Below are 115,343 nucleotides of genomic sequence, written 5' to 3' on the forward strand. Positions count from 1 at the left end.
TGAAAGGATTCCAGGATTTGAAGCTTCGTATCGCTGGCGATCTACAGCAGGAAGAAGTGACCGAATTCAGGGATATTGAACCGAATGAACCCTTTCGTACGACAATCGAAAAGGTCACGGCGCATAGTGTCCAGACCATCCGGGAAACATCTGACGTCCTCAGCACGGACGAGTTGTCCAAGGCTGTCGATGCAATCTTGAATTGTGAACGCATCCTGTTCTTCGGAGCAGGGGCTTCGAGCATCACCGCAATGGATGCCCAGCAGAAGTTCCTTCGCATCAATAAATCCGTCAGTTCATTCACGGATATGCACATGGGGGCCACGGTCACTGCAAATCTAAGTGAAAATGATGTAGTCTTCGGCATATCTTTTTCAGGGGAAACTTTCGAAGTGGCGAAGATTCTTGAAATTGCCAATGCGAGGGGAGCGACGACGATCAGTCTGACGAAATACGGAAGCTCACTTGTAGCTGAACAGGCGGATATCCGTTTGTTCACCTCAGCAACCCGTGAAGCCACTTTCCGTAGTGCAGCGACATCGTCGAGGTTGGCCCAGCTGCACGTTATCGATATCCTGTTCATGGGTGTGGCATCCAAATCCTACGAACAAACTGTCGAGTACTTGGATACGACTCGTGAAGCCATCAAGTCTATGAGGAAAACGCCCGCAAAACGTTTGAAAAAATAAAAATATCCGCCCTGGCCATATCGAGGCGCAGGTCGGATATTTTTTATTCGGTAATCGCTTCTAACAACAGGTCTGCTAAATGGACTGCGCGTACTTTGTCAGTCAAACCTTCCCGCTCGATCCCTAGTTTCACTTGAATCAGGCAACCTGGATTGGTCGTCACAATCGTAGCAGCATTTGTTTCTTTTGCTTTTTCCATTTTGTGATCGAGAATCTGCATCGACATTTCCGGCTGTGTCAGATTATAAATACCGGCAGATCCACAACATTGATCCGCATCTTTCATTTCGGTGAATACGATACCGCTAATGTCTTGAATTAGCTGGCGTGGGGGATGGATGGTCCCCATCACATTCCTAAGATGGCAGGAATCCTGATAGGTGATCACTTGATCCTCTAATATCAACTCAACTTCATCGCTGAAACCCGTTTCCACCAGTACTGTACTGAAATCCACAATTTTTTCAGTGAATTTCTTTGCTCTTTCTTTCCAGGCAGGGTCATGCTTCAACAGGTGGTGATAATCATGTAAAAATGCCCCACAGCCTCCAGCATTTGTGATGATATATTCCGCCTCGGTCTTTTCGAAAGCTTCGATATTCCGTTTGGCGAGATCCTTGGCTGCGTCCTTTTCTCCGCTGTGTCCATGCAATGCCCCACAGCACGCCTGTGCATCGGGAACGGTGACGTCACAACCAGCCTTATTCAACAATTGGATGGTGGCCTGATTGGTATCATGGAATAACGTGTCCATCAGGCAGCCTTTGAACATAGCCACAGTGGCTTTCGATTCAGGTAGTGTTGTTTTGAAAGTAGCATCCTGACTTCGTAGGCTCTTCTTCGGTGGTTCAGGAATGACACGCTCCATCTGTTGCATATGCTCCGGGAAGAAGCGGAGAACATTCAATTTCCGTGCAGTCTTCTGCAAGCCGGATCGCTGGTAGAATCCTAGCAGACTAGTAGCTGCGGTCATTTTTTTCTGATCGGTAAAAAGCGTATCCAATGTCACTTTCCGCAGCAGCTTTTCTTTTGCGGAAGGCTGTTTGTGTTCCTGGAAAATCGCTCTCGCTTCTTCCAGCATATGACCATAATTCACGCCAGCCGGACAGGCAGGTTCACACGCTCGGCAACCGAGACATACATTCAATGATTCTTCGACTTCTTCCAGCTCGTCTATTTCTCCATTGCGTGTAGCCATCATCAGTGCGATTCTTCCTCGAGGTGAATGGACTTCGTCTTTTGTTTCAATATAGGTAGGACAGGCTGGCAGACAGAAGCCGCATCGCATGCAATTCAGCAATTCCTCTTCTTCGATGCGATTTTGGAAGTCTTCCTGTATGGAAATGCTCATGTCTGCACCACCACCCGTTTGCGAGTCGATTTAGCGAAAATTTTACCTGGATTCATGATTTGATTAGGATCGAAGGATAATTTCATCGCTTTCATCAATTCAATTCCTTCTTCTCCAACTTTAAGAGCCAGGTAAGGGGATTTCATTTCGCCGACACCGTGTTCACCGGTGATCGTTCCTCCAAGCTCAATCGCTTTTTTGAAAATTGCTTCGAAAGCTTGTTCCACACGTTCCCACTCTTCTTTATTCCTGACATCTGTCGTGCAGGTCGGATGAAGGTTGCCATCACCGGCATGACCGAACGTGGCGATGGTAACATTGAAAGTGGAAGCAATGTCATTGATGGCACGAACCATTGTAGCGATTTCCGAACGAGGTACCGTGGCATCTTCCAGAATCGTAGTAGGGCTCAAGCGGGCAAGTGCCGAGAGAGCTGTACGCCTTGCTTCGCGTAATGCGTGGGCGTCAGCTTCTGTTTCAGCTATTTGCACACGAATCGCCTCATTTTCAGTACAAATCGCCTGAATTTCCTGGATATCTTGGTCAACAACTGATTCAACACCATCCTGCTCGATCAACAAAACTGCTTCTGCATCGACTGGGAGTCCGATTTGTGCGTAGGATTCCACTGCCTGGATGGTCGGGCGGTCGATGAATTCCATTGTCGCCGGGATGATCCGGTTGGCAATGATTGCTGATACGGTCGCAGCTGCTTTTTCCATTGAATCATAGATGGCAAGCATTGTCTTTTTTGTCTCCGGCTGTGGTACCAGTTTCAAGGTGGCTTCCGTAATGATGCCAAGCGTACCTTCTGAACCGACGAACAGCTTGGTCAAGTCATAGCCGGCCACGTCCTTTGCGAGTTTTCCGCCTGTACGGATGATTTTTCCTGTAGGAAGGACGACTTCCAATGCAAGAATATAATCTTTCGTAACACCGTATTTCAATCCTCGCAGACCACCGGAATTTTCATTGATGTTCCCTCCGATGGTAGAAATTTTCATCGAGCTTGGATCGGGAGGGTAGAATAACCCTTGAGACTCTGCCAGATTACAAATGTCCTGCGTAATCACTCCTGGCTGAACGGTCATCGTAAGGTTTTCGTCATCAAATTCCATGATCTTATCCATCCGGTGAAACAAAAGGACAAGCCCACCCTGGGTCGGCGTCGTACCAGCAGCGAGATTCGTACCGGATCCACGTGGCACGATGGGGACGTGATATTCATTGCATAGCTTAACGATTGCTGCAACTTCCTCCGTATTTCGAGGGGCCGCAACTGCATCGGGCAAGGCCTGGAAGTTCGGAGTAGCGTCATAGGAATAGGCGAGTAGCGACGAGGCTTTCGTATGTAAATGCTTTTCCCCGACAACTTCTCTGATTGCATTGATCCATGGGGCCATGTTCGTGCACTCCTTTTTCATTTCGTGTATGTTTCTATTATAATATGAAACTGCTCATGTTAAAATAAAATTACATAAATAAAATAATATTACTGAAATAAAAATTCAAATACTGGTGGTGTATGGTGCATGTTTGCCGTAACGAACGTAACGATCCATCAACCTGATCATACCATTCCGAATGGTACGATTTGGGTGGATAAAGGGAAAATCATTCGAATTGAACATAATACTGTGGAAGATGCGATTGATGGCGGAGGGTTTAACTTAGTGCCAGGTTTCATCGATTCCCATATTCACGGTGCAATGGGAGCGGATGTCATGGATGACATCGAGGCTTTGAAAACGATGGCAGCCTCCCTTCCGGTGGAGGGGACGACTGCTTTTCTTCCTACAACAATTACGAGTCCTGAAACGGACATTGCTTCAGCGCTTGAAAGAATACGTGATTTTAAATTGGAAAAAGCCCCCCATGCGGAAGTGATCGGGGCGCATGTCGAAGGTCCATTCATTGCAAAATCAAAGGCGGGTGCACAACCGGTCGAATGTATACGACGCCCAGAATTAGCTCTTGTGAAAGAGTGGCATAAGAAAGGTGTGCTTCGTGTAATAACAATGGCACCTGAATTGGAGGGTGCCGCAGAAGTCATGGAATGGCTGTCAGAGAAAGGGACGGTGATTTCAGCTGGCCATACAGAGGCGGTCTACGAGGACATCGTTAGTGCCCAGGAGAAGGGGCTTCAGCATTTGACACATCTGTGCAACGCAATGACAGGTGTCCATCACAGGAATGTCGGGGCAGTAGGCGCAGCGATGCTTGCAAAAGAGTTATACAGTGAAATCATTCCCGATCGGATTCATATATCCGATGAAATGTTGCGCATTCTCTATTCGATGATTGGACCAGAGCGATTGATTTTGATAACGGATGCGATGCGGGCGAAGGGATTAGGCGATGGGGCTTACACATTAGGCGGCCAGGAAGTGAACGTTAAAGGCACCCGTGCAACCCTCGCGGATGGCACATTAGCAGGAAGTGTACTCATGATGGACCAAGGTGTCAGAAATATGATTGAAGTATGTGGAGCGGACTGGTATGCGATTATGAAGATGGCTTCAGAGAACCCTGCAAGACGATACGGCATATGGGATCGAAAAGGAAGTATTGAAGTTGGCAAAGATGCAGATTTTCTATTGGTGGATGATCATTTTCATATCCATTCGACCTTCTGCAGAGGGGAGGAAGTTAAGAAATGAAAACGATCATCGTAGAGAACTACCAGAAGCTTAGCGCTTACGCGGCAGAACAGATCATCAAGGAAGTAGATGGAACAGATCATGCCGTGTTGGGACTTGCTACTGGAAGCACACCGGTAGGAACGTATGAGTATTTACGAAATTTTCCGGAAAGATTCAAGGGTGTGACTACCTTCAATCTTGATGAATATATCGGGTTGGATAAAAAGGATACGAACAGCTACTGGACGTTCATGAAGGAGCAGCTGTTCAACCACGTACCTTTTCAGGAAAACAACATCCCTGATGGGAACGCAGACGACTTGAAAGCGGAGTGCCATCGGTATGAAGCGCAGATTCGGAATAGTGGAGGCATCGATCTGCAGATTTTGGGCCTCGGAAACAATGGCCATATCGGATTCAATGAGCCAGACACTTCGTTTGATTCACGCACCCATGTCGTTGATCTTTCGGAAACGACGAGACAGGCAAATGCCCGCTTTTTTCAGTCGATCGATCATGTCCCGACAAAAGCGATTACGATGGGCATCCATACGATCATGGAAAGCAAACGCATCCTGTTGCTTGTGTCCGGGAAAGGGAAGTCGGATGCAGTAGAACGTTTGCTGAATGGAAGGATGACAGAAGATTTTCCAGCGTCGATCCTCCATCATCACCCGGATGTGACGGTTGTGATCGATCAGGAGCGGGTCGCCGGAAAATTTCATATGGCGCCGGAAAAATCGTAGACTCGCCGGAAAACGGATGAAGGTAGCCGGTAAACCGAGAATCTCGCCGGAAAGCAAAAAAAGTCGCCGGAAAGCGCGCCACCGCACAACATAAAAAGAGCTGGCTCATCCATAAAGGAGGAGCCAGCTCTATTCTTATTCATTACTCAATTTAAATTGACGGATCCGTTCACTTAATTGTTTCGACATCGACGAAAGGTCATCTGCATTCGATGTGATCGTTTCCATCGAGCTGTTGGTCTGTTGAGCAGAAGCGGTCGTCTGTTCCACACCTGCAGCTGATTCCTCCGAGATTGATGCAATGCTTTCAATCGAACGGTTCATTTCTGCAGAGCTGTCAGCGATCTCTTCAAGATTGTTAGAAATATGATCGATTGCAGCAACCATTTCATGGATGGAACGATTGATTTCCCGGAACGTTTCACCTGTAGAGTGGATGTGGGCTGCACCTTCCTCAACTTCTTCATAGCCTTGCTCCAACGATTGGGAGACCTCATAGGAGTCTTTCTGGATGGATCCTACCATGGTGGTGATCTCCTCAACTGAGCTTCCCACTTGTTCAGCGAGCTTTCTGACTTCATCCGCTACGACAGCGAAGCCTTTGCCATGTTCACCGGCGCGGGCCGCTTCAATCGCAGCATTCAACGCCAACAGGTTCGTCTGTTCTGCAATATCCTTGATGACATTGACAAGCTTGGAAATTTCCTTGGATTGACGATCCAGGTTCGAAACCTTGCGTACCGCTTCCTGCATGACGGTGTGGATCTGGGTCATCTTCTGTTCCGACGCATCCATCTTCGTCTGACCATCTTTACTCATTGTCTGAACAACACGGGACATTTCTGCCACTCGGTCCCCCTGATCGTCTGCTTGTCCGATTTTACGACCGAAGTCGTCCATCAGCTCAGCAAGGGAAGATGCATCGGATGCCTGCTGTTCAGAAGCGGAAGAGAGTTCTTCCATTGTTGAAGCAACCTGTTCGGAAGCCTCCTGGACTTCCTGGGCGGAGGTCTTCAGTCCTTCACTTCTTTCATCGACAGCGGTAGAAAGGGTGGTGATTTCTGCAATCAATTCTTTCAATCTGGATTTCATCGTCATGATCGATTGTCCTAGCATCCCAATCTCATCCTTGCGATCGATCGCTATATCATCATGATAGAGTTCTCCGTCTGCAATTTGATCAGAAACGGTCACTAACTCATTCAGGCGTTTACGTACAGAGCGGTTGACAATATACATCAGTACCGCACCCAATATAATTGCTGCTCCGACAGATACAAGCAGGATGAGCATCGTCAAGTCGATGCTTGCTTCTGCGTCTTCCTCTGCTTCCGTTTTATGCTGGAGGACAATCCCCTCTAATTCTTCGAGAGAGTCTACTAAATCTTTTCGTAGCCCTTGCGTTCTTAAGCGAAGATCGCTGACCATTGACGTATTGCTTGAATTACCGACAATTTGATCAAGAAAGATCGCATTGATTTCTTTGTCGACCTCAGAGATATGTACCATCAGCTTTTCCAATTCACTATCTTGAAGGCTTTCGCGATAGTTATTTTCAATCGTATTGAATGCCTGCTGGTTCTGCTCGAATTCCTCTACGTAAGATGATCTTGGCTCACGGATGTAATCTGCGATCCGGATATCCTTCGTCCTGGCGATCGAAGCCATTTCTGATACATTCAATGCTGCGTTTCCTCTGTCTGCCAAATTCATGACATCGTTTTTGGCGAGATTCAATTCTACAAACACGATAACAATCGCAATCAGGAAAAATACAATCGTACTTATGTATGCGATACCGTATTTCCAGCCGATCCCGGCATCCTTCCATTTTCTCATGGTGATCCCCCTTCTAGAACTTTCTTATCAAGACTTTCATCATATAAATTCATTTAAGCACATTATTCTCTGAAAATCGACATAATTTCCAAAAGACATGAAAGTTGTGAGGAAGGGAGCAGCTTTTCTGTTTCAAATGTCCTGTATCAGCTTTCACCTCCGACTTGAGACGGAGGTGAAAACATGCTCAAGCCGTTCGTTCCCAGCGTCATTTTTAGCGTATGATTGGATTAAGAAGAAAAGAGGAGTGGAAAATATGAATTTTGAAAACCTTAAGAAACTCTTTCAAAGTTTTGATAGCGGTGCAGACGACGAGAGTAAGGAACATTTCGTAAAGGCATATGAAATGGAGGATGATGCGGAACTGGATTTCCACGGTTCACTTGGTGCTGGATCGTTCAGATTAGCCTCAGTGGAGGATGTGAATTCAATCAATCTGGACATTGCCTATAACGGCCAGGAACCTAGCTGTAGCTTCGACAATTCCAAAAGTCCGAATGTACTCAAGGTGAGTCAGAGTTCCCAAAAAGGAACGAGTTGGAAAGGCGTCAAACAAAAGTGGAACATCACACTTCCGGAAAAGTATCCGACTTCGTTGAAAGTGGATCTTGGTGCAGGGAATTACGATATGAATCTGAGTGGAATGAAATTGAATAAGGTCGATTTGAATGCAGGTGTCGGTGATTGTAGACTCGACTTGTCGAATGCTGTGATTGAAAAGATTATTCCAGTAGACATCGATGGGGGTGTAGGGAGTATGAGGGTTCACATTTCCAAACATACTCCAGCTAAAATCAAGCTGTCCAAAGGGATCGGCTCATTCTCTGCTCAAGGGTTGATCCTGAGTGGAACGAAAGACTACTACACCGAAGCGTACAAAGAAGGGGAGCCATATTTGAATTTGCGGATCAATATCGGCGTAGGAAAAGTGGAAATCCTATCGGAAAACGACTAATTCGAAAAGGCAGCTACCATAAGCAGCTGCCTTTTTTATTTATTTTTTCTAAGCTTATAGATGGTATATGCCGTAATGCTCGCTGGCAGAAATAGAATGCTGGATTGATTGAAGAAATGCATCTGTTCTTCCTGAAAACTCATATCTTCGTAGTATTCCTGTTTGCTTTTCCCTTTCCTTTTCTGCTCCTCGCTCATTCCTTGATAGTAGCGATACTGAATCGGTGTCATAATCGCATTGATGAGGAGGTAGATGCCGACTATGATGAGAATGATCGTAGTCAGATTATTCATTACTGTTCCCTCCTTAGAACCCTTGTACTATTGTTTACGGACTCAAGTGCGAAACGTTTCAATCCAACCTGTCAGGATGCTTTTTCTGCTTGTTGTCCTGAATCCTTTCTCGATGCGAGGTAGGAAGAGATTTTATAAATCAGCACCAGTACAACGAAGATGGAGAAGGTAAGCAACGTCAGATTTACAATGTACCAAATACCATCACCAAGTACATTCAGTGGGGTGCCTGACTCTGGGGTGTTGTTCAAATAAAGGTAATTTGAGTCGATGCGTGTATTGAGTATACCCATCAGGATGGCATACATAACAAGGTAACCGAAGGTCTCGAACATCGATTTCCAGGTGATTTTAACAGGAGTCATCATGATCAGAAACACACTCGCCCAAGTGATTGCCATATGGTGAAGGAAGAATTTCCAAAATCGGAAATGCTGATAATCAAATGGGAGGTCCGGTGTGATGACTGCCATCATGGCGGGCACGATTCCGATGAAAAATACGATTTGAATCAGTTTCGTATGATAAGTAAGTAAAGCAATAATAGCTAAGAAAGAAGCGATGCCGCACAAGTGGAGCGGCAGATGATCCGCGGTGTTCCACACACCATTTGTTGCCGCCCAAGTCTGATAACTTACTTCGGAGGCAAAAAGAATGACAACTAAGGTATAACGGATCCCATTCATCACAGTTCGGTGTGATTGGATCCACCTCGAGCAAGTAAGGAAAAATAGTATCATCAATGAAAAGGCGATAAGCGTAATGATATGACTCGTCCCATAGCTGTAAAAAGTGTAATCGCTTCCAACTTCAAACCACTCATTCATAAAAAAACCCTTCCCGAATTTTCAGAATATGCTATCATTTTACCATAGGCTTGCATGTTCGATGAAAAGTTTTACAGCATTTGGACAGCGAGCTGGCATACATACGACATTGTTTTTCCAGAGAAGTGAAGAAAGGTGTTTCCATTGCAAAAAATCAACTGTTTCAAGTGCAAACATTTCTATACGACATGGAATCCGAATTTCCCAAGAGCCTGTAGAGCATATGGGTTTAAGGGGAGGGAAATGCCTGCTTCGGTCGTTCAAAAGTCGACAGGGACGCCCTGTATGATGTATGAGCGGAAACAGTAGATGGATAGGCTGTTAATAAAATGAAATTTCTGAATATGTCTCGTGTCGAAAAAGCAAGTATGGTATGCTGATGGATATTTTACATCTGAGTGAGGAGTGGAAGAAAGATGGCTAGAGAACAGTGGGCCAGCAAGCTGGGCTTCATGCTTGCAGCAATGGGATCTGCAGTAGGATTAGGAAACATATGGCGTTTTTCCTACGTAGCTGGGGAGAGTGGAGGCGGAGCTTTCTTAGTGCTCTACCTATTCTTCGTAGTCGTAATCGGTGTTCCGTTGCTTTTGACAGAAGTAAGTATCGGACGGAAAGCACAAAGTGATGTCGTGGGCTCGTTTGCTAAATTGGCACCGGGTACGCCTTGGTTCATGACAGGGTTCTTCGGTGTCCTCAGTGCGTTCTTGATTCTCAGCTTCTACGGTGTAGTAGCAGGCTGGGCAATCTATTATTTCGGAAAGTATATTACAGGAGAATTTTTCACTGCACCAGAGGCAGGGTATGAAGCGACTTTCGGTGGATTCATTTCCCACCCTTGGCAGCCGATGTTCTGGCATGCACTATTCATGATTCTTACTATTTTCATCGTGTATAGCGGAGTCAAAAAAGGAATTGAATTTGCAAACAAAATTTTCATGCCGACATTGGCAGTACTGCTTGTCGCCTTAGCGGTATTCAGTATGTCACTGGATGGTGCCAGTGCTGGACTGGAATTCTTGTTCAAGCCGGACTGGTCTGCATTGAGTAACCCTGGAGTCATTGTTGCAGCATTAGGACAGGCGTTCTTTTCCTTAAGTTTGGGGATGGGTGCGATGCTCACGTACGGAAGCTATTTGTCCAAACAGAACAAGCTTCCTAGTGCCACCCTTGGAATCGGATTGATGGATACATTTTTTGCAATCATTTCAGGTCTTGTCATCTTTCCAGCGGTTTTCGCTTTTGACATTGATCCAGGTTCAGGACCGCCATTGGTATTCATCACTCTACCGAGTATCTTTGAGCAGATGCCGTTCGGAGAAGTTGTCGGAATCGTCTTCTTCTTCTCATTGATCTTAGCGGCACTATCATCGTCGGTATCCATTCTGGAAGTGCCGGTTGCGTACTTCATGAGAATCTGGAATTGGAGCCGTCGCAAGGCAAGTATCGTAATGGGGCTTATTATGTTCCTTCTCGGAATTACGGTATCGCTTGGGATGGGGATCTGGTCTGGTGTCACGCCGATTGGTGACAACAACATCCTGGATTCCTTCGATTATATTGCTTCCAACATTCTTCTGCCATTAGGCGGCTTATCGATGGCATTGTTTGTCGGATGGTATTTCAATAAATCGACTGCACTTGAAGCGACGGATATGACAGGTAATCCGGTTGCTGGTATCTGGTACAGCATCATCAAATACCTGGCGCCGATCCTGATCATCCTGATTTTCCTTAATGCAATTGGAATTATCAGCTTCTAATGATAGGAAAAGACCGTTCCTCCAACAGGGACGGTCTTTTTGCTGATTGCTCGGTTTATCCACCACTCATGTTATAATGGGGGAGGTTTACGAACAATCCAACCTTCAATACTATGAAAAAAGGAGTTATCACCGATGAGTATCACGAATGATGCGGTGCTGAAAAAGATGATGAAAGAAGTACAGGAAGCGATGGGCAAACAAGACCATGCTTCCGTTAGAGAGCATGTCCGTGCAGTCAAGTTGTTGTGTGATCTTGTACTTGATGAAGAAGGTTCTTCACCTGGAAATGTACAAGAACCGACGGCAGCTGAACTGCGCAAGATGATGGGGGATGACACCACATCCCATAAGGTGACAAAGTCTTCTGGCTCAGAGCGATCCGAACATGGGAAAGCAAATGGTGATTCCATTTTTGATTTCTAAGGAGTGAAAAATAATGAAAATCTTTCTTATACTAGCAGTGGTCAATGGCTTTTTGGCAGTTGCTCTGGGGGCATTCGGCGCCCATGGACTGGAAGGGAAAATCTCTGAAAAGGCTTTGAAGACTTGGGAAAAAGCAGTCAATTATCAAATGTTCCATACAATGGCTTTATTTGTGACGGCATTGCTTGCATCCAAATATCCAGCTGGCAGCTTTGCTGGTGCTGGGTGGTTTTTCTTCATCGGAATACTGTTGTTTTCCGGCAGCTTGTATATCTATTCGACCACTAGCATCAAGACCTTTGCGATAATCACACCGCTGGGAGGCCTGTCTTTCCTTATTGGATGGGTGATCCTGGGCTACGTCCTTATGAAAGTGGTCTAAAAGAATAAGAGGGTGGAAAAGACCGTCAACAGGACCGCTCGGATGATCTGATAGACAAATCCTAATGTATTACGCTTTGTCCATTCAATCAATGCTTCAAACATAAAACTCAAGGATAAGGTATAGAACATGAACAAGATGATCCATGAAAATGCGGTCTGTGTGAGTGAGACGATTGCCAGCACGACAGCAATGATCATCGTGAACAATTCATAGCGTTGTAATTTTTCATAAGGGTGTTTCATATCCTCACCACCTTAATGATTAAGAAGCTCCACCTTCATCGAAGATAAAAAGGAAGATGCGTTGCTACCTTCACAGCAACGCATCTTTTTTATTGGAAGGTATGAATCTTCATGAATGCAGTTGTCGCCCTGTGTCATCGGTTGGAATAATTGCTCATCTGTCCGGTGTTATTGAACGGATAGCTGTAATTGATCTCTTCATCGAATGTGATGTAATCAAGGTAGATCATTAATAGTAGATAACGTTTGCCGGTTTCGGGATCGCTCAGGATGATATGATCTCGTCCGGCAGCTTCAATGATTCCTTTGAAAATTTTCGCATTCCACTGGTCATTATTCTCGAATGTCATGTAGACGGTTGCTTCTTTTCCTCGGTTCAGTCTTAAGATATTTTCGATATAGGACTCTTCGACTGGCAGCATGCCGGGGATGTTCTGGCTCGGCTGCTGGGCACTTGGCATCTGGGGAACCATCGGTTGCTGCTGTGCTCCCTGGACATAACTTTGCGGACTCTGCATTTGTGATTGAGGATAATAGTATTGGTAGGGATTCTGCTGCTGATAGTAAGGCTGGCCCTGCTGAGGTGTACCAGATTGATAGCCGTTATTCTTTTGACTCAAATTCACCACTCCTTCTTTGGTTCAATAAGCTTTCGGACAATCTGATTGTGTCGGGGCGTAGAAACAATGTGATTTATATCTGCCTACATTCCATTGACCGAACCATTGAGCAGGACAGTTCCCTTCAGGCATGAAGAACCAAAGGGTGTTGGTAGCGGGGTGATACCGCAGTCCTTTGATGGTTTTTCTGGCTAACCGCTTATCCTTTTCTCTCGCACGCTGATAGAAGTAACCTTTCTGTGTGGCTTCGAAGCCACCCGGGCTTTGGAACACCATGCGACGGATCGTGTTGATATCTTTGAAATCCAGGCACCGTACACGGACACGATTGATGCCCGTATTGCCAACCATCAGCATCCCCAGTTCCCCGTCACCTTCCGCTTCTGCACGCATAAGACGCGCCAGCAATTTGACATCTTCTTCTGTGTTAGGAACGACGGCCATGCATTCACCTCGCTTTTCTCGCCCAATACGCAAGCTTTTCTTTAAATGTATATGTAGGGTCCGTCTGATTATGAACAGGAAAACAATCTGCTTAGATAGGTGACAGAGGGGCTTTGTCCTGGAAGGTTTTATTATTTTGTCAGGAGGTAATGATTGTGTAAGACCACAAAAAAACTCCACAACCTTGAAAGGTCATGGAGTTTCATATGCTTATACTTGAAGGAATTGAGGGATCGCTTCTTTTTTCAGCAGGTTGCCGACATAGAAGGAACCGAATTCACCGTAGCGGGCACTGACTTCATCAAAACGCATCTCGTATACGAGCTTTTTGAACTGCAGTACGTCATGTGCGAATAGGGTGACACCCCATTCCCAATCATCAAAACCGACGGAACCGGTAATGATCTGGCGGACCTTACCTGCATACTGGCGGCCGATCATGCCATGAGAATACATCAGCTTACTGCGATCTTCCATCTCCAGCATGTACCAGTTGTCTTCTCCCTGGCGGCGCTTGTCCATTGGATAGAAGCACGCATACTGCCATTTCGGAAGAATCGGCTTCAGACGTGCCTGGAGTTCAGGGTCTGTCTCTACATCTTTTCCTTTGGCAAGGTAGCTGGACAATTCTACTACGGAAACGTACGAGTAGGTCGGAATGGTGAATTCAGCAAGTTTGGACTTATTGAATTCTGTTTCGATTTCGTTGAGTTCTTCCATAGTAGGGCGGAGGATCATCATCATGAAGTCCGCTTTCTGTCCTACAATCGTGTAAAGCGCATGGCTTCCTTGTTTATGTTGTTCTGTCTTATCCCACTTTGCAATGATCTGGTTGAATTCATGAATGGCACTTTCACGCTCGTCACTGGAGGCAAGCTTCCAGGATGTCCAATCGATGGATCTGAAGTCGTGAAGGCAATACCAACCATCTAGAGTTTTCGCTGCTTCTGGCATAGATCATTCTCTCCTTTGATCAAACGTTTGATTAAGTTGCTCCATCCCTAATATAACACACCCTTTCGCATTCATCATTCGCACGCAGGTTCAAAGGTATGATTTCATCACATTGACACATTTTAAAGATGTAATCGCTTTAGTGAAAAAAACTTCTACATATCACTTTCATTCATACACGAAAAGGATTATCATATGGTACAGAATTAGAAATTGGAGGGAAAATCATGAGTGATCTTTTTGATGACTTGAAAAATAAAATCAAAGGCCAAGGTAAGAAGATTGTACTCCCTGAAGGTTTGGACGAACGGATTTTGACTGCTGCAAGTAAGCTTGGAGCAGAAGGGTTGGTTACACCTGTATTAGTCGGAAATGTAGAAGAAGTGAAACAGAAGGCGGAGGCGATCGGTGTAGATATTTCCAATGCTACGATTATCGATCCTGCTGATTATGCTGGAATGGATACAATGATCCAAAGCTTTGTAGAGCGTCGTAAAGGAAAAGTCGATGAGGCGAAAGCGAAGGAAGTATTGCAGGACGGCAATTACTTCGGAACGATGCTCGTGTATATGGGAGACGCGGACGGTCTTGTAAGTGGAGCAGCACATTCGACTGCTGATACCGTAAGACCTGCGCTTCAAATCATCAAGACGAAACCAGGAATCAAAAAGACTTCCGGTGTATTCATCATGGTTCGTGAACAAGAAAAGTATGTGTTCGCTGACTGCGCGATCAACATTTCTCCAAGCAGCGAAGATTTAGCGGAGATCGCCTTGGAAAGCGCTAAAACAGCGAAGCTTTTCGAAATCGACCCGAAAGTTGCGATGTTGAGCTTCTCAACAAAAGGTTCTGCAAAATCCCCTGAAACAGAGCGGGTAGCAGAAGCCGTGAAGATCGCTCAGGAACAGGAGCCGGAATTGACGCTTGATGGCGAGTTCCAATTCGACGCTGCCTTCGTTCCGTCTGTGGCAGAAAAGAAAGCACCTGATTCTCCACTGAAAGGCGAAGCGAACACATTCGTATTCCCTAGCCTGGAAGCTGGTAATATCGGGTACAAAATCGCTCAGCGACTAGGAAACTTCGATGCTGTCGGACCGATCCTGCAAGGATTGAACCAGCCGGTGAACGATTTGTCCCGTGGCTGTAATTCAGATGATGTCTATAAACTGGCACTGATCACTGCAGCACAATCCGTATAACTCTAAATTTTAGTGCGAGCCGCCCTTAATATTGGGCGGCTTTTTTGATTTGATCAGTAAAGCTTGAATTTTAATCAGAAACGCATCTGGTATGATTAGTAAATGACTGGGTTTAATCAGTAAATCGAACTTTTTAATCAGTAACGCAAAATTTTTAATCAGCAAATTTTAAGCACAAGTGTAACTTTCTTCTCCTCTTTCCGTTGTAATAGGTGAAGCAATCATTAATGGGGGTTAGTCGTGGATGGATCTAAGAAGCAGAAACTAGAAGATATCTATGCATTACATGCAAAAAGTCTCTACCATTACCTCCTTCGGATGACCGGCTCGCCTCAAGTAGCAGAGGATCTCGTTCAGGAAACGTTCGTCCGGGCGACGATTTCCTTATCCTTTTACAAAAATGAGCAGGTAAAGGGGTGGCTGTTCAAGGTAGCAAGGCATGCCTACCTGGATTTATGGAGGAAGCGGCAACGCTGGAAGTGGGTCCCTTTCTTTGACGGGATGGAAGGATTGAGCAGCCCCTATGGGGAACCGGAATCTGCTTTGATGGAATCGGAAGCCAAGGGGGGCGTGGAACAGATGTTTCGCTCGCTGCCAGAAGACTACCGGACAGTCATTTATTTGAGGGAGCATTTGGATATGTCCTACAAAGAAATCGCGGAGTCGATGGATAAAAATGAAAGCCAAGTGAAGGTCACGTTACATAGAGCACGGCAACGGATGCGCAAGTTGAGAGAAGAAAGGGATGGACATAATGACGGAATGGACGAAAGATAAAGAAAAGAAGGTGTTGTGGAAATACCGGTTTACATTGACGTTGAGGATCGTGCGGGTGCTTGCGACAATTTTTCTGATTTACGTCATTTACAATGCTGCATTGAATTTCATCTATCATCAATCGGAAGGAGGGTTCAAGCACGCTGCGAACGCAAAGCTGGCTACAGAGTGGAAGTATCCTGCAGTAGATGTAGACTTTTTTAATGAAATGCCCGAGATCTCACCTGTATTGACACAGCATATTTCCTTTGATCTGAAAAGGAAGCTTGGCAAAGAAGATCAGGTAGTCGGATCGGTAGAAGTGGATAAATCATTCTTTCCTATTTTTTCACAATGGAAAATTGAATACATACAGCCAAAGGATCAAAATCCTTTTCCATTCTATTTGCCAGAAGATCCAAGGACGGGAGATGCCACTACCTTTTTACCTTCAGACGAAACGTGGAACCGTTTAGAGCAGGTGCATGAAGGTACAGTAGCAGATTTAGGGTTTTCGCTGAAAGACTATGTTGCACCAGAAGAGCTCGTTACTCGTCTGGAAGGCTATGACTTGGATATTCGTTGGATGCCGATCTACTCAGGAGAACTGCAGGAATTCGAGTCGAGCTATGGTGCTTCTGGAGGTGCATTGAGTGTCGATGCGATCGGAATGGGACAGCTGTATGGACTTGACCGGGACGATTTTCAATCCTGGGGAAGCATGAGCTTCAGTAAGGATTCCATTAAAGATCACGAACAGGAAATGTTGTCGAACATGCAGGCGATCATCGAGGAAGGAGAAGGCTATTACAAGAACTTCCTCGGCATGCCTTATTTAAATGAACGTCATGATTACCTGGCCGAGAATGGCTTCCAGGTATATGGAGCTGTCGTTACTGGGCCGGTGAAAGAGCTGTTGAAGCTCAAGCAAGATGAGTTGATCCACGGCGCCAGCCTCGGGGAAATGGATTACTGGAACTGGGAATAGAGAAATGCGCAAGAGTCTGGACGCTGGAGCTGGACAATAAAAGCGCAAGCGTCTTGAAAAAATGCTGGAGTCACTTTATAGGGATTCCAGCATTTTTTGGTTTCGTTCAATCATCAGGTCGAACCGTTTTTGGAACCATTCGATTTCTGCACCATTCAAACTATCGGTAACGATGTTGCCTCCACTTAACTGGTGAAGCGTAAGCAGGATCATATCCCGTACTTCCGCTACAGTAAAGCTTGTCCCCAACAATTCATTCAGCGATGCCATCACATTAGGATCAATATCAGGATAGGTGAAGCGAGTAGCTTCTCCTTTTTTACTTATTTCATAGAAATCACGTATCAATTGCGCGCGTTCGGAACCGCTGCCGGTAATATCGAGATAGATTTGCACAGCGGATCCATTTTTTACCCGCCGCTGTGAGATGCCTGCGAACTTTTTACCATTGATACTCAAGTCATAGGTGCCGGGGCAATAGGATTGGGTAATTTCGTAAGCTTCGATTTGGTCTGTGTAATCTTTGAAGAGGTGCTGGATGAAGGAGACCATCGCATCGTAGCCTTCGTGGATGTTTACTGTTTTGGAATCAGGGAATATCAACGACAGATTCAGAACACCGTCATCGAGAACGACTGCAAGGCCGCCTGAATTCCTGACGATCACTTCATACCCTTTCGATTTCAGTAAATCTACGCCTTCTCGGATATAAGGTAGTTTAGCGTCGGCGATTCCGAGTACAATCGTGTCGTGGTGCACCCAAAGTCTTGCAGTAGTCGGTGATAGCCCTTGCCCGACTGAGATGGAAAGTGCATCGTCCATACCGAATGACTGCAATGCGGAAAATTCAGGGCCGAGACTGCTTTGGTCGATGAACCGGTAACGATCTGTATTTATTAAATGATGGGTTGTATCCATTATCCGTACAACTCCTTTGTTTCTGTTTGAACCTTTCATAGTATAACAGAACTTGCCTCTTGCATGAATAAAGGAATGGCTTTAGAATATTTTTTTGTGTGAAATTTTTTATACCTGCATTCCACAGTGAAAACAGCGCCATCATCGATTATTCTTTACAATAGGAAAAAATATCGATGACAAGGCATCTGTCAAGGTGTTTTTTTATTGTCAAAATAACTATATAATAGAAAAAAATGTCGATTCGAAAGGAATTCACAATGGCATATCGCGATGAGAAATTAAGTGAAGAAAAAGTATTCAAAGATCCTGTACATAGGTATGTTCATGTCAGAGACCAGGTGATCTGGGACTTGATCGGAACTTCTGAATTCCAGCGTCTGCGCCGCATCAAACAGCTCGGCACCTCCTACACCACCTTCCACGGCGCGGAACACAGCCGCTTCAATCATTCCCTCGGTGTCTATGAAATCGTACGCAGAATCATCAACAACTTTGAAGATCGACCGAATTGGAATAAAGAGGAACGGCTTCTTTGTTTAAGTGCCGCCTTGCTGCATGACTTAGGTCACGGGCCTTTTTCACATTCATTTGAAAAAGTGTTCAAGCTCGATCATGAAGCATTCACTCAAGCGATCATCCTCGGAGATACGGAAGTGAACAAAATCCTATCCAAGGTGGAGCCTGAGTTTCCATCAAAGGTAGCGGAGGTCATCAACAAAACGTACGAAAACAAATTGGTCGTCAGTCTCATTTCGAGTCAGATCGATGCCGACCGAATGGATTACCTGCAGCGTGATGCTTATTTCACCGGGGTCAGCTATGGGCACTTCGATATGGAACGGATTTTGCGTGTTATGCGTCCTACTGAAGATCAGGTGGTCATCAAACAAAGCGGGATGCATGCAGTCGAAGATTACATCATGAGCCGCTATCAAATGTACTGGCAAGTGTATTTCCATCCGGTAACGCGAAGTGCGGAAGTCATTTTATCCAAAATTCTTCACCGAGCTAAAAAGATGCACGAGGAAGGGTATGCTTTTAAGCTTGAGCCTAAGCATTTTCTGTCCTTTTTCAAGGGTGAACCGAACCTGCAGGAATATTTGCGTCTTGATGAATCAGTGACGATGTACTATTTCCAAATTTGGATGGAAGAAGATGACCCGATTTTGAGCGACCTCTGCGAACGATTTGTGAATCGTCGCCTGTTCAAATACATCGAGTTCAACCCGAATCAACAGATGAATGAGTGGATGGAGCTGTATAAGCTTTTCAACAAAGCGGGAATTGATCCCGATTATTACCTCGTCGTGGATTCAAGTTCCGATCTGCCATACGACTTTTATCGTCCGGGAGAAGAAGAGGAACGTCTTCCGATCCACTTGTTGATGCCGAATAAAGAATTGCGGGAGCTCTCCCGTCAATCCGATATCGTAGAGTCCATCTCCGGGAAGAAACGGACGGACCATAAGTTATACTTCCCGCTTGATCGACTGGAAGGATTATCGAACCGTAGTAAAACGAAGAAGCGTATTATGGAAATTTTGTATGGATAGGAGTGGATGGTTTTGCTAGAAAATCATGCGAAATTGATGAGGTTCTTTTCTGATTCCGACGAAGTCGTAGGTCGGAAGAAGTTGCAGAAAATGATTTATATATTGAAAAAGTGTGACGTGCCGTTCGAAGAGAAATACCAGTTTCATTTTTACGGGCCTTACTCCGAAGAGCTCACGCTGCGAATGGAAGAATTGTGTAACCTGGGGTTCATCGATGAAACGAAAGAAGAGAAAAAGAGTTATTATCAATACCGCTATCGCCTGACGGATGAAGGGAAACAGTTCCTTGATCAGTATCCGATCGATTTGCCGGCAATGGAAGGCCAGATCGGACAGATGAAGGATAAGAGCTCGCGGTTCCTTGAACTTGTCTCCACGATGCTCTTTTTCGAAGATCTCCCGCGTGAAGAAGTCAAAGCCAAGGTCTTCACAGTGAAGAGCAAACAGAACTATACCGAAGGCGAAATCGAAGAAGCCTGGCAGTTCATCGCACAACTCAGGACAGCCAACCCAAAAGCTTGAGGGCTCCCATCCTCAAGCTTTTTTTGTGGATAATCGTTACCATGTAAGAGAAGGGTGGTAGAGAAACAACTCGCTTTCCTGCGGGGGAACTGGCAAGCCTCCTCAGGCTACGCCTTCCGGGGTCTTGCCTAGCTCCTTCTCCCGCGGGAGTCTCGTCATTTCTCAACCACCCATAATTTGTGAACACCTTCTCGGAGAAAGTATTTTTTATTGATAATAAGTTTATATTTAGGCTTTCTGGCAATACATTTCAGGTGGGCTGGCGGGGAAACGATGAGACTCCCGCGGGAATGGATTGGCTGGCAAGACCCCACAGAGCGATAGCTCGAGGAGGCTTGCCGTCATCCCCGCAGGAAAGCGAGTCGTTTCACCGTCAGCCCTATCCCCACATGGTAAAGGGAACCAAGTAATCTCCCGTACCTTTAATCTTTACTAACAGCAGTAATAGAAAATATAACATTTCTATCGCAATGCTATTATCTGAAATTACACCCGTCGTATGTTAAACTATAAAAACAAAATGTAAGCGTAGGAGGTCTGCAACCATGAAAGAATTTGACCAGTTCAATAAAGGAAAAGATAAAAAGAAAAACCAGTTCACCATCATGAAGGATGACTCCACAGATGGCCATGGCGGATACGGCGTCGGCGCAGTCACACTGGAGAACATGTCGCCGGTCATCGTAGACCCGAACGAAGAGAAAGCTTACGTGGATATGGGAGCCATGCATGCACGCAGTGACGTGGAAAAACGAACCAAGTTCCTTGCCGATAGATCAGAAGTACCTAACGGAAAGCTGTACTGGATCGTATGGGTAACGGTCGACCGAAACGAGAAAGGTGCATTTTACACGGGAGTGACAGGTTGTGAAATCCTCGTGGATCGAGAAATCAAAAGAGGTTACAAGTCGATGCCTGAACATGTGAACAACATGGATAAGTCACTGAAGGGCAGAATCGTCGTAGACCACATGGATGACAAATCGAAGAAGCTGCTGGCGGAATTCTTGAAGGAACATGATCCGGATATGTGGGAAAATTCCTCTGATGAGCTGAAACAGGCATTATAATCTGTAACACAAAAAAAACTTCTCTGTATGCAGAGAAGTTTTTTTATATAGAAAATCAAGGTTTTTTAGGCTTCGTGCTGTTGTGTAGTTCATTCAATGCATGGTCTAATTCCTCGGATGCTTTAAGAATCTCCTGATAGTCGGCTTTTGTCTTCGACAATTCATACATTCGTTTCCTGAGTCTCTCTACATTCATTTTTTTATCAGACGAATGATTCATAAAATTCCCCCTCACAGGAAATAAAAACCATATCCAATCAGGTCTTTCGTCCCCCTTTTATACAGTTTTGCATTAAAGCGCCAAAAAGGGAATATTATTTGGGTAAAATGATTATAAAGTAAGTTACGCGGAATGCTATAGTAACTAATTTGTAAGTACTTGTTGAGTAATTTAAAACAAAATACAATGAAATAGACTAGGTAGAACTACATACAACATATGGAAGATAAAAAGAGATATATCGACTGGGAATAGGGTATATAGTAATTATAATACCCTTTTAACTTTTCTGTGAAAACATTCCTTGAGTGGGTGTTTAAAGAAATAATGAGAGATGTGAGAGAGGGATTCACCTTGAAATCAGCTATTGAAACTACATTTGATGTCGTTGGTGGAAAATGGAAAGGTGTCATTTTGTGGAAGATGCTAGACGTAGAAACCATTCGCTTCAATGAACTGAAGCGGGCATTAGGCGGGAAAATATCTTCGCGTATCCTATCCAAGGAATTGCGTATGCTTTGTGATGAAGGTTTGATTGAAAGGAAGGACTACCATTCGGTACCTCCGAAAGTGGAATATTGCCTGACCGAATACGGCAAAAGTATTGAAGCTTTCATGGTTCCGATGAATGAGTGGGGATTGCAGCACCAAAGTAGAAAAGAGAGTAAAGGTGAAATGATCGTCAATTCTAAAAAAATGCAAAAAGAGTGAAGGGATACGTATGTTCACAAATTGTTCAAAAATACTCGCTGAAGTAGCATTGACGATTCTTGACGAACGAGAGAAAATCATAATATAGTATGTACCACATGGATTATCCATGTTTACTAGGACGAAGAAAAGGATCGGGGCGCACCCGGTCCTTTTCTTTTTTCATTTATAGATTTGCTTAAAATAACCAGTCAAGTAAATCTTTCCAGCTTCCACGCTTGTTCTCTTCTTTCTCCTTATCTTTTTTCTCCGATTTTCCATCATAATGATCACCGCAGTATTGATCAGGTTCTTTCCCTTTCTCAAAATACATGAGGCGCTGATTCGGACAATATGGAGAAGCGCGCATCCCGGTTTCAGGATCGATATATACGCCTATGACATTGTCGGTCGGCTTGAACGTTTTGTATTCCTTTTCCGCATGTGCTTTTTCCATGAAGCCTGCCCAAATCTCTTTTGCGAATTGATGATCCTGGATTTTTGTCATCTCTCGACCATCATCATATCCGGTCCATACCCCTGTCACCAGGTCGGGACTGAAACCAATCATCCAACTGTCCGTATCGGTAGTACCTGACTTCCCCGCATAAGTGTGCGTCAACTCATTCGCTATACTTGCGCCCGTCACTGACATGTAGCCGTTCAAGGATGAATCGAACATTCCAGTCATCATATGGGAGACGACGAATGCCCTATCAGGATCAAGCTTTGTGGTGTTCGCTTCTTCAGGCTCGTGTTCGAACAATACGTGTCCATGCCGATCGGTTATTTTGGTGATCGTATGGGCTTCCTTAGGGCTTTCTGCACTGGCAAGCCGTGTGTAGGCATCTGTCATATCATGGAGGGAGATGGATGCCGTTCCCAGCGCCAAGGAAGGTACGGAAGGTATTTTTCCCGATATTCCGAAGTCATGAAGGGTCTCCACTAATTTGTCAGACCCAAGAAACATATTCGTTTTCACTGCATAGATATTGTCCGATAGTGCGAGTGCCTGTGCCATCGTAATCGGTTCATCCGCATAATATCCGTTGTAATTACTCGGTGCATAGACTTCTCCATCGGCAAATTCGAAGTCGGTCGGTTTACTGACGAGCTGGGTGGTGGCAGTGAACCCTTTTTCCAAAGCTGTATAATACAAAAATGGCTTGATGGTGGATCCGACCATCCGCTTCGCTTGGGTAGCGCGATTATAAGGGCTGTCTTCATAGTCACGTCCGCCGACCATGGCTACGATCGCACCGGAATGCGGATCTGTCACCACTGCAGATGCCTGGATATCCGGGTTTGTTTTCAGTGAACGCTCCATCGTCTGTTCAAGCATCCCCTGGGTATCCGTCTGGAGTGTCGTATGAATCTGATAGCCCCCTTTCATCAACTCCTCACGGTCGATTCCTAGTAGACGTGTTGCATGCTGCGCAACGACGTCCTGAAAGTAAGGTGCGATGTCGGGAATGCTGAAGTCCTCCTGGCTTGCATAGGAGAGGGCTTCGTTAGCCGCCAGTTCAGCTGTTTTCTTATCGATGTAGTCGAATGTTTCGAGCTGACTTAGAATCAAGGCCTGACGATCTTCTGCATTCTGTTCATTAATAAATGGAGAATAATAGCTTGGACCTTTAGGGACACCTGCGAGCATCGCAGACTCAGCGAGTGTCAGTTCATCGGCATGCTTGCTGAAATAATAGCGACTGGCTGCTTCCACTCCATAGGCACCATGACCGTAATAGATCGTATTCAAATACCCCTCCAGAATCTCGTCTTTATCATAAAAGAGTTCGAGCCTGTATGCGTAGAGTGCTTCTTTGATTTTACGGGACCAAGTCTTCTCGTGGGAAAGATAGAGGTTCCGTGCATATTGCTGGGTGATCGTGCTTGCGCCTTCGATTTTGTCAAGATTGCGGATATTCTTCAATGCTGCAGCAGTGATCCGTTTCAGGTCAAATCCCATATGATCATAGAAATTCCGGTCCTCTGAAAGGATGGTTGCCTGGACGATGTCAGGGGAGATCTCATCAAGGTCGACCCAATACCTCCGTTTGTTTCCGAAATCCTCTTCGATTACGGTTCCGTCTGCACTATAGTAGATCGTGTTCTGTTCCGTGACCAGGGAAGGTGGACCAGCGATCAGACAGTAGACAAGTAGAGTTGCAATTGATAGAAACATGAGTGCAGCCGAACATAGTCCGCTGATCAGACTATACTTCACCCACTTTGGGTAATCCTTGGATAATAATCGCCTTATCCGGTCCTTCATCAATCCCACCTCCTTATGTAAAACAAAATAAAAGATTGATAATATTATGGGATAAATCGCAAATAAATAAACATAAGCCGGGGGACAGTCCCTCACCGCTTTAACGCGCTGAGGGACTGTCCCCCGGCGCGGTGAAGCGATAAAGTATGTCATCCACGGTCACCCTGCAAAAATAATGCTCGATTTTTCTTTCAGGATTCTCTATAATTTGATTGTTTGAATGAAACATAAATAAGGAAGGCTTTGAATATAGAAAGGGGCTTATCATAGATGGGTACATGGTTTACAGAGAAACAGACGGAGAACTTCGGAATTACGGCGAAGATCAACCGCACGTTGGAAAGCAAGAAGACAGATTTTCAGCAGTTGGAGATGCTGGAAACTGCGGAGTGGGGGAACATGCTCGTACTAGATGACATGGTAATGACCACTCAGAAGGATGAATTCGTTTATCACGAAATGGTGGCACACGTACCGTTGTTCACGCACCCAAACCCGAAGAATGTGCTTGTCGTCGGTGGTGGAGATGGTGGAGTCATTCGCGAAGTACTGAAGCATCCACAAGTGGAAAAGGCGACATTGGTGGAAATCGATGGCGATGTCATCGAATATTCCAAACAGTACTTGCCTGAAATCGCAGGCAAACTGGAGAATCCGCGTGTTGACGTGCAAGTCGATGACGGATTCATGCACATCGCGAAAAGCGAGAACGAGTACGACGTCATCATGGTCGATTCCACAGAGCCGGTCGGACCTGCAGTCAACCTGTTCAGTAAAGGTTTTTATGAGGGAATTGCAAAAGCATTGAAAGAAGATGGGATTTTCGTTGCACAGACGGACAACCCTTGGTTCAAAGCGGATTTGATCCAGCAAGTCGTAAGCGATGTCCGTGAAACGTTCCCGATTACGAAAGTTTACACAGCGAATATCCCGACATATCCAAGCGGATTATGGACATTCACGATGGGAAGCAAGAAGTACGATCCACTTAAGGTCAGCGAAGACAGGTTCCATGAGCTTGAGACGAAGTACTACACACCGGAATTGCATCATGCGGCGTTTGCATTGCCGAAATTTGTGAAAGATTTGACGAAGTAAAGGGGGAGAACCATGCGATTTGACGAAGCCTATTCAGGAAAAGTGTTCATCATGAGCCGACCGAATATCGAAGAAGCGGACGCGGTCATTTATGGTATGCCAATGGACTGGACGGTCAGTTTTCGTCCAGGTTCACGATTCGGTCCTAACCGGATCAGGGAAGTGTCGATCGGACTTGAGGAATACAGCCCATATCTCGACAAGCACTTGGAAGAAGTCAATTATGCAGATGCAGGAGACATCCCGTTGCCGTTCGGTAACCCGCAGCGAAGCCTAGACATGATTGAAGCATATCTTGATGAACTTCTTGAAAAAGGGAAATTCCCACTCGGACTTGGAGGAGAGCACCTCGTGTCTTGGCCGATCATCCAGGCGATGTACAGGAAGTACCCAGATATAGCCCTGATTCATATCGATGCCCATACCGACTTGCGCGAAGAGTATGAAGGGGAGCCGTTGTCCCACTCGACTCCGATTCGGAAGGCGTGTGAGTTGATTGGACCGGAAAATGTCTATTCATTCGGCATCCGTTCTGGAATGCGGGAAGAATTCCAATATGCAAAAGAGAGCGGAATGCATCTTTCCAAATTCGAAGTAATAGAACCGTTGAAAAAAGTGCTTCCACAGCTAGCTGGTCGAAATGTCTATGTCACGATCGACATTGATGTGCTTGATCCTGCTTATGCGCCGGGAACAGGCACTGCCGAAGCTGGAGGAATCTCTTCGAAGGAACTTCTTGAAGCGATCCACGCAATTTCAGCATCCGAACTTAATGTGATTGGTGCAGATCTCGTCGAAGTGGCACCTGCTTATGACCACTCAGAGAAAACAGCAATTGCTGCCAGTAAATTTGTAAGGGAAATGTTACTTGGCTGGGTCAAATAAATGGATAAAACAGGACGTCCAATGAATGGGCGTTCTTTTTTGTTCTTTTAAAGAATGAACGGTGTCCCTTGTATTTTCACTTGTGAATTTTTATAATAGTAAAGTTAAGAAGGACGTTCACGCTCAATTAATTGAAGGAGAGATTGCATGAGTGAGGCACGCATCCCTGTAGCGATCAAACTGGTAACGGAAATCAGGGACGGAGGACGCAAAGAAAGTACGGTTATGGAGGAGTTTGGAAACTTGTACGAACGGGGCAATACTCAAGTTCTGAAGTTCACCGAACACCAGGAGGATCGTGAAGATATCCAGACGATGGTTACGATCCAACCGGAAAAAATCAGCATCAAACGGTCGGGAGCGGTCCAGATGCATCAGATTTTCCGGAAAAAATTATCGACTGAAAGCAATTATCACCATGAATATGGTGTTTTTCATATGGACACGTTTACGGACCAGATTGAATACCAATCCTTATCAGAAGGAAACAAAGGTCGACTGTTTATAAGTTATCAATTGACACTGAACCAGGAAATGACGCAGCGCCATCGACTGACGTTGACGTTCAAGAAGGAGGCACCCCGAACATGAATATAGTAGAACAGACAGAACAGAAACTGAAGCAGGAAATCATAGAGGCGGTTCTTAAAGCAGAACTTGCAACGGAAGAACAAATGCCAGAAGTGATTTTGGAGCAGCCGAAAGACAAGACGCACGGTGATTACGCAACCAACATGGCGATGCAGCTTGCACGTATTGCAAAAAAGGCACCGCGTATGATTGCTGAAGATATCGTAGCGAACTTCGATCGCTCGAAGGCTTCCATTGAAGAAATCGAGATTGCAGGTCCTGGTTTCATCAACTTCAAGATGAACAATCAATATTTGACCGACTTGATCCCTGCCATTCTTGATGCAGGTGAAACGTACGGAGAAAGTAACGTAGGCAATGGGGAAAAGGTTCAAATTGAGTTCGTATCCGCCAACCCTACTGGAACGCTACATTTAGGTCATGCACGAGGGGCAGCTATCGGTGATGCGTTAGGAAACGTCATGGGGAAAGCAGGGTACAATGTTTCCCGTGAATATTACATTAATGACGCAGGAAACCAGATTCACAATCTGACCCTTTCCGTTGAAGCGCGTTACATGCAGGCGTTAGGAAAAGAGTGGGAGATGCCTGAAGATGGATATCATGGTAAGGACATCGTAGAACTTGGTAATGAACTTGCTGAAAAGCATGGTGCTGAATGGGCGGAGAAACCTGAAGCGGAACGTCACAGCTATTTCCGTGAATATGGTTTGAAGTTCGAACTAGCCAAAATCAAGCATGACCTGGAAGACTTCCGTGTTCCATTCGATGAGTGGTTCTCTGAAACATCCCTTTATGAAGGAAGTAAAATCGAGCCTGCAGTTCAAGTGTTGAAGGACAAAGGTTTCGTCTACGAACAGGATGGGGCTACGTGGTTCAAGACGACAGAATTCGGTGATGACAAAGACCGCGTGCTGATCAAACAGGACGGTTCTTACACGTACCTGACTCCTGATATTGCGTACCATAAAGATAAGCTTGATCGCGGCTTCGATAAACTGATCAATATCTGGGGTGCGGATCACCACGGATATATTCCGCGTATGAAAGCAGCGATTCAGGCGCTCGGTTATGATAAAGACACATTGGAAGTGGAGATCATCCAGATGGTCAACCTTTTCCAGGACGGCGAAAAAGTCAAAATGAGCAAACGTACAGGTAAAGCTGTCACCTTGCGTGAATTGATGGAAGATGTCGGCATTGATGCCATGCGTTATTTCTTCTCGATGCGTTCCAGTGATTCCCAGATGGACTTCGATATGGACCTTGCACGCTCAGAGTCCAATGAAAACCCGGTCTATTATGTGCAATACGCACATGCGCGAATCTGTTCCATGCTTCGTCAGGCGGAAGAAAAAGGTATCGCATTTGATGGAGCGTTCGATGCAACGTTGATCGCTTCTGAAAAAGAAGAAGACCTGCTGAAACGTCTTGGGGAATTCCCTCAAGTGGTTGCAGAAGCAGCACAAAAACGTATGCCGCACCGTGTTACCCAATACGCATTCGACTTGGCATCCAACCTGCACAGCTTCTACAACGCTGAAAAAGTATTGGATACAGAAGCACCAGAACGGACAAAAGCCCGCATCGCACTCATGCAGGCCGTCCGCACAACCCTGAACAACGCCCTCAAACTAATCGGCGTATCCGCACCAGAACGAATGTAAGACTATTTAATAGAGAGGATGTGGAACATTCATCCTCTCTTTACTATTCTTATTATTGAAATCAATTCCGTTAATACTATTCAAGCTATGGGCGCATGGAAATGAGGAGACTCCGGTGGGAAAGTAAAGACAGACAAGACCCCACAGGTCGATAGACCGAGGAGGCTTGTCGTCTTCCCCACGGAAAGCGAGTCATTTACATGCGCTCATCATTTTAAATATAGAAAACGGAATTAGGATTTCTTGTTTTAGAGATAAAGGAGGTAAACAATGAAGATTCTGGTTCTTTCAGGAAGTTCAAGAAAAAACGGAAACACCGATTATATGATCGATCACCTGATGAACGGGGTGGATTATACCAACATTCATCTTGCCGATTACGATATGAAGCCGATTGAAGACATGCGTCACACCCACGAAGGCTTTGCACCGGTCGACGATGATTATGAAAAGCTTCTACAGCATTTCCTTGACCATGATATCATCGTGTTTGCTACACCGATCTACTGGTTCGGAATGTCCGGAATAATGAAGACGTTCATCGATCGATGGTCGCAATATATGAGAGATGAACGGTATGATCTGAAAGCAGCTTTTGCTGAGAAGAAAGCCTACGTGACTATTGTGGGCGGAAGTGATCCAAAGATCACTGGTCTGCCATTGATCCAGCAGTTCGGTCATATTTTCGATTTCGTCCATATGGATTTCATCGATTATGTCATCGGATATGGCGTTAAGCCTCAAGAGGTGAAGACGGACAATGTGACCTTATCGAAGTTGTCCACATGGAACGAGCACTTTAAACAGCTGCAAACCAAATAGATATAGAATAAACCGCGCATACTGTAATAAATGACATCACGGGAGGAAAACGATGAAAGAAATCATTTTTGCCCTCATCACCGGCTTCATTGTCGGTTTCCTGTTTGCAGGGTTCAAGCTTCCAATCCCGGCACCACCAGCGTTCGCAGGGGTTGTCGGAATCGTTGGTATTTATTTAGGATTCAAAGCATTCACTTGGATTGGACCAATGCTCTCAACGATATTTAAATAATCACAACAACCCACGGAATAAACGAGCAATCTGCTCGTTTATTTTTGTTTGAAGCGAACGGTTTTTCAGCCACTTGTCGTCAAATGGAATACTGTCTCTCACATCCTCCATAAAAGCTGCTGTCACCTCTTGAACAAACGTTTGATCAAAAATGATCGTATTCACTTCTTTATTAAGGAACAGGCTCCGTCGATCGAAGTTTGCAGTGCCGATATCGCAGAATGCATCATCGACAGCAAATACCTTCGAATGGTAAAACCCATTACTGAACCAATGTACATTCCCTCCAGCCCGATAAAGTTCTTCCATATACGGAATTCCCGCTTCCTTTACGAGGGGGTGATCGGATTTTAATGGACAAAGCAGTGTGATGGATACATTTCGCTGCAGTGCAAGCTTCAATTCATCCATCAATGCTCTTGATGGAATGAAATATGGGGATCCAATTCTGATACTCTTTTTCGCTTCACGAATCATCTTCAAAAACTCTCCTTCAAGCTCGAAGCCATCCGTGGGAATCACTCTGATCTCCATCTTTCCACCGGCATTTTCATCTGCAAGCGGTCCGAATTGCTGCTTGGTCGTCGTAAACCAGTCACAACGGAAGACGGCTTCTAAATCTGCCACAATACTTCCTGTAAGTCGCAGGTGATAATCTCTCCAATTACCGAAACGCGATTCTCTGCCGATATATTCCTTCGCCACATTGAATCCACCGACATACCCGATTTTTCCATCGATGATGGTGATTTTCCGGTGGTTGCGCCGGTTCAATTTATAAATAAAAAAAGGAAATCGAGGCTTTTCGACGAAATGAAACAATACACCTGCTTCTTTTAATTGATGGATGATTTTTTTTCCTAAGCGAAATCCGCCTGCTCGATCGACCAGCAGTCGCACGACAACTCCGCTTTTCGCTTTATCCTCTAATAATTGGAAGTATCGCTGGCTGATTTCATCTTTTTTTACAATGAAGAATAGCGTATCAATCTGTTTTTCTGCTTCACGAATATCCTGAAACATCGCTTCAAACAGCGCAGAACCATGCTGGTAGAACTGGGCGTATCCTCGTTTGCGGGGGAAGCGTAGAGAGTTGGTTGTCTTTCGGTGATTCAGTCTTCCTAATTTGAAATCAAGCAGGGCAAGTATGAATAGAATAAACAGACAAGTGATTACAAACAGAACGATTTCCATCATATTCCTCCTTAAATGGAGATGAAGCCAGAGTTAGTTACCATTAGCTTTACCAATTCGTCAGCTTTTGTATCATTCACAGGTGAAAACATGTTGACTGAATGTTCATTCATAATTTATAGTTGAAGTACAAGATTCAGAATTTTTTCAAGGTTCTTTGATTTTTTGGGGAGGTAGAAGCATCATGAAAGAATTCACAAACAATGAGGGGGGACACGAATGGACGCACTGTTGATACTGAACTGGATATTATTCCTTGCTGTCACAGGCTATGGATTATACTTATTCGTGCGTGTCGTTCAAACACGGATAGCTTATATCAAAATGGGTAAGAAATTCGAATACGATGGCGAAGTCAAACAACGCCTGAAAAGGGTGATGGTCAACGTATTCGGTCAGAAAAAACTGTTGAAGGATAAGAAATCGGGCATCATCCACGTCATGATGTTTTACGGATTCATCCTTGTCCAATTCGGCGCGATCGATTTCATCTGGAAAGGTCTTGCTCCAGATACACACTTGCCGCTAGGACCGCTTTATCCTGGATTCACATTCTTCCAGGAGCTTGTCACACTGATGATTCTCGTTGCGGTCATCTGGGCGTTCTACCGCCGTTATATTGAAAAACTCGTCCGTTTGAAACGTGGTTTCAAAGCAGGACTCGTACTTATTTTCATTGGAACCTTGATGGTTTCCGTCCTGCTAGGAAACGGAATGGGTATGATCTGGCATGGTCATGAAGGTGCCTGGACTGAGCCTGTTGCGTCATTAATTGCAAGCGCTTTCGGCTGGATGAGCCCAACTGCGGCAGCTGCAGTGTTTTTCGTCAGCTGGTGGATTCACCTATTGATCCTGTTGACTTTCCTCGTGTATGTGCCTCAATCAAAGCACGCACACTTGATTGCAGCTCCGATTAATACGTATTTGAGCCGTAATGACCCACCTGGAAAACTGAAGAAGATTGATTTTGAAGTAGATGAAGAAGCCGATGAAGAAGATGTTTCCTTCGGTGTTGGAAAAATAGAAGACCTCAACCAGCTTCAAATGATCGACTTATATGCGTGTGTAGAATGTGGACGTTGTACCAATGTATGTCCTGCTACTGGTTCAGGTAAAATGCTTTCACCGATGGACTTGATCATCAAACTTCGTGATCATCTTACTGCCAAAGGTGCAGCAGTCACAGGGAAGAGCCCTTGGGTTCCGGCTTATGCGTTTTCTGATACGCAAGGAAACCAGTTGGCGCAGATGGCTCGCGCACAAGGAAGCCAGGAAGCTGCTGCAGCATTGGATGAGGTGCAGAACACTCAGTTGATCGGCGATGTCATGACAGAGGAAGAAATCTGGGCATGTACTACCTGCCGTAACTGTGAGGACCAGTGTCCGGTAATGAACGAGCACGTCGATAAGATCATCGACCTTCGTCGTTACCTTGTCCTTACTGAAGGTAAAATGGATCAGGATGCACAGCGTGCGATGATGAACATCGAACGTCAAGGAAACCCTTGGGGACTTTCCAAGAAAGAACGGGAAGACTGGCGTAACCTTGATCCAGATGCACATATCCCGACTGTGAAAGAACTGAAAAAAGAAGAGGAAGAATTCGAGTACCTGTTCTGGGTGAGCTCGATGGGATCCTATGATAACCGCAGTCAGAAAATCGCACTTGCGTTTGCCAAGCTGATGAATGAAGCCGGCATCAAGTTCGCCATCCTAGGGAACAAAGAGCGTAATTCCGGTGACACAGCACGTCGTCTCGGTAACGAATTCCTGTTCCAGGAGCTTGCGGAAAAGAACATTAAAGAATTCGAGAAAAATGACGTGAAAAAAATCATCACGATCGACCCTCACGCTTATAACATTTTCAAAAATGAATATCCTGACTTCGGTTTCGAAGCAGAAGTCTATCACCACACGGAACTACTTGCAGAGTGGTTGAAAGAAGGAAGACTCAAGCCACAGCAGGAAGTCAATGAAACAATCACATATCATGACAGCTGCTACCTTGGCCGCTACAACGAAGTGTACCAGCCGCCACGTGAAGTGCTCGAAATGATTCCTGGAGTCAAGCTTGTCGAAATGCACCGCAACCGTCAAAACGGTATGTGCTGTGGTGCCGGCGGCGGAATGATGTGGATGGAAGAGAAAACAGGCAACCGCGTCAATGTAGCACGTACAGAGCAGGCATTGGAAGTGGAGCCGACGATGATCTCCAGTGGATGTCCTTTCTGTCTGACGATGCTGTCTGATGGAACGAAAGCGAAGGAAGTGGAGGAAACCGTCAGCACGATGGATATTGCTGAAATCCTCGCGAAATCGATTTTTATTGAAAAAGAAGAGAAAACAGCATAATATTGTGAAAATTGTGGAAAGTGTACAGGAAGTTTTGTACACTTTCCTTATGGGGTTAAATTGAGCGAGCGTTCAATCGTCAGCAGATCCGCTCATTCTCGATTAATCGGATTAATTTTTTACGCTTATTTGAAAGCGCTAACAATAAAGGAGGATTTAAATGAGAAAAACAGTGATCGTATCAGGAGCAAGAACGCCATTCGGAAAATTTGGTGGAGGATTGAGCACACTTTCCGCTTCGAAATTAGGAGGAACAGCGATTAAAGCTGCGTTGGAGCGTGCGAACGTAAAGCCTGAAGATGTCAATGAAGTGATTATGGGGACAGTGCTTCAAGGTGGGCAAGGTCAAATCCCTTCCCGTCAGGCTTCACGCGAAGCGGGTATTCCTTGGGAAGTCAAAACAGAAACGATCAATAAAGTTTGTGCTTCCGGGATGCGTAGTGTGACGATGGCGGATCAGTTCATCCGTCTTGGGGAAGAAGAGATCATCGTCGCAGGTGGCATGGAATCGATGAGTAACGCGCCATACTTCATGCCGAAAGCGCGCTGGGGACTTCGCATGGGAGATGCAGCTGTTAAAGACATGATGGTCCATGACGGACTGACATGTTCTTTTGAAGGCGTCCACATGGGTAACTACGGAAATGGCGTAGCAGATGAATATGAATTGAGTCGTGAGGCACAGGATGAATGGGCATACCGCAGTCATCAGCTGGCGACAAAAGCGATTGCAGATGGGAAGCTTGGCGAAGAAATCGTAGGTGTTGAAGTACCACAGCGTAAAGGTGATCCAGTCGTAGTTGATACGGATGAAGCACCACGTAAAGATACGACGAAAGAGGCGCTAGCTAAACTGCGTCCTGTTTTCGGTTCGAATGGGACAATCACTGCCGGGAACGCACCTGGGGTCAATGACGGAGCGTGTGCGATGCTGTTGATGTCTGATGAAAAGGCGAAGGAAGTCGGTGCTGCACCGTTGGCTACGATCCTTGCGCATGATGAAGTGGCTGTCGAAGCGAAAGACTTCCCGAAAACACCTGGCCTTGTCATCAATTCTTTACTTAAAAAAGCAGGCAAATCCATTGACGACATCGATCTTTTCGAAGTGAACGAAGCATTTGCTGCCGTATCATTGGCAAGCGGTAAAATTGCAGGTCTGGATCATGAAAAAGTGAATGTCAATGGTGGTGCAGTAGCGCTCGGACATCCGATCGGAGCAAGTGGCGCACGAATCATCCTTACTTTGGCATATGAGCTGAAACGTCGTGGCGGCGGATTGGGCATCGCTGCAATCTGCAGTGGCGGTGGTCAGGGAGATGCTGTCCTGATTGAAGTACCGAAACAGTAATCTAGCAATCTAGTGAAAATAGTGAAGGGAGTTCTTTTCATGGGAATCAAAACCGTCATGGTCATCGGAGCTGGACAGATGGGGGCAGGAATCGCACAAGTATGTGCCCAGTCCGGCTTCACCGTGAAGTTGAATGATATTGCACAGGAATCATTGGATAAAGGGAAAGCAGGCATTGAAAAACGCCTCGACCGCGCTGTAGAAAAAGGGCGTATGTCAGAAGACGATAAGAATGCTACCATTTCCAACCTTACTTACACGACGGAGATGAAGGATGCGTCCGATTGCGACCTTGTCATTGAAGCTGTAGTCGAAAACATGGATGTAAAAACGAAAGTGTTCCAGGCATTGGACGACATAACGCCTGAGCATGCAATTCTTGCATCCAATACATCATCCTTGCCGATCACTGAAATTGCAGCGGTGACCAACCGTCCTTCACAGGTAATCGGGATGCATTTTATGAATCCGGTACCGGTGATGAAGCTCGTCGAAATCATCAAAGGGTTGCAAACGAGTGATGAAACCTATCAATCCATCGAAGATATGACGAAGGAACTTTCAAAAACACCTGTGGAAGTGAATGACTTCCCGGGCTTCGTTTCCAACCGTATTTTGATGCCGATGATCAACGAAGCGATCTATACAGTCTATGAAGGAGTGGCGTCGCCGGAAGACGTGGATACGGTCATGAAGCTCGGTATGAACCATCCGATGGGACCACTGACTTTAGCTGACTTCATAGGTCTCGATACATGCCTGTATATCATGGAAGTGCTTTATGAAGGATTCGGCGACAGCAAATACCGTCCTTGTCCATTACTTCGCAAGTACGTTAAGGCAGGCTGGCTCGGTAAGAAGTCAGGACGCGGTTTCTATAACTATGAAAATTGATTGGTAGAGGAGAATGCACCGATGAATCTACATTTTACAGATGAACAGGAAATGATGCGGAAAATGGTCCGCGACTTCGCTCAGAAGGAGGTCGCACCTGCGGTAGAGCGTATGGAAGCAGAGGACCGCTTTCCTAGTGAAATCGTACAGAAGATGGGGGAACTCGGATTGATGGGTATCCCGATTCCTGAAGCCTATGGCGGCTCGGAAATGGATTTCACTTCATACATCATTGCAATTCATGAAATCTCAAAAGTAAGTGCTGCGTTAGGGGTCATCCTATCTGTCCATACTTCCGTCGGCACCAACCCGATCCTTTATTTTGGTACGGAGGAACAGAAACAGAAATACATTCCGAGGCTTGCTTCAGGCGAATTCCTCGGGGCATTCGCATTGACGGAACCAAGTGCTGGTTCTGATGCAGGCAGCCTGAAAACACGTGCAGAGAAAAAAGGTGACAACTATGTACTGAACGGTTCGAAGGTGTTCATCACCAACGGAGGACACGCCGATACGTTCATCGTTTTCGCACGAACCAATCCCGACGAAAAAAGTTCACGAGGTGTCAGCGCGTTTATCGTCGAGAAGGATACACCAGGACTTGTCGTAGGTAAATCAGAAAAGAAGATGGGGCTGCATGGCTCAAGCACAGTTCCATTGAATTTCGACAACTGCGAAGTACCTGTGTCACAGCTGCTTGGAGAAGAAGGCGAAGGATTTAAAATCGCGATGGCGAACCTGGATGTCGGCCGAATCGGAATTGCAGCCCAGTCACTGGGAATTGCCGAGGCGTCCCTTGAACATGCAGTAGCATATGCAAAAGAGCGTGAGCAGTTCGGGAAACCGATTTCCCAGTTGCAGGGAGTTGCTTTCAAGCTTGCGGATATGGCAACTGAAGTGGAAGCGTCCAAGTTATTGACTTACAATGCTGCATCGCTCCGCGGCGCAGGGATCAAGTGCGGAAAAGAAGCTTCGATGGCGAAATTATTCGCATCCAAGACAGCTGTGAAAGCTGCAATTGAAGCTGTCCAGGTCCACGGGGGTTACGGCTATACCGAAGACTATGCGGTCGAGCGATTCTTCCGGGATGCCAAAGTGTGTGAAATCTATGAAGGCACAAGCGAAATCCAGCGCATGGTCATCAGCAAACAACTATTGAACGATTAACGAGATTACTAGATAAAGGGGTATGCGTCATGAACTTTCAACTGACAGAAGAACAAGAAATGCTTCGTAAAATGGTAAGGGATTTTGCGAAAAAAGAAGTAGAACCAACAGCGGCAGAGCGAGATGAAGAAGAACGCTTCGATCGTGAGATTTTCGATAAAATGGCTGAACTCGGACTTACAGGAATTCCATGGCCGGAAGAATACGGCGGAATCGGTTCCGACTTTGTCAGCTATGTCATTGCAGTGGAGGAGCTATCCAGAGTATGTGCATCGACAGGTGTAACGCTGTCTGCTCATATTTCACTTGCGAGCTGGCCGATTTACAAATTCGGTTCTGAAGAGCAGAAGAAGACGTTCTTAGCGCAGCTTGCAACTGGTGAGAAGCTTGGTGCCTATGCATTATCCGAACCGGGAGCAGGAAGTGACGTGGCATCGATGCGTACGACTGCGAAGCTCGATGGTGATCACTACGTGCTGAACGGAAGCAAAGTGTGGATTACGAACGGTGGTGTCGGTGACCTTTATGTCGTCTTTGCTAAAACGGACGCAGATGCGGGACACCGTGGCATCAGTGCCTTCATCGTCGAGAAAGGTACACCAGGGTTCACATTCGGTAAAAAAGAAAAGAAACTGGGAATCCGTTCCTCACCGACAACGGAATTGATTTTCGAGAATTGTAAGGTACCAAAAGAAAACCTTCTTGGTGAAGAAGGAGAAGGATTCAAAATCGCAATGATGACCCTTGATGGCGGACGTAATGGAATTGCTGCCCAGGCAGTCGGAATTGCACAAGGGGCATTGGATGCATCGGTTGCCTACGCTAAAGAGCGTGAACAGTTCGGTAAGCCGATCTCCCAGCAGCAAGGGATTTCCTTCAAGATTGCCGATATGGGTACAGAGGTGGAAGCAGCTCGCTTACTTACGTATCAGGCAGCCTATCTTGAATCAGAAGGCCTACCATATGCAAAAGCATCTGCAATGGCGAAGCTTTTCGCTGGAGACACAGCCATGAAGCACACGGTTGAAGCCGTCCAAGTGTTCGGCGGTTATGGCTATACGAAGGATTATCCGGTCGAGCGTTATATGCGTGATGCGAAGATCACTCAGATTTATGAGGGAACAAATGAAATCCAGCGCCTTGTCATCGGACGTATGCTGACGAAATAACGAGGAAGGAAACCTGCTTATGCACCCACTAGCTGAACGGATCAAACAACAGGATATCCGCGCACTTGCCCGGGCAATCACTTTGGTGGAGAATGATGCTCCTGAAAAACTCGACTTGTTGAGTGATATTTTTTCGTTGAAGAAAAATGCGCATTACATTGGGATTACAGGTTCACCGGGAGCAGGAAAGAGTTCTCTCGTAAATCGTCTGTTGACCCACTTGCGGGAACAGGGGCTGACTGTTGCCGTGATTGCAGTGGATCCTACCAGCCCATTCAGTGGTGGGGCACTACTTGGGGATCGCGTAAGGATGAATAAGCATTTCACCGACCCTGGAATCTTCATTCGAAGCATGGCAACCCGGGGAAGTCTTGGCGGATTGGCAAGGGCCACGAAGGACACGCTCCGAGTCTGTGATGCGTTCGGATTCGATGTCATCCTTGTCGAGACGGTCGGGGTCGGCCAGTCCGAACTCGATATCATGAAGGTGGCGGATACGACCGCTGTTGTTCTGACACCGAATAGTGGGGATGTACTGCAGATTTTCAAGGCAGGGATCATGGAGATTGCCGATCTGTTCATTCTTAACAAAGCAGACCTTCCAGGTGTCGAACGATTGAAAACGACATTGCAGGAATACATGATGATTGCGGATCCGAAAGGGTGGGTCCCGCCGATCGTCAAAACGATTTCCACACAGAACGAAGGAATCCAGACGCTTTGGGAGGAAATCAACCGACATCGAACCTATCTGTACGAGACGGAGCATGGTGCAGAACGAAGGAAGCAGCAGCTGAAGCTCGAAGTCTATGACTTGATCCGTGAGGAAATATGGCGGGACGTAGCAGAGACGATCGGTGACGATGCTGCGAAACAGAAAGCTTTCGGACAGACAGATACGGACCCATACCAGCTCGCTAAAGAGTGGTATGGGGATTGGAAAAAGGAAGGAGGGAATACGCATGACTGATCAGCATGTTCCCTCATCGATCAAAGACCCGGGGCTGGTAGAAAAACGGCGCAATCAAATGATCAAAGGTGCCGTTTCCCTTTTTATCGAGAAAGGTTTTCATAAAACGACCACTCGGGAAATCGCCAAAGCCTCCGGGTTCAGCATCGGTACGCTGTATGAATACATCCGGACGAAAGAAGATGTGCTGTTCCTCGTTTGTGATTCGATCTATGAACGAGTGAAAGTACGGATGGAGCAGGCATTCGACGCGGACACGAAGACGATCGACAGCTTGATCCATGCGGTCACTTCCTATTTTCAGCTGATGGACGACATGCAGGATGAAGTAGTCGTAATGTACCAGGAAGTGAAGTCCCTTTCAAGGGAAGCGCAGGAATATGTGCTGCAGAAGGAAAAGGATATGGTGGCGATGCTGGTTGGAGTCATCCGTAACAGCATTCCAGGCACCACAAGTGAACAGGATATCACCCTGATCGCAAATAACATTTTTGTCCAAGGACAAATGTGGGGCTTCCGTAGATGGATGCTCCAGAAAGAGTTCACATTGGAAGCCTATACAGAGCGTCAGATTCATTTTTTGCTAGAAGGTTTGAATATCAATCGTAAATCAATCATCAATGATGGGAGGATGTCATGATGGAAAAACCTCAGATTTATCAAACGAAACATCCTGTCCGGTTCGTAACTGCATCCAGCTTGTTCGATGGGCACGATGCTTCAATCAATATCATGCGCCGGATTTTACAATCGACAGGTGCAGAAGTCATCCACCTCGGTCATAACCGGTCCGTGGAAGAAGTCGTCAATGCTGCCATACAGGAGGACGTACAGGGAATCGCGATTTCGTCCTACCAGGGCGGACACGTTGAATACTTCAAATACATGATCGATTTGCTAAATGAAAAAGGTGCTGGCCATATCCGAGTCTACGGTGGAGGCGGTGGAGTCATCATCCCTCGTGAAATCAGAGAATTGCACGAGTATGGGGTTGCACGCATCTTTTCTCCTGAAGACGGACGTGAACACGGCCTGCAGGGGATGATCAACCAGATGATGGAGGAATGCGATTTTCTTCCTCCGATGAACCCTGAAGAAGATATCGAGAAACTGACTGGAGGCAACCACCAGGCAGTTGCACGCTTCATCACCTATGTGGAAAACACACCGGAAAGTGAGCGGGAAGCTGCAGCTCATTTTGAAGCGGCTGTAGAAAAAAGTGTAGAGAAAAAAATTCCGGTTCTTGGAATTACCGGTACTGGCGGAGCTGGAAAGAGCTCGCTGACAGATGAATTGATCCGCAGGTTCGTGAATGAAATTATGGAGAAAAAAGTAGCAATCATCTCCATCGATCCGACGAAGAAAAAGACCGGTGGCGCGCTGTTAGGTGACCGTATCCGGATGAACGCGATTTTCAATCCGCGTGTTTACATGCGCTCTCTGGCGACAAGGGATTCAAGGTCTGAACTTTCCAAGTCGATTGAAGAAGCGATTCAGGTCGTAAAAGCTGCAGGATTCGATTTTGTCATCGTTGAAACCAGTGGAATTGGTCAAGGTGACGCTGCGATTACGGATGTGTGTGACATGTCCATGTACGTCATGACAGCGGAATACGGTGCACCGACACAGCTTGAGAAAATCGACATGATCGATTTTGCCGACTTCATCGTCATCAATAAATTCGAACAAAAAGGTTCGGAGGATGCATTGAATCAGGTCCGTAAGCAGTATGAACGCAGTCATATGCGCTTCCATGAAGACGTGACGACGTTCCCTGTGTACGGAACGATTGCCAGCCAGTTCAATGACCCAGGAACAAACACCTTGTTCGCAGCTATCGTCGACAAGCTGAATGAAGCATATAAGTGGGATGACACGACCAGCTTCGAACGCGTTTCCGAAGTGGAAAAACAAAATGTCATCATCCCGAATGAGCAGAAACAGTACCTGCGAGATATTTCAATGACGGTTCGTGGCTACCACGATAACGTGCATGAACAAGCAGAAAAAGCACGCAAGCTCTATCAGCTGAAAGGTGCTGCGGAAACCTTGGATGAAGCGGATGGAAAAGCACAGCTGGAAAGCTTGATTGAAACATATGAAAAAGACCTCGACCCACAGGCGAAAGAGAAGCTTGAGGACTGGGACGGTCTTCATGAGCGATACAGCGGGGACACGTACACTTTCAAAGTCCGTGATAAGGAAATTAACATGGACCTTACGACCGAAAGCCTTGCAGGGTTGAAGATCCCGAAAGTGGCTTTGCCTAACTTCAGTGACTGGGGAGACCGACTCGTATGGCTTTTACGCGAAAACGTGCCAGGTGCATTTCCATTTACAGCCGGCGTATTTCCGTTCAAACGTAAAGGGGAAGATCCTAAGCGTCAATTCGCTGGGGAAGGAACGCCGGAACGTACGAACCGCCGCTTCCATTACCTATCAAAAGATGATGATGCGAAGCGCCTGAGTACAGCTTTCGACTCGGTAACACTTTACGGTGAAGATCCAGACGAACGCCCGGATATCTACGGGAAAGTCGGAGAAAGTGGCGTAAGCATCTGTACATTGGAAGACATGAAGAAGCTTTATGATGGTTTTGACCTTGTTGATCCAATGACATCCGTATCCATGACAATCAACGGACCAGCGCCGATTATCCTTGCGATGTTCATGAACACAGCGGTCGATCAGCAGATGGAAAAATTCGCTGACGAAAATGGCCGTGACCCGAATGCGGACGAAGCTGCGAAAATCAAAGCAGAGACGCTCAGTGTCGTTCGTGGTACTGTGCAGGCGGATATCCTGAAAGAGGACCAAGGTCAGAATACGTGCATTTTCTCAACAGAATTTGCATTGCGCATGATGGGAGATATTCAGCAGTATTTCATCGACAAAGAAGTGCGTAACTACTACTCCGTGTCCATTTCCGGATATCATATCGCTGAAGCTGGTGCCAACCCGATCACACAGCTTGCCTTTACACTGGCGAATGGATTCACTTATGTAGAGTATTATTTGAGTCGTGGCATGGACATCAACAAGTTCGCACCGAACCTGTCGTTCTTCTTCTCCAATGGACTCGATCCGGAGTACACTGTGCTTGGAAGAGTGGCACGAAGAATCTGGGCGATTGTCATGAAAGAAAAGTATGGTGCGAACGAACGAAGCCAGAAACTGAAATACCACATCCAGACATCCGGTCGTTCCCTGCACGCTCAGGAAATCGACTTCAATGATATTCGTACAACATTGCAGGCGTTGATTGCAATCCAGGATAACTGTAACTCGCTTCACACGAACTCCTATGATGAAGCGATTACGACTCCGACAGAAGAATCGGTGCGTCGCGCGATGGCGATCCAGATGATAATCAGCAAAGAATTCGGACTGACGAAAAACGAAAACTCTCTGCAGGGATCGTTCATCGTCCAGCAATTGACCGATATGGTCGAAGAAGCAGTATTGCAGGAATTCGAACGCATCAATGACCGAGGTGGCGTACTTGGCGCGATGGAACGCCAATACCAGCGCGGAAAAATTCAGGAAGAATCGCTTTACTACGAAGGCAAGAAACATTCTGGAGATTTGCCGATCATCGGAGTGAACACATACCTGAACCCGAATCCGCCATCCGAGGATCAGATCGATTCTATGGAGCTTGCACGAGCAAGCAAAGAAGAAAAAGAACACCAGATTACCGAATTGCGGGCATTCCAATCAACGAACGAAGGAAAAACCGAAGCAGCACTTCGCCGCCTGAAAGAAGTCGCAGCCTCCAACGGCAACATCTTCGAAGAACTGATGGAAACCGTAAAAGTAGCAAGCCTGGGCCAAATCACCAACGCCCTCTACGAAGTAGGCGGACAGTACAGAAGGAATATGTAAGTAGAAAAGTGGATAGGGCTCGTCCAGATGCGACTGCATAAGCAGAGTGTGCTGGAGGCGACCCGCGGTTTCCGGCGAGTTTGAAAGTTTACCGGCGACTTTTGGAATTTTCCGGCGAGTGCACCACTTTTTCCGGCGACATTCAGGATTTACCGGCGCCACAGCCAATTTTCCGGCGACCGCACTACTACCACATACAGAAAAAGGGACTGCCCCGAGAGCAGTCCCTTTTTAACGTTTAATGTCCTCCACCGACACTATCATGATCTCCGGTCTGATTGATTTCTTTGACAGTCGGCGTCCGGCTGCCATACCATTCATAAGTTAAATCGTAATTCTTTGCCGTGTCGAGCAGCATCCATGTGTTCATATCTTTCACTTTCATTTTTTTATCATCGACCACAATATAATAGTTTTCGCCTTCATGTTTTTTATCATCGATCTGGACCCCAGTGACGTGGTGGGATTTGATCATGCCATAATTTTCATATACATAGAGGCATACCAGGGTGACACCAAGAATGATCAGCACCCATCTGGTAATTTTCATGACGATTCGCTCCTTCGTAGTCATTTGTGCTAGAATTTCCAATAGAAGATTATAGTTTGTTTTTGCTTAGGCTAGACTTATTTTACGACAAAAATTCAAAAAGATAAAATGATGCCCTGTGCCGGCAATCGTCGAAGGATGCTTACCATTGATTTTTGCCAACAGTGACCATATAATGAATGGTATGGTTAAATGTGATTCGTATGCCTAATGCACAACACATATAGACATCATTTTTTATTAAAGGAGTGCTGGAACGTGAGCTTGAAAGACTTGTCGAACGATCAAATCCAGGAAATGTCCATGATTGAACTATCAACAATCATCCTTGAGGAAGAGAAGAAAGCCATCGACTTCAACGATTTGTTCAATCGTATCGCTGACCTTAAAAACTATTCACAACAAAAGAAAGAAGATTATATTGCGCAGTTCTATACAGACATGAATATCGATGGTGGGTTCATGACTATCGGAACGAACCTTTGGGGGCTGAAAAGCTGGTACCCTGTCGAGCAGATGGAAGAAGAAATCTCTACCCTTTCACAGAAACGAAAAAAGAAGAAAACCAAGAAACGCAAGACAAAGAAAGCAGCAGATCTAGATGATGAGCTGTTGGATGAGGATTTAGAAGAGGATCTGGATTTAGATGATGACGATTTGGATCTCGACAGTGATGACGATGATTACGATGGAGACTACGATAACGACGACCTTGATGAAGAGGACGAAGAAGTGATCGAAGACGATATCAGCTTCATCGGTGACGATGATGAAAGTGAAGAGGACGACGATTTATAATCCATGCTTGACTTTCCATTTTCAAATCAGTAATATTTTATCTGGGCTCGAAAATTTCGGAATGATAGTCAAAGCGCTCCCCGCTTTCAGGGGAGTGCTTTTTGTTTTTTACAGAGTCTTGACCTGATCAATAACGTTACTGCCATTCAAGAAATGTGAATAGAAACTGGCGGTAATGTACCATCATAAACTACATGGAAAGAAAGAGGGATGACTGTGACAAAGTATATTTTTGTGACTGGTGGAGTCGTATCTTCCCTTGGTAAAGGGATTACTGCTGCTTCCTTAGGCAGATTGCTTAAAAATCGTGGATTGAAAGTGACAATTCAAAAATTCGATCCATACATCAACGTGGACCCAGGTACAATGAGTCCGTATCAGCATGGTGAAGTTTTCGTCACCGATGATGGTGCAGAAACAGACTTGGATCTTGGCCACTACGAACGTTTCATCGATATCAACCTGAACAAATACAGCAATGTAACGACAGGTAAAGTTTACTCAAGCGTAATCAAGAAAGAACGTCGTGGGGATTACCTTGGTGGAACAGTGCAAGTCATCCCGCACATTACAAATGAAATCAAGGACCGCGTGTTCCGTGCCGGGCATGAAACGAATGCAGATGTCGTCATTACGGAAATCGGCGGAACTGTCGGGGATATCGAATCCCTTCCATTCCTTGAAGCGATCCGTCAGATAAAGAGTGATATCGGTAAAGATCACGTCATGTATCTTCACTGTACGTTGGTACCATATCTGAAGGCTGCAGGCGAAATGAAAACGAAGCCTACCCAGCACAGCGTGAAAGAATTGCGCTCCCTTGGTATTCAGCCTGATGTGATCGTACTCCGTACAGAAAACGCAATTTCTGAAGACATGAAAGAAAAAATCGCGTTGTTCTGCGACATCAACAAAAAAGCAGTCATCGAAGCTCGCGACTCAGATACGTTGTATCAAGTTCCGCTTGATTTGCAGGCACAGAAGCTGGATCAGCTGACATGTGAACACTTCAAGCTTGATTGCAATGAAGCGGATATGACGGAATGGAATCAGCTCGTCGATCGTGTGAACAACCTGAAGGAGACGAAAACGATCGGTCTGGTAGGAAAATATGTAGAACTTCCAGATGCGTACATTTCAGTTGTAGAAGCCTTGAAGCACGCAGGCTATGCGTATGATGCTGATATCGAAGTGCGTTGGATCAACTCTGAAGATGTGACGGCCGAGAACGCACAAGAAAAATTAAGTGATGTTGACGGCATCCTCGTACCAGGAGGTTTCGGAGACAGAGGTATCGAAGGTAAAATCGAGGCAATCCGCTATGCTCGTGAAAACAAGGTACCATTCCTTGGAATCTGTCTTGGTATGCAGCTTGCAACCGTCGAGTTCGCACGTAATGTCCTTGGTTTGGAAGGCGCGCATTCTGCGGAAATCGATCCGACTACTTCTCATCCGATCATCGACCTTTTACCGGAACAGAAGGATATCTCTGATCTTGGTGGTACGCTGCGCCTTGGCATCTATCCTTGTAAACTGGACAAAGAGAGCCGTGCATTTGAAGCCTACGGAGATGAAGTGATTTATGAGCGTCACCGTCACCGCTTCGAATTCAACAACCATTATCGTGAAGAAATGGAAGCGCAAGGGTTCAAATTCTCTGGTACAAGCCCGGATGGCCGACTTGTGGAAATCATCGAGGTGGCTGATCACCCATGGTTCGTAGCAAGCCAGTTCCACCCTGAATTCAAATCTCGCCCGACTCGTCCACAGGAATTATTCCATGGCTTTATCGGCGCAACGATCAATTTAAATGCATAATAGAAAACGAAAAAACAGGCAACGCCAGCACATGGCCGTTGCCTGTTTTTTTTGCAATACGAGATTCTACTCATATTCAGCAAGAATTTCTTTTAATGTCATGTAAATCGCGTAATAACTGTACAGCATGGTCATTGCAGAAGGAAAAACGATCCATTCGGAGTCCTCGAACGGAAGCAGGGACTGGATAACCTTCAAGTCCACATGGATATCTGCTGCTTTCTCCAAGCCTGTTTCATTTTTTACGAGGGAAGAGAGAGCGACGACTTCCGCACCTTGTGCTTTCACTTTGTCCACAAGCTGAAGGGCTTCTTCGTCTGTAGAATACCGTGTTGCGATCAGCACGCGATCAATTGGTGTCAGGCTTTCATTTCCCGTCAGCAGTCGACACTCAGGTAACCGTTCTTCGCCCTCGGTCATTTCAGCCTCCAATGCCTTCATTTCCTTGAAGCCTTTCACATAGACATGCCCGTCCCCGACGAGCGCTTGTGCCAGGGACCTGGCAGCATCCTCGATAGGTAAAGCTTCCTTTTCTTCTATTTGTTTGAATTTGCCGGTCAATTGTGTGGTGAGCATTTTTAACATCCGGTGAGTACCTCCAACGTGAGTGATTGTGGAAATAGCGTAGCATAATCATTAGGGCTTAGTAAATTTTGACGAAAACTGCACATCGGTTAGCAGGAAAATAGTACCTCCTTAACGAAAGTTACTAATAGCAGAAATACGCAATTCAAATACAGGATAGAAAAAGAGAGCAGGGAGTGTAGTGGATGTCCAAGAAACAAGTGCTGGTTGTAGACGATCAACCCGGTATCCGTATGTTACTGGAAGAAGTAATCAAGAGTGAAGGGTATGGAGTGTACAGCGCAGAGAACGGGAGTCAAGCATTGGATATGATCCAGGAAAAGCAACCAGATCTTACAATCGTAGATTATAACTTACCTGTCATGAATGGCGGCGAACTTTTGAAGAAACTTGATGAAAAGAATTATGAAAAGCCTGTGATCCTGATGACAGGGATGGCGGTGGAAAGCCTCAGTGAGGAATCGAACTATCCCTTCGTAAGAAAAGTCATCGCAAAGCCGTTTAACATCGACGACCTGCGGGAAGACATTTCGGGAATGCTCGTTTAAGAATCATCCTCCTTCAATTAGGTAGAAGAAGAAATTTTTGCATGTAAGCGCTCTATCTTAACAGTTGTCTTGCGCCGACGCAAGGGTATTGGTATTCTATTACTGTGACTGAAATCTATAGCATGTCCACATGCTAATGAATACTATTTTTATACCCAATTGAAGGAGGATCTTTCATGCCTTTAGTCTCAATGAAAGAAATGCTGGAAACAGCTAAAGAAAACCGTTATGCAGTTGGTCAGTTCAACCTGAACAACTTGGAATATGCTCAGGCTATCCTGCAAGCTGCTCAAGAAGAGAACTCTCCAGTAATCCTTGGAGTATCCGAGGGTGCTGCTCGTTATATGGGTGGATTCAACGTAGTTGTAGATATGGTCAAAGCATTGATGAAAGCTTACGGTACGACTGTACCAGTAGCAATCCATCTTGACCATGGTTCAAGCTTCGAAAAGTGTGCAGAAGCGATCCAGGCTGGATTTACATCTGTCATGATCGATGGTTCACACTACCCGCTTGAAGAAAACATCGCATTGACGCAAAAAGTCGTAGAACTTGCACATATCCACGGTGTATCTGTAGAAGCTGAACTTGGCCGCATCGGTGGTCAGGAAGATGATCTTATCGTTGACGATGCAGAAGCAGCGTATGCAATCCCGTCTGAGTGTAAACAGTTGGTTGACGAAACAGATGTTGACGTGTTCGCACCAGCACTAGGATCTGTTCACGGTCCATACAAAGGTGAACCGAACCTTGGTTTCGACCGTATGGAGGAAATCATGGGTCTTGTGAACAAACCGCTTGTTCTTCATGGTGGAACTGGTATCCCGACAAAAGATATCCAGAAAGCTATTTCTTTCGGAACAGCTAAAATCAATGTAAACACTGAGAACCAAATCGCTCAAGCGAAAAAGGTTCGTGAAGTATTGGCTGAGCAGCCTGAACAGTACGATCCTCGTAAATACCTAGGACCAAGCCGCGACGCAATCAAAGAAACAGTGATCGGCAAAATGCGCGAATTCGGTTCTTCCAACCAAGCATAAGAAGAATGAGATGAAGGAAGCTGTTTTATGCAGTTTCCTTTTCATCATTTTGTTTTAGAAGAAAGGGAGAAGAGGCTTTTCCCTATTCCAAAACAAAAGAAGCTGTCCGTGGAGGCTCTTCGCCTTCGCGGATTGGTTTTTTTCTTTTTTTGAAAACGCAATCATTTTGAGGAGGGTAACATATGAAGTTCTTTATCGATACTGCGAATATTGAAGATATCAGGGAAGCCAATGCACTTGGCATCCTTGCTGGAGTTACGACGAACCCTAGCCTCGTTGCGAAGGAAGGCGTCTCTTTTCATGAAAGACTGAAGGAAATCACTGCTGAAGTGGAAGGTTCCGTCAGTGCAGAAGTCATTTCGGAAGATGCTGAAGGGATGATCGAAGAGGGGAAGGAACTTGCTGCAATTGCTCCGAACATCACGGTGAAGGTACCGATGACGATGGAAGGCCTGAAAGCAGTCAAAGCATTTTCCGATCTTAATATCAAAACCAATGTGACATTGATCTTCTCCGCGAACCAGGCTTTGTTGGCGGCAAGAGCGGGAGCGACGTACGTTTCGCCTTTCCTTGGCCGTCTTGATGATATCGGTCAGAACGGTATGGAACTGGTGGCGCAGATTGCCCAGATTTTCGACACGCATGCCATTGAAACAGAAATCATCGCAGCTTCGATCCGCCACCCGATTCATGTAACAGAGGCAGCGACATATGGTGCCCATATTGCGACGGTTCCTTTTAAAGTACTTAGCCAGCTTGTGAAGCATCCACTTACAGATCAAGGTATTAAAAAGTTCCTTGCCGATTGGAACGATAGTCAAAAATAACAGGCATGAAATTGGAAAATATGTGCAAACTAACAGAAATTCTTAACACAGATAAGTGAGGAGTTTGTCATGCAAAAATTATTGATCGAAGGCGGAAAACGGTTGAATGGTCAGGTCAGGATCAGTGGAGCGAAAAACAGTGCGGTCGCGCTGCTTCCAGCTGCGATCCTGGCAGAATCGGACGTAACGATTGAAGGTCTGCCGAAAATTTCCGACTTGGAAATCCTCGGCGATCTTTTAGAAGAAATTGGTGGAAAAGTGGAAAAGGATGGACAGACCATCCATATCGATCCATCGAATATGATTTCCATGCCACTTCCGAATGGAAAAGTGAAAAAGCTGCGTGCATCCTATTACTTCATGGGTGCAATGCTTGGGCGTTTCAAAAAAGCAGTCATCGGTCTTCCGGGAGGATGTCATCTGGGGCCAAGACCAATCGACCAGCACATCAAAGGCTTCGAAGCGCTTGGTGCACAGGTGACCAATGAGCAAGGTGCGATCTATCTTCGGGCAGATGAGCTTCGAGGTGCAAGGATCTATCTTGACGTAGTAAGTGTTGGAGCAACCATCAATATCATGCTTGCAGCTGTCAAAGCAAAAGGTAAGACAATCATCGAAAATGCCGCAAAAGAACCGGAAATCATTGATGTGGCGACATTGCTGACAAGCATGGGAGCGAAAATCAAAGGTGCCGGAACGGATGTCATCCGAATCGAAGGTGTAGAAACGTTATCAGGGTGCATGCATACGATCATTCCTGACCGGATCGAGGCAGGTACGTATGCGATCATGGCAGCAGCTCAAGGGGAAGAGATGCTGATTGATAATGTGATTCCGCAACACCTCGAGTCACTTCTTGCCAAGCTGAGAGAGATGGGTGTCTCGATTGAAGCGAACGAAGAGCAACTGTTGATCAAGCCAGGTAATAAACTGAAGAGTGTCGACATCAAGACGCTGGTTTATCCAGGTTTTCCGACAGACTTGCAACAGCCATTCACTTCTCTGCTGACAAAGGCAGAAGGGACAGGTGTCGTAACAGATACCATCTATTCCGCTCGGTTCAAGCATATTGATGAATTGCGCCGCATGAATGCGAACATTAAAGTCGAGGGTGGAGCAGCGATCGTTGCCGGCCCATATCAGCTCGAGGGTGCAAAAGTGAAGGCGAGTGACCTGCGTGCGGGAGCTGCGCTGATCATCGCTGCATTGATGGCTGATGGCGTTACGGAAATCACGGGGCTAGAGCATATCGATCGGGGATACGAAGAGATTGCTCAGAAATTGACAAGCCTTGGTGCAACCGTTTGGAGAGAGGAAATGTCCGAAGAAGAAGTGGAACAGTTTCAAAATTCTTAATTGATTTCCATGGAGATGGGGAAAATCAAGGAATGAATGGAGAGGAATAACCATGGAAAGAAGTTTATCGATGGAATTGGTACGTGTAACAGAGGCGGCAGCACTTAAATCTGCCAGATGGATGGGCAGAGGAAAGAAAGATGAAGCAGATGATGCTGCTACCTCAGCTATGCGTGACGTTTTCGATACGATTCCGATGAAGGGGACAGTCGTCATCGGTGAAGGAGAAATGGACGAAGCGCCGATGCTTTATATTGGGGAAAAGCTCGGCAATGGCTATGGACCACGTGTCGATGTAGCTGTCGATCCATTGGAAGGAACGAATATCGTAGCTCAAGGGACATGGAATGCACTAGCCGTCATTGCCATTGCAGACGACGGGCAGCTGCTCCATGCACCGGATATGTACATGGATAAAATTGCAGTTGGCCCGGAAGCAGTAGGGAAAATCAACATCAATGCTTCCATTAAAGAAAACCTTGAAGCAGTTGCAAAAGCGAAGAATAAAGATGTGGAAGATGTCGTCGCTATCGTGCTGAACAGAAAAAGGCATGAAGGCATCATCCAGGAAATCCGTGAAGCAGGTGCACGAATCAAGCTGATCCCTGATGGGGATGTTGCTGCGGCGATCAATACTGCCTTCGATCATACAGGTGTCGATATCCTGTTCGGTTCCGGAGGTGCACCTGAAGGCGTGCTTGCAGCAGTGGCACTTAAATGTCTTGGCGGAGAAATCCAGGGGAAACTGATTCCTTCCAATGATGAAGAGCGCCAGCGCTGCTATGATATGGGAATCGAAGATTTGGACAAAGTCCTGTATATGGATGACTTTGTCGGCGGCGACGATGCCATTTTTGCCGCATCAGGCGTTACAGACGGAGAGCTGTTGAAAGGTGTTCAATTCAAAGGGAACAAAGCAACGACCCAGACCCTTGTCATGCGCGCCAAATCAGGAACCGTCCGCTTCATCGACGGCGACCACAGCCTTAAGAAAAAACCGAACCTAGTAATCAAACCTTAATCGACCAATACTTATACAATAATGAAAATGCGTTACTATCTACATAGAACGCATTTTCATTTTTTCTAATTCAATTGATGGGGGATAAATTGACTCGCTTTCCGCGGACGAACGTTCGAGCCTCCTCACTTCGTTGCGGGGTCTCTCTCGTACGTTTTTCCGCTGGAGTCTCGCCAATTTATCCCCCATCAACGCGCCATTGAGGCTTTGAAAGTGTAAATACTGAATCATTAAGCAATTATGTTATAAATCAAAGCATTGGTTCCGTACACTCCATTCAGTTAGGAGGAGGGAAACGGCGAGACTCCAGTGGGAGATGCAGAACAGGTGAGACCCCACAAGTCGTGAAACGACTGAGGAGGCTCAGCGTCTGCCCACGGAAAGCGAGTCGTTTCCTGGATCCTTTGTCCTTTTTTGGTAAGGAACCAATATTCCTTTAAAGCAGTGCAAGAATGAGTGTCTTCATTCCAATGGAGACATAGATGAACTGTTCAAAGAAGATTTTTCATTTTCATATTGAATAATCAAACTTAAAAGAGTTAAAATGGTTAATGTTATAATTAATATATTCAATATGAAAATATAGTTTAAGCCCCGACAGCTTCTTTCAATAGCTTCGAGAATTCTTCCAATCCTTCTTCAGGGCTCTGCACAACTGGCAGCTTGCCTTAGTATCCGTTTAAAAACCGGACAGACAGAGTCTTTTATGTTGTACGAAGTACGCACACACTTCATAGTTTGAAAGATTTCCAATTATGGCTTTCTTGGATCAGGAACGATCGGACAGGGACTTGCTACTATTTCTCAAACGTTAAAAATTCATAGGTGTGGTGATATTGTGGCTGAACTTACTATTTCCCATTTAGAAACACTTACCTTGAAGGATCTTTATGCGCTTGCACGCCAATTCAAGGTTTCCTATTATGCAAAATTGACGAAACGCGAACTTATTTTTGCCATTTTGAAGGGACAGGCAGAAAAAGGCGGTTACCTCTTCATGGATGGAATCCTGGAGATCATCCCGTCTGAAGGCTTCGGCTTTCTGCGCCCGATCAATTACTCTCCGAGTGCAGAGGATATTTATATTTCTGCGTCTCAGATCCGCCGTTTCGATTTGCGTAACGGAGATAAAGTATCTGGTAAAGTACGACCGCCAAAAGAAAATGAACGGTACTACGGACTGCTTCATGTCGATGCAGTGAACGGAGAGGATCCGGAGACAGCGAAAGAACGAGTCCATTTTCCTGCACTGACGCCGCTTTATCCAGATCGTCACCTTCAATTGGAAACGACAAGCAACAACTTGTCTTCTAGGATCATGGATTTGATGGCTCCAGTAGGGTACGGACAACGTGGACTGATCGTTGCACCACCTAAAGCGGGTAAGACGATGCTGTTGAAACAAATTGCCAACAGCATTTCTAAAAACCATCCCGAATCTAAGCTGATCATCCTGCTCGTCGATGAACGTCCTGAGGAAGTGACGGACATTGAACGCTCCGTTGCGCCTGACGTCGACGTTGTAAGCTCAACTTTCGATGAAGTACCTGAAAATCACATCAAAGTATCCGAGCTAGTCTTGGAACGTGCGATGCGATTAGTCGAACACAAACGTGATGTCATCGTACTGATGGACAGCATCACCCGTCTTGCGCGGGCGTACAACCTTGTCATTCCACCAAGTGGACGTACACTATCCGGTGGTATCGATCCTGCTGCATTCCACCGTCCGAAACGCTTCTTTGGTGCGGCGCGTAACATCGAAGAGGGTGGTAGCCTGACGATTCTTGCCACTGCTTTGGTAGACACAGGGTCAAGAATGGACGATGTCATCTACGAGGAGTTCAAGGGTACAGGTAATATGGAACTCCATCTTGATCGCAGCTTGGCTGAACGCCGTATCTTCCCTGCAATCGACATTCGCAGATCAGGAACAAGGAAGGAAGAATTGCTGCTTACGAAGTCCCATATCGAAAAAATCTGGGCGATCCGTAAGACGATGAATGATTCACCGGAATTCGTCGATCGCTTCCTTCGCAGGCTGAAATCCTCGAAGTCCAATGAGGAATTCTTTGACCTGATGGACAAGGAAATGAAGGGGAAAACCAATGGCAGAAGGGCTTCCAGTCATCAATAAAACATAAGTCGACAAATGCCTGAACTTGTTCTTGCATTGGATTTTCGACCCTGTTATAATCAATCTATGTGAGTTTCGAGATAGGGTATGGCAATCATACTCATACGGCTCTTACAATAACTCTGTTTCCAAAGGATTCAGGGCAAAAAGGAGTGGAAGAACATGAAACAAGGAATTCATCCGAAATACCAAAAGGTAGTATTTCTAGATACGAGCTCTGATTTCAAGTTTCTAACCGGATCTACTAAGACTTCCGAAGAAACAATCGAGTGGGAAGATGGCAACACTTACCCATTGATTCGTGTTGAGATTAGCTCAGCTTCTCATCCGTTCTACACAGGCAAGCAGAAAGCTGACAAAGCTGGCGGCCGTGTTGATCGCTTTAAGAAAAAATATAACCTTAACTAATGATTGGACGTCCATTGGACAGACAATTTCATTAAAAGAAAAAACAGGCAAAACGTCTACTTTTGCCTGTTTTTTTTCACTTAAATCAGGAATTTTGAGTCTAAATAGATGAAATAAGGGGAGCTGTCCCGAAAAGGGGTGATGACCGGATTTGGTCCGGATCACCCTGTACGGAGTCATTCGGGCTGCTTCCTTTTTGAATGTATTGCTTGTGCAACTCGAAGATTTCACAGGCGGATTATTGGGAAGAACTAGTTGTAAGAGTTGGAGAAGGGAGCGACTTGCATCGTGTATGTCATGAAGCAGAGCGGTTGGGTAGAAGTCATTTGCGGAAGTATGTTCAGTGGAAAATCGGAGGAATTGATCCGTAGGGTCCGTCGTGCTACATATGGAAATCTTTCTGTACGTGTGTTCAAGCCTGTGATTGACGATCGTTATTCCGAAGATTCCATCGTATCTCATAACGGTACAGCCGTATTGGCCCGCCCGATCGAAGCATCCAAGGATATTCTTTCCCTTGTAGATGAAAACGTCGATATCGTTGGAATCGATGAAGTGCAGTTTTTCGATAACGACATTGTTGATGTGGTTGAAACGCTGGCGGAAAAAGGAATCCGTGTGATTGTAGCCGGTCTCGATACAGATTTCCGCGGAGAACCATTTGGTCAGATGCCGGAACTGATGGCGTTGAGTGAAACGGTAACGAAGCTGAATGCGATCTGCCCTGTTTGCGGATCCCCTGCCAGTCGTACGCAGCGATTGATTGATGGAAGACCTGCATCCTATGATGACCCGATCATCCTTGTAGGTGCATCTGAGTCCTATGAACCGAGGTGCCGCCATCACCATGAAGTACCGAATAAACCCAGGCAAGCGTTCGTAAAGAAATACGCAGAACAGAAAGCCTGAATGAAGTCGAAAGCATATGCTTTCGGCTTTTTTTAATGCGAAGATTTTCATAATCCATCTACTCCGGGGCAACCTAAGAAAAACAAAAAAGGAGTGGGAAGATTTGAAGAAGTGGGCTTTAGCTCTTGCACTGTTAAGCTTTTCTGTCTTGGCCGCATGCAATAACATGGAGGATTACCAGGGTCAGAATGAAGATCCGAATCCTACTGCAGAAGAAATGAAATTCACCGACACGAAGCCATCTGGAATCGACAATCCAAGGACAATCAACAATGTAGGAAGGACATGGGGGCTGAAACAGGACCGCGATAAAATCATCGAATCCGCTGAAAGTGTGCCTGGGGTGAAAGTCGAGAGGGTCATCCTGGAAAGTGGGTTTGTCCGTGTGACAGCTTCCATTGATGAAAAGGACCTCAGTGAAGCAGACAAGAAAGACTGGGCAAAACAGATTGAAGAAACCATTGAAGGCGCCATGCCGAGGTATGATATCAAAGTGAAAGTAAGGTGAAACAGAGGGTTGCAAGGTGGGTATTTTCACAGTCATCTTGTAACTCTTTTTTCTCTATAATATAATTAGACTGTTATAGAGAAAGAGGTGGATGAAAGTGCTCGATCGTTTACAAACACTTGAAGACCGTTATGAAAAATTGAATGAGCTGCTCAGTGACCCTGAGGTGATCAGCGATACTAATAAACTTCGTGAATATTCAAAAGAACAATCAGGTCTGGAAGAGACCGTCCAGGCGTACCGTGAATACAAAGATGTTTCGTCCCAGCTCGATGACGCCAAAGTCATGCTTGAGGATAACCTGGATGATGACATGTATGACATGGTCAAAGAGGAAATCAGTGAACTTTCCAAGCAGAAGGAAGAGTTGGAAGAACGTTTGAAAGTATTAATGATTCCGAAAGATCCTAATGATGATAAAAACGTCATCATGGAGGTTCGTGGTGCTGCTGGTGGAGATGAAGCGGCGTTGTTCGCAGGCGATCTTTTCCGCATGTACACGCGTTATGCTGAATCTGAGAGATGGAAAGTCGAAATCATCGAATCCCACCAGAACGATGTTGGTGGCTACAAAGAAGTCATTTTCATGGTGAATGGTCAAGGAGCTTATTCCAAGCTGAAGTATGAAAATGGCGCACACCGTGTCCAGCGTGTACCCGAGACGGAATCAGGCGGCAGAATCCACACCTCAACGGCAACGGTAGCCGTACTTCCGGAAGCGGAAGAGGTCGAAGTGGATATCCATGATAAAGATATCCGTGTGGACACATTCGCATCCAGTGGACCAGGTGGCCAGAGTGTCAACACAACAATGTCAGCTGTCCGTTTGACACATATGCCTACAGGGGTAGTCGTTTCTTGTCAGGATGAAAAATCACAGATCAAGAACAAAGAAAAAGCGATGAAAGTGCTTCGTGCCCGTGTGTACGATAAGTTCCAGCAGGAAGCACAGGCGGAGTACGATGAGACTCGTAAATCTGCGGTCGGTTCTGGAGATCGCTCCGAGCGTATCCGTACCTACAATTTTCCTCAAAATCGTGTGACCGACCACCGTATCGGATTGACGATTCAGAAACTGGATCAGATACTTGAAGGAAAAGTAAGTGAAATCATTGATGCGTTGATGATCGAAGAGCAGACGAAAAAATTGGAGCAACTCGGTGAATAACATGGATATAACGTTTAAAACCATTCAGGAAGCCCGGAAATGGGCTTCTCTTTTTTTACAGGAGCATGATCGGGAACCTCGCGTAGCCGATCTATTATTGGAGCACCATCTGAATATGTCGTACACGCAGCTGTTAGCGTATGGAAGGGATCCCTTCCCTGAAATGATCAAGGAATTTTTCGTTGCGGACATCGTTCGTCATTGCGACACAGGAGTACCTGTCCAGCATTTGATCGGCCAGGCAGCTTTTTATGGACGGAGTTTCCACGTCAATGAGCATGTGCTTATCCCGCGGCCGGAAACGGAAGAGCTCGTTGAAGGAGTGCTGCAGTTTGCGTTGGATCACCATTTGAAGTCACCAGTCATCGTTGATCTTGGAACCGGAAGCGGCGCGATTGCATGCAGCCTGTCCTTGGATTTGCCAGAGAGCAACGTGTATGCAACCGATATTTCAGAACAGGCATTGGCGATTGCAGAGCAAAATGCGACGCAGTTAGGGGCGAAAGTGACCTTCAAACAGGGGGATTTTCTTGCCCCTTTGGTAGATGGGCTGGATACAGTGGACATAATCGTATCGAATCCTCCGTACATCTCTGAAGAAGAAGCGTCGGAACTCTCCGAAACGGTAAAAAACTTTGATCCATCGTTAGCCTTATTTGCAGATGAAGATGGCCTTGCTGCTTACCGCAAAATACTGATGCAAATTCAGGAAAGCGCCTATCAACCAGCACTGATTGCATTCGAAATCGGCCACACCCAAGCCGATGCCATCTCCATACTAGTAAAACAAATCACAACCTACCACCCAGAAGTCCGAAAAGACATCAACGGCAAAGACCGAATGATCTTTTGTACTCCTACGAGTTTTTAAATATTGTGGAATCAGTTATAGTTTGCATTTTGTAATATACGAGTACTGTTATTGAAAACGATAGCTGATTAATTTACTGGGGCGTTTATTAAACTTTAGCAGGGGTGCTTGGGAATTGACGAGACTCCCGCGGGAATGGATTGGCTGGCAAGACCCCACAGAGCTTTAAGCTCGAGGAGGCTTGCCGCCATCCCCGCAGGAAAGCGAGTTATTTCTCAAGCACCCCTACTTTTGCAAAAGGTAACGCCCCATAATTTTAAAAATAGTAGATTATGAGTTTAAAAGAAATGTGTGCTGCCCATACTATGACCAATAGCAAGTAGAGAGGGGCACACACAATGAAAAAAGCACTTATAACAATCTTGATCCTAATGACATTGATCATATCCATTCCGGTGACCGGCTCTGGTCAGACGCAAGGTTCCGATTATCAAGTAATCCCTGATGAAGCAATCCGACTTCGCATCCTGGCTAATAGTAACTCAGAAACAGACCAGCAACTGAAACGTGTGATCAGAGACAACGTTAACGCAGAGATTACGACATGGGTAGAATCACTGACTTCCATCGAAACAGCACGTGAAATGATCTCCAACCGTCTCGGTGAAGTCGAAGATATCGTTGCAACCACACTTGAAGGCGCCGGTGTCAGCCAATCCTATCAGGTCGCTTACGATCAGAACGTTTCCTTTCCTACTAAACTGTACGGCAATTATATTTATCCTGCAGGTCAATACGAAGCGATTTTGATTACTTTGGGACAGGGAAAAGGAGATAACTGGTGGTGTGTACTGTTTCCTCCATTATGTTTCCTTGATTTCTCGAACGGGACGACCGTAGCAGCGGCTGAAACCGGGGACGAGGCTCCGGCCGAGGCAGAAGAAGTAGAAGTTGAATTCTTTCTTGTGAAACTATGGAACAAGCTGATCAGTCTATTTTCTTAGCATATCAACCCACTCCTTTTCATAGAGTAATGATAGAAAAGGAGTGGGTTCTTTTTATGGAAATAAAAAAAATCGATAAGGCGTTGTGCAGAACTTTGGATGAGGAACATCGTCTGCTTCAAGCTGGGAAATTGAAGGAGCAGGAACTTCTCGAATATGGGTACATGATTGAAGCTGGAGAGGAAAAAATCGGAAGTTTTCAGCTTCATCCTACTGATGAGCACAGTGTTCAACTACGAAAACTGTCTTTATTCAATGAAGCGACCCCCGAGCTGTTGCTGTTCATTTTTCATGAGATTTTAGTCTTTATTCATACAACTGAGGTGGATCAGGTGATTGTTTCCAGCCATACAAGGTTTCTCGATGAATTATTAGAACACTATGGTTTCGAAAAGAATGACGGCAGCAAAAACCAAGCACCTTCCACCCATAAAAGCTGGGTTTATAAAATAAGTAATAACAGTAATCCACAGGAATGAAGAATTCCTGTGGATTTTGTGTATACAAATGTGAATAACTCATTTAATCACAAAATGTAACCGGTTAATTGTGGATGAAATAGTGGATAACTTGTGATTAACCGGTGGATAGCCGGTAGACTTGCGTCAATACCTTCAAAGATTCATAATAACTATAGAAGAATCGAGAAGGAGCAAGCAATCATGATGCACTACAATACGAAAGTTTGGAAAATAAACAGCATACAAACAGAGGGCTCAAGCGATGATTTAGATGAAGCTGCGCAATTGCTGAAGGCGCATGAAACGGTCGCTTTTCCTACCGAAACCGTGTATGGATTAGGAGCGGATGCAACTTGTGAACAAGCTGTGGATAAAATATTCCAGGCGAAAGGACGCCCAGCCGATAATCCATTGATCGTTCATGTCGCTTCGAAACAGAAAATCGAAGACCTTGTGACTGTCATCCCTCCAGTAGCTGAAAAATTGATCGAGCAGTGCATGCCCGGTCCACTAACAATCGTACTGGAGAGTAACGGGAGCTGTGCTGCAAATGTTACAGCTGGGTTGTCTACCGTCGCAATCCGGATGCCGGACCATCCGGTAGCAAATGCACTTTTGAAGGCTTGTGATCTTCCACTGGCAGCTCCGAGTGCGAACCGTTCTGGACGGCCAAGTCCGACAGAGGCAGAACACGTATATCAGGATCTAAACGGCAGGGTCTCCGGGATCGTGGATGGTGGTCCCACTGGAGTAGGTGTGGAATCGACTGTAGTGGATTGTACAAGTGAAGTTCCGATCATCTTACGTCCAGGTGGTTTAACAAAAGAAGAAATCGAATCTGTCGTAGGAGAAGTGATGGTCGATCCTGCGTTGGCATCTGATAGAGATAAACCGAAATCGCCCGGAATGAAATACAAGCACTATGAACCGGAGGCACCACTATGGCTGGTCAATGGAAGTGATGACTTTTTCATTCAGCAATTACGAGAATTGGAGCAGCAAGGAAAGCGTGTCGGTGTCATTGCAAGTACACAATTCATCAATAAAATCGAAGACGCAAACGCATTATCCGTCGGCTCAAGAAAAGACTTGAAAGAGGTAGCGGTCAACCTTTATAAAGCACTCCGTCACTTTAAAAAGGCAGACGTAGATGTCATCCTTTGTGAAGCGTTTCCGAATGAAGGAGTAGGAGAAGCAATCATGAACCGACTCCAGAAAGCCGCAAGCAGTCAATTGGATGAATTTTAATTTCGTTTTCATAGGATGAAACCTCCCCGCATATAGTGAGATAGCATGTCCGGGGAGGTTTCGCTATGTCTTCCATCTGGTTGGGAGAGGTATCATCACTAACATTTTTAGGTTTTGCTCTGGGTTTGGATGCATTTTCCGTCTCATTGGGGCTAGGGATGCAGGTAATGCGATTAAAGCGAATTTTTTATATAGGCATCATCATCGGAATTTTTCATATGATCATGCCATTTATCGGAATATCACTTGGGAGGAGACTATCAGAGGAGTTCAGCGATATAGCAATTGTCCTTGGTGGATTGTTGTTGATCGGCATTGGTGCACATATGCTGTTCTCGACCTTTCGTGAAAATGATGCTCCACTTCAGGCGCCAATCGGTATGGGAACCTTCGTCTTTGCATTCACCGTGAGCATCGACAGCTTTTCTGCAGGGTTAAGCCTCGGTTTATCCGGCGTTGGTGTATTGCTTGCCATCATACTGTTCGGGGTGATGAGTACGGTGTTGACTTGGACAGGCTTCCTGCTGGGACGAACCGCCAAAGGGCTGCTAGGTGTCTACAGCGAACTGCTTGGAGGCAGTATTCTTGTGGCAATCGGTTTGAATACGCTGTTTTAATTAAAGGTTCCGATTTTCTAATCGAAACGCCTATGGTATGATATGGGCAAAATCAGTCGATGTGGAGGAACGGAATTATGAAGGTATTATTCATTTGTACAGGTAATACATGCAGAAGCCCGATGGCAGAGGCATTATTGAAGCATCATGGAACGGATGTCGAAGTGAAGTCTGCCGGTATTTTTGCGGGCAAGGGGCAGCCAGCTTCCCAGGGAACGGTGGAAGTGTTGGACGAGAAAGGGATTAAGCTGGAACATGCTTCCCAATCGGTGACAGGGGAATTGCTCCAATGGGCAGATGTTATTCTTACGATGACCGAGCAGCATAAACAGTCGCTATTGATGCAGCATTCAGCTCATCAGGATCGAGTTTATACATTGAAGGAATACGTCCTCATGGATGAACTGGAAGAATGGGAAAAGTTGAAGCAGGCCTACAGTGACCTCGAAGAGAAACGGCTGACGTTCATGAACGAACACCACCATCTGCAGGGCAAAGAGTTGGAAAAGGAATTACTGGATCATCTGGAAGCGGACATCATCGCAATCAAGAAGATGGAAGCAGACCTACCTGACTTGAACATTTCTGATCCTTTTGGCGGAAATGTGACAATTTACCGCAAAACCCTCCAAGAAATTGAAAATCATATTGAACTTCTAGTAAAAAAGATGGACAATAGATAAAAAGAGCTTCAATTTATCTGGGGGGATTCAGTTGGAGAAAAAGTATAAGTTCAGCTTACGCTGGAAGCTTGTTTTGTTCGTAACGGTGCTTGCATTGATCACCTATACGACGAGCATGCTGTTCATTTCTGTTTTTTATGAGTATATCAATGATTTCTGGAATGTATCCGAGCAGGTATTCACCGTACTTACACTAGTGCTTGGGGTGTTCTGGTCAGGTGTGCTTGCCTATTTCATGTCAGGGTTCATCACTCGACCTTTGAAAAAGCTGGAGCGTGTCGTCAGCATTGCAGCAGAGGGAGACTTGACGGAAGATATCGATGTCCCAAAATCGGATGACGAAATCCGTTCCTTGACCCTTGCATTCGAGAAGATGCTGGGTAATATGAAATCGATCATTCGTAACATTGATGATAACTTCGAAGAAACGAACGAATCGGTACATAAAATGAAGCTTGCGGCTGAATATGTATCTGACCAGGCGACTGCAATCGGCCGGACGGTCCATGACATTTCTTCAGGAGCGGAGAGCTCATCCAATGCCATCCAGCAGACAGCAGAGTCGGTGGAAGAGTCGACACAGCTTGCGAGCCAGGTGCAGGAGAAAGCCAATCAGTCGAAACAGAAGTCTTCTGATATGGTAAATGTCCTGAACGAGTCGAAGAAAGTGATACATAATATGGTCAACGGCATCCAGAACCTTTCTGTTGAACAGGAAGCTTCCTTGGAGGATGTAGAACGCCTTGAAACGAATGCAAAAGAAGTAGAAAAAATCATTTCCCTTGTTGGAGAGATTGCTGAACAGACCAACCTCCTTGCACTCAACGCTTCCATCGAAGCGGCACGCGCAGGTGAACACGGAAAAGGATTCGCTGTCGTTGCAGAAGAAGTGCGCAAGCTTGCAGACGAAAGTGCTACCGCTGTTCAAGGGATTTCCGATTTGATCGATAATATCCAACGCGATGTGAAACAGGTCGTCGGGAAAATCGGGAAGCACGTGGAGTTCGCCCGTGAAGAAGCTGGCAAAGGTCAGCAATCCAATGCTGCCATCCAGCAGATGTCGGAGTCCATTAATGAAGTTGCAAGTGCAATTGACGCCATCACAATCCTGGTCGACAAGCAAATGGTCTTCATCCAGAATACAGCACAGCAATCCCAGGAAGTTTCCGCGATTGCTGAAGAAACGTCTGCTGGTGCACAAGAAGTCGACGCTTCCATACAGGAGCAGGCTGCGATGATCCAGGATGTGGAACACCTTGCTGTTTCCTTGGAAAATCAGGCAAAAGCACTGAAAAAAGAAATTCATCGTTTCCGATTGACATAAACCGCTTCATTCATCATGATAGATGAGGAAGGAGTGGTGAAGATGAAAATTATTCTTGCCTCTGACCATGGTGGTGTGAATTTACGTGAAGAAGTCGCATCATTATTGGACGAGTTAGGTATCCAATATGAAGATATCGGTTGTGACTGTGAAGAATCAGTAGATTATCCGGATTACGGCATTCCTGTCGCAGAACGTGTTGCCAATGGCGAATTCGATAAAGGTATCCTGATCTGCGGAACCGGAATTGGGATGTCCATTTCAGCAAACAAAGTGAAAGGTGTCCGTGCCGCACTTGTCCACGATCTGTTCAGTGCGAAAGCTACTCGTGAACATAACGATTCGAACGTCCTCTGCATGGGAGAACGTGTCATCGGCCCTGGACTTGCGCGCGAAATCGCACGTACATGGGTGTCTACCGATTATGAAGGTGGCCGCCACGAACGCCGTGTCGGAAAGATTGCCGAATACGAAAAGAAATAATAGAATAGTAACTGAAGTGGGGAGGAGCATGATCAGACGCTTCTCCCTTTTTATACTTTGTCGGTTAAAATAATGATGAATATGCAAGCGGAGGTGACGCGATGATACAGCTTGATGCTATTTCAAAAGGTATGGGTAATCTTGTTGAACAGTTCGTTGGAAGCGGTTTCCTGAAAGAAGATGAACTGTTCGTGATTGGCTGCTCAACGAGTGAGATTGCAGGTGAGCGAATCGGTACATCCGGGTCTGAAGAGATTGCGGCAGTTCTATATGATGAATTACAGGAACTTCGTGAAAAATCTGGTGCAGCACTTGTGTTTCAATGCTGCGAACATCTTAACCGGGCGCTGGTAATGGAAAGAACGACGATGCTCAAAAAGGGATATGAAGAAGTATCGGTCATTCCGGTTCCGAAAGCTGGAGGCTCGATGGCTTCTTATGCATACCGTCAGATGAAGGATCCTGTTGTTGTCGAGTATGTGCAGGCGGATGCGGGAATCGATATCGGAGATACGCTGATCGGGATGCATTTGAAACCTGTCGCCGTCCCGTTAAGGTTCGACCAGAAATCGATCGGCCATGCGCACTTGAATGCTGCCCGGACAAGACCTCGTTTGATTGGCGGCACCCGCGCGGTATATGATAGAAATGAATTGGATGCAACTTGTGATTGATCAATCGTAAGAGATAGAGAGGGGAAAGTGGAATGGATTACGTAAAGCAGAACGATCTTGAACTATTTGAAGCAATGGACGATGAAAAGGTAAGGCAACGGGAGAAAATCGAATTGATTGCTTCTGAAAACTTTGTTTCAGAAACAGTAATGGAAGCATTGGGATCTGTACTTACGAACAAATATGCAGAAGGCTATCCAGGTCGTCGCTATTATGGCGGCTGTGAATATGTCGACGTTGTTGAAAATCTTGCTCGCGACCGTGCGAAGCAATTGTTTGGAGCAGACCATGCAAATGTGCAGCCGCACTCCGGAGCGCAGGCGAACATGGCTGTCTATTTTACAGTACTTAAGCCTGGAGACAAAGTGCTTGGCATGAACCTGAATCACGGTGGCCACCTGACACACGGCAGCCCGGTCAACTTCAGTGGTACCCTATATGAATTTGAAGATTACGGAGTCGATCAAGAGACCGAGCAGATCGATTACGATGTAGTGCGCGAACGTGCAAAGGAACTACAACCGAAGCTGATTGTAGCGGGAGCTAGTGCTTATCCACGCGAAATCGACTTCAGCAAATTCCGCGAAATTGCTGATGAAGTGGGAGCTTACCTGCTTGTAGATATGGCACACATCGCAGGTCTTGTCGCGACAGGACACCATCCGAATCCGGTTCCTTATGCGGATTTCGTTACGACAACTACCCATAAAACACTGCGTGGTCCACGTGGCGGTATGATCCTTTGTAAAGAAGAGTTCGCAAAGAAAATTGATAAATCCGTTTTCCCTGGCATGCAAGGTGGGCCATTGATGCATGTCATTGCAGCAAAAGCAGCTTCTTTCAAAGAAGCATTGCAGGAGGATTTCAAAGGCTACTCTAAACAGGTTATTGCAAATGCTAAACGCCTTGGTGAGTCCCTGCAGAAACAGGGAGTACGTCTCGTTTCAGGCGGAACTGACAACCACCTGCTATTGTTGGATGTACGTCCATTGAACCTGACAGGTAAAGTAGCGGAAAAAGCACTTGATGATATTGGGGTGACAACGAACAAGAACACGATACCATTTGATCCGGAAAGCCCGTTCGTAACAAGTGGTGTCCGAATCGGAACGGCAGCTGTCACAACTCGAGGCTTCAAAGAAGCAGATATGGATGAAATCGCAGAGATCATCGCCTTCACATTGAAGAACCATGAAGACGAAGAAAAAATGAAACAGGCAGCAGCACGTGTCAAAGACCTGACAAGCAAATTCCCACTATACGAATAATCAATCAAAAGCACCGCTCCCAAAACGAGCGGTGCTTTTCAATTATCTAAACCTACAGAGTGTGCTCTGATTACGTTATCTGGGTTTGGTGTAACTCCCTGTGTTTCGTTCAATTTAACTTTGCAAAATGGGAAGGTGAAGCGGTGAGACTCCAGTGGGAAAGGCGGACTAGGTGAGACCCCGGACATCGTGAAACGATGGAGGAGGCTCAGCGTCGCCCCACGGAAAGCGAGCCGTTTCCCCTGACCATTTATACTATTTAAAGGTGAACGATACAGCTTCCCCTGGGTATTGAAAGGTAGTTTTTTTATATGCGACAGGAACTTGCAGGATGTGCTTTTTTTCTGTACAATCTTAAGGATGCAAATAATAAGAAGGAGTGAATCGGAAATGGGTAAAGTATACGTATTGGACCATCCGTTAATTCAACATAAACTGACCTACATACGGAAGAAGACGACAGGCACGAAAGAATTCCGTGAATTGGTCGACGAAGTAGCAGCATTGATGGCTTTTGAAATCACACGTGATCTTCCAGTCGAAGAGGTGCAAATCGATACGCCGGTAGTAGAAGGTGCTAAAGCGAAAATGCTCTCCGGTAAGAAAATCGGTCTCGTCCCAATCCTGCGCGCAGGCTTAGGAATGGTCGATGGCATGCTTCAGCTGATCCCTGCAGCCAAAGTAGGCCACGTCGGTTTATACCGTGACCCAGAAACACTCCAGCCGGTTGAATATTATGTAAAATTGCCAAGTGATATCGAAGAACGTGAATTGATCGTGCTCGATCCGATGTTGGCCACAGGAGGATCCGCAAATGAAGCGATCCATTCCTTGAAAAAACGCGGAGCGCGTCAAATCCGCCTTATGTGTCTTGTAGCAGCTCCTGAAGGTGTGGAAGCTGTGCAGGAAGAACATCCGGATGTCGACATCTACCTTGCAGCAATGGATGAAAAGCTGAACGAAAAAGGCTACATCGTCCCAGGACTTGGAGATGCCGGTGACCGTCTTTACGGAACTAAATAAATTAGAATTAGCCCTACTGTCATTCAGTGGGGTTTTTTTATGTCTAAGTAAATTCGCATAGAACAACCTTTTCTTCAAATAATAGAAAGAATGAAAGGGGTTCGTTCTACATGCATAAATACGGGTTGATGGTACTATTGCTCTCTATCGTTTTCATAGCAGGCTTTGATAATGACGAAACGACTTGGATCATTGAAGTGGACGGTAATCCTCACGAAATCAAAAAAGAGATCGAACAAAAAGCTCCGTTGTTAAAAATCGTAGAAGTATATGAAAAAGTATTCAATGGGCTAGCCATCCAAGGACCTGTGAAGGAATTTGAGCGGCTCGAAAAAGTGGACGCCATCGTCAATCGACACCCGGTGGTTTCTTATCGCGCCAATGATAATATCAATCAATCTGTTCCCTTCATCAAACAGGATCAATTGAACAGAAATACTATCCCCTACACAGGAAAAGGAGTGAAAGTGGGGGTGGTGGATACAGGAATCGATTACACTCACCCTGATTTGAAGGGGAATTATCGGGGAGGATTCGATGTCGTGGACTTTGATGATGATCCGATGGAAACGGTCGGCGACGGTGCCACATTGCATGGAACACACGTAGCAGGAGTGATCGGGGCGAATGGGGAGATGCAGGGGATTGCCCCGGACGTGGAACTGTATGGCTATCGCGCCTTGGGGCCAGGTGGAGTTGGTAACTCGGTGCAGGTCATTGCCGCTATAGAGGAAGCTGTTAACGATGGGATGGACGTCATCAACTTATCGCTGGGTAATGATGTCAATGGCCCGGACTGGCCAACTAGCGTTGCGGTCAATAAAGCGGTTGACCTTGGTGTGGTAGTCGTTGTGGCAGCTGGCAATTCAGGTCCGGATCCGTGGACAGTTGGCTCTCCAGCTACTGCCACGGAAGCGATTGCTGTTGGAGCATCCACGCCACCGATGAAAACGCCTCTATTATATGAAAGAAAAAAAGATCGCTTCATATATATGCAACCCTTAATGGGGGCAAAGCCTTGGGATTTGAAAAAGAAATATCCGATCGTCGATGGTGGGATTGGTGACAAGCCGGTAGCCGATGCCCGAGGAAAAATCGTCCTTATGAAACGAGGGACCGTACCTTTTACAGAAAAAGCGAAAGTTGCAGCTGAAAGTGGGGCTGTAGCTTTGATCATCTATAATAATGAAAAAGGGATGTTCCAAGGAGCGTTGACAGAAACAGACCTCCCAATTCCGGTTGTTGCTGTATCGAACAAAGATGGTAAGTGGCTCCGCTCGAATGTCACAGGAGATGAATGGTTAGAAACGAGATATGCGGACAGTGTCGATCAACTTGCTCCGTTCAGCTCCAGGGGACCGGTAACCGCCAATTGGTCGATCAAACCGGACATCGTTGCCCCGGGTGTCGCGATTATGAGTACCGTCCCTGGAGGATATCAGTCGCTTCAGGGGACGAGCATGGCAGCTCCGCATATCGCTGGAATCGCAGCGCTGATAAAAGAAGCGCATCCGGAGTGGGGACCGAAAGAGGTTAAGACGGCGATGCTTTCCACTGCAGATCCTTTGAAAGATGGAAAAGGTATCTATTATCAACCTACGGAACAAGGAATGGGGAAGGTTGATGTAGCGAGCGCCATCAAACCAAAGCTGAACATTGAGCCGTCTCAGCTCAACTTTGGTCGAATGAACAGCAATTTTCCGAAAAAGACAATCAAGGTGAATCTAACAAATAAGTCAGAAGACCAACAGTCCGTGCAAGTCATCCGACCGATGCAGAAAATCGGACTGCGCTGGCATTTGCCAAAGTCCTTCACCTTGGCGCCTGGAGAAACAAATCGCATCGAGATCGCCCTTCAAGTACAACCGCAGTTCCTCGATAAAGGATTGCAGCAAGGGTGGATCGAGTTCAAAGTGGGAAAAGAGAAGGTGAAGCTTCCGTACTTGTTCATGATGGAAAACAGCGACTATCCACGAGCGATGGGATTTGAAATTGCTGAAGCAGAATTCAACTCGAAAGCTTATGACTATCGGTTCTATTTACCTGAAGATGCCGATCATGTCTCTGTCGATCTCTACAGAACCGATACGCTCACCCATGTAGCAGAGCTCTTTGAACTGGATGCTACGCAAAAAGGTGTTGTCGAAGGGAGCATCAAGGCTCGTGACATCCCGGAAGATGGCATGTTTGTTGCTGTAATCTCAATTGAACGGGACAAAGAACATTACAGCTATGCTTCTCCGGTATTGTTTGATCGAAAAACGCGTTCTTAATGCTCAGTATAAAGCAAAAACGAATTCTGAAATTGGAAATGCAGACAGAGATGTCGATTTCCAATTTTTTATTGTGACGAAATTGTGAAAACCTATGTATTTTTTTGTGGTTTTCTTTATAATGGAGAAGGGAAAATAAACGATTTCAATTTTTGTTGAAAATTGTCATTTCTGTTTGTATTTTTCCTCACAAACTCATTGACAACCCACTACCCCTAATGTAGACTTACTTAGTGTGGAATGATAAGGTTTTCATTGTTGAAATGAAGCTGTTTGTTCCCCTTTTTAATGTAAGATGGGAGCGGTCATTTTGAAGGATCAGAAGCACCCATTCCAAGCAATGGCCATAACAAGTGCCATCGTCTCCCAACTAGCAGGCGGACCACTCGCCGGAGTGTTTCTTGGAAAGTGGATCGATCAACAAATTTCCACACATCCGACATTTCTCATCATAGGATTACTCACAGGTTTAGGAGCAGGTACATATGGAACGATCCTCATCGTACGTAAGCACACGGGGGACAGATGATATGAAGCAATATCAACAAATGATCGCCCGACAACGCAAATGGATGTTCTATCTTCTGGCATTATTTGTACTCGGATGGGGGATTACACCTTATCAGAGTATATTCCTCGGACTTCTCCTAGGAAGTTCACTCAGTTTTTACAGTCTCTGGTTGATGCAGCGGAAAGTGGACAAGTTTGGCAAAGCCACCGCGCAAGGCACTTCCGTAAAAGGGATTGGTACATTTTCACGATTGATGGCAGCGGCACTCGCTGTGTTAATCGCCCTTCAGTTCGAAGATTATTTCCATCTGATTGCAGTAGTATTGGGTCTAATGACAGCCTATTTTGTCATTATGATAGATTTTGCATTTTCAAGAGCCAAAGACTAGCACTATAGAAGAGAGGTGAACAGGTTGGATCACGGAGCACCGATTTGGAACGATGCTTTTGGCATTTCGTGGCTGGATTTTAACTTATCCAACGTGTTGATGATGTTTATTGCTTCACTGATTGTTTTCATACTTGGTGTGGCAGCAACGCGCAACATGCAGCGAAAGCCTACAGGCTATCAGAATTTCATTGAATGGTTGATCGACTTTATCAAAGGGATCATTGGCTCGAACATGGATTGGCGGACAGGTAAACGGTTTTTACCGTTAGGGTTGACGCTTTTCACTTACATTTTCGTAGCGAACCTTCTTGGAGTCATGCTGATGGTGGTCATCGATCATGATCTATGGTGGAAATCACCAACATCCGATCCAGGAATTACATTGACCTTGGCTACCATGGTAGTGGTATTGAGCCACTATTACGGAATCAAGATCAAGGGTGCCAAAGAATACGGGAAAGATTTCCTGCGTCCTTTGCCATTCTTATTACCATTCAAAATCATTGAAGAGTTTGCCAACACGTTGACTCTCGGGTTACGTCTTTACGGTAACATCTTCGCAGGTGAGGTACTGCTGACGATGCTTGCAGCCGCAGCTGTTTCAGGCTTTGGCGGATTTTTGGGAGCAGCCCTCCCGATGCTTGCATGGCAGGGATTCAGTATATTCATCGGATTTATCCAGGCATTCATTTTCACTATGTTGACAATGGTCTATCTATCTCACAAGGTTAGTTCAGACCATTAATATAATTTTTCAAAAAACTATTTTTTTACAAATAAGAGGAGGATTTTCATTATGGGTCTATTAGCAGCTGCAATTGCAGTAGGATTGGCGGCACTAGGTGCTGGTATTGGTAACGGATTGATCGTAAGTCGTACAGTTGAGGGTATTGCACGTCAGCCAGAACTTCGTGGTGCACTTCAAACAACAATGTTCATCGGTGTTGCGTTGGTAGAGGCGATTCCTATCATCGCGGTTGTAATCGCATTTATCGTAATGTAACAGGTATTTATAATGAATCAGTGATGGCGAAGAGCGTCTAAGCAGGTCTTCGCCATTACTTTGTACCTTAATTCCAAACGTTTGAAACTTTTTGTACATGTTCTTTGCAGAAAACTACGCTGAATGGTTCTTTACCAATAGGATGAGTTTTCATAATGAGCCTGTTACGGTTACGTTGTTGAAAGGAGTGGACACTGTGCAATCATTTACAGGTATGTTTGTTGTCGGTGCTGAAACCGGCATCATGATTGGGGATATGTTGGCTCAATTGTTCTTCTTCCTTGTTCTGCTTGCTCTCCTTGCTAAATTCGCCTGGGGACCGATCATGAACATGATGAAAGAAAGAGAAGACCACATTGCCAATGAAATAGATACGGCTGAAAAAAGCCGTGAAGAAGCAGCTCGCCTGCAACGTGAAGCTTCAGAAGAGTTGAAGCAGACTCGTCAGGAAGCTCAAGGCATCATCGAGGATGCGAAAAAGACAGCAGAGCAGCAAGAACGTACTATCATTGATGATGCAAAAGCAGAAGCTGGCCGCATCAAAGTAGCTGCCAAAGAAGAAATCGAGCAGGAAAAAGAGAAAGCACTTCAAGCAATCCAAGACAAAGTCGCTTCCTTGTCTGTCCTTATTGCCAGCAAGGTAATCGAGAAAGAATTGTCTGAACAGGATCAACAGCAGTTGATCAACGAATATATCAAAGAGGTAGGAGAAGAGCGATGAGTGAAGCCGTAGTTTCCAAACGCTATGCACAAGCTCTTTTTCAACTCGGCCAGGAACGAAATATTATGGATACGTTGGAGCAGGAATTATTGACTGTCCGCGAAGTGTGGGCAACCAACAAGAAATTCACAACATTCCTGCAACATCCGAAAGTGACGATTTCCAAAAAGAAAACAGTACTTTCTGATGTGTTCCAAGGTTTCTCCAAAGAGGTCGTGCATACGCTGCATTTGCTTGCCGACCGCCATCGTGAAGAAATCATTCCTGAAGTGATCGCTCATTTCATTACATTGGTGAACGAATCCAAAGGAATCGCAGAAGCCAAGGTCTATTCTGTACGTGAACTATCAGAAGAAGAGAAAGTACAGATCTCTTCCGTGTTCGCTCAGAAACTAGGCAAGAACCAACTGAAGATCACGAATATCATCGACCCTTCCATTCTTGGTGGAATCAAGCTGAGAATCGGCAATCGGATCTATGATGGAACGGTCAAAGGTAAGCTCGAGCGCATGGAGCGTAAATTGGTTTCTGCAAACAATAGATGATAGGGGTGAAATCGCATGAGCATCAGAGCTGAAGAAATCAGTTCCTTGATTAAACAGCAAATCGAAAATTATGAAACTGAAATTGAAGTCAATGATGTGGGTACAGTCATCCAAGTCGGTGACGGTATCGCACGTGCTCATGGTCTGGATAACGTAATGGCCGGAGAGCTTGTTGAATTTTCCAACGGTGTTATGGGTCTTGCCCAAAACCTTGAAGAAAACAACGTAGGTCTCGTCATCCTAGGACCATATACAGAAATTAAAGAAGGCGATGAAGTTCGTCGTACTGGACGCATCATGCAAGTACCAGTAGGAGAAGAGCTTCTTGGCCGTGTAGTAAACCCTCTAGGACAGCCAGTTGATGGTAAAGGTCCAGTGGAAACTTCTAAAACTCGCCCGATCGAGTCTCCAGCACCTGGCGTAATGGATCGTAAATCCGTTGATGAGCCATTGCAGACTGGTATCAAAGCGATTGACGCTCTTGTTCCAATCGGTCGTGGACAGCGTGAGTTGATCATCGGTGACCGTCAGACAGGTAAAACTTCTGTTGCCATCGATGCGATTCTGAACCAGGCAGACCAGGATATGATTTGTATCTACGTCGCAATTGGTCAGAAAGAATCTACCGTTCGTGGAACAGTAGAAACACTACGCCGTCATGGTGCACTTGATTACACGATTGTCGTGACAGCAAGTGCTTCCCAGCCAGCACCACTTCTTTACTTGGCACCATATGCAGGTGTATCCATGGGTGAAGAGTTCATGTACAACGGAAAGCATGTACTAGTCGTATATGATGACCTTTCCAAGCAGGCATCTGCTTACCGTGAGCTTTCCCTATTGCTTCGTCGTCCACCAGGCCGTGAAGCATTCCCGGGAGACGTTTTCTACTTGCATTCCCGCTTGCTAGAGCGTGCTGCTAAGTTGAGTGATGCTAAAGGTGGAGGTTCATTGACTGCACTTCCATTCGTTGAAACACAAGCAGGAGACATCTCCGCTTATATTCCGACAAACGTAATTTCCATTACAGATGGTCAGATTTTCTTACAATCCGACCTATTCTTCTCTGGTGTACGTCCAGCGATCAACGCCGGTCTATCTGTATCACGTGTAGGTGGTTCAGCACAGATCAAAGCGATGAAGAAAGTTGCCGGTACACTACGTCTGGACTTGGCATCTTATCGTGAGCTGGAAGCTTTCGCACAGTTCGGATCCGACCTGGATAAAGCGACTCAGGCGAAGCTTAACCGTGGTGCACGTACAGTAGAAGTATTGAAGCAAGGCCTTCATAAGCCGCTTGCTGTTGAAAAACAAGTAATGATCATCTTTGCATTGACTAAAGGAATGCTAGATGAGATTCCAGTAGAAGATATCACACGTTTTGAAGAAGAATTCCACATGTGGATGGATAACAACCGCAAGGATCTTCTGAGCCAAATTCGTGAAACTGGTAAATTAGCTGATGAAGATGATATGAAAGAAGCGGTTGAAGCATTCAAGAAAACGTTCGTCGTTTCTGAATAATTGAAGCGCAACCTTTGTTAGAAAGGGTGGTGAAACAGCGTGGCATCCCTTAGGGACATAAAAGGCCGGATTAATTCTACCAAGAAAACAAAGCAGATTACGAAAGCGATGGAAATGGTTTCTGCTTCCAAACTGAACCGAGCAGAACAAAATGCCAGATCTTTCGTGCCATATAGTGAAAAGATCCAGGAAGTTGTTGCGAGTATCGCATCAGGTGGCGGTAATTTAGAGCATCCGATGTTGAAATCCCGTGATGTGAAACGTACTGGTTACCTTGTCATCACTTCCGACCGTGGACTTGCAGGAGCATACAACAGTAGTGTTCTCCGTAACGTTTTCCAGACGATTAAAAAACGTCATTCATCCAAAGATGAATATACGTTGATTACAATCGGACGTGTGGGACGTGACTTTTTCAAGAAGCGTAACATGCCGGTCGATAAAGAAATCGTTGCATTGGCTGATCAACCGAACTTCGCTGATATCAAAGATATCGCGACGGAAACAGTTCAAATGTACACCGATGAAGTGATTGATGAACTTTATATCTATTACAACCACTATGTCAGTGCCATCACTCAAGAAGTGACGGAGAAGAAATTACTTCCACTGACTAATCTTGCGAGTGGGGTCAAAAAAGGTGCGACAAGCTCCTATGAATATGAGCCTAGCCAGGAAGAGATCCTGGAAGTCTTATTGCCTCAATACGCTGAAAGTTTAATATATGGTGCATTGCTCGATGGAAAGGCAAGTGAACATGCTGCCCGTATGACTGCGATGAAGAGTGCGACTGATAATGCAGAAGACCTTATCGGTGATCTATCGCTTAAATACAACAGGGCCCGTCAAGCAGCCATTACTCAGGAAATCACCGAGATTGTCGGTGGAGCAGCAGCTCTCGAATAGAACTGCATCCTGAATTGAAAAGTTAGTTAGGAGGGAAATCGATGAGTAAAGGACGCGTAATCCAAGTCATGGGGCCGGTTATCGACGTTGCGTTCGAAGATGGCCATCTCCCAGATATTTATAACGCTTTGCACGTTGCGTATGCAGCGAAAAGCGAAAATGAAAAAAGCGTCGACCTAACGTTGGAAGTTGCCCTTCATTTGGGTGACAACACGGTCCGTACCATCGCGATGTCATCTACAGATGGCGTTATGCGTGGAATGGATGTAGTCGATAAAGCTGAACCGATTTCTGTACCAGTCGGAGATGTGACACTAGGACGTGTGTTCAACGTACTAGGAGAAAATATTGATCTTGATGAACCAATTGCTGCGGGTGTACGTCGTGACCCAATTCACCGTCAAGCACCGACCTTCGAAAACCTTGCAACAGAGACTGAGATCCTTGAAACAGGAATCAAAGTCGTCGACTTGCTTGCCCCTTATGTAAAAGGTGGTAAAATCGGTTTGTTCGGTGGTGCCGGAGTTGGTAAAACGGTACTGATTCAGGAATTGATCAACAACATCGCACAGGAGCACGGAGGTATTTCCGTATTCGCTGGTGTTGGAGAGCGTACACGTGAAGGTAATGACCTTTATTTTGAAATGACTGATTCTGGAGTTATCAAGAAAACAGCAATGGTATTCGGTCAAATGAACGAGCCACCTGGTGCACGTATGCGTGTTGCCTTGTCTGGTCTGACTATGGCTGAGTATTTCCGTGATGAGCAAGGACAGGACGTACTGTTCTTCATCGATAACATCTTCCGTTTCACGCAAGGTGGTCTGGAGGTATCCGCACTTCTAGGACGTATGCCTTCTGCCGTTGGTTACCAGCCGACACTTGCTACTGAAATGGGACAATTGCAAGAGCGTATCACATCAACAGAAAAAGGTTCCGTAACTTCCATCCAGGCGATCTATGTACCTGCCGATGACTATACGGATCCGGCTCCAGCTACGACGTTCGCCCACTTGGATGCGACAACGAACCTGGAACGTAAACTATCAGAGCAAGGTATCTACCCGGCCGTGGATCCACTAGCGTCCACTTCCCGTGCCCTTGACCCTGAAGTAGTAGGAAACGAACACTATGAAGTGGCTCGTGAAGTACAACGTACACTACAGCGCTATAAGGAATTGCAGGATATCATCGCAATCCTTGGTATGGATGAATTGTCTGACGAAGATAAAATGACTGTTTCCCGTGCCCGCCGTATCCAGTTCTTCTTGTCTCAGAACTTCCACGTTGCCGAGCAGTTCACTGGTCAAAAAGGTTCTTATGTTCCTGTATCAGAGACTGTCAAAGGCTTCCGTGAAATTCTTGACGGCAAGTACGACGACCTTCCAGAGGATGCCTTCCGTCTAGTCGGACGTATCGAAGAAGTCGTTGAAAAAGCAAAACAAATGCAATAAGTTCATAAGGCATAAGCGTCCAACCTGGGGCAGAGCTTTCTCCTCCAGAAAGAACAACTGGGCGCTCGAACCAGCCATAATTAAGTGATGACCGAGATCCCTCTCGGTTCTTCACTATAGCCCAAGGAGGGGTAATCATGAAGACACTAACGGTGAGTGTTGTCACTCCTGATGGCCCGGTTTTGGAAGATGCATTTGAAATGGTTAGTGCGAAGGCAGAAAGCGGGGAGCTTGGAATTCTTCCAGGACACATCCCTATGGTGGCTCCTTTGACCATCAGCGCTGTACGTCTCAAGAAAGAAGGAAACTCAGAGCGGATAGCTGTCAGCGGAGGATTCTTGGAAGTCCGCCCTGATAAAGTGACGATTCTTGCACAGTCTGCAGAACTTCCTTCCGATATTGATATCGAACGTGCCCGTAAGGCGAAGGAGCGCGCTGAACGCCGCTTGCAATCCAAACAGGATGATACTGATTTCAAACGGGCTGAATATGCACTGAAACGTGCAATTAACCGTTTAGATGTATACGGGAAATAACCCAAAAGATGACTCGAACCCCGAGTCATCTTTTTTTGTGCATAAAGAGTGCATAAACGGGGACAGTCCCTCACCACAGCACCGCATCAACGCAAGTGGGGACAGTCCCTCAGCGCACCACCGCATTAACGCGTGGAGGGACTGTCCCCAAATATTGATAGCCACAAAAAATACACAAACATTTAGAAGGATTACATGCATTTGAATCGAATTCCTTACATAGATATAGATTTGCAGAAAGTTTTTCATCGTAGTGCGATAAAGGACAAGCTTCCACACATCCGTTCAACTCGTATCGACACTTCTGACAGGATTTGCTATAATGAAAGCGATTTAATTGTAAGAAAATTAAAAATAATAAAAGGGGGAAGGAAATGACGGATCTGTTTACATATCAGAATGGTTATCTCGTTGTCGTCGTATTCTTGTTCCTCGGCATCATGCTCCCGGTAGTTGCACTGACGGCTGGTCGTCTCCTTAGACCGAACCATCCGACAGCACAGAAAGCTACCACCTATGAAAGTGGGATCGATCCATTCCAGGATGCCCGGGTACAATTCAATGCAAGGTATTATATCTTTGCGCTGATGTTCGTCATCTTTGATGTGGAAACCGTATTCCTGTACCCATGGGCTGTAGCATATGAACAGCTCGGTGTATTCGCGTTGATCGAAATGCTCATTTTCGTTGTCATGCTTTTGATAGGACTCATCTATGCTTGGAAAAAGAAGGTGCTACAATGGATTTGAACTTGGAGAAAGTTTCAGCCGCTGAAAGAGCAGAAATGGAACGGAATGTATTTTTCTCTACATTGGAACAGGTGAAAGGATGGGCAAGAAGCAATTCACTCTGGCCGATGACATTCGGTCTTGCCTGTTGTGCGATAGAAATGATGGGCGTCGGATCCTCCCACTACGATCTCGACCGCTTCGGATCCTTTTTCCGGACATCACCCCGACAGTCGGATGTCATGATTGTTTCCGGTACGGTGACCAAAAAGATGGCACCAGTCCTCAGAAGGTTATATGATCAAATGCCGGAACCGAAATGGGTGATCGCAATGGGATCCTGTGCAACCGCAGGAGGACCATATGTGAAATCCTATTCAGTCGTGAAAGGCGTGGACCAGGTAGTTCCAGTCGATGTATATATTCCAGGGTGTCCGCCAAACCCGGCAGCACTGATTTATGGAATCAACAAGCTACAGGAAAAAATCCGTTATGAAGCCAAAACAGGAAAGCGGGTGACGAACGGATGAGTGATAATAATAAGGAAGAAAGAGATCAACAACCCGAAGAAGAACAAGATTCAAACAAGCCTGAAGAAAAAGAATCGCCCAAGGTGGAATCAGACAGCTCTTCTGAAAAACTGAAGCAAGATCCCGAGCTGTCAGAGGAAAAACCAAAACGCAAAAAAGAACTAGCTTCAGAAGAAACATCTGACGATGAAAAAGCAGAAGCAGTAGCCAAGGCGAAAGCAAAAGCGGCTGCAGCTGCAAAAGAGAAAGGTGCAGCAAGAAAGAAACGTGTGAAAAAAGAAGAGGAAGAAAAACCGCTTCCACCATCGAAGAATCAACCACTCTTAGACAAATATGTCGCCATCATCAAAGAGTTTTTAGGTGAGGCAGCCATCCAAGAACACTACATCAATCGACTCTCCAAAGAAGTACCTACTATTGTGGCGAAACCGGACAACTACTTCAACATTGCTGAATTACTCCGTTTCAATGATCAGCTCGGTTTCGAATATCTATCCGAACTTCACGGTACAGACTTCCAGACGCATATGGAATTATATGTTCATTTATTCTCATTCAAATACAAACAGCCAATTGCATTAAAAGTGAAACTCGACCGCGAGCATCCGGTTATCCCATCCCTCGTACCGATATGGGAGGGGGCCAACTGGCCGGAGTGCGAAGCTTACGATCTGTTAGGGATCCAATTCACTGGACACCCGCAACTAAAACGAATACTACTCGGGGAAGAATGGGTCGGATACCCATTACGCAAAGATTATGAACCCCACGATGTGGAGGTGTAGGAATCATGATCCGTACAGAAGAAATGCTGTTGAACGTTGGTCCGCAGCACCCAAGTACCCACGGGGTTTTCCGCCTGGTCATCAAAGTTGACGGAGAAACGATCAAGGAAGCTACACCTGTTATCGGCTATCTCCATCGTGGCACAGAAAAACTTGCAGAAGATCTCCAATACACGCAGATCATTCCGTACACTGACAGAATGGATTACATATCAGCGATGACGAACAACTACGTCCTTGTTCATGCGGTAGAAACGATGATGGGGATCGAAATTCCCGATCGAGCCGAATATTTGCGCGTGTTGGCAATGGAACTGGGACGGGTAGCCAGCCACCTTGTCTGGTTTGGTACATATTTATTGGATATTGGTGCTGTCAGTCCATTTTTATATGCGTTCAGGGAACGAGAACTGATCATCAACTTGCTGAATGAACTATCCGGTGCCCGTCTTACGTTCAATTACATGCGCGTCGGTGGAGTGAAATGGGATGCACCAGAGGGTTGGATTGAAAAAGTAGAGGAATTCGTTCCTTATATGAGAAAGCAACTCGAAGGGTACCATGAGCTTGTCAGTGGAAATGAAATCTTCACGAATCGAGTGAAAGGAATCGGTCGTTACACACAGGAGGATGCGATCAATTATTCGCTTAGTGGAGCGAACCTTCGCTGCACGGGAATCGAGTGGGACTTGAGGAAACATGAGCCGTATTCCGTTTACGACCGCTTTGATTTCGATGTCATCACAAGACAGGATGGAGACGCCTGGGCACGTTACCAATGCCGGATGGCGGAAATCGAAGAGTCATTGAAGATCATCGAACAGGCAGTCCAACAGATTCCCGATGATGGAAAGTTCATGGGAAAGGCCCCACGGATCATCAAAGTACCGAAAGGAGAAGGGTTCGTCCGAATCGAGTCCCCCCGCGGGGAAATCGGCTGTTACATTGCCAGTGAAGGAAAGAAAGAACCTTACCGTCTCAAGTTTCGCCGGCCTTCTTTCTATAACCTTCAGATTCTACCAAAGCTGTTAAAGGGAGAAAACATGGCGAATCTGATCACTATTCTAGGAGGCGTCGATATCGTTCTCGGGGAGGTTGATGGCTGATGACATGGGTCGAAGGAGTATTCCAATCACAGCCTGGATGGTCGAATCTGGCAATCTTCCTCAGTATGGGACTTGGCATGCTATCAATTGCGCTTGGATTTGTAACGTTCGCCATCCTTGCTGAGCGTAAGGTGATGGGGTATATGCAGCTAAGACATGGACCGAACCGGGTAGGTGGCCGTTTCGGGCTGTTACAATCCGTAGCGGATATTCTGAAGCTGTTGATCAAAGAGGACACACGCCCGAAACTCGCAGATAAACCTTTGTTCATTCTCGCGCCGGTCATTGCATATACACCTGCATTCATGGTACTTGCCGTCATTCCATTTACAGAAGCATTCCGGTTTTCCGATATCGGAGTCGGGCTGCTTTACTATATTGCGATTTCCGGAATCTCCACACTCGGTATCGTCACCGCCGGGTGGGCGTCGAATAATAAATATGCACTGATGGGCGGGATGCGGTCGGCAGCTCAGATGATCTCCTATGAAATACCACTTGTCATGTCGGTCATCGGAGTCATCCTGTTTGCAGGCAGCCTGAACCTCTACGACATCGTCCAGGCACAGGAAAACATCGCTTATCTGTTTTTGCAGCCGGTAGCGTTCGTCGTATTCCTGATTGCAGGAACAGCAGAACTTAATCGTACACCATTCGACCTTCCGGAAGCGGAATCAGAACTCGTAGCAGGCTATCACGTCGAATATTCCGGCTTCCGATGGGCGTTCTTCATGCTTTCTGAATACGTCTATCTTTTCGGAATGTCTGCACTGATCACGGTACTTTTCCTAGGCGGGTGGAACGCCCCGATCCCAGGTATCGGATTGAATGAACTAGGCCTTGGCGCCATTTGGTTCACGATGAAGTTCATCATCATCCTTTTCCTGTTCATGTGGATGCGGATCACGTTCCCAAGGCTTCGAGCCGATCAATTGATGGAGTTCGGATGGAAAATATTGCTGCCGATAGCATTGGCAAATATCTTTTTAAGCGCGATCATCAAGACACTATTTTTCAGCTAGAGTGAAATCCCAATACAAAAGGGGGCTGAACAGATGCTCGGATTAGTGAAAGGTCTGAAATATACACTGAAGAATATGACGAAGGAAAAAATGACCTACCAATATCCAGAGGAATCGATTCCGATGCCCGACCGCTTCAGAGGCATCCAGAAATTCTATCCGGAAAAATGCATCGTCTGCAATCAGTGTGCCAATATTTGTCCGACTGATTGCATCGATCTTACAGGAAAGAAACACCCTGATCCCGATAAAAAAGGGAAGATCATTGATACGTATGATATCAATTTCGAAATTTGCATCCTCTGCGACTTATGTACAGAGGTCTGTCCTACGGAAGCAATTGTCATGACGAACAATTTCGAACTGGCAGAGTACTCCAGAGATGAGTTATTCAAAAACCTCGAATGGCTGGATGAAAATGACCAGAACATCAGAAAGGAGAATAAAGTATGAGTGGTGAACTGCTCGCCTTTCTGATTTTAGCGATGCTTGCGATCCTCGGTGGAATTCTGATGATCAACCTGACGAAAGTCATCCACATGCTGCTCTCGCTCGTACTGACTTTCCTTTCCATTGCAGGAATCTACGTCCTGCTGTCAGCAGAGTTCGTCGCAGCAGTCCAAGTGCTGATTTACTCCGGTGCCATCACTATCATCATGATTTTCGGAATCATGCTCACCCGACACAATGATGAGCAGCGGGAGAAGATCAATCCAATCCGCAATCTGGCTGTGGGCATCGGGATCATTCTTTTTTTCGTCGCAATGTATGTCCCAATTAACTCGATGAGCTTCGGCGAGCAGGCGACTGATCTGCATGTCGAAAACACGAAGCAGATCGGGGAAGCGCTCTATACGAAATACGTCATCCCTTTCGAACTGATGTCAGTGGTGTTACTTGTAGCACTAGTAGGCGCCATCATTTTGGCGAAAAAGGATGACGCTCAGGAGGCGGAAGAAAAATGAGCGCCGTACCTTTGAACGTTTATCTGTTGTTGGCATTGATCCTGTTCTGTATCGGGTTGTACGGAGCCCTTACAAAAAGGAATGTCATCATCGTACTTATTTCCATTGAATTGATGCTGAACGCAGTCAATATCAACCTGGTCGCCTTCAGTAAATATGGATTGAATCCGAATATCACCGGACAGATCTTTTCTTTATTCACGATAACTGTGGCTGCAGCGGAAGCGGCTGTGGGATTGGCGATTGTAATCGCACTCTATCGTAATCGTTCAACCGTTCAAGTCGATGAGATGAACACGATGAAGCATTAATCAACGAAAGGATTCCGCACAGAGGGGAGTGGTTGTGTTTTGCTACAAATGACTTGGTTGATTCCGTTATTCCCATTGATTTCATTCATTTTGCTGGTTTTCCTCAGAAAAAAGGGACAAGCCATTGCGAGTACAATCGGAATCGCGATGACTGGAATTTCTTTCGTTCTATCATTCATCGTCCTGATCGCACAGATAAACGAGGGAACCGCAGGGGAAACTGTCCCATGGCTTACGATCGGAGATGTATCCTTTGCAGTTGGGTATTTAGTGAATCCATTGAATGCCTTAATGCTTGTTATCGTTTCATTGGTCAGTTTCCTTGTACATATCTACTCAAAAGGCTATATGCACGATGATCAACGGTTAACGACGTTTTACAGTTATTTAGGGCTGTTTACGTTCTCCATGCTTGCACTCGTCCTATCCCCAAACCTGCTTCAGCTTTATATTTTCTGGGAGCTGGTTGGGGTAGGATCCTTCCTGCTGATCGGCTTCTATTTTGGGAAAGAAGAAGCGAGAGCAGCGGCGAAAAAAGCATTCATCATGACCAGGATCGGGGATGTCGGCCTGTTGATCGGAATGATTCTATTATTCTGGCAAACTGGCACGCTCGAACTTGCTTCAATATTTCAGGCAGTGACAGGCGGGGAAGTGGAGGAAGGGATGCTTACCCTGATCGCACTATTGATTTTTGTAGGTGCGGTCGGTAAGTCAGGTCAATTTCCACTGCACACATGGCTGCCGGACGCAATGGAAGGTCCGACACCTGTTTCCGCTTTGATTCACGCAGCAACGATGGTCGCAGCTGGAGTCTATTTAGTAGCTACGATGTTCCCTGTGTTCCAGGCGAGCCCGGTGGCAATGACGGTAGTCGCAATCATAGGTGCCTTCACTGCCATTTTCGCGGCAACGATTGGTCTCGTGCAAACCGATATCAAGCGCGTACTTGCCTATTCGACGGTTTCCCAGCTCGGTTATATGATGCTTGCATTGGGAGCGGCAGGTTACGTCGCTGGAGTCTTCCACCTGATGACACATGCATTTTTCAAGGCATTGTTGTTCCTTGCAGCGGGCAGTGTCATTCATACAGTTCATAATCAGAACATCGAGCGCATGGGTGGGCTGTGGAAGAAGCTGAAGATAACAGGACCCGTATTTCTGATTGGAACATTGGCGATTAGCGGCTTCCCATTGTTCTCAGGATTTTTCAGTAAAGAGGAGATTTTACTTGCCGCCTGGTATGACGGAAGGTACATCATCTTTTTCCTTGCATTAGTGACTGCCTTTATGACATCAGTGTACATGTTCCGCTTATTCTTCATGGTATTCAGTGGCGAATCACGCTCAAGCCTTGGAAAAGTGAACGAGTCACCACTATCGATGACTGTACCGATGATAGTTCTAGCCTTCCTGGCTGTATTTTCAGGCTTCATCAACACGCCATGGTTCGGAACGTTCTTAGGTGATTGGTTAGTAGGGGAAAGTGCATTCCTTCCTTATGAACATCATGAAGGCCCAATATGGATCATGCTCGCAGCCACGGTTGTCGCCCTTGCAGGAATTGCTTTAGCCTATCTGATCTATCATAAAAAATCACTGCAACGTGATTTCCTGACGAGCTACATGCCACTTACGTATAAAACGGTCTACAATAAATATTTTGTTGATGAGTTCTATCAATACACAGTGAATTATAGCACCCGTGCAATCGGTTATCTCGGCAGCTTCATCGAGCGTTATATCGTTGAGGTGATTGTCGGTGTCGTTGCGGGACTGGTTAAAACAGCAAGTTCACTAGGGTCCAGACTACAAAGCGGCCAAGTACAGATGTACGGTGCTGTAGCTTTCATCGGATTAGCTTTACTAGTATTCATTCTAGTTGTGTCAGGGGGGTATCTATGATGGGATGGTTGACTTTACTCGTATTCTCCCCATTGATCGGCATGCTTCTTCTGGCAATGACGCCGACAAACAACACTCGGATACTTAATATCGCAGCGGTATCCAGTACGGTACTGCCGTTGATCCTTTCGTTTCTCGTCTATGCGCAGTTCCAGGGAGGGGCTGAACTTGGCGTCTCGAGTGATTGGATCAGCTTCGGGCAGGGGCAGCTGCAATTCCTGGTCGATTTTGAGCTTGGTGTCGGAGGGTTTTCGGTCATATTGATCCTGCTGACGACAATCATCTCGACATTGGCTGCAGTTGCGGCTACGTATCAGATCCAACATTCTCAAAAGGCATTTTTCCTTTGGTTTCTTTTGCTCGAAATGGGAATGCTCGGTGTGTTCTCTGCTGAGAACCTGGTACTATTCTTCATCTTCTTCGAAATTACCTTAGTGCCGATGTTTTTCCTAATTGGAAGATGGGGCTATGTGGAGCGGGAAAATGCGGCTTACAGCTTCCTGATCTATAACGGATTAGGATCGGCGGTACTCTTATTAGTAATTGTAGCGTTATTCGCAAAGACAGGTACAACCAACATTGATGCCCTTAAAGAGATCATGAGCAGTGATTTTCAGAATGCAGGCGCTATAAGTGAAGAGTTCAGGTTTGGGGCATTGCTTGCACTTCTCGTCGCTTTCGGAGTGAAGCTTCCTATTGTACCGCTGCATACATGGATGCTGAAAGTCCACGTCCATGCACCGCCGGCTGTGGTTATGATCCATGCTGGAATCCTGCTGAAAATCGGGGCTTACGGCCTGATCAATTTCGGCATCGGGATGTTTGGAGAACAGTTCGAACAGATTGCACCGTTCATCGCTGTTCTGGGATTGATCAACCTGTTGTACGGAGCGTTCCTCGCTTTTGTCCAAACAGAGTTGAAAAGCGTGTTCGCCTATTCAAGTGTCTCCCATATGGGGATCGTCCTGCTTGGGCTTGCTGCAATGAATGAAGCTGGTATCCAGGGAGCGATGTTCCAAACAATCTCTCATGGGTTAATTGCAGCATTGCTGTTTTTCCTTGTTGGAATCATCTACGCAAGAACAAGAACGACGCGGTTGTCACAGCTTGGCGGTTTGGCCCATGGCATGCCGATCACTGCAGGTTTGCTGCTTGCGGCAGCGATGGCTTCGCTTGGGCTGCCAGGGATGAGCGGGTTCGTATCTGAATTTATGGCATTCCTCGGTTTATTCGAAACGATGCCGATTCTGGCTGCCATCGGTACGCTCGGTATCATATTGACAGCTGTCTACTTGCTCAGAGCGGTTCTTAGTGTAACCTTCGGAGCTGCAAGGCAGACTGCGGATATGAAAATGGATATCCATTATAAAGAATTGCTGCCTGCAGTCACACTGTTGGCTCTGATCATTCTGATAGGGATCTACCCAGGCGTGATGACAGCTACAATTAAATTTTCCATTGAAACCATCATGATCGGGTTAGGGGGGTGAGAGGATGGATATGGAAACGTTACTCAGCTTTGACTGGGGAATGATGGCACCTGAATTCACCATCCTGATTGTCGCGACATTCCTTTCCTTGCTGGATCTCTTCGGTAAAAAAGAATGGAACAGGACGCACTTTGGTTGGATCGGGATTGGTGGTATCATCCTCGCGCTCGTCTTCCTTTTCTTGCAAACGGGACATGAGCCGGAAATGATCTTGAACAATACGTACCGCCTCGATGCTTTCTCACTAAGCTTTAAATGGATCCTGCTCTTAGGAGTATTGTTCGTGCTCCTGATGGGAATGAGTTATGGAAGTGATAAGGAAATCCAATATCGAGGAGAGTTCTACTATCTGTTGCTCACCGCTCTATTAGGAGCAATGATGATGGCGAGCAGTGCAGACTTGATTACACTATTTGTCGGCTTGGAACTATTGACGATTTCCTCCTATATATTAGCAGGTATTCAGAAGCGATCTGCCAAATCGAATGAAGCTGCAATGAAGTACATTATCAACGGGGGGATATCGACAGCATTTACGTTATTCGGTTTCAGTTACATCTATGGTTTGACAGGGAGCACGAATCTTGCAGTTATTGCCCAGGAAATATCGAACATTTCCGCGGGAAATGGACAATCTTTGCTGGCAATCGCGTTCATTATTTCCTTTGTCGGGCTCGCTTTTAAAATCGCTACCGCTCCATTTCACATGTGGGCACCGGATGTATATGAAGGATCACCTACTCCTGTCACCGCTTTTCTAAGTGTCGTATCAAAGACGGCAGGGTTCGTCATCATCCTTCGAATCTTCCTTTCCATCTTCCTTTTCGCGGAAGGAAGGGAGCCGGATGAACTGTTCATCCAGTCGATGATGATTTTCATAAGCGTGCTGGCAGCGATTACGATGATCACCGGAAACGTGATAGCGTTGAAACAAAGGAATATGAAGCGGCTGTTTGCCTACTCAAGCATTGCTCATGCAGGCTACCTGCTCGTTCCGTTCCTGGCTTTATCCCCGATGCTGTTCGAGAGCATCTGGTTTTATCTCGTAGCCTACTTATTGATGAATCTTGGAGCATTCGCTATCATCCAGGTAATGATAGCATCGGATCAATCCGAGGATATGAATATCTTTACTGGATTGTTCTATCGAAAACCTTCGCTTGCCGTCCTGATGACAATTTTCTTATTGTCACTTGCAGGCATACCAGGTACGGCAGGGTTCATAGGAAAGCTGAACATTTTTCTCAGTGCATTATTCGCCGACCCTTCCAGGTATGTCATCGCAGCAATCATGTTAGGGACAACGGTCATATCTTACGTCTATTACTTCGGCATCATGGTGCAGATGTTTTTCCGTCCTTCCCAGAGCGCTGCTTCGATTCGGTTCCCGGTAGGGGTGACGATCACGATTGTCGTCTGTGCGATTGGGACAGTGCTTCTCGGAATCTTGCCTGAACTCATATTGGGATTGTTCCAGGAAAACTTCAATTTAGATGAAATGTTTTATTGATCCTTTATATCCTGTCTGATCGGTTTGTGCCGATTGGCAGGATTTTTTTATATAGAAGTGTTTACTGGAATTGAAATTAAGGTATGTACCCTGTAAGGATATCCTGCAGGTTGACAATTTCTGTTGTGCGTGGCATGTTGGATGAGGATTTGTCCACGTCAAAAGAAATTGAAGAGGTGTTAATCAAATGTTTGATCAATTTTACGCGCAGCAAGCACTCATAAGTATGGTTTCACATCTTATCTTTATCATCATTACCTGGAAGGTCCTGCAATCCGTCAAACTGGATGCATGGATCCGGAAGGGTCACGTTTTCGAAGTGCGCGTATTGATGATTTTCCTTACGATAACGATCGGTACGAGTGTCAGCCGGTTTTTCCTGGAATTTCTGCAATGGTCCCAGCAGCTGATCCATTTATTCTAGTTGTCAGATGATGTAGAAATTTAACCAGTATGAAGTCGCCTTTCCCTGGAGACAATGAAACTATCAATCTACCAGGGAAAGGGACGTTATCAATGAAAAACATGTTGATTGCACTTATTATCATATTAATCTATGGAACAATGGTTGAAACTTATGCGATGGAACATGAAACGAACGACACACTTCCTATGTCCCATATCGCGGATGCGATGGAAAAGCAATCCCTGGAGATGGACGAATGGAAAGTGATGCTGAAGGAAAGTTTTCCTAGTGGCGAGTTGAAATTATGGAAGAAACAAGCTGAAATAGCACTTCCTGATGGAGAATGGACGAACACTGAAGATTCCACATCAAAAAAGTTTATTCGACAAAACCATCACAAAGATAATGGCATGTCCGAAACGTTTAGTATCATCGTGCCAAAAGACGCAAGCCTTAGTGCTGAAGCAATCTACACGCTTGATGGTGTAAAATGGAATGCAGATGCTGAAAAATTTGTTTCGACAACGATCCAAACGAAAAAAAGTCGGATTTTCTCTGAAAATGTCGCAATTTTCTCTTGTATGAAGACCTCTATTGATGGTACGATAGATGATGTTTTAGTATATCAAAATTTAGAAGACCTACTCAATATAGAAACGATCGAGCATATAAGTGAAAACGACTTTACCAGCATCTCCGGCTATACGGAATTATGGGAAGAATCCATTCCGCTTCTGGACCGTCCGATGAACATCCAATTCGGCGTCAGGGAAGGTTTGGGCACAGGGACAATCATAACGATTGGCACACCCATAATTACTGCTGAATACTAATAATAATGAATATAGACGCGGAGGAGAATGAGCCTTGGAAAAAATCATCGTCCGTGGTGGGAGGCAGCTGAATGGCACAGTCAAGGTTGAAGGTGCAAAGAATGCCGTACTGCCTGTCATCGCAGCAAGTATAATTGCAAGCGAAGGAAAAAGTGTACTACACGAAGTACCATCATTAGCAGATGTGTATACGATTAACGAAGTATTACGATATATGAATGCAGAAGTTGATTTCAAAGATAACACTGTCACAGTGGATGCTTCGAAAGAACTTACGACAGAAGCGCCGTTCGAGTACGTACGCAAAATGCGTGCATCTGTGCTCGTGCTGGGACCGCTTTTGGCCCGGTATGGCCATGCTAAGGTTGCCATGCCAGGTGGATGTGCCATCGGCTCCCGCCCAATCGATCAACACCTGAAAGGGTTTGAAGCGATGGGTGCAGACGTAACTGTAGGAAATGGATATGTCGAGGTCCGTACAGAAGGCCGTCTGAAAGGTGCAAAAGTCTATTTTGATGTACCGAGTGTCGGTGCTACTGAAAACGTCATGATGGCTGCAGCACTTGCAGAAGGTAAAACTGTATTGGAAAACTGTGCAAAAGAACCTGAAATCGTCGATTTGGCTAATTTCCTTAATAAAATGGGTGCCCACATCGTTGGTGCAGGTACAGAGACGATCCGTATCACAGGTGTAGAGAAACTTACTGGAACAACGCATACTATCATCCCAGACCGTGTAGAAGCAGGTACATTTATGGTAGCTGCAGCTATTACGAAAGGGAATGTCCTTGTCAAAGGTGCATTGACGGAGCATTTGCGCTCAGTCGTATCTAAAATGGAAGAAATGGGCGTTACCATTAAAGAAGAAGCCGAAGGTCTGCGTGTCATCGGTCCTGAGGAACTGAAAGCTACCGACATCAAGACGATGCCTCACCCAGGATTCCCGACGGATATGCAATCACAGATGATGGCATTGATGCTGGCTGCTCAAGGAACAAGTGTCATTACAGAGACTGTCTTCGAAAATCGTTTCATGCACGTGGAAGAATTCCGTCGCATGAATGCGAAGATGAAAATCGAAGGACGCAGTGTCATCATGGAAGGTCCATCTGACTTACAAGGTGCAGAAGTTGCCGCTACTGACCTACGTGCAGGTGCAGCATTGATTCTTGCTGGACTGATCGCTGACGGTTATACGCGAGTTACTGAGTTGAAGCACTTGGATCGCGGATATGTTGACTTTGCTGATAAGCTTGCCAAACTTGGTGCAGATATTGAACGAATCAACGACAATCCAAAAGTTGAACAAACAGAAGCAGAAAAGATCGAAGCGACATCATAATATATGATAAAACATGCTTGCCCTTGCTGGTCCATTCCAGTATTGGGCAAGCTTTTTTTATTGAGATTATGTGTTCCGGCGCCTAATTTAACAAATATCGCGACTTATTATACAAATGGCAGCACTTTTTATACAAAAGGGAAGAGTTATTATACAAATGAACGCCCGTATGATACAAAACTTCCTAGTTATTCAACAATGTATAAATCTCAGCTCATTGAATCCATTTTAAGGTTCTACTAACCCCTCCTCTTGTATAGATATTTAGTAGAGACTCTATTAAAGTTCTAGCAGGAGGGCGATGGATGAAAAGATGGAAGGGACCTGGATTCATTGTAGTTGCAGCATTGTTATTGATGATACTTATACTCCCCACACTGATTGTCGTACCATTCATTAACTCTGGAGAGACCGGAGAAGCACGAGTGACACCTGAGAAGGAAAAAGAGCCGATGCTTACTACGATACCGGAAGATCTCTCCCCATTCACCGTAAATGTATTACGGTCGAAGACGAACCAAGTGGAAGAAGTTCCACTCGAAGAATATGTCGCCAGAGTAGTAGCGTCGGAAATGCCGGCTGAATTCGAAGTCGAGGCACTGAAAGCACAGGCACTTGCAGCAAGGACCTATATCGTCAAACATATGACAAACGGCGAAAAGGTATCCGGTCAAGCGGATGTAACGGATACGATCCAGCACCAGGTGTATAAGGACAACAACGAACTCAGGCAGCAGTGGAGCGCGGACTATATGGAAAAGATGAACAAGATTAATACGGCGGTCATCGACACCGCAGGAAAAATCATCACTTATGAAAGCCAGCCGATTTTTGCAGCATTTTTCTCAACAAGTAACGGGTACACAGAAAACTCTGAAGACTACTGGGAGAATGCCCTGCCATATTTGACGAGTGTGGAAAGTCCTTGGGATCAGGAATCACCGAAGTATATGGATCAGAAAGTCATTCCGATCGCAGACGCAGAAGCGAAACTCGGCGTGAAGTTTCCACCTAATGTGTCGGAAATCAAAATGACCAAGACGGAAAGTCACCGTGTCGACAACATCAGTATCAATGGAAAAACATTCAGCGGCAGAGACATTCGGGAAAAACTGGACCTCCGCTCAAGCGACTTCACCGTCGGTCAGAAGGATGGCCACCTGATTTTTACGACAAAGGGTTACGGCCACGGAATCGGCATGAGCCAATACGGTGCAAATGGCATGGCGAAAGCTGGGAAGAATTACGAGGAAATCGTGCAGCATTACTATAAAGGAGCAAAAGTAACGGAAATGAACCAGTTCACCGCGCTGGCTTCGACGAAAAATTAAAAAGAAGCAGGACGAAATCATTTTTGATCTCGTCCTGTTTTTATTTTTAGATATGTACCATTGTGAAATTACATAAAGGATCAGTGAAATGGCGAGACTCCCGCGGGAAAAGAAGCTAGTCAAGACCCCACAAGGCGCCAGCCTGAGGAGACTTTCCAGGTTCCCCGCAGGAAAGCGAGTCGTTTCCCTGAACCGCTCACACACACATGGTATGGAACGCATACTTCTGAATAATAATCGTTTCCAACGGAATACTAAGAAATTTTTTCCTCTCGATGTATAAGTTCTGATTTTTTTGCTCACAATGGTTTCTGAGGTGATGAACAAATGAGAGAGGAAGAAAAAAACAGCGTCACAAAAATGAAGTTCCGACGCTTATTCCGCAAAAAATGGGTTTACCCAGCAATCTATCTTTCTGTTGCTGCATTGGTTTTGGCTGGAGTACTTTGGTATCAGCAGGGCGCAAATGATGTCACAGATCTTGCTGACGAGCCGAATAGTGAAGTGAACGACGAATTCGTTGACGGAACGCTCGACGGTGAAGATTCTGTACCTGTCATGGATCATCAGGAAAATGTAGAAATGCCGGTTGCTGATAGCGACAATGCTACCATCGTAACAAAATTCTATGACCACCAAGGTTCTGATGAAGACCAGGAAAATGCACTTGTATTGTATGAAAATAGGTATTACCAAAGTACAGGTGTGGATATCACGAAAAATGATGAAGCATTCGATGTAACAGCTGCACTAAGTGGTACTGTAACAGAAGTCAAAGAAGATCCGCTTTATGGAAATGTTGTACAAATCGCTCATGGTGAAGATGTTGCAACTGTCTATGCTAGTCTAGGTGAGATTCAAGTAGAAGCTGGTGCTGAAGTCAAGCAAGGTGATGTCATTGGTACTGCTGGCCAGAACGTTTTCGGACAAGCAAGTGGTGTCCACGTACACTTCGAACTACGTAAAGACGGGGAAGCAGTGAATCCAGAAGCATTCTTCGGAAAGCCATTGAGTGAACTCGATGCTGCTACTGAAGAAGAAGAGCAGCCAGGCGAAGAACAGCCGGATGGCGAACAGTCTGGTGAAGAACAACAGAATGATCAAGTCTCAGAACAGGAAAATGCAGACCATCCTGGTGAGCCGGACGAAGGAGAAACTCCTTACGAAACGGACGCTCCGGATGAAGATGTTGAAGAAGGAACTGAACAGCCTGAAGGTGACGAAGAAGAAGCACCTTCCGATGATGCAGAATCTTCAAGTTCTATGACAAGAGCATAAGCTCATAAGAAAAAGTCGTGCATTCGTTGCACGACTTTTTTGTTTCCGTTACTGAAATAAAATTAATGTGGAGTGGAATACGACTCGCTTTCCGCGGGCTTCCGTTGAGCCTCCTCGGACTGTCGTCCTGTGGGGTCTCACCTGGTACGCTCCTCCCGCAGGAGTCTCGCCGTTTCCCACTCCACATTACCTAACTTGTCTAACGGAAACATAAAAGTAGTAATACATACTTTTCCTTATTATTCATATGGCTTGTCTTGATAAAAATAGTTTGGGGAATGCATGGTGTGCTCATAGTCCTTGTGGAATATATGCGTTGTCGCTGGCGATACTGGAGGAATCAGCCACGTCCAGTCTCCGGTAATCTCTCTACCAGCGTTTTTCTCGCGTTTCTCGAACGTCTGGAACTGCTGTGCGGCAGTATGATGGTCCACAATCGTTACACCTGCTTGCTTGAACGAATGAAGCACTGCTGTATTCAATTCTACCAATGCCCGATCCTTCCAGAGATCTGATGCCTTCGCATCCCCTAGCCCCATCTTCTCCGCAATCAGTGGGAGATAATCATACCGCGCTTCATCTGCAAGATTCCTCGCGCCTATCTCTGTCCCCATATACCAGCCATTGAACGGAGCGGCTGTGTAATGGATGCCGCCAATTTCAAGTTCCATGTCAGAGATGATCGGAACGCTATACCATTTCATCTCAAGTTGTTCCCACCAGTCGTAGAGAGGGTGAGAGAGCGAAACTTCCGCCACTAGATTATCAGGGATTTCATATAGCACCGGTGCTTGCTCATCCAGTTGAAAGACAAGCGGCAGCACATCATGCTTACCTCCTCGGCCTGTCCAACCGAGCTCCTGACACTTTTTCGTAAATTCCACCGAATGAGGATCACCGACTACATCACCGTCTACCTCATAACCTGCATAGCGAATGAGTTGATGATTCCACATCCGCAGCTGGTCCTTCTCTGATTGGTGAGGTTTGAATATCGTAATCGTAGGACGGATCTGCCCTCCGTTCGTTGCATGATCGATATGATGGAAAAGTGCATCCCTGATTGCTTCCGGGTTCTGAGCATCGCGCTCGTCGAACACGTGCAGCATATTCCAGAACAGTCTGCCGATGCAGCGGTTGCTGTTCCGCCATGCCATTTTTGCACCGTGGGTCAGTTCTTCATAGGTGTGCACGTAGGTGCCTGTCTGTTCGATTTCTTTTTCAACTGCTTCAAGTCGAGTTTTCAAGTTATATTCATCCACGTTCATTTCTTTTCCGTACTGAAGAAGAAATGCTTCCGCTTTTTCAAACAAACTCATGGAGATACCTCCTGCTGTCCAAATCTACATTCACTATACAACAGATCGATTTCGGATGGAAATCTGGACAAGCAGTTGGGATGCTGGAATCGTCGGACATGCTCTTTACTTCACAAGTCCGACCGTTTTCATACATAATCCTTCTTCGGCACTAATATGATTAAATTAACCGAAGAATCGGTATCATCCGAGGTGAATGACATGTTCCTATAAGTCAATGGCTCCCGTCGACAGCTTTCTTCAAAAACACCATAGAACCCGCTACCAACTTGTCTCGAATGGCACCTTGGATAGTCAACCTTAGGAGGCGAGTGATGTGCATGACTACATCAAAGAGAGGACTATCAAGATAGGGGAATACATCGTGGAAACGAAGAAAACGGTTCGTGTGATCGCAAAGGAGTTTGGAGTGTCGAAAAGTACGGTTCACAAAGATTTGACTGAACGTTTGCCAGAATTGAATCCGGAGATGGCCTTCCAGGTAAAGAAAATCCTCGAGCACCACAAGGAAATCCGTCACTTACGAGGCGGTGAAGCCACGAAACGAAAGTACCAGATGAAACTGCAGAAGGATGAACAACAGCCGGTATAACCTCAGCCCGCATGACAAGATCCTCCCTTTTTTGCATAAATACCTCGATTATTGGAAAGTTTTTTCATATAGCGTGCGACGATTGTCGTAATTTTGTGATAGAATATATAATTAGATGTATTTATGCTTACATGAGAAAAGTCTTTGTTTAGAAATAGGGAGGATCTACCTGTTATGTTTTCAAGAGACATAGGAATTGACTTAGGAACTGCTAATGTTTTAATACATGTGAAAGGCAAAGGAATCGTACTGGATGAGCCTTCTGTCGTAGCTATGGACCGCAATACCGGAAAAGTCCTGGAGGTTGGAGATGAAGCACGCCGTATGGTGGGCCGTACGCCAGGCAACATCGAAGCGATCCGTCCATTGAAAGATGGCGTCATCGCTGATTTCGATGTGACTGAAGCGATGCTGAAGCATTTCATCGATAAAATTAATGTGCGGGGATTCTTGTCCAAGCCGCGCATGCTGATCTGCTGCCCGACGAACATCACGAAAGTCGAGCAAAAAGCGATCAGGGAAGCAGCGGAGAAATCCGGTGGGAAGAAAGTGTACTTAGAAGAAGAGCCGAAAGTCGCAGCGATCGGTGCCGGAATGGATATTTTCCAGCCGAGCGGTAACATGGTCGTTGACATCGGTGGAGGAACGACAGATGTCGCTGTCCTTTCGATGGGGGATATCGTAACGGCATCATCCATCAAAATGGCAGGTGACCGTTTTGATAATGATATTCTTCAATACATCAAAAAAGAATATAAATTGCTAATCGGTGAGCGTACAGCGGAAGACATCAAAGTCAGCGTCGCTACCGTATTCCCGGGTAGCCGCAACGAAGAGATCGATATTCGTGGACGTGACATGGTATCCGGACTGCCGCGTACGATTACAGTCAACTCTACTGAAATCGAAGCAGCACTTCATGAGTCGGTCATGGTGATTGTACAAGCTGCCAAATCTGTTCTTGAGCGCACGCCGCCTGAACTATCTGCAGACATCATCGACCGCGGAGTAATCATGACCGGTGGTGGTGCACTGCTGCATGGCATCGATCAATTGCTTGCGGAAGAATTGAAAGTTCCAGTACTTATTGCTGAAGAGCCGATGCACTGTGTCGCACGTGGGACAGGCATCATGCTCGAGAACATCGATAAGATTGCTAAAAACAAAATCGTCTAATACAAAGGAGTGCTCCCCTTGCTAAGAGGATACTATACCGCTGCTTCCGGCATGTTAGCCCAGCAGCGTCGCCAAGAAGCATTATCGAATAACATGTCGAATGCCTACACACCTGGTTACAAGGCTGACCAGGGTGTTATGCGTGCATTTCCTGAATTGTTGATCGAACGAATCGAAGCGAAAAAGATTCCTGTTAGTGAGGGGCTGCGCGTCCCTCTTCAAACAACGGTAGGCTCATTGAACACAGGTGTCTACATGCAGGAAGCGGTTCCTGATTTCGCTCAGGGTGATATCCAGGAAACGGGTGTGGCGACGGATATGGCACTTGTGAATGGTACGATGCCGGACGAAAATGGCACGTTATTTTTCACGACGGAAAACGAAGCAGGAGAAGTCCGGTTCACTCGTGACGGTAACTTCACTGTCGATGGCGAAGGGTTTCTCGTGACAGGTAATGGCAATTACATATTGAATCAGGATGGACAGCCGATCCAGACGAATGGCATTGAATTCAATGTCACCGACGATGGCCTGGTACAGCTTGATGAAGCGGATATTCCGCTTGGAATCGCATATGCGGCGAACGCAAACGACATGGTGAAAGAAGGCAACGGACTCTTCCGACTTGCTGATGAAGGACAAGCATTGGTCAATGCGAGAAATGCAGATGGGGTGGAATTTTCTATCCGTCAGAAATTCCTTGAACGATCCAATGTCGATCCGACAACGACGATGACGGAAATGATGAATACATATCGAAGTTTTGAAATGAATCAGCGTGTCTTGAAGGCATATGACCAAAGCATGGATAAAGCGGTCAATGAAATCGGAAGGCTGACATAAGGGAGGGGAAACGATGTCCAGATCGATGATCCAGGCAGCAGTTACGATGGGTCAGCTGCAGCAGAAGCTTGATGTGATCGGAAACAATCTATCAAACTCGAATACACCTGGGTACAAAGCAAAGCAGGCGGATTTCGCCTCACTCTTGTTCCAGCAGATCGACAACCTGAATGATGAAGAAAATCAGACAGGACGGATTACACCAGATGGCGTCAGAATCGGTTCAGGTGCCAAGCTTTCCCATATCGATATCGACTTGAGTAAAGGCACATTGCAGCGCACGGATCGTGCCCTCGATGCTGCACTTCTCCAGGATAATCACCTTTTCCAAGTGCAGATCCCTACGGAAGATGGCACGGAAACCCGTTATACACGGGCTGGGAATTTCTATCTTAGTGAGCTTGGTGACGGACGTTTACAATTGACGAATGGGAGCGGCTATCCTATCATTGGTGAAGATGGTCCGATCCTGTTCGAAGAAGGCTTCGATGGGATTGCAATTCAGGAGGATGGAAGCATCCTAGTTGAAAGAAATGGACAGGAAACAGAGGAAGGACGCCTGGCAACAGTCGAGGCAGCCCAGCCGAGGATGCTCGAATCCGCGGGCGGCTCAACATTCCGTTTACCTGACCTTGAAGCATTGGGTCTTACACCTGAACAAATTATTGTTGACGTTGAAGAAAATGACGTACAACTTCAGAGCGGAAGTCTCGAAACTTCTAATGTAGATGTATCCAAGCAAATGTCAGAAATGCTGATGGCACAACGCGCTTATCAATTCAACGGACGGTCGATTTCGATCGGCGATCAGATGATGGGGCTTGTAAACCAGCTGAGATAAACGAACCATAAGGAGTTAGACAGTCATGACTACCAATCCTACCCAGGAAAAAAAGACGACACGAAAACAGCATAAAGCCTCTTCACAAGCGAAAGAAACAAGTACTGGGACGAAAAAAGAGCTCAGACAGGCGAAGAAGGCAGAGAAAAAACAGCGTAAAAAGCAAAAGATCAAAGCAAGACGGGTCATTCCGATCTGGCTGCGAGTCATTTTGGTACTACTTTTCTGTGCTGCCGCATTGCTGGGTGGTCTAATGGTAGGGTATGGCATCATCGGTGACGGAAAACCAATGGATGCACTGGAATGGGAGACATGGCAGCATATCATCGATATCGTTAAAAAATCTGAATGAACATAGAAGATAAACCGGACAGCCGAGTGCTGTCCGGTTTTTTTACGTTTTAAAGGGCTGTCGAGCCTGTTGGGAAGTTTCTCTGGGGACTTTTTGTGGAATTGTAAAGGACAGACAATCAATGAGGAGGGGAAACGAGTGGACACAGAAGTTTTCATTGCCGGCGGAGGTGTCGGTGGGTTGGCGCTGGCGGTCAAACTTGCCAGCGAAGGCGTCCATGTGACGATTGCCGAGCAGCTGAAAAAAGTATCCCCTCTATACAAAGGTGAATTGTTACAGCCGAAAACACTCGCGATCTTAGAGGAACTCGATGTACTGGAAGAGGTGCTTGCGAACGGCAACAAGATCGAACATCTTGAATTTCAGGAAGTGATTCCCCACCAGGATCGTGAGCCGGAGGAAATCGGAAATACGCAATTGAGCTATCACCGGCTTGCAGGCGACTATGATTATGCGCTGATGGTGCCTCACGAAACGATCAAGCGAGTGCTACGCGATAAAGGAAAGGAATACGATGATTATTTTCATTACCTTCCATCGACCCGTTTTCTAGGGTTTGTTGATGGGGAGGCCGCGTTGAAACAGGATGGGGAAGAGCGTACGCTTCGAGCTGAGGTATACGTCGGTGCCGAAGGTCGAAGTTCACCGACACGCCGTCAGATGGAAGTGGACCTGAAGCGGAAGGACTACAACCATCATTTTCTGACCGTGACGTTCCCGCGTCCGGAAGATTTCACCCACGGAAAAATCGTTACAGCTAAGGAGAAATTTCTCGGACTTTTTCCGCTGCCGGATAATGAAGTGAGAACGGTGCTGATGATAAAAGCCGGAACATATAAGACGATGAAGGAGCAAGGAATTGAACGCGTACATGAAGCGTATGAACTGCTTGAGCCTCGGCTGGCAGAACATGTGCGTACGATTCAGAATTGGAAGCCGATTCAGTTGATGATCCCCTATACGTACCATGTCGATCATTACGTCAAGGATAATATGGCACTGATCGGCGATGCCGCCCATACAGTTCACCCCATGGCCGGTGAAGGGATGAACCTGGCGATCCAGGATGCAGCAGTGCTTGGTGACTTGCTGACATGGTGTAAACAGCAAGGGAAGAATTACAGCGAATATTTACCCGAATATGAAAAAGTGCGTAGGCCACGGGTCGAGTTTTTATTGAAGTTGAGTCATCTATCCGCACTGGTCTACTCTGTCCAATATAGCTGGTGGAGAGACTTCCGTACGAAGGCAGTCCAGAAGTTCTATGATGATGACAAGCTTTATGTAAAACAGATGCTGAACATATCGGGGCTTGGAAGATGGGATTTCAATTTGATCGACCGAGCAGTTCAAGGCGGATTTTTACCGACGAGATCGAAACGAATCTCAGACGGAGAGCAGCTTAAGAAAATGTTCAGGAAATCCGACGATTATCCGTGGAAGTACAAGGAAGGTGGGCACTAGATGAAGAATGAATGGAAAAATGCGATGCAGGCGAGAAAGTGGATGAAAAAAAATGAATCATTTTTGTACCCATGGCATGCCTATATCGGCTCCGAATTGAAACTGTTTGATGAATTCAAGGAGCCGGCTACAATCGAGGAAGTCGCTGTGCGAGGCAGTTACCCTGAAGACCTTTTGCATGCGTGGGTGAATGTCGGAGTTGCTCTGAAGCATTTGAAAAAAGAAAAAGACGGAACGTTCCGCACCTCCCAGAAACGGTGCAGTGCATTGATGGGAGAGGATGCTTCACCGGGTGTGCAGGCTTTATTGAAGGAAATGATGGAGCTGCATATCCCGACGCTACTTTCCTACCCGACGTTCATGCAGTCGGAGCAGCGGGCTTCTTTTGATCACGAACGCTTCGGTGGAATCGTTGCGGAAACTTCTGCACTGCTTGAGCATTTCGCGATTCGGAAAATCAGGCGGAAGGTCCGCGAAGCGAATGTGAAGACGATTGTCGACCTTGGCTGTGGGCATGGTGGGTACTTGAGGAAGCTCGCCGACCACTTTCCCGACATCAAGATGATCGGTGTCGATATTAATGAGAGCGTGATTGATAATGCCCGTTATCATTCTGAAGATTACTCGAATGTGAGCTTTGAAGTCGGGGACATCACTTCATGGAAGCCGGAAGAAGAGGATGTGGATATGATCCTTCTCCATAATATTTTCCATTATATCAATCCGATTGAGCGAGCAGAGCTGCTTAATCATTTGGGAACGTATCTCCGAGAAGGTGGCATGATTTCAGTGATTACACCGATCAATGAGACGGAGTTCGGTGAAGCATTCTCGTCTGCATTCAACAGCTTCTTCGTCGCTCACGAGAATTTGTTTGCCCTACCGACGCAAAAGGACCTCGATCTCGTCTGTGAAGAAGGTAAATTCAAGCTGACCGATCTTGACCCAATCATAAAAGAGGGCTCCTGGTACACATTCTGGCTCAGCCCCAAGCAGAAGCTGACCACCTCCCATGAGAGCGGATCTGCAGAGATTGAAAAACAAGTACAAACATGAGAAAAGGGTGAAAGGATCACATGATCCTTTCACCCTTTAACGTATTGAGGGACTGTCCCCACACCCTTCACCGCGGTGAAGGGTGTGGGGACAAGTGCGTCTATATCCGTCCTCTTCCTTGGACGAGTCTTACAATAAGTACGATCAATGCGATGACTAGCAATAGGTGAATGATGTTTCCTACACCACCGATGAATCCTAGTAGCCACAGGATCAAAATGACGATCAAAATAGTCCAAAGCATGGGGTTCCCTCCTTTTTAAAAATGAGTTGGTTGTAAATATGAATTCCTTTTTATAATTCCTTTATTATCCCTCCTTTAAACAATTTACTTTTGGGACCCCTTTGTACATGAGCATCGTTTGCCTATATAATAGGACTAGTTAAGTAAAGAGAGGAGTCCACACATGTTAGATATCCAGCAGATTAAAGAAATCATTCCACACCGCTATCCATTTCTACTGATCGATCAAATTGAAGAAATCGAAGAAGGAAAGCGGGCAGTCGGATACAAAAACGTCACAGTGAATGAACCATTTTTCCAAGGACACTTTCCTGATTACCCGGTGATGCCGGGCGTACTGATCACGGAAGCACTTGCTCAAGTAGGTGCAGTGGCAATGCTGAAAAAAGAAGACAACCGCGGCAAACTCGCCTTTTTCACTGGGATCGATAAATGCCGTTTCAAGCGTCAGGTAAAGCCAGGAGACCGTTTGAAGCTGGAAGTGGAAATCATCCGAGCAAAAGGACCGATGGGTAAAGGGAAAGCTACAGCGACTGTTGACGGTGAACTCGCTTGCGAAGCGGAAATTATGTTCGCATTGAAATAATGGAAAAGCCAAGTCCTCTAATGGTTATGCAGAGGTGCTTGGCTTTTTTCATGGAAATTTATTTTTTTCGTTGTATTTTTTCATGTTCTGGGAATCATAGGGAGTGAAATCACAGATTCAAGGAGGAAAATACATCATGAAAGAAAAATGGTTATTGAAAATCGGTGCTGCTTCCCTTGCTGTATTCCTGTTGGGAGCATGTGCAACAGAAGAAGAACCTCAAGAAGAGAACGATATGGAGCAAGAAGAGCCTGCTGAAGAAGAAGGCGATATGAACGGTGAGAACGGCGATATGGAAGGCGAGAATGGGGAAGACGGCGACATGGGTGAAGGTGCCAACGAAGAAGATATGAATGAAAATGGAGATGCAACAAACGAAGACACGATGGAAGAAGACGAGAATGCAGAGTAAATGACAAAAGCCACGGTGCGGCAAGCGCATTGTGGCTTTTATCTTTGTTGCAAGTAGGTCAACCCGAGATATCTATCCGTGCCCCTAAAGTTGGATGAGCAGGTGTGACAGATGACTTCTCAAGCATCTCCACCAGCTGGTTTCCATTGGACTCCATTTGATTCATCGTCTTATCCATCAATGCAATCCCTGCATCCTGCTTCAGTTTGCCTTGATTCATCACCACGGACAAAGCTGCAATATCCATTCACTCACACCTTTCGTTTTGGACTGTCTCTTTTTTTATCGACTAAGAGGCTTTGGAAATGAAGTGCGACACCTTTATTTAGGTAAATCGAGGTGAAAATTTCTATTTTGAAGGAATTCGAGGTGTGATAAGCTAATTACTATAAGTAATTCGTGGTTTCTATGGTAAAGAGAAAGGGAATATCGGTACGAGAGGTGATGCAGGATGAAGTATAGGACGGCTGAAAATTTGAAAGACCTTTTATTGGATGATCAGGAGACGGTAGTGAACCGGATTGATCCAGAAAAAATTGAAGTCTATCAATTCCTACATCAGATGTTCAAAGAGACAGATGTCAGGAAGGATCATGTCTTCAAGTTTGTATTCCGCTATTTCTACAGACTTGATAATCCGAGTCTTACCCCGGAATTCCATGAAGCATACTTTGAGATCATGGAACGGCAGCGATCCGAAAAACGCCCGAACATCGTGAACATTGTGCAGGAGCTTTACGAGATCAAGAACCATAAAGGGAACTCGGCGATGCAATTCCCGCTAGCAGCGAGTATGCTACATACATTGAACCCGAATTTTCCTACCTATGACAGTGATGTAGCAAAAGCGTTCGACTTTTCATCGACGTACCATTTGAACGGATTCGATAAGAAGATGAAGCGTTATATCGGGCAGTATAAGCATACGTATAGTACGTACATTGAATTGCTGGACGACGAAGCATTGGAGCCGATGTTCCAGCACTTCGACGAGCGCTTCCCGAAATCGCAGCTGCCGAAAGTGAAGAAGCTAGACCTCATGGTGTCCGAACTAGGAAACTACCTGTCTTGAACTGAATGATAAGCATACGCGAAAAAGCTCCGGAGGAATCCCCCTCCGGAGCTTTTTCGCGCTTTAACGCAAGTGGGGACTGTCCCCCGCAGCTTTAACGCGGTAGCGCGGAGCGGGACAGTCCCTCATCGCTTTAATGCGCTAGAGTGGATTGAATTTTGTGGAATTTTCTAGTATGATTGACGGGTATGTGACTGACCGGTCATTCTACTTTCCGGTCGGTCAGTATAACGAACAACAACGGCATCAACGAGAGGAAGTAGGGATAGATATGAACGAAAGGAAGCAGCAGCTGATTGAGGAAGGCCTCAAGCTGTTTGCCCAGAAAGGATACCATGCGACATCGATCCAGCAGATCGCTGATCGTGCCGGCGTATCCAAAGGCGCATTTTACATACATTTCGATTCGAAGGAAGACCTCACACTTTCCATTTACAAGCACTATTACGAGAGGCTGCTGAAGAAAGTCGAGTCAGTGACCGATGACAACGATCCACCGAAAGAACGGCTGATCAAGCAGATGGAGATCTTCAACCAGAGTATGATGGAGGATAAGGAATTCATCATCATGCACCTGAGGGAAAACATTTCTTTCAGCAGCGAAGTCGATGCATTCCTGCTGCAGATGAAAGCACAGAGCTTCAGCTGGGCGAAGGAGAATCTCACCGGACTTTTTGATAAGCGGATCGAACCGTTCATCGTCGACGGTGCCATCCTGATGGAAGGCATCATGCAAGGCTATTTCAAATGGCTGATCATCGACGACCTGGACGTAGACCCGCGCAGACTAGCCGAATTCATGGTCGAACGCATGATGGATGCCGTAGAGGGCATGCTGAAAAAAGAATCACATCCAATGATTGCCATGGACCAGCTTCGCAATCATTTTCCAACCTTGGAAAAGCAGGATCCTAACAACCAAGTGAAACAAATACTTGCAACCATGCGTAAGAAGATAGACGAAGCAGAAATGCCGACAAAAAAACGCGAAGATTTGCACGCAACCATCGATTTGCTGCTGAACGAAATCAAGAAAGATCAGCCGCAGCACATCCTATTCCAGGGAATGCTCGCTCATTTCAAGGGGCACCCTGCACTCAAGAAGGATTGTGAACAAATCGCGAATTACCTCAACATCGAGTTGATTTAGGGGAGAGGAGTCATACGAACATGAAGAAGTTCAAACTTTTAGCCGCAGCACTCATAGGGACATTGATCATCAGCGGCTGTTCCGATAAAGAAGAAAACGCAGAGCCGGAGAATCAGATTACGCCGGTTGAAACTGCACTAGTGACAAAAGGAGACCTTTCCATCGATCGAAAAGTCAATGGACGAGCTGTCGCAGGTACGACTTCACCGGTCATCCCACGCCAACCAGGTGAACTTGTCACATTGAACGTGGAAAAAGGCGACCAGGTCAATGAAGGCGATGCCATCGCTACCGTCGACCCGGGAAACGCCAATAGTCAGGTTGAACTGCAGGAACTAGCTGTCCAACAGGCACAGCAGCAGCTCGAAAATGCTCAAATTGCCAAACGTCAGGCAGAACAAGGGCTTGCAAGTGCCCAGGATCAGGTCCAGCTCGCAAAAGACGCTCAGCAGGCGTCATCTACCGAAATGAGACGTAACATCGATGCTGCGCAACAACAATATGCGCAAGTGAAAGAAATCGCCGATCAATCCAAAGAACTTGCAGAAGAAGGCACGATTCCAGAGGTGATCTATGAGCAGGCGCAGGCACAAGCAGACCAGGCATATGCTCAATACCAGCAGTTGAAAAATCAGAAGCCGGCAACATCCGGTAACCTGCAACAGGCAGAAGCCCAGGTCGATCAGGCGCGTGAACAGGTGAACCAGGCAGATGTCGGTATCGAGCAGGCACGTCTTCAAGTCGAGCAGGCCCAGGTCCAGCTCAACCAGGCGAAAAGTCAGGCTTCCGACAATACGATCACCGCGACTGCGTCAGGTGAAATTACGAGGTTGAACGCGCGTGAAGGCGACTTCGTTTCCAACCAGCAGCCAATCGCAACAATCGTTTCCATCGATACGATGTCGATCGAAGCAACCGTTACCGCTGGGCAGCTGAACCTTTTTGAAAAAAGCCAGGAAATCGAGGTACGCGTAGATGCGCTGGATGAAACGGTTACCGCGAACATCAGCTACGTTTCATCTGTACCGAATGACACCGGTCTGTACCCGGTAGAAGCAAGCATCACCAATGTCGATAAGAAAATCAAACCTGGCATGATGGCGACGTTCCTGCTTCCGGAAATCATCGTCGAGAATACGTTGATCGTCCCGACAGAAGCGGTTGTAGAACAAAGCGATGGAGCCTATATCTACCAAGTGGTCGATAATGTTGCGAAGCAGATTTCTGTCACGATCGTCGAATCCCAATCGGATCGCACAGCCATCGAGGCAGAGATCGAAAAAGGTGCTGAAATCGTTACCACAGGTCAATTGACGCTCAGTGACGGAGCGGACGTCAGCATCATAAAGGAGGATGCTTGACGTGAAGTTAGTTGATGTATCCGTCAAACGTCCGGTCGGTGTCATCATGGTCGTACTCGGGATCCTCGCGCTCGGCTTCCTTTCCTTAAGGAACCTTGCAATCGATCTCTACCCGGAAATCGACCTGCCGATCGCCGTCGTATCAACAAGCTACCAGGGAGCGGCTCCACAAGAATCGGAAAAACTGGTCAGCCGACCGATTGAATCAGCAGTAAGTTCAATCGAAGGTCTCGAAACGATCCAATCCCAGTCCCAGACTGGTGCTTCCCTCGTCTTCATGCAGTTCAACACCGGGGTGAACCTCGATAACGCACTGCTTGAAGTACGGGAAAAAGTAGACCAGGTCAAAGGCATACTGCCGGAAGATGCTGGCGAACCAAATGTACTCCGCTTTGATCCACAGCAGATCCCGGTCATGTGGATCGGCCTGACCGGCGATCAACCAGAAGAACTCCAGCAGCTTGCAGAAGATCAGATCGTTCCATTTTTCGAAAGACAGGGCGGTGTCGCATCTGTCAGCATCGAAGGTGGAAAAACGCGTGAAGTGCGCGTCCTGATTGATCAGGCGGAAATGAACCAGTACGGGCTCAATTCGCAGACCATCGTTCAAACGTTGAATGCATCGAATCAGTCCGCATCCGCAGGAGCCATTGAAAAGGGCAAGCAGGACCTGCAAATCCGAATCGACGGTGAATTCGAATCGGTCGAACAAATCGAGAACACCATCCTGCAGACCGAAACCGGCGCACAGGTACGGCTGAGTGAAATCGCTGATGTCGAAATGACCTACAAGGATTCAAGCACGATTTCCAAGGTTAACGGCGAGCCATCTGTCGTGCTTTCTGTTTTAAAAAAGACAGATGGAAACACAGTCGAAACAGCCGACAACGTCCTTGCTGCCATGGATGAAATCGAGGAAAAACTACCGGAAGACGTCAATATGAAGGTCGTCCTCGATACTTCGGAATTCATCAAAATCTCGATCAATTCCGTATTGCTGAACATCATCATCGGAGGAATTTTCTCCGTATTGATTCTATTACTCTTTTTAAAAAGTTTCCGAGCGACTCTTGTCATCGGTATTTCCATTCCGATTGCTATCATTTCAACGTTCACGCTGATGTACTTCACCGGTGAAACGCTGAACGTACTGACGATGGGCGGACTTGCACTCGGAATCGGAATGATGGTCGACAGTTCGATCGTCATACTCGAAAACATCGTCACCTATCGCCAGCAAGGCTATTCGATGGTCGAATCCGCGAAAAAAGGGGCATCGGAGCTCGCTCCGGCCGTAATCGCCTCCGCTTCCACGACACTGGTCGTCTTCCTGCCGATCATTTTCGTAGAAGGGATTGCATCGGAATTGTTCACGCCGCTAGCGCTGACGATTTCCTTTGCATTGATTGCATCGCTCGTCGTATCTGTAACACTGATCCCGATGCTGTCGTCGAAGCTTTTGACAAAACCATTGCAGACATCCGGTCGCCGTTACTGGTTCGATCGTTTCCTGGATAAAGTGAATGACTTGTATCGTCGTATGTTGCGATGGGTCTTGAAATTCCGTAAGACGACGATTTTTGTCACCCTGGCGTTTATTGCCGGAAGTGCGGCGCTTGTACCTATGATTGGGACTGCGTTTATTCCACCGTCCGATCAGGGACAGATTGAAGTCAGCGTCAAGACACCGGCAGGAACGGCGTTGAGTGAAACCGAACGTGTGACGGAAAAAGTGAACGAGCGACTCGATCGCTACGAATCTGTCATCGAGACTAGTTATCTTACTGTAGGTGGCGGTGGATTCGAAGGATTCTCATCCTCCTCAAACCAGGCGACCTACACGATCCAGCTCGTCGACCCCGACGATCGTGAAAAAGATACGGTCACTGTGATGCAGGAAATCAATGATCTGATGGACGACATCCCTGGAGCCGAAATCACCGTCAGCGAAATCGGTGCCGGCCTCGGTACGGGTGACCCCGTCCAAATCCAGATTAACGGTCCTGAATATGAAGTGCTGCAGCAGCTTGCCGATCAGATGGTCTACATGATCAGTAACGTCGAAGGTGTCCATAACGCGACATCCTCGACTGACGAAGGTCAGCCGGAAATGCAAATCGTCGTCGATCGCGACAAGGCTGCCCAGTATGGCTTGACGTATCAGCAAGTACTCGGTCAGGTACAACTCGGTTTCAGTGGTCAAGTTGCGACGCGTTATCGCGATGGCACGGACGAAATCGATGTAAGGTTGATTTTACCAGAAGAGGAGCGCCAGACGATTGCCGACCTTGAAGGCATGACGATCCAGACACCTACTGGCGCATTGATCCCACTCGCAACGGTTGCCGATCTGGAACAAGTTCAAGGACCGGTATCCCTGCTGCGTGAAAACCAGCAGCGCCAAGTGAACGTATCAAGTGAAGTCGTCGATCGTGACCTCGGAAGTGTGACAGAGGATATCCGCGCTGAGCTTGAACGCTTGAATATGCCGGATGAATACAGCTATGAAATTGGCGGTCAGGCAGAGGATATGCAGGAATCATTCGGAGATCTAGCCCTAGCGCTGGTCTTCTCAATCTTCCTTGTGTATGCCGTGATGGCAATCCAGTTCGAGAACTTCCTGTTCCCGTTCATCATCATGTTCTCGCTGCCAGCCACGATCATCGGTATCGTAACCGGCTTGTTTGTTACAGGATTGCCATTCAGTCTGCCGGCATTCGTCGGAATCATCATGCTCGCCGGAATCGTCGTCAACAACGCCATCGTGCTCGTCGACTATATTAATATTGTCAGGCGGCGTGGGGTGGAGCGCTATGAAGCGATTCTTGAAGCAGCACCGAGTCGTGTGCGTCCGATCCTGATGACGACTTTGACCACCGTGCTCGGCATGGTGCCGCTTGCCATCGGAATCGGCCAGGGAGCGGAAGCCCAACAGCCGCTCGCCGTAACGATCATCTTCGGCCTGTCGATCTCCAGCTTGTTCACCATGCTGCTGATCCCGGTCGTCTACACCTATTTTGATGATCTATCCAATAAGATTTCTGGCTTGTTCCGGAAGAAATAATCAAGAAGACCTGCCCGCGGGCAGGTCTTTTCTTGTTTGGTGTGGCGTTGGGCGGTGGTGCGTGCTGTTCGCCAGATTATTGGTGTTTTTCGCCAGTTAATCTGGAATTTCGCCAGTTTGTGGCAGGGTATCGCCAGAAAACACACGGATATCGCCAGATTACTAGCTCGATAATCAGATTTCCCCATCATCCAGACCACCAATTTTTCTAAATTTGAACTAAAGCAGGAGTATGTATAAGTAATGTCAAAATTAGGAGGGGACAGGAGGTGAACAGAATTTGATCTACAAGCCACTTACCTTTCCACTTCGCATATGCAAGCTTCAAGCACTCGCTAAGAGGCTGCCCTACACGTATGATAAATATGAAATCATCCAAACGGAGATCAAAACAAGAACATATGGCTACAAAGGTGAAAAATCTTTAGAGTACCCATTTTCTTTTTTACCGGATGATTTCCGCATCTTCTTCGATTTGCGACTTCACAATGGTACGCATTTCTTTCAAATCGATGCATTGATTGTTACTAGTAAATTCCTTTTAGTAGTTGAAGCCAAATATCTTAGCAAGAGTCCACTTGTCGATAACAATAATCAGCTCATACAGGACCTAGACGGACAGCCGAAAGGGTCGCTCAGTCCTTTTACTCAAGTATTTCGGCAACGCGATCAGCTTGAGCAATGGATAGCTACACACGGTTTTCCTCAAGTTCCGATTTATCCCCTAGTAGCAAGTAGTCATCCCACATCCGTTATTCGAATCGAAGATCCATCCTATGCAAAGTTTTTGACCAGAACTGATGCCCTACCTGAAAAAATCAAGGAAATTCAGAAGCTATTCAAAGAAGAAGTTTATACAAAAGAAACTATTGAGTTATTTACTGGTTTACTACTGAAAAATCATCAGCCCTTTGAATTCAAACCGTTACCTTATTTCAATATCAGTTATAACAGCTTAAGGAAGGGTGTGATTTGTAGTAAATGCGACTTCCTGCCGATGCTGCGGCGACATGGGACCTGGTTTTGTCCGAAATGCAATCATACATGCAAGGAGGCGCATTTGGAGGCGTTACGGGATTATACACTTCTAATTGGAGATGAAATCACTAGCAGGGGATTGAGAGATTTCCTTGCATTTACATCAGCAGATACAGCTAAACGGTTGTTGAGTGCATGTAATATTAAAAGGTTTGGTGGAGGGAGGGGTGTGAAATACCGATTGCCAGATTATAACCGGATATCGCCAGATTAATCGAGTTTTCGCCAGATTTAGGCGTATTATCGCCAGAAAACACACGGGTATCGCCAGAAAACCAGCCTCTAGCCAACCCGAGTACACGCTATTAACAGAAACCCAGCCTCCAGCTAACCCAAGCCCACCGCACAGCATTCCACGACTACAGCTCAACCCTGCCCATCCGGATAACGATTCATCTTCCCGAAAATATCCCACGCGGTCACAATACCGAGCGGCTTCCGATCACGCTCACCATCCTCAGTGATCATAACCGCCTTAAGCTTCCGGCCTTCCTCGAAGCTCACCTCGAACGCTTCCTCCAGCTCAAACAACGAACTGTCCTCCCTCAAAAAATGAATGCTGTGCTCCCGCTCATGCTCGAGAATATCTTCAGCAAGCACACCTTCCCCGACTTCACCCTTCTCATGAAGCCAGCGCACGACTCCCTCGCTCGTTAACAGCCCGCAATACGTATGCCCTGTATCATAAATCGGAAATTGAGCGACCTGATACCTGCTGAATCCCTCCAGCACATGGCTCACCAGCGAATCCTTCCGATAGTAAATCACCGGCTCAGAAGCTAACGTTAGCGCAAGTGGCGGCTGCTCAAGCGTATGGCTGATCTCTTCCAACGTCTCGACTACCTCCTCGTGCGGGGTGGCGATGAAGTAATCATCACGAACCCGTTCATGCACGATCGCATTGCGCAGCTTGGCGTACTGCTTTAACGTGTCGAAATGGAAGCGGATGATGCTGTGCTTTTGCTTCGACCGGTTCAGCAGCTCGGCGAAATTATCATTTTTCGGAAATTCGTTCAATTGCTTCAAACTTTGATGCACCTGATTGAAGGCAATTTCAAACCGCTCCGTAAGCCCCTCTCGATCCATCCAAACTCACCCCTTTTTCCCTATTATGCTCTGACATCCAACGGTCTATGTTACGATTAAAAGAAAGGAGTGGATCACATGAAAAAATTGCTGCTCACAGGCTTCGAGCCGTTCCTCGATTTTCCGGTCAACCCGACTCAGGAAATCGTACGAGCACTCGATCAGACGAAGATTAATGACCACCTAATCATCGGCCGTATCCTGCCCGTCGACTTCCAACAATCAGGAAAGCTGACCCTAGAATACATAAATGAAACACATCCAGACAAGGTGGTTGCGCTCGGTCTTGCTGCTGGCCGCCACAAAATCACACCGGAGCGGATTGCAATCAATTGCAACGACGGAGACAAGGATAACAGTGGTCACCGTCCAGAAGGCGAGCCGATCATCGAGGACGGTCCCGATGGCACTTTTTCAACACTGCCAATTAAACAAATCACAGAAATCCTCAACACCAACGGGTACCCTGCCGAAATATCCAATTCCGCAGGCACGTACCTATGCAATAACGTAATGTACCATATTCTACAGGAACCACTGGAAGCGGCTGGGTTCATTCATATTCCTGCTTCGCACGACCTCGCGATTAGGCACGGCAGAATTCCGAGCTGGTCCCAGACGGATCTCACCGAAGCTATAAAACTGGCTATCACAACGATGACTGCTAAATAAAATAGGTCGGGACCTTATCCCGACCTTAACTGAATCCTCCACCATCTTAAACCTCAATAACAAGAGACCAAAACCTTCCCAAATAAAATATTTACAGGAATAACGAACAAGTGGTTTATATTTCCAAATTAGTGGTACATACGACTATACCATGCAACAATGACCCTATATCTCACATGCTTATGCTCCAAAAGTTATTGTTCACTTTTTTTCAGAAATCTCCTTGAAGTAAAAGTGGCGCAAACCCTTGTCACCACTGAGTTTATCAAGCATCGGTCGTACCAGTGTAAGCGATCTGACATAAATCACCAAAAATAGAACTGATTAAGATACAAATTGCAACACATAAATGCATGGTGTATACAGTATATTTTTCTTACGCGATAGTACTGATTCTCCAGAAAAAAGGCAAACCCCTTGAAAAAGGGAGGCGCAAAGTTGCAGGCCTAAGGTATACATAACGAACAACGGCACACGGGAACCGAACTATGGCGGCTGGACTACCTGGAAGACTCGAATGGAGGACGGTATCGGTATGATGAATTCGAACAAACAGTGTGATCAGTTGGATGAAGAGTGGGTAGCATTGATGAAGATCGCCAAGTCAGTAGGGTTCAAAAAAGAAGAAGTCGCGCAATTCATCAACAAAGGGAGGGTAGCAGTAGAGAACGGAAAATAAATATTTTGTAAAAATTGTACTTAATATAGAACGCTTTTCTATTTTGTGATATAATCGCAAGTAGAAAGCAGGTGAGTGGATATGATTGGAGAACGTATCAAAAAAGTACGTAAAGATAGAGGGTTGTCGCTGACGGTTCTTGCCGAACGCGCAGGTGTCGCAAAATCCTATTTAAGTTCGATCGAAAGGAATCTTCAATCCAATCCGTCGATTCAATTCCTAGAGAAGGTATCAGCGGAACTGAACGTTTCCATCCACTATTTATTGCACGGAGATCAGGAAGAAGCGCAGCTTGACGAAGACTGGATGAAACTCGTCAAAGATGCGATGGACTCCGGCATTTCGAAAGACGAATTCAAAGAGTTCCTCGAATTCAATAAGTGGAAATTGAACAAATAAAGGAAAACCTGTCTGAGGTTATGTGACGTTGCTTCAGACAGGTTTTCCTTTTATTATGTGGGTCGCCGGAAAATATGGTAGAGTCGCCGGTAAGTGTGGTTGACTCGCCGGAAACCCGGAGAACTCGCCGGAACCGGCGCAAGTAGCGGTTTTTCTGACATTCACAAGCTGATCTGATGGGGGTCGCCGGAAAAATGGCAAAGTCGCCGGTAAGTGTGGTTGACTCGCCGGAAAACCAGCAAACTCGCCGGAACCACCCCCAGCAGCCAGGATATACAGACAAGCACTCATCAAAAAAACAACTTGATCAAACGTTTGATCAAGTGAATAGAATACATAAGCAAGGTGGTTATCATGAAAAACTCACTCTACTGGTGGCTCGCCCCAATCGCATGGATGGGAGTCATCTTCTACGCATCCTCACAGCCATATCAGGAGCAGGATCTCAAGCCATTCCTGTCCAATTACATCGACGTATCCTTTCTCGCTCCATACCTTGACTGGATCCGCTTCACCTATCACCATTCAGAGGTCAGCGTGGCCGAACTCGGTACTGCCGGATTCATTGAATTTTTCATTCGAAAAGGCGCTCATGTAACAGTATTCATGATTCTTTTCCTTCTTTTCTATCTGGCATTAACGAAATCAGCATTCCAAAAACCGATTCTAACCGCGCTCACCCTTACTGTTCTTTATGCAGCACTTGACGAAATGCATCAGGGGATGACACCGAACCGCACGCCTTACATTGGTGATGTGGTGCTGGATACGATTGGAGCTTTGATTGGAGTTGGATTAATTCTATTGATTTCAAAGAGGAAGAAAGACCCGATTTCCAAAAAATGAAATAAAATGCTGAAAATCTTATAATTCGACATTATTTTCCTTGTTTTTGTGATAAATTGGAACTATTATCTATTTAAACGACAACCTACAAATATAATCGGGCCACACCGAATAATAGAACAAGTAATCTGACGAATTTTTAGATTACTAGTATAAATGTCTTTTAATAGGGAATGGGAACAATACGTGTCTATAAAGTACGGAATAAGCACAGGGAAGGTGTAAGTAATGGGGAATGAAAATGAGTTGTATGAACTGCTTTCGAAGATCGTCAATATGGCAGAGTCCGAAGAAGTGAAATCCTGCCAAGACGTCATCAATATCTTTGAAAACGAATTCCAGTTCAATAAAGCATGATTATAGGAAGAACGATGAATGAACGATGAATGATTGTAAGGAAGCATCCACCGCAGTTCAATGAAGGTAGATGCTTTTAAACTTGCCTTGATTTGCCTATACTAAGTTCAAGTAGCGGGGCAATTTCCCTGCTTTCATTATTAGACAAAAACCCTCAATAATAGAACAGCTTTATGATTATGACAAAATCGGTTAAAATATAGAAGGTTCGACAATATTTTACTATGAGATAAAGAGGGGTTTCTTTATGGTTAGTATCAGCAACCTCCTGATAGGGCTGATGATTTCGTTTACGACCAGTTTTCTTCTGACCTTTCCGGTACGTAAGCTTGCATATAGATTGAAAGTGATGGATTATCCTGAACTTAGAAAAATACATACGAAAATCACACCGCGCATGGGTGGACTTGCTATCTTCTTCGGGGTAGTCGCCGGAATGATCTATTTACAACCGACTATTCCTCATTTCTTATCGATCTGTCTTGGAGCGGTCGTCATCATGCTTACTGGTCTATTGGATGATCGTTATCAGTTGAGGCCGCTAGTGAAACTGACAGGGCAGATCATTGCCGCTGTTCTGCTGCTGTCCTCGGGGCTGATCATTGAGAAGATAACGATCCCCTTGATTGGTGTCATTCCTTTGAATTATTTCGTTGGAGTGATCCTGACTTTCTTTTGGATCATCGGTGTGACGAATGCAATTAACTTGATCGACGGATTGGATGGCCTGGCTACAGGGGTGACGACCATTGCCTTATCCAGCATACTCGTAATGGCTTTCATCGATCAGCATGCCTTTGTTATTATGATATGTATTACATTGATCGGTAGTAATCTCGGCTTTCTGCCGCATAACTTTTATCCCGCCAAGATCTACATGGGGGATACGGGATCGCTCTTTTTAGGTTACTCCGTTGCTGTCATTTCAGTTCTGGGCTTGATGAAAAGCATCACGTTTTTCAGTTTCATCATTCCAATTCTGGTGCTGGCGATCCCGATTTTTGATACACTTTTTTCTATACTGAGGAGAATGATCAACAAAAAGAACATTCTTTCACCTGATAATCAGCACATCCATTATCAGCTGATTGCAGCAGGTTTCAGTCATCGGGCTACGGTATTGATTCTTTATGGGTTCAGTATTCTATTCGGATTTTTAGGTGTGATTTTCTCTTACGCATCATTTGCATTTGCACTCATATTGTCTTTCGTCATCCTGTTGCTTCTTCATCTGTTTGCTGAAATGACCGGCGTGGTCAAAGGTGGGAGAACACCTGTCATCGATACTGTGAAGAAAACAGCGAAAAAGACGAAAAAGGAACTCAAAGATAAAGTGGAGCCTTCACGGCAAGAACCGCAACAGCAAGAGGAAATGAATACCGATACCGAGGCAGTTGATGAACAACCGGAGGAACCTGCACTTCCAATCGATGAGGCCTCCACTGAGGAAGAGGATACTTACGATGAGTCTCCAGAACAGGTAGAGGACACTACTGATGAGCCGCAATCATCGGAAGAAGATGATGACAACATGGGTGGTCATCAACGAGAACGAGGATATAGTTAAAAGAAGGGGAGCGTTTCCCCTTTTTAAAAAAGCCCGCACCTTGTGACAGGTGCGGGCTTTTCTATAGGTTACAGACTCCAGTAATGGAATCCTTTCGCTTCACATTCATTGTGATCAAGTGTACCTTTTACATCGATCAATACTTTGCGATCGTCCTTATATAGTTTTTCCAAGGAATCAATATCATACGATTCTTTGAATTCCTTATGCGGGACTGCGTAAACGATGGCATCAAGGTCTGTCAGTTCCTCTTCGTCGACAAGGTCGATGTCGAAGGCGCGCTTCGCTTCTTCCTTGTCTGCGACTGGATCATGGATGAGCAGCTGTACGCCGTATTCTTCCAATTCTTCAATGATGTCGATCACTTTCGTGTTCCTTACATCACCGACGTTTTCTTTGAAGGCAAGTCCAAGAATCGCGACTTTCGCGCCATCAATTTCATGCTTTGCCTTGATCATTTTCTTGATGACATTGCTCGCGATATATTTACCCATATCATCATTGATCTTACGACCAGATAGGATGATTTGGGAATGGTAGCCAAGTTGTTCTGCTTTGTACGTGAAGTAATATGGGTCAACGCCGATACAGTGGCCGCCTACAAGTCCAGGTGTGAACTTGAGGAAGTTCCACTTCGTACCTGCTGCTTCAAGTACAGCCTTCGTGTTGATGCCCATTTTGTTGAACACCATCGACAATTCATTCATGAAGGCGATGTTGATGTCTCGTTGTGAATTCTCGATGACCTTAGCTGCTTCCGCTACTTTGATGGATTCAGCTTCGAATACGCCAGCTTCGATGATCGAACCGTAAAGGTCCGATAGTTCCTTCAACGCTTCCTCATCAGATCCGGAAACGATTTTCGTGATTTTCGTAAGGGTGTTCACTCGGTCGCCTGGGTTGATGCGCTCTGGTGAATAACCGACTTTGAAGTCTTGTCCGAAAGTCAATCCGGATTCCTCTTCAAGCAAAGGCACACAGATTTCTTCCGTTGTACCAGGATAGACGGTGGATTCATATACTACGATGGCACCTTCCTGAAGGTGACGTCCGACCATCTTACTTGCACTGATTACTGGGTTCAGGTCCGGTGTTTTGTCCGTATTGATCGGAGTCGGAACGGTGACGATCAGGAATTTGCAATCCTTAAGATCATTTTCATCACTCGTGAAGGTCATCGTTGTTTTCTCCAATGCTTCGTTCCCGACTTCATCTGTAATGTCGATTCCGCTCAAATATTTATCCAGTTTCGCTTTGTTGATATCAAGTCCGACGACATCGAAATGCTTCGCCAGTTCGACAGCAAGCGGAAGCCCGACATAGCCGAGCCCAATGACTGCTATTTTTTCTTCTTTATTTTTCAATTTCGTAAATAAACTCATTGTTCAACCCTGCCTTTATGTAGAAGGTTTTTAGTTTGGTCCAATTCCAATTCTATCATACATATATATTTACCTTTTGTATAGCAAGGTATATTATGCAAATGTAACAGATACAAGACAATTTTGCTCGGAACTGAACTTGTCATTTCCATTATGATAAAATGAACAAAGAAATCGGACTTATCAAAGGAGCGTCTAGTTATGAGAGTGAAAAAAGCCATCATTCCAGCAGCAGGATTAGGCACACGTTTTTTACCAGCTACGAAAGCACAGCCGAAGGAAATGCTGCCGATCGTAGATAAACCGACGATTCAATATATTGTAGAAGAAGCCGTTCAATCCGGCATTGAAGATATCATCATCATTTCAGGACGTGGGAAACGTGCGATCGAAGACCACTTCGATGTGTCCTATGAACTTGAGGAGAAGCTGACTCAGAAAGGGAAGCACGACATGCTCGAAATGGTGCGTTC

At 45.9% G+C, this 115,343-nt stretch carries 119 protein-coding genes and 1 riboswitch (2 of these 120 only partly in view); of the genes, 99 read left to right on the forward strand and 20 right to left on the reverse strand.

The features are described from left to right. Positions 1 to 689: the 3' portion of a MurR/RpiR family transcriptional regulator gene (locus ACFQ2J_RS12605; RefSeq protein WP_386060890.1), read on the forward strand. The gene continues 190 nt to the left of window position 1, outside the view; the window shows 689 of its 879 coding nt (coding positions 191-879); its start codon lies beyond the left edge, outside the window; its stop codon occupies positions 687 to 689. A gap of 43 nt (positions 690 to 732) precedes the next feature. Here the strand turns inward: ACFQ2J_RS12605 and ACFQ2J_RS12610 are convergent, their stop codons facing one another. Next, on the reverse strand, positions 733 to 2,040 hold the full coding sequence (locus ACFQ2J_RS12610; protein ID WP_386060893.1) for a (Fe-S)-binding protein: 1,308 nt from the start codon (positions 2,038 to 2,040) through the stop codon (positions 733 to 735). After that, a complete protein-coding gene (gene glcD / locus ACFQ2J_RS12615; protein ID WP_386060895.1) occupies positions 2,037 to 3,443 on the reverse strand; it encodes a glycolate oxidase subunit GlcD in 1,407 nt (468 codons plus the stop codon). The genes ACFQ2J_RS12610 and glcD overlap by 4 nt, the downstream gene beginning before the upstream one ends. Positions 3,444 to 3,572: 129 nt before the next feature. Here glcD and nagA point away from each other — a divergent pair, with 129 nt between their 5' ends. Further along, on the forward strand, positions 3,573 to 4,700 hold the full coding sequence (gene nagA / locus ACFQ2J_RS12620) for an N-acetylglucosamine-6-phosphate deacetylase (RefSeq protein ID WP_386060898.1): 1,128 nt from the start codon (positions 3,573 to 3,575) through the stop codon (positions 4,698 to 4,700). Then, a complete protein-coding gene (nagB, locus tag ACFQ2J_RS12625) occupies positions 4,697 to 5,428 on the forward strand; it encodes a glucosamine-6-phosphate deaminase (RefSeq protein ID WP_386060901.1) in 732 nt (243 codons plus the stop codon). Before nagA ends, nagB begins: the two co-directional genes overlap by 4 nt. A 135-nt stretch (positions 5,429 to 5,563) precedes the next feature. Here the strand turns inward: nagB and ACFQ2J_RS12630 are convergent, their stop codons facing one another. Next, a complete protein-coding gene (locus ACFQ2J_RS12630; RefSeq protein WP_386060904.1) occupies positions 5,564 to 7,267 on the reverse strand; it encodes a methyl-accepting chemotaxis protein in 1,704 nt (567 codons plus the stop codon). Between the two features lie 256 nt (positions 7,268 to 7,523). Between ACFQ2J_RS12630 and ACFQ2J_RS12635 the strand changes: the two genes are divergently transcribed. Next, entirely contained in the window at positions 7,524 to 8,222 is a 699-nt protein-coding gene (locus tag ACFQ2J_RS12635; protein WP_386060907.1) for a LiaF domain-containing protein, read from the forward strand. A gap of 35 nt (positions 8,223 to 8,257) precedes the next feature. Here the strand turns inward: ACFQ2J_RS12635 and ACFQ2J_RS12640 are convergent, their stop codons facing one another. After that, positions 8,258 to 8,515 carry a DUF3949 domain-containing protein gene (locus tag ACFQ2J_RS12640; protein WP_386060910.1) on the reverse strand — a complete coding sequence of 86 codons (258 nt, stop codon included), beginning with the start codon at positions 8,513 to 8,515 and terminating at the stop codon, positions 8,258 to 8,260. Between the two features lie 71 nt (positions 8,516 to 8,586). Further along, entirely contained in the window at positions 8,587 to 9,342 is a 756-nt protein-coding gene (locus tag ACFQ2J_RS12645; RefSeq protein WP_449343033.1) for a YwaF family protein, read from the reverse strand. A 416-nt stretch (positions 9,343 to 9,758) separates the two neighbouring features. Here ACFQ2J_RS12645 and ACFQ2J_RS12650 point away from each other — a divergent pair, with 416 nt between their 5' ends. The 3 genes from ACFQ2J_RS12650 to ACFQ2J_RS12660 all read left to right on the forward strand — a co-directional run bounded on the left by ACFQ2J_RS12650 (position 9,759) and on the right by ACFQ2J_RS12660 (position 11,910). After that, a complete protein-coding gene (locus tag ACFQ2J_RS12650; RefSeq protein WP_386060912.1) occupies positions 9,759 to 11,102 on the forward strand; it encodes a sodium-dependent transporter in 1,344 nt (447 codons plus the stop codon). Positions 11,103 to 11,237: 135 nt separating this feature from the next. Then, on the forward strand, positions 11,238 to 11,528 hold the full coding sequence (locus ACFQ2J_RS12655) for a YwdI family protein (RefSeq protein ID WP_386060915.1): 291 nt from the start codon (positions 11,238 to 11,240) through the stop codon (positions 11,526 to 11,528). Positions 11,529 to 11,541: 13 nt separating this feature from the next. Next, complete coding sequence (locus tag ACFQ2J_RS12660; RefSeq protein WP_386060918.1) at positions 11,542 to 11,910, forward strand: DUF423 domain-containing protein; 369 nt, start codon at positions 11,542 to 11,544, stop codon at positions 11,908 to 11,910. On the opposite strand, the gene ACFQ2J_RS12665 is transcribed toward ACFQ2J_RS12660, so the two are convergent. The 4 genes from ACFQ2J_RS12665 to hemQ form a co-directional block, all read right to left on the reverse strand. Then, positions 11,907 to 12,155, reverse strand: a complete 249-nt coding sequence (locus ACFQ2J_RS12665; RefSeq protein WP_386060921.1) for a hypothetical protein — start codon at positions 12,153 to 12,155, stop codon at positions 11,907 to 11,909. The genes ACFQ2J_RS12660 and ACFQ2J_RS12665 overlap by 4 nt on opposite strands. A 134-nt stretch (positions 12,156 to 12,289) precedes the next feature. Beyond that, positions 12,290 to 12,775, reverse strand: coding sequence for a spore coat protein GerQ (gerQ, locus tag ACFQ2J_RS12670; RefSeq protein WP_386060924.1), 486 nt, complete (start codon positions 12,773 to 12,775; stop codon positions 12,290 to 12,292). A 21-nt stretch (positions 12,776 to 12,796) separates the two neighbouring features. Continuing rightward, positions 12,797 to 13,219, reverse strand: coding sequence for a cell wall hydrolase (locus ACFQ2J_RS12675; RefSeq protein ID WP_386060927.1), 423 nt, complete (start codon positions 13,217 to 13,219; stop codon positions 12,797 to 12,799). 210 nt (positions 13,220 to 13,429) lie between these two features. Then, positions 13,430 to 14,173: a hydrogen peroxide-dependent heme synthase gene (gene hemQ, locus ACFQ2J_RS12680; protein ID WP_386060930.1), complete on the reverse strand. Its 744-nt coding sequence runs from the start codon at positions 14,171 to 14,173 to the stop codon at positions 13,430 to 13,432. A 227-nt stretch (positions 14,174 to 14,400) separates the two neighbouring features. On the opposite strand from hemQ, the gene pta reads away from it, so the two are divergent. The 3 genes from pta to ACFQ2J_RS12695 all read left to right on the forward strand — a co-directional run bounded on the left by pta (position 14,401) and on the right by ACFQ2J_RS12695 (position 17,116). Continuing rightward, a complete protein-coding gene (pta, locus tag ACFQ2J_RS12685) occupies positions 14,401 to 15,372 on the forward strand; it encodes a phosphate acetyltransferase (RefSeq protein WP_386060933.1) in 972 nt (323 codons plus the stop codon). Positions 15,373 to 15,612: 240 nt separating this feature from the next. Then, a complete protein-coding gene (locus ACFQ2J_RS12690) occupies positions 15,613 to 16,149 on the forward strand; it encodes a sigma-70 family RNA polymerase sigma factor (RefSeq protein WP_386060936.1) in 537 nt (178 codons plus the stop codon). Next, entirely contained in the window at positions 16,127 to 17,116 is a 990-nt protein-coding gene (locus tag ACFQ2J_RS12695; RefSeq protein ID WP_386060939.1) for an anti-sigma factor, read from the forward strand. Before ACFQ2J_RS12690 ends, ACFQ2J_RS12695 begins: the two co-directional genes overlap by 23 nt. Before the next feature lie 75 nt (positions 17,117 to 17,191). Here the strand turns inward: ACFQ2J_RS12695 and ACFQ2J_RS12700 are convergent, their stop codons facing one another. Further along, complete coding sequence (locus ACFQ2J_RS12700) at positions 17,192 to 18,034, reverse strand: lipoate--protein ligase family protein (RefSeq protein WP_386060942.1); 843 nt, start codon at positions 18,032 to 18,034, stop codon at positions 17,192 to 17,194. Positions 18,035 to 18,294: 260 nt separating this feature from the next. Here ACFQ2J_RS12700 and ACFQ2J_RS12705 point away from each other — a divergent pair, with 260 nt between their 5' ends. The 3 genes from ACFQ2J_RS12705 (at position 18,295) to ACFQ2J_RS12715 (ending at position 21,182) form a co-directional block, all read left to right on the forward strand. After that, positions 18,295 to 19,590 (forward strand): HD domain-containing protein, encoded by a 1,296-nt coding sequence (locus tag ACFQ2J_RS12705; protein ID WP_386060945.1) that lies wholly within the window; start codon positions 18,295 to 18,297, stop codon positions 19,588 to 19,590. 12 nt (positions 19,591 to 19,602) lie between these two features. Beyond that, positions 19,603 to 20,112 (forward strand): YwgA family protein, encoded by a 510-nt coding sequence (locus ACFQ2J_RS12710; RefSeq protein ID WP_386060948.1) that lies wholly within the window; start codon positions 19,603 to 19,605, stop codon positions 20,110 to 20,112. Positions 20,113 to 20,657: 545 nt separating this feature from the next. Further along, a complete protein-coding gene (locus tag ACFQ2J_RS12715) occupies positions 20,658 to 21,182 on the forward strand; it encodes a YwhD family protein (protein ID WP_386060951.1) in 525 nt (174 codons plus the stop codon). Between the two features lie 55 nt (positions 21,183 to 21,237). Here the strand turns inward: ACFQ2J_RS12715 and ACFQ2J_RS12720 are convergent, their stop codons facing one another. Next, a complete protein-coding gene (locus tag ACFQ2J_RS12720) occupies positions 21,238 to 21,402 on the reverse strand; it encodes an aspartyl-phosphate phosphatase Spo0E family protein (RefSeq protein ID WP_386060954.1) in 165 nt (54 codons plus the stop codon). A 354-nt stretch (positions 21,403 to 21,756) separates the two neighbouring features. Between ACFQ2J_RS12720 and ACFQ2J_RS12725 the strand changes: the two genes are divergently transcribed. Further along, the gene (locus tag ACFQ2J_RS12725) at positions 21,757 to 22,113 is read left to right on the forward strand and encodes a winged helix-turn-helix transcriptional regulator (RefSeq protein ID WP_386060957.1); all 357 of its coding nucleotides are present in this window, start codon (positions 21,757 to 21,759) and stop codon (positions 22,111 to 22,113) included. A 178-nt stretch (positions 22,114 to 22,291) separates the two neighbouring features. On the opposite strand, the gene ACFQ2J_RS12730 is transcribed toward ACFQ2J_RS12725, so the two are convergent. Then, positions 22,292 to 24,364: a transglycosylase domain-containing protein gene (locus ACFQ2J_RS12730; RefSeq protein WP_386060960.1), complete on the reverse strand. Its 2,073-nt coding sequence runs from the start codon at positions 24,362 to 24,364 to the stop codon at positions 22,292 to 22,294. Positions 24,365 to 24,634: 270 nt separating this feature from the next. Here ACFQ2J_RS12730 and speE point away from each other — a divergent pair, with 270 nt between their 5' ends. From speE to ACFQ2J_RS12760, 6 genes are all read left to right on the forward strand, one after another. Then, complete coding sequence (speE, locus tag ACFQ2J_RS12735) at positions 24,635 to 25,462, forward strand: polyamine aminopropyltransferase (RefSeq protein WP_386060963.1); 828 nt, start codon at positions 24,635 to 24,637, stop codon at positions 25,460 to 25,462. A gap of 12 nt (positions 25,463 to 25,474) precedes the next feature. Beyond that, entirely contained in the window at positions 25,475 to 26,347 is an 873-nt protein-coding gene (gene speB / locus ACFQ2J_RS12740; RefSeq protein WP_386060966.1) for an agmatinase, read from the forward strand. Positions 26,348 to 26,494: 147 nt separating this feature from the next. Continuing rightward, positions 26,495 to 26,938 carry a DUF1934 domain-containing protein gene (locus tag ACFQ2J_RS12745; RefSeq protein ID WP_386060968.1) on the forward strand — a complete coding sequence of 148 codons (444 nt, stop codon included), beginning with the start codon at positions 26,495 to 26,497 and terminating at the stop codon, positions 26,936 to 26,938. Beyond that, complete coding sequence (gene argS / locus ACFQ2J_RS12750; protein ID WP_386060971.1) at positions 26,935 to 28,605, forward strand: arginine--tRNA ligase; 1,671 nt, start codon at positions 26,935 to 26,937, stop codon at positions 28,603 to 28,605. Before ACFQ2J_RS12745 ends, argS begins: the two co-directional genes overlap by 4 nt. 270 nt (positions 28,606 to 28,875) lie before the next feature. After that, positions 28,876 to 29,427 (forward strand): flavodoxin family protein, encoded by a 552-nt coding sequence (locus ACFQ2J_RS12755; RefSeq protein ID WP_386060973.1) that lies wholly within the window; start codon positions 28,876 to 28,878, stop codon positions 29,425 to 29,427. A 52-nt stretch (positions 29,428 to 29,479) separates the two neighbouring features. Beyond that, entirely contained in the window at positions 29,480 to 29,659 is a 180-nt protein-coding gene (locus ACFQ2J_RS12760; protein ID WP_386060976.1) for a XapX domain-containing protein, read from the forward strand. Here the strand turns inward: ACFQ2J_RS12760 and cls are convergent, their stop codons facing one another. Beyond that, positions 29,660 to 30,853: a cardiolipin synthase gene (gene cls / locus ACFQ2J_RS12765; RefSeq protein ID WP_386060979.1), complete on the reverse strand. Its 1,194-nt coding sequence runs from the start codon at positions 30,851 to 30,853 to the stop codon at positions 29,660 to 29,662. A 219-nt stretch (positions 30,854 to 31,072) separates the two neighbouring features. On the opposite strand from cls, the gene ACFQ2J_RS12770 reads away from it, so the two are divergent. From ACFQ2J_RS12770 to icmF, 8 genes are all read left to right on the forward strand, one after another. Continuing rightward, positions 31,073 to 33,205, forward strand: coding sequence for a heterodisulfide reductase-related iron-sulfur binding cluster (locus ACFQ2J_RS12770; protein WP_386060982.1), 2,133 nt, complete (start codon positions 31,073 to 31,075; stop codon positions 33,203 to 33,205). A 160-nt stretch (positions 33,206 to 33,365) separates the two neighbouring features. Then, positions 33,366 to 34,553, forward strand: a complete 1,188-nt coding sequence (locus tag ACFQ2J_RS12775; RefSeq protein ID WP_386060985.1) for an acetyl-CoA C-acetyltransferase — start codon at positions 33,366 to 33,368, stop codon at positions 34,551 to 34,553. 39 nt (positions 34,554 to 34,592) lie between these two features. Then, entirely contained in the window at positions 34,593 to 35,447 is an 855-nt protein-coding gene (locus tag ACFQ2J_RS12780) for a 3-hydroxybutyryl-CoA dehydrogenase (RefSeq protein WP_386060988.1), read from the forward strand. A gap of 21 nt (positions 35,448 to 35,468) precedes the next feature. Beyond that, positions 35,469 to 36,614, forward strand: coding sequence for an acyl-CoA dehydrogenase (locus ACFQ2J_RS12785; protein WP_386060991.1), 1,146 nt, complete (start codon positions 35,469 to 35,471; stop codon positions 36,612 to 36,614). A gap of 29 nt (positions 36,615 to 36,643) precedes the next feature. Next, a complete protein-coding gene (locus ACFQ2J_RS12790) occupies positions 36,644 to 37,783 on the forward strand; it encodes an acyl-CoA dehydrogenase (RefSeq protein ID WP_386060994.1) in 1,140 nt (379 codons plus the stop codon). Positions 37,784 to 37,802: 19 nt separating this feature from the next. Further along, positions 37,803 to 38,753 (forward strand): methylmalonyl Co-A mutase-associated GTPase MeaB, encoded by a 951-nt coding sequence (gene meaB, locus ACFQ2J_RS12795; protein WP_386060997.1) that lies wholly within the window; start codon positions 37,803 to 37,805, stop codon positions 38,751 to 38,753. Further along, positions 38,746 to 39,393, forward strand: a complete 648-nt coding sequence (locus tag ACFQ2J_RS12800) for a TetR/AcrR family transcriptional regulator (protein ID WP_386061000.1) — start codon at positions 38,746 to 38,748, stop codon at positions 39,391 to 39,393. The genes meaB and ACFQ2J_RS12800 overlap by 8 nt, the downstream gene beginning before the upstream one ends. Next, positions 39,393 to 42,638, forward strand: a complete 3,246-nt coding sequence (icmF, locus tag ACFQ2J_RS12805) for a fused isobutyryl-CoA mutase/GTPase IcmF (RefSeq protein ID WP_386061003.1) — start codon at positions 39,393 to 39,395, stop codon at positions 42,636 to 42,638. Before ACFQ2J_RS12800 ends, icmF begins: the two co-directional genes overlap by 1 nt. A 238-nt stretch (positions 42,639 to 42,876) precedes the next feature. On the opposite strand, the gene ACFQ2J_RS12810 is transcribed toward icmF, so the two are convergent. Beyond that, positions 42,877 to 43,188: a hypothetical protein gene (locus ACFQ2J_RS12810; RefSeq protein WP_386061006.1), complete on the reverse strand. Its 312-nt coding sequence runs from the start codon at positions 43,186 to 43,188 to the stop codon at positions 42,877 to 42,879. Positions 43,189 to 43,446: 258 nt separating this feature from the next. Between ACFQ2J_RS12810 and rpoE the strand changes: the two genes are divergently transcribed. After that, on the forward strand, positions 43,447 to 43,986 hold the full coding sequence (gene rpoE / locus ACFQ2J_RS12815; RefSeq protein ID WP_386061009.1) for a DNA-directed RNA polymerase subunit delta: 540 nt from the start codon (positions 43,447 to 43,449) through the stop codon (positions 43,984 to 43,986). 216 nt (positions 43,987 to 44,202) lie between these two features. Then, positions 44,203 to 45,804, forward strand: a complete 1,602-nt coding sequence (locus tag ACFQ2J_RS12820; RefSeq protein WP_386061012.1) for a CTP synthase — start codon at positions 44,203 to 44,205, stop codon at positions 45,802 to 45,804. Positions 45,805 to 45,870: 66 nt separating this feature from the next. Here ACFQ2J_RS12820 and ACFQ2J_RS12825 read toward each other — a convergent pair whose 3' ends face one another. Continuing rightward, positions 45,871 to 46,389 carry a DUF2529 family protein gene (locus ACFQ2J_RS12825; RefSeq protein WP_386061015.1) on the reverse strand — a complete coding sequence of 173 codons (519 nt, stop codon included), beginning with the start codon at positions 46,387 to 46,389 and terminating at the stop codon, positions 45,871 to 45,873. 185 nt (positions 46,390 to 46,574) lie between these two features. On the opposite strand from ACFQ2J_RS12825, the gene ACFQ2J_RS12830 reads away from it, so the two are divergent. The 48 genes from ACFQ2J_RS12830 to ACFQ2J_RS13065 all read left to right on the forward strand — a co-directional run bounded on the left by ACFQ2J_RS12830 (position 46,575) and on the right by ACFQ2J_RS13065 (position 91,312). After that, complete coding sequence (locus tag ACFQ2J_RS12830; RefSeq protein WP_386061017.1) at positions 46,575 to 46,937, forward strand: response regulator; 363 nt, start codon at positions 46,575 to 46,577, stop codon at positions 46,935 to 46,937. 176 nt (positions 46,938 to 47,113) lie between these two features. After that, a complete protein-coding gene (gene fba, locus ACFQ2J_RS12835) occupies positions 47,114 to 47,977 on the forward strand; it encodes a class II fructose-1,6-bisphosphate aldolase (RefSeq protein ID WP_386061020.1) in 864 nt (287 codons plus the stop codon). A 182-nt stretch (positions 47,978 to 48,159) separates the two neighbouring features. Next, positions 48,160 to 48,804 (forward strand): fructose-6-phosphate aldolase, encoded by a 645-nt coding sequence (fsa, locus tag ACFQ2J_RS12840; protein WP_386061023.1) that lies wholly within the window; start codon positions 48,160 to 48,162, stop codon positions 48,802 to 48,804. A 69-nt stretch (positions 48,805 to 48,873) separates the two neighbouring features. After that, on the forward strand, positions 48,874 to 50,160 hold the full coding sequence (locus ACFQ2J_RS12845) for a UDP-N-acetylglucosamine 1-carboxyvinyltransferase (protein ID WP_386061024.1): 1,287 nt from the start codon (positions 48,874 to 48,876) through the stop codon (positions 50,158 to 50,160). Between the two features lie 52 nt (positions 50,161 to 50,212). Then, on the forward strand, positions 50,213 to 51,181 hold the full coding sequence (gene glpX, locus ACFQ2J_RS12850; RefSeq protein ID WP_386061026.1) for a class II fructose-bisphosphatase: 969 nt from the start codon (positions 50,213 to 50,215) through the stop codon (positions 51,179 to 51,181). An 838-nt stretch (positions 51,182 to 52,019) separates the two neighbouring features. Then, positions 52,020 to 53,318 carry a transcription termination factor Rho gene (gene rho / locus ACFQ2J_RS12855; RefSeq protein WP_386061029.1) on the forward strand — a complete coding sequence of 433 codons (1,299 nt, stop codon included), beginning with the start codon at positions 52,020 to 52,022 and terminating at the stop codon, positions 53,316 to 53,318. A 162-nt stretch (positions 53,319 to 53,480) separates the two neighbouring features. Beyond that, positions 53,481 to 53,726, forward strand: coding sequence for a type B 50S ribosomal protein L31 (locus ACFQ2J_RS12860; RefSeq protein WP_386061032.1), 246 nt, complete (start codon positions 53,481 to 53,483; stop codon positions 53,724 to 53,726). A gap of 288 nt (positions 53,727 to 54,014) precedes the next feature. Further along, positions 54,015 to 54,635, forward strand: coding sequence for a thymidine kinase (locus ACFQ2J_RS12865; protein ID WP_386061034.1), 621 nt, complete (start codon positions 54,015 to 54,017; stop codon positions 54,633 to 54,635). Positions 54,636 to 54,738: 103 nt separating this feature from the next. Continuing rightward, positions 54,739 to 55,143, forward strand: a complete 405-nt coding sequence (locus ACFQ2J_RS12870; protein ID WP_386061037.1) for a hypothetical protein — start codon at positions 54,739 to 54,741, stop codon at positions 55,141 to 55,143. A gap of 97 nt (positions 55,144 to 55,240) precedes the next feature. Beyond that, positions 55,241 to 56,311 (forward strand): peptide chain release factor 1, encoded by a 1,071-nt coding sequence (prfA, locus tag ACFQ2J_RS12875; protein WP_386061040.1) that lies wholly within the window; start codon positions 55,241 to 55,243, stop codon positions 56,309 to 56,311. A 1-nt stretch (position 56,312) separates the two neighbouring features. Then, on the forward strand, positions 56,313 to 57,182 hold the full coding sequence (prmC, locus tag ACFQ2J_RS12880; protein WP_386062496.1) for a peptide chain release factor N(5)-glutamine methyltransferase: 870 nt from the start codon (positions 56,313 to 56,315) through the stop codon (positions 57,180 to 57,182). 338 nt (positions 57,183 to 57,520) lie between these two features. Continuing rightward, entirely contained in the window at positions 57,521 to 58,126 is a 606-nt protein-coding gene (gene spoIIR, locus ACFQ2J_RS12885) for a stage II sporulation protein R (protein WP_386061042.1), read from the forward strand. 56 nt (positions 58,127 to 58,182) lie between these two features. After that, positions 58,183 to 58,605, forward strand: a complete 423-nt coding sequence (locus ACFQ2J_RS12890) for a hypothetical protein (protein WP_386061045.1) — start codon at positions 58,183 to 58,185, stop codon at positions 58,603 to 58,605. Between the two features lie 183 nt (positions 58,606 to 58,788). After that, positions 58,789 to 59,835 (forward strand): L-threonylcarbamoyladenylate synthase, encoded by a 1,047-nt coding sequence (locus ACFQ2J_RS12895; protein ID WP_386061047.1) that lies wholly within the window; start codon positions 58,789 to 58,791, stop codon positions 59,833 to 59,835. 74 nt (positions 59,836 to 59,909) lie between these two features. Beyond that, positions 59,910 to 60,452, forward strand: a complete 543-nt coding sequence (locus ACFQ2J_RS12900; RefSeq protein WP_386062499.1) for a manganese efflux pump MntP — start codon at positions 59,910 to 59,912, stop codon at positions 60,450 to 60,452. 77 nt (positions 60,453 to 60,529) lie between these two features. Further along, a complete protein-coding gene (locus ACFQ2J_RS12905; RefSeq protein WP_386061050.1) occupies positions 60,530 to 61,135 on the forward strand; it encodes a low molecular weight protein arginine phosphatase in 606 nt (201 codons plus the stop codon). 31 nt (positions 61,136 to 61,166) lie between these two features. Continuing rightward, positions 61,167 to 62,459, forward strand: coding sequence for a methyl-accepting chemotaxis protein (locus tag ACFQ2J_RS12910; protein ID WP_386061053.1), 1,293 nt, complete (start codon positions 61,167 to 61,169; stop codon positions 62,457 to 62,459). A gap of 42 nt (positions 62,460 to 62,501) precedes the next feature. Continuing rightward, a complete protein-coding gene (gene rpiB / locus ACFQ2J_RS12915; RefSeq protein WP_386061055.1) occupies positions 62,502 to 62,942 on the forward strand; it encodes a ribose 5-phosphate isomerase B in 441 nt (146 codons plus the stop codon). Between the two features lie 101 nt (positions 62,943 to 63,043). Next, positions 63,044 to 63,616 (forward strand): TIGR01440 family protein, encoded by a 573-nt coding sequence (locus tag ACFQ2J_RS12920; RefSeq protein WP_386061058.1) that lies wholly within the window; start codon positions 63,044 to 63,046, stop codon positions 63,614 to 63,616. Positions 63,617 to 63,648: 32 nt separating this feature from the next. Next, on the forward strand, positions 63,649 to 64,884 hold the full coding sequence (locus ACFQ2J_RS12925; RefSeq protein ID WP_386061060.1) for a serine hydroxymethyltransferase: 1,236 nt from the start codon (positions 63,649 to 63,651) through the stop codon (positions 64,882 to 64,884). A 390-nt stretch (positions 64,885 to 65,274) separates the two neighbouring features. Next, a complete protein-coding gene (gene upp / locus ACFQ2J_RS12930; RefSeq protein ID WP_386061063.1) occupies positions 65,275 to 65,907 on the forward strand; it encodes a uracil phosphoribosyltransferase in 633 nt (210 codons plus the stop codon). Between the two features lie 110 nt (positions 65,908 to 66,017). Next, complete coding sequence (locus tag ACFQ2J_RS12935) at positions 66,018 to 68,180, forward strand: S8 family serine peptidase (RefSeq protein WP_386061066.1); 2,163 nt, start codon at positions 66,018 to 66,020, stop codon at positions 68,178 to 68,180. A gap of 340 nt (positions 68,181 to 68,520) precedes the next feature. Next, positions 68,521 to 68,709 carry an AtpZ/AtpI family protein gene (locus tag ACFQ2J_RS12940; RefSeq protein ID WP_386062501.1) on the forward strand — a complete coding sequence of 63 codons (189 nt, stop codon included), beginning with the start codon at positions 68,521 to 68,523 and terminating at the stop codon, positions 68,707 to 68,709. 1 nt (position 68,710) lies between these two features. Further along, positions 68,711 to 69,079: an ATP synthase subunit I gene (locus ACFQ2J_RS12945; RefSeq protein WP_386061069.1), complete on the forward strand. Its 369-nt coding sequence runs from the start codon at positions 68,711 to 68,713 to the stop codon at positions 69,077 to 69,079. A 24-nt stretch (positions 69,080 to 69,103) separates the two neighbouring features. After that, positions 69,104 to 69,826 carry a F0F1 ATP synthase subunit A gene (gene atpB / locus ACFQ2J_RS12950; RefSeq protein WP_386061072.1) on the forward strand — a complete coding sequence of 241 codons (723 nt, stop codon included), beginning with the start codon at positions 69,104 to 69,106 and terminating at the stop codon, positions 69,824 to 69,826. A gap of 51 nt (positions 69,827 to 69,877) precedes the next feature. Beyond that, positions 69,878 to 70,084 carry a F0F1 ATP synthase subunit C gene (atpE, locus tag ACFQ2J_RS12955; RefSeq protein ID WP_386061075.1) on the forward strand — a complete coding sequence of 69 codons (207 nt, stop codon included), beginning with the start codon at positions 69,878 to 69,880 and terminating at the stop codon, positions 70,082 to 70,084. Between the two features lie 196 nt (positions 70,085 to 70,280). Further along, the gene (locus ACFQ2J_RS12960) at positions 70,281 to 70,805 is read left to right on the forward strand and encodes a F0F1 ATP synthase subunit B (protein ID WP_386061078.1); all 525 of its coding nucleotides are present in this window, start codon (positions 70,281 to 70,283) and stop codon (positions 70,803 to 70,805) included. Next, complete coding sequence (locus tag ACFQ2J_RS12965; protein ID WP_386061081.1) at positions 70,802 to 71,350, forward strand: F0F1 ATP synthase subunit delta; 549 nt, start codon at positions 70,802 to 70,804, stop codon at positions 71,348 to 71,350. The genes ACFQ2J_RS12960 and ACFQ2J_RS12965 overlap by 4 nt, the downstream gene beginning before the upstream one ends. A 15-nt stretch (positions 71,351 to 71,365) precedes the next feature. Then, positions 71,366 to 72,874, forward strand: a complete 1,509-nt coding sequence (gene atpA, locus ACFQ2J_RS12970) for a F0F1 ATP synthase subunit alpha (RefSeq protein ID WP_386061084.1) — start codon at positions 71,366 to 71,368, stop codon at positions 72,872 to 72,874. A gap of 39 nt (positions 72,875 to 72,913) precedes the next feature. Then, positions 72,914 to 73,780 (forward strand): F0F1 ATP synthase subunit gamma, encoded by an 867-nt coding sequence (locus tag ACFQ2J_RS12975; protein ID WP_386061087.1) that lies wholly within the window; start codon positions 72,914 to 72,916, stop codon positions 73,778 to 73,780. A 41-nt stretch (positions 73,781 to 73,821) separates the two neighbouring features. Next, positions 73,822 to 75,234: a F0F1 ATP synthase subunit beta gene (gene atpD / locus ACFQ2J_RS12980; protein WP_386061089.1), complete on the forward strand. Its 1,413-nt coding sequence runs from the start codon at positions 73,822 to 73,824 to the stop codon at positions 75,232 to 75,234. A 137-nt stretch (positions 75,235 to 75,371) separates the two neighbouring features. Further along, the gene (locus ACFQ2J_RS12985; protein WP_386061092.1) at positions 75,372 to 75,770 is read left to right on the forward strand and encodes a F0F1 ATP synthase subunit epsilon; all 399 of its coding nucleotides are present in this window, start codon (positions 75,372 to 75,374) and stop codon (positions 75,768 to 75,770) included. A 374-nt stretch (positions 75,771 to 76,144) separates the two neighbouring features. Beyond that, positions 76,145 to 76,519, forward strand: coding sequence for an NADH-quinone oxidoreductase subunit A (locus ACFQ2J_RS12990; RefSeq protein ID WP_386061095.1), 375 nt, complete (start codon positions 76,145 to 76,147; stop codon positions 76,517 to 76,519). Beyond that, positions 76,510 to 77,028, forward strand: coding sequence for a NuoB/complex I 20 kDa subunit family protein (locus ACFQ2J_RS12995; protein WP_386061098.1), 519 nt, complete (start codon positions 76,510 to 76,512; stop codon positions 77,026 to 77,028). Before ACFQ2J_RS12990 ends, ACFQ2J_RS12995 begins: the two co-directional genes overlap by 10 nt. Continuing rightward, the gene (locus ACFQ2J_RS13000) at positions 77,025 to 77,813 is read left to right on the forward strand and encodes an NADH-quinone oxidoreductase subunit C (protein WP_386061101.1); all 789 of its coding nucleotides are present in this window, start codon (positions 77,025 to 77,027) and stop codon (positions 77,811 to 77,813) included. The genes ACFQ2J_RS12995 and ACFQ2J_RS13000 overlap by 4 nt, the downstream gene beginning before the upstream one ends. Before the next feature lie 5 nt (positions 77,814 to 77,818). Beyond that, positions 77,819 to 78,919, forward strand: a complete 1,101-nt coding sequence (locus ACFQ2J_RS13005) for an NADH-quinone oxidoreductase subunit D (protein ID WP_386061104.1) — start codon at positions 77,819 to 77,821, stop codon at positions 78,917 to 78,919. Further along, positions 78,919 to 79,941 carry an NADH-quinone oxidoreductase subunit NuoH gene (gene nuoH, locus ACFQ2J_RS13010; RefSeq protein ID WP_386061107.1) on the forward strand — a complete coding sequence of 341 codons (1,023 nt, stop codon included), beginning with the start codon at positions 78,919 to 78,921 and terminating at the stop codon, positions 79,939 to 79,941. The genes ACFQ2J_RS13005 and nuoH overlap by 1 nt, the downstream gene beginning before the upstream one ends. A 33-nt stretch (positions 79,942 to 79,974) precedes the next feature. Continuing rightward, a complete protein-coding gene (nuoI, locus tag ACFQ2J_RS13015; protein ID WP_386061110.1) occupies positions 79,975 to 80,394 on the forward strand; it encodes an NADH-quinone oxidoreductase subunit NuoI in 420 nt (139 codons plus the stop codon). After that, on the forward strand, positions 80,391 to 80,906 hold the full coding sequence (locus ACFQ2J_RS13020; protein ID WP_386061112.1) for an NADH-quinone oxidoreductase subunit J: 516 nt from the start codon (positions 80,391 to 80,393) through the stop codon (positions 80,904 to 80,906). Before nuoI ends, ACFQ2J_RS13020 begins: the two co-directional genes overlap by 4 nt. Next, a complete protein-coding gene (gene nuoK / locus ACFQ2J_RS13025) occupies positions 80,903 to 81,217 on the forward strand; it encodes an NADH-quinone oxidoreductase subunit NuoK (RefSeq protein ID WP_386061115.1) in 315 nt (104 codons plus the stop codon). Before ACFQ2J_RS13020 ends, nuoK begins: the two co-directional genes overlap by 4 nt. A gap of 39 nt (positions 81,218 to 81,256) precedes the next feature. Beyond that, the gene (nuoL, locus tag ACFQ2J_RS13030; protein WP_386061118.1) at positions 81,257 to 83,122 is read left to right on the forward strand and encodes an NADH-quinone oxidoreductase subunit L; all 1,866 of its coding nucleotides are present in this window, start codon (positions 81,257 to 81,259) and stop codon (positions 83,120 to 83,122) included. Further along, positions 83,119 to 84,612, forward strand: a complete 1,494-nt coding sequence (locus tag ACFQ2J_RS13035) for a complex I subunit 4 family protein (RefSeq protein ID WP_386061120.1) — start codon at positions 83,119 to 83,121, stop codon at positions 84,610 to 84,612. The genes nuoL and ACFQ2J_RS13035 overlap by 4 nt, the downstream gene beginning before the upstream one ends. A gap of 4 nt (positions 84,613 to 84,616) precedes the next feature. Then, positions 84,617 to 86,122 carry an NADH-quinone oxidoreductase subunit NuoN gene (nuoN, locus tag ACFQ2J_RS13040; RefSeq protein WP_386061122.1) on the forward strand — a complete coding sequence of 502 codons (1,506 nt, stop codon included), beginning with the start codon at positions 84,617 to 84,619 and terminating at the stop codon, positions 86,120 to 86,122. A 187-nt stretch (positions 86,123 to 86,309) separates the two neighbouring features. Next, positions 86,310 to 86,546, forward strand: a complete 237-nt coding sequence (locus tag ACFQ2J_RS13045; protein WP_386061124.1) for a DUF1146 family protein — start codon at positions 86,310 to 86,312, stop codon at positions 86,544 to 86,546. Between the two features lie 92 nt (positions 86,547 to 86,638). Beyond that, complete coding sequence (locus ACFQ2J_RS13050) at positions 86,639 to 87,361, forward strand: YwmB family TATA-box binding protein (RefSeq protein WP_386061127.1); 723 nt, start codon at positions 86,639 to 86,641, stop codon at positions 87,359 to 87,361. A gap of 34 nt (positions 87,362 to 87,395) precedes the next feature. Further along, entirely contained in the window at positions 87,396 to 88,703 is a 1,308-nt protein-coding gene (murA, locus tag ACFQ2J_RS13055; protein ID WP_386061130.1) for a UDP-N-acetylglucosamine 1-carboxyvinyltransferase, read from the forward strand. 305 nt (positions 88,704 to 89,008) lie between these two features. After that, entirely contained in the window at positions 89,009 to 90,034 is a 1,026-nt protein-coding gene (spoIID, locus tag ACFQ2J_RS13060) for a stage II sporulation protein D (RefSeq protein ID WP_386061133.1), read from the forward strand. 327 nt (positions 90,035 to 90,361) lie between these two features. Further along, positions 90,362 to 91,312 carry a peptidoglycan DD-metalloendopeptidase family protein gene (locus tag ACFQ2J_RS13065; protein WP_386061136.1) on the forward strand — a complete coding sequence of 317 codons (951 nt, stop codon included), beginning with the start codon at positions 90,362 to 90,364 and terminating at the stop codon, positions 91,310 to 91,312. Positions 91,313 to 91,551: 239 nt separating this feature from the next. Here the strand turns inward: ACFQ2J_RS13065 and ACFQ2J_RS13070 are convergent, their stop codons facing one another. Then, entirely contained in the window at positions 91,552 to 92,631 is a 1,080-nt protein-coding gene (locus ACFQ2J_RS13070; protein ID WP_386061139.1) for a nitric oxide synthase oxygenase, read from the reverse strand. 316 nt (positions 92,632 to 92,947) lie between these two features. Between ACFQ2J_RS13070 and spoIIID the strand changes: the two genes are divergently transcribed. From spoIIID to ACFQ2J_RS13105, 7 genes are all read left to right on the forward strand, one after another. Then, positions 92,948 to 93,223 (forward strand): sporulation transcriptional regulator SpoIIID, encoded by a 276-nt coding sequence (gene spoIIID / locus ACFQ2J_RS13075; RefSeq protein WP_386061142.1) that lies wholly within the window; start codon positions 92,948 to 92,950, stop codon positions 93,221 to 93,223. 174 nt (positions 93,224 to 93,397) lie between these two features. Continuing rightward, on the forward strand, positions 93,398 to 94,399 hold the full coding sequence (gene mreB, locus ACFQ2J_RS13080) for a rod shape-determining protein (RefSeq protein ID WP_386061145.1): 1,002 nt from the start codon (positions 93,398 to 93,400) through the stop codon (positions 94,397 to 94,399). 18 nt (positions 94,400 to 94,417) lie between these two features. Further along, entirely contained in the window at positions 94,418 to 95,242 is an 825-nt protein-coding gene (locus ACFQ2J_RS13085; protein WP_386061148.1) for a flagellar hook-basal body protein, read from the forward strand. Between the two features lie 13 nt (positions 95,243 to 95,255). Further along, positions 95,256 to 96,083 carry a flagellar hook-basal body protein gene (locus ACFQ2J_RS13090; RefSeq protein WP_386061151.1) on the forward strand — a complete coding sequence of 276 codons (828 nt, stop codon included), beginning with the start codon at positions 95,256 to 95,258 and terminating at the stop codon, positions 96,081 to 96,083. 25 nt (positions 96,084 to 96,108) lie between these two features. Further along, the gene (locus ACFQ2J_RS13095; protein WP_386061154.1) at positions 96,109 to 96,435 is read left to right on the forward strand and encodes a DNA-directed RNA polymerase subunit beta; all 327 of its coding nucleotides are present in this window, start codon (positions 96,109 to 96,111) and stop codon (positions 96,433 to 96,435) included. A gap of 138 nt (positions 96,436 to 96,573) precedes the next feature. After that, positions 96,574 to 97,899 (forward strand): FAD-dependent oxidoreductase, encoded by a 1,326-nt coding sequence (locus tag ACFQ2J_RS13100; RefSeq protein WP_386061157.1) that lies wholly within the window; start codon positions 96,574 to 96,576, stop codon positions 97,897 to 97,899. Beyond that, positions 97,900 to 98,955, forward strand: coding sequence for a class I SAM-dependent methyltransferase (locus ACFQ2J_RS13105; RefSeq protein WP_386061160.1), 1,056 nt, complete (start codon positions 97,900 to 97,902; stop codon positions 98,953 to 98,955). Positions 98,956 to 99,055: 100 nt separating this feature from the next. Here ACFQ2J_RS13105 and ACFQ2J_RS13110 read toward each other — a convergent pair whose 3' ends face one another. Then, positions 99,056 to 99,199 carry a lmo0937 family membrane protein gene (locus ACFQ2J_RS13110; RefSeq protein ID WP_386061163.1) on the reverse strand — a complete coding sequence of 48 codons (144 nt, stop codon included), beginning with the start codon at positions 99,197 to 99,199 and terminating at the stop codon, positions 99,056 to 99,058. 163 nt (positions 99,200 to 99,362) lie between these two features. On the opposite strand from ACFQ2J_RS13110, the gene fabZ reads away from it, so the two are divergent. Beyond that, positions 99,363 to 99,785, forward strand: coding sequence for a 3-hydroxyacyl-ACP dehydratase FabZ (fabZ, locus tag ACFQ2J_RS13115; RefSeq protein ID WP_386061166.1), 423 nt, complete (start codon positions 99,363 to 99,365; stop codon positions 99,783 to 99,785). Between the two features lie 136 nt (positions 99,786 to 99,921). Next, a complete protein-coding gene (locus ACFQ2J_RS13120; RefSeq protein WP_386061169.1) occupies positions 99,922 to 100,197 on the forward strand; it encodes a hypothetical protein in 276 nt (91 codons plus the stop codon). Between the two features lie 58 nt (positions 100,198 to 100,255). Here ACFQ2J_RS13120 and ACFQ2J_RS13125 read toward each other — a convergent pair whose 3' ends face one another. Continuing rightward, the gene (locus tag ACFQ2J_RS13125; RefSeq protein WP_386061172.1) at positions 100,256 to 100,444 is read right to left on the reverse strand and encodes a YjfB family protein; all 189 of its coding nucleotides are present in this window, start codon (positions 100,442 to 100,444) and stop codon (positions 100,256 to 100,258) included. Positions 100,445 to 100,648: 204 nt separating this feature from the next. On the opposite strand from ACFQ2J_RS13125, the gene ACFQ2J_RS13130 reads away from it, so the two are divergent. The 5 genes from ACFQ2J_RS13130 to ACFQ2J_RS13150 all read left to right on the forward strand — a co-directional run bounded on the left by ACFQ2J_RS13130 (position 100,649) and on the right by ACFQ2J_RS13150 (position 108,096). Beyond that, complete coding sequence (locus tag ACFQ2J_RS13130) at positions 100,649 to 101,269, forward strand: hypothetical protein (RefSeq protein WP_386061175.1); 621 nt, start codon at positions 100,649 to 100,651, stop codon at positions 101,267 to 101,269. Positions 101,270 to 101,444: 175 nt separating this feature from the next. After that, complete coding sequence (locus ACFQ2J_RS13135) at positions 101,445 to 102,419, forward strand: TetR/AcrR family transcriptional regulator (protein WP_386061178.1); 975 nt, start codon at positions 101,445 to 101,447, stop codon at positions 102,417 to 102,419. 20 nt (positions 102,420 to 102,439) lie between these two features. Further along, the gene (locus ACFQ2J_RS13140; RefSeq protein ID WP_386061181.1) at positions 102,440 to 103,780 is read left to right on the forward strand and encodes an efflux RND transporter periplasmic adaptor subunit; all 1,341 of its coding nucleotides are present in this window, start codon (positions 102,440 to 102,442) and stop codon (positions 103,778 to 103,780) included. 1 nt (position 103,781) lies between these two features. Beyond that, on the forward strand, positions 103,782 to 106,844 hold the full coding sequence (locus ACFQ2J_RS13145) for an efflux RND transporter permease subunit (RefSeq protein WP_386061184.1): 3,063 nt from the start codon (positions 103,782 to 103,784) through the stop codon (positions 106,842 to 106,844). Positions 106,845 to 107,124: 280 nt separating this feature from the next. Then, a complete protein-coding gene (locus ACFQ2J_RS13150; protein WP_386061187.1) occupies positions 107,125 to 108,096 on the forward strand; it encodes a nuclease-related domain-containing protein in 972 nt (323 codons plus the stop codon). Positions 108,097 to 108,248: 152 nt separating this feature from the next. Here the strand turns inward: ACFQ2J_RS13150 and ACFQ2J_RS13155 are convergent, their stop codons facing one another. Next, positions 108,249 to 108,968: a CBS domain-containing protein gene (locus tag ACFQ2J_RS13155; RefSeq protein ID WP_386061190.1), complete on the reverse strand. Its 720-nt coding sequence runs from the start codon at positions 108,966 to 108,968 to the stop codon at positions 108,249 to 108,251. Positions 108,969 to 109,046: 78 nt separating this feature from the next. Here ACFQ2J_RS13155 and ACFQ2J_RS13160 point away from each other — a divergent pair, with 78 nt between their 5' ends. From ACFQ2J_RS13160 to ACFQ2J_RS13185, 6 genes are all read left to right on the forward strand, one after another. Next, positions 109,047 to 109,640 carry a pyroglutamyl-peptidase I gene (locus ACFQ2J_RS13160; protein WP_386061193.1) on the forward strand — a complete coding sequence of 198 codons (594 nt, stop codon included), beginning with the start codon at positions 109,047 to 109,049 and terminating at the stop codon, positions 109,638 to 109,640. 397 nt (positions 109,641 to 110,037) lie between these two features. Then, positions 110,038 to 110,148: riboswitch (cyclic di-GMP riboswitch) on the forward strand. A gap of 27 nt (positions 110,149 to 110,175) precedes the next feature. Beyond that, positions 110,176 to 110,319 (forward strand): anti-repressor SinI family protein, encoded by a 144-nt coding sequence (locus ACFQ2J_RS13165; RefSeq protein WP_386061196.1) that lies wholly within the window; start codon positions 110,176 to 110,178, stop codon positions 110,317 to 110,319. Between the two features lie 81 nt (positions 110,320 to 110,400). After that, positions 110,401 to 110,718 (forward strand): helix-turn-helix domain-containing protein, encoded by a 318-nt coding sequence (locus ACFQ2J_RS13170; protein ID WP_386061199.1) that lies wholly within the window; start codon positions 110,401 to 110,403, stop codon positions 110,716 to 110,718. A gap of 354 nt (positions 110,719 to 111,072) precedes the next feature. After that, positions 111,073 to 111,564: a VanZ family protein gene (locus tag ACFQ2J_RS13175; RefSeq protein WP_386061201.1), complete on the forward strand. Its 492-nt coding sequence runs from the start codon at positions 111,073 to 111,075 to the stop codon at positions 111,562 to 111,564. Positions 111,565 to 111,792: 228 nt separating this feature from the next. Further along, entirely contained in the window at positions 111,793 to 111,921 is a 129-nt protein-coding gene (locus tag ACFQ2J_RS13180; protein ID WP_386061204.1) for a hypothetical protein, read from the forward strand. 247 nt (positions 111,922 to 112,168) lie between these two features. Further along, a complete protein-coding gene (locus ACFQ2J_RS13185) occupies positions 112,169 to 113,488 on the forward strand; it encodes a glycosyltransferase family 4 protein (RefSeq protein WP_386061207.1) in 1,320 nt (439 codons plus the stop codon). A 68-nt stretch (positions 113,489 to 113,556) separates the two neighbouring features. On the opposite strand, the gene ACFQ2J_RS13190 is transcribed toward ACFQ2J_RS13185, so the two are convergent. Then, entirely contained in the window at positions 113,557 to 114,870 is a 1,314-nt protein-coding gene (locus ACFQ2J_RS13190; protein ID WP_386061209.1) for a nucleotide sugar dehydrogenase, read from the reverse strand. A gap of 201 nt (positions 114,871 to 115,071) precedes the next feature. Here ACFQ2J_RS13190 and galU point away from each other — a divergent pair, with 201 nt between their 5' ends. Then, positions 115,072 to 115,343 carry the start of a UTP--glucose-1-phosphate uridylyltransferase GalU gene (gene galU / locus ACFQ2J_RS13195; protein ID WP_386061212.1) on the forward strand. Its footprint extends 616 nt past the window's final position, so the window shows 272 of its 888 coding nt (coding positions 1-272); its start codon is at positions 115,072 to 115,074; its stop codon lies off the right edge, out of view.

Origin of the sequence: Thalassobacillus hwangdonensis, assembly GCF_042675915.1 — a bacterium.
Classification (GTDB): domain Bacteria; phylum Bacillota; class Bacilli; order Bacillales; family Halobacillaceae; genus Thalassobacillus_A; species Thalassobacillus_A hwangdonensis.

What these genes read in the sequence shown, in the direction of transcription:
- ACFQ2J_RS12925 (WP_386061060.1), top strand. Translation starts at nt 63,649, where the DNA reads ATGGATTACGTAAAGCAGAACGATCTTGAACTATTTGAAGCAATGGAC.
- ACFQ2J_RS13105 (WP_386061160.1), top strand. Translation starts at nt 97,900, where the DNA reads ATGAAGAATGAATGGAAAAATGCGATGCAGGCGAGAAAGTGGATGAAA.
- ACFQ2J_RS12890 (WP_386061045.1), top strand. Translation starts at nt 58,183, where the DNA reads ATGGAAATAAAAAAAATCGATAAGGCGTTGTGCAGAACTTTGGATGAG.
- pta (WP_386060933.1), top strand. Translation starts at nt 14,401, where the DNA reads ATGAGTGATCTTTTTGATGACTTGAAAAATAAAATCAAAGGCCAAGGT.
- ACFQ2J_RS12645 (WP_449343033.1), bottom strand. Translation starts at nt 9,342, where the DNA reads ATGAATGAGTGGTTTGAAGTTGGAAGCGATTACACTTTTTACAGCTAT.
- ACFQ2J_RS13160 (WP_386061193.1), top strand. Translation starts at nt 109,047, where the DNA reads ATGAAAAAATTGCTGCTCACAGGCTTCGAGCCGTTCCTCGATTTTCCG.
- ACFQ2J_RS12945 (WP_386061069.1), top strand. Translation starts at nt 68,711, where the DNA reads ATGAAGCAATATCAACAAATGATCGCCCGACAACGCAAATGGATGTTC.
- ACFQ2J_RS13020 (WP_386061112.1), top strand. Translation starts at nt 80,391, where the DNA reads ATGAGTGGTGAACTGCTCGCCTTTCTGATTTTAGCGATGCTTGCGATC.
- ACFQ2J_RS12650 (WP_386060912.1), top strand. Translation starts at nt 9,759, where the DNA reads ATGGCTAGAGAACAGTGGGCCAGCAAGCTGGGCTTCATGCTTGCAGCA.
- nuoI (WP_386061110.1), top strand. Translation starts at nt 79,975, where the DNA reads ATGCTCGGATTAGTGAAAGGTCTGAAATATACACTGAAGAATATGACG.
- ACFQ2J_RS12730 (WP_386060960.1), bottom strand. Translation starts at nt 24,364, where the DNA reads ATGAAGGACCGGATAAGGCGATTATTATCCAAGGATTACCCAAAGTGG.
- ACFQ2J_RS12935 (WP_386061066.1), top strand. Translation starts at nt 66,018, where the DNA reads ATGCATAAATACGGGTTGATGGTACTATTGCTCTCTATCGTTTTCATA.
- ACFQ2J_RS12755 (WP_386060973.1), top strand. Translation starts at nt 28,876, where the DNA reads ATGAAGATTCTGGTTCTTTCAGGAAGTTCAAGAAAAAACGGAAACACC.
- ACFQ2J_RS13125 (WP_386061172.1), bottom strand. Translation starts at nt 100,444, where the DNA reads ATGGATATTGCAGCTTTGTCCGTGGTGATGAATCAAGGCAAACTGAAG.
- ACFQ2J_RS12715 (WP_386060951.1), top strand. Translation starts at nt 20,658, where the DNA reads ATGAAAGAATTTGACCAGTTCAATAAAGGAAAAGATAAAAAGAAAAAC.
- nuoH (WP_386061107.1), top strand. Translation starts at nt 78,919, where the DNA reads ATGACATGGGTCGAAGGAGTATTCCAATCACAGCCTGGATGGTCGAAT.
- mreB (WP_386061145.1), top strand. Translation starts at nt 93,398, where the DNA reads ATGTTTTCAAGAGACATAGGAATTGACTTAGGAACTGCTAATGTTTTA.
- ACFQ2J_RS12940 (WP_386062501.1), top strand. Translation starts at nt 68,521, where the DNA reads ATGGCCATAACAAGTGCCATCGTCTCCCAACTAGCAGGCGGACCACTC.
- ACFQ2J_RS12790 (WP_386060994.1), top strand. Translation starts at nt 36,644, where the DNA reads ATGAACTTTCAACTGACAGAAGAACAAGAAATGCTTCGTAAAATGGTA.
- nuoK (WP_386061115.1), top strand. Translation starts at nt 80,903, where the DNA reads ATGAGCGCCGTACCTTTGAACGTTTATCTGTTGTTGGCATTGATCCTG.
- nuoN (WP_386061122.1), top strand. Translation starts at nt 84,617, where the DNA reads ATGGATATGGAAACGTTACTCAGCTTTGACTGGGGAATGATGGCACCT.
- ACFQ2J_RS12635 (WP_386060907.1), top strand. Translation starts at nt 7,524, where the DNA reads ATGAATTTTGAAAACCTTAAGAAACTCTTTCAAAGTTTTGATAGCGGT.
- prmC (WP_386062496.1), top strand. Translation starts at nt 56,313, where the DNA reads ATGGATATAACGTTTAAAACCATTCAGGAAGCCCGGAAATGGGCTTCT.
- ACFQ2J_RS12640 (WP_386060910.1), bottom strand. Translation starts at nt 8,515, where the DNA reads ATGAATAATCTGACTACGATCATTCTCATCATAGTCGGCATCTACCTC.
- ACFQ2J_RS12895 (WP_386061047.1), top strand. Translation starts at nt 58,789, where the DNA reads ATGATGCACTACAATACGAAAGTTTGGAAAATAAACAGCATACAAACA.
- glpX (WP_386061026.1), top strand. Translation starts at nt 50,213, where the DNA reads ATGGAAAGAAGTTTATCGATGGAATTGGTACGTGTAACAGAGGCGGCA.
- ACFQ2J_RS12655 (WP_386060915.1), top strand. Translation starts at nt 11,238, where the DNA reads ATGAGTATCACGAATGATGCGGTGCTGAAAAAGATGATGAAAGAAGTA.
- ACFQ2J_RS13045 (WP_386061124.1), top strand. Translation starts at nt 86,310, where the DNA reads ATGTTTGATCAATTTTACGCGCAGCAAGCACTCATAAGTATGGTTTCA.
- ACFQ2J_RS12695 (WP_386060939.1), top strand. Translation starts at nt 16,127, where the DNA reads ATGACGGAATGGACGAAAGATAAAGAAAAGAAGGTGTTGTGGAAATAC.
- ACFQ2J_RS12745 (WP_386060968.1), top strand. Translation starts at nt 26,495, where the DNA reads ATGAGTGAGGCACGCATCCCTGTAGCGATCAAACTGGTAACGGAAATC.
- ACFQ2J_RS12800 (WP_386061000.1), top strand. Translation starts at nt 38,746, where the DNA reads ATGACTGATCAGCATGTTCCCTCATCGATCAAAGACCCGGGGCTGGTA.
- ACFQ2J_RS12675 (WP_386060927.1), bottom strand. Translation starts at nt 13,219, where the DNA reads ATGGCCGTCGTTCCTAACACAGAAGAAGATGTCAAATTGCTGGCGCGT.
- ACFQ2J_RS12905 (WP_386061050.1), top strand. Translation starts at nt 60,530, where the DNA reads ATGAAGGTATTATTCATTTGTACAGGTAATACATGCAGAAGCCCGATG.
- hemQ (WP_386060930.1), bottom strand. Translation starts at nt 14,173, where the DNA reads ATGCCAGAAGCAGCGAAAACTCTAGATGGTTGGTATTGCCTTCACGAC.
- atpD (WP_386061089.1), top strand. Translation starts at nt 73,822, where the DNA reads ATGAGTAAAGGACGCGTAATCCAAGTCATGGGGCCGGTTATCGACGTT.
- ACFQ2J_RS12665 (WP_386060921.1), bottom strand. Translation starts at nt 12,155, where the DNA reads ATGAAACACCCTTATGAAAAATTACAACGCTATGAATTGTTCACGATG.
- ACFQ2J_RS13185 (WP_386061207.1), top strand. Translation starts at nt 112,169, where the DNA reads ATGGTTAGTATCAGCAACCTCCTGATAGGGCTGATGATTTCGTTTACG.
- speB (WP_386060966.1), top strand. Translation starts at nt 25,475, where the DNA reads ATGCGATTTGACGAAGCCTATTCAGGAAAAGTGTTCATCATGAGCCGA.
- fba (WP_386061020.1), top strand. Translation starts at nt 47,114, where the DNA reads ATGCCTTTAGTCTCAATGAAAGAAATGCTGGAAACAGCTAAAGAAAAC.
- ACFQ2J_RS12705 (WP_386060945.1), top strand. Translation starts at nt 18,295, where the DNA reads ATGGCATATCGCGATGAGAAATTAAGTGAAGAAAAAGTATTCAAAGAT.
- ACFQ2J_RS12830 (WP_386061017.1), top strand. Translation starts at nt 46,575, where the DNA reads ATGTCCAAGAAACAAGTGCTGGTTGTAGACGATCAACCCGGTATCCGT.
- ACFQ2J_RS12845 (WP_386061024.1), top strand. Translation starts at nt 48,874, where the DNA reads ATGCAAAAATTATTGATCGAAGGCGGAAAACGGTTGAATGGTCAGGTC.
- ACFQ2J_RS12780 (WP_386060988.1), top strand. Translation starts at nt 34,593, where the DNA reads ATGGGAATCAAAACCGTCATGGTCATCGGAGCTGGACAGATGGGGGCA.
- fsa (WP_386061023.1), top strand. Translation starts at nt 48,160, where the DNA reads ATGAAGTTCTTTATCGATACTGCGAATATTGAAGATATCAGGGAAGCC.
- ACFQ2J_RS12985 (WP_386061092.1), top strand. Translation starts at nt 75,372, where the DNA reads ATGAAGACACTAACGGTGAGTGTTGTCACTCCTGATGGCCCGGTTTTG.
- ACFQ2J_RS13035 (WP_386061120.1), top strand. Translation starts at nt 83,119, where the DNA reads ATGATGGGATGGTTGACTTTACTCGTATTCTCCCCATTGATCGGCATG.
- ACFQ2J_RS13110 (WP_386061163.1), bottom strand. Translation starts at nt 99,199, where the DNA reads ATGCTTTGGACTATTTTGATCGTCATTTTGATCCTGTGGCTACTAGGA.
- ACFQ2J_RS12760 (WP_386060976.1), top strand. Translation starts at nt 29,480, where the DNA reads ATGAAAGAAATCATTTTTGCCCTCATCACCGGCTTCATTGTCGGTTTC.
- ACFQ2J_RS12610 (WP_386060893.1), bottom strand. Translation starts at nt 2,040, where the DNA reads ATGAGCATTTCCATACAGGAAGACTTCCAAAATCGCATCGAAGAAGAG.
- ACFQ2J_RS13135 (WP_386061178.1), top strand. Translation starts at nt 101,445, where the DNA reads ATGATTGACGGGTATGTGACTGACCGGTCATTCTACTTTCCGGTCGGT.
- ACFQ2J_RS13065 (WP_386061136.1), top strand. Translation starts at nt 90,362, where the DNA reads ATGAGAGAGGAAGAAAAAAACAGCGTCACAAAAATGAAGTTCCGACGC.
- argS (WP_386060971.1), top strand. Translation starts at nt 26,935, where the DNA reads ATGAATATAGTAGAACAGACAGAACAGAAACTGAAGCAGGAAATCATA.
- atpE (WP_386061075.1), top strand. Translation starts at nt 69,878, where the DNA reads ATGGGTCTATTAGCAGCTGCAATTGCAGTAGGATTGGCGGCACTAGGT.
- atpA (WP_386061084.1), top strand. Translation starts at nt 71,366, where the DNA reads ATGAGCATCAGAGCTGAAGAAATCAGTTCCTTGATTAAACAGCAAATC.
- ACFQ2J_RS12630 (WP_386060904.1), bottom strand. Translation starts at nt 7,267, where the DNA reads ATGAGAAAATGGAAGGATGCCGGGATCGGCTGGAAATACGGTATCGCA.
- ACFQ2J_RS13130 (WP_386061175.1), top strand. Translation starts at nt 100,649, where the DNA reads ATGAAGTATAGGACGGCTGAAAATTTGAAAGACCTTTTATTGGATGAT.
- ACFQ2J_RS13070 (WP_386061139.1), bottom strand. Translation starts at nt 92,631, where the DNA reads ATGAGTTTGTTTGAAAAAGCGGAAGCATTTCTTCTTCAGTACGGAAAA.
- ACFQ2J_RS13000 (WP_386061101.1), top strand. Translation starts at nt 77,025, where the DNA reads ATGAGTGATAATAATAAGGAAGAAAGAGATCAACAACCCGAAGAAGAA.
- spoIID (WP_386061133.1), top strand. Translation starts at nt 89,009, where the DNA reads ATGAAAAGATGGAAGGGACCTGGATTCATTGTAGTTGCAGCATTGTTA.
- ACFQ2J_RS13170 (WP_386061199.1), top strand. Translation starts at nt 110,401, where the DNA reads ATGATTGGAGAACGTATCAAAAAAGTACGTAAAGATAGAGGGTTGTCG.
- ACFQ2J_RS12700 (WP_386060942.1), bottom strand. Translation starts at nt 18,034, where the DNA reads ATGGATACAACCCATCATTTAATAAATACAGATCGTTACCGGTTCATC.
- ACFQ2J_RS12825 (WP_386061015.1), bottom strand. Translation starts at nt 46,389, where the DNA reads ATGTTAAAAATGCTCACCACACAATTGACCGGCAAATTCAAACAAATA.
- rpiB (WP_386061055.1), top strand. Translation starts at nt 62,502, where the DNA reads ATGAAAATTATTCTTGCCTCTGACCATGGTGGTGTGAATTTACGTGAA.
- meaB (WP_386060997.1), top strand. Translation starts at nt 37,803, where the DNA reads ATGCACCCACTAGCTGAACGGATCAAACAACAGGATATCCGCGCACTT.
- ACFQ2J_RS12785 (WP_386060991.1), top strand. Translation starts at nt 35,469, where the DNA reads ATGAATCTACATTTTACAGATGAACAGGAAATGATGCGGAAAATGGTC.
- glcD (WP_386060895.1), bottom strand. Translation starts at nt 3,443, where the DNA reads ATGGCCCCATGGATCAATGCAATCAGAGAAGTTGTCGGGGAAAAGCAT.
- ACFQ2J_RS13095 (WP_386061154.1), top strand. Translation starts at nt 96,109, where the DNA reads ATGACTACCAATCCTACCCAGGAAAAAAAGACGACACGAAAACAGCAT.
- ACFQ2J_RS12995 (WP_386061098.1), top strand. Translation starts at nt 76,510, where the DNA reads ATGGATTTGAACTTGGAGAAAGTTTCAGCCGCTGAAAGAGCAGAAATG.
- speE (WP_386060963.1), top strand. Translation starts at nt 24,635, where the DNA reads ATGGGTACATGGTTTACAGAGAAACAGACGGAGAACTTCGGAATTACG.
- ACFQ2J_RS13120 (WP_386061169.1), top strand. Translation starts at nt 99,922, where the DNA reads ATGAAAGAAAAATGGTTATTGAAAATCGGTGCTGCTTCCCTTGCTGTA.
- ACFQ2J_RS13090 (WP_386061151.1), top strand. Translation starts at nt 95,256, where the DNA reads ATGTCCAGATCGATGATCCAGGCAGCAGTTACGATGGGTCAGCTGCAG.
- cls (WP_386060979.1), bottom strand. Translation starts at nt 30,853, where the DNA reads ATGGAAATCGTTCTGTTTGTAATCACTTGTCTGTTTATTCTATTCATA.
- ACFQ2J_RS12965 (WP_386061081.1), top strand. Translation starts at nt 70,802, where the DNA reads ATGAGTGAAGCCGTAGTTTCCAAACGCTATGCACAAGCTCTTTTTCAA.
- ACFQ2J_RS13050 (WP_386061127.1), top strand. Translation starts at nt 86,639, where the DNA reads ATGAAAAACATGTTGATTGCACTTATTATCATATTAATCTATGGAACA.
- ACFQ2J_RS13005 (WP_386061104.1), top strand. Translation starts at nt 77,819, where the DNA reads ATGATCCGTACAGAAGAAATGCTGTTGAACGTTGGTCCGCAGCACCCA.
- ACFQ2J_RS12770 (WP_386060982.1), top strand. Translation starts at nt 31,073, where the DNA reads ATGGACGCACTGTTGATACTGAACTGGATATTATTCCTTGCTGTCACA.
- ACFQ2J_RS13155 (WP_386061190.1), bottom strand. Translation starts at nt 108,968, where the DNA reads ATGGATCGAGAGGGGCTTACGGAGCGGTTTGAAATTGCCTTCAATCAG.
- ACFQ2J_RS12990 (WP_386061095.1), top strand. Translation starts at nt 76,145, where the DNA reads ATGACGGATCTGTTTACATATCAGAATGGTTATCTCGTTGTCGTCGTA.
- ACFQ2J_RS12860 (WP_386061032.1), top strand. Translation starts at nt 53,481, where the DNA reads ATGAAACAAGGAATTCATCCGAAATACCAAAAGGTAGTATTTCTAGAT.
- ACFQ2J_RS12775 (WP_386060985.1), top strand. Translation starts at nt 33,366, where the DNA reads ATGAGAAAAACAGTGATCGTATCAGGAGCAAGAACGCCATTCGGAAAA.
- ACFQ2J_RS12720 (WP_386060954.1), bottom strand. Translation starts at nt 21,402, where the DNA reads ATGAATCATTCGTCTGATAAAAAAATGAATGTAGAGAGACTCAGGAAA.
- nagA (WP_386060898.1), top strand. Translation starts at nt 3,573, where the DNA reads ATGTTTGCCGTAACGAACGTAACGATCCATCAACCTGATCATACCATT.
- spoIIR (WP_386061042.1), top strand. Translation starts at nt 57,521, where the DNA reads ATGAAAAAAGCACTTATAACAATCTTGATCCTAATGACATTGATCATA.
- ACFQ2J_RS13190 (WP_386061209.1), bottom strand. Translation starts at nt 114,870, where the DNA reads ATGAGTTTATTTACGAAATTGAAAAATAAAGAAGAAAAAATAGCAGTC.
- nagB (WP_386060901.1), top strand. Translation starts at nt 4,697, where the DNA reads ATGAAAACGATCATCGTAGAGAACTACCAGAAGCTTAGCGCTTACGCG.
- ACFQ2J_RS13140 (WP_386061181.1), top strand. Translation starts at nt 102,440, where the DNA reads ATGAAGAAGTTCAAACTTTTAGCCGCAGCACTCATAGGGACATTGATC.
- ACFQ2J_RS13180 (WP_386061204.1), top strand. Translation starts at nt 111,793, where the DNA reads ATGGGGAATGAAAATGAGTTGTATGAACTGCTTTCGAAGATCGTCAAT.
- upp (WP_386061063.1), top strand. Translation starts at nt 65,275, where the DNA reads ATGGGTAAAGTATACGTATTGGACCATCCGTTAATTCAACATAAACTG.
- ACFQ2J_RS12660 (WP_386060918.1), top strand. Translation starts at nt 11,542, where the DNA reads ATGAAAATCTTTCTTATACTAGCAGTGGTCAATGGCTTTTTGGCAGTT.
- ACFQ2J_RS13165 (WP_386061196.1), top strand. Translation starts at nt 110,176, where the DNA reads ATGATGAATTCGAACAAACAGTGTGATCAGTTGGATGAAGAGTGGGTA.
- fabZ (WP_386061166.1), top strand. Translation starts at nt 99,363, where the DNA reads ATGTTAGATATCCAGCAGATTAAAGAAATCATTCCACACCGCTATCCA.
- ACFQ2J_RS13175 (WP_386061201.1), top strand. Translation starts at nt 111,073, where the DNA reads ATGAAAAACTCACTCTACTGGTGGCTCGCCCCAATCGCATGGATGGGA.
- ACFQ2J_RS12810 (WP_386061006.1), bottom strand. Translation starts at nt 43,188, where the DNA reads ATGAAAATTACCAGATGGGTGCTGATCATTCTTGGTGTCACCCTGGTA.
- icmF (WP_386061003.1), top strand. Translation starts at nt 39,393, where the DNA reads ATGGAAAAACCTCAGATTTATCAAACGAAACATCCTGTCCGGTTCGTA.
- ACFQ2J_RS12920 (WP_386061058.1), top strand. Translation starts at nt 63,044, where the DNA reads ATGATACAGCTTGATGCTATTTCAAAAGGTATGGGTAATCTTGTTGAA.